General features: G+C 40.9%; 100 protein-coding genes and 1 pseudogene (1 of these 101 running past the window's edge). 44 read left to right on the top strand and 57 right to left on the bottom strand.

From position 1 onward, the window contains the following. The 8 genes and pseudogenes from J4E76_RS18880 to ctlX form a co-directional block, all read left to right on the top strand. On the top strand, nucleotides 1-1,304 hold the 3' portion of the coding sequence (locus J4E76_RS18880; protein WP_208506352.1) for an ABC transporter permease. 1,303 nt of this gene lie to the left of the window's left edge; 1,304 of the gene's 2,607 nt are visible here — the last part of the coding sequence; its start codon lies beyond the left edge, outside the window; it ends in the stop codon at nucleotides 1,302-1,304. A 259-nt stretch (nucleotides 1,305-1,563) separates the two neighbouring features. Beyond that, nucleotides 1,564-2,307, top strand: a pseudogene (locus tag J4E76_RS18875) (phenylalanine 4-monooxygenase); the annotation flags it as partial. Between the two features lie 32 nt (nucleotides 2,308-2,339). Continuing rightward, entirely contained in the window at nucleotides 2,340-2,921 is a 582-nt protein-coding gene (gene hisH, locus J4E76_RS18870) for an imidazole glycerol phosphate synthase subunit HisH (protein WP_208506350.1), read from the top strand. Between the two features lie 32 nt (nucleotides 2,922-2,953). Beyond that, a complete protein-coding gene (gene hisA / locus J4E76_RS18865) occupies nucleotides 2,954-3,670 on the top strand; it encodes a 1-(5-phosphoribosyl)-5-[(5-phosphoribosylamino)methylideneamino]imidazole-4-carboxamide isomerase (protein ID WP_208506349.1) in 717 nt (238 codons plus the stop codon). A gap of 2 nt (nucleotides 3,671-3,672) precedes the next feature. Further along, nucleotides 3,673-4,434: an imidazole glycerol phosphate synthase subunit HisF gene (gene hisF / locus J4E76_RS18860; RefSeq protein WP_208506348.1), complete on the top strand. Its 762-nt coding sequence runs from the start codon at nucleotides 3,673-3,675 to the stop codon at nucleotides 4,432-4,434. Then, a complete protein-coding gene (hisIE, locus tag J4E76_RS18855) occupies nucleotides 4,431-5,045 on the top strand; it encodes a bifunctional phosphoribosyl-AMP cyclohydrolase/phosphoribosyl-ATP diphosphatase HisIE (protein ID WP_208506347.1) in 615 nt (204 codons plus the stop codon). Before hisF ends, hisIE begins: the two co-directional genes overlap by 4 nt. 141 nt (nucleotides 5,046-5,186) lie before the next feature. Beyond that, a complete protein-coding gene (locus tag J4E76_RS18850; protein ID WP_208506346.1) occupies nucleotides 5,187-5,990 on the top strand; it encodes a transporter in 804 nt (267 codons plus the stop codon). A gap of 8 nt (nucleotides 5,991-5,998) precedes the next feature. After that, nucleotides 5,999-6,910: a citrulline utilization hydrolase CtlX gene (ctlX, locus tag J4E76_RS18845; protein ID WP_236017551.1), complete on the top strand. Its 912-nt coding sequence runs from the start codon at nucleotides 5,999-6,001 to the stop codon at nucleotides 6,908-6,910. 38 nt (nucleotides 6,911-6,948) lie between these two features. Here ctlX and J4E76_RS18840 read toward each other — a convergent pair whose 3' ends face one another. The 9 genes from J4E76_RS18840 to J4E76_RS18800 all read right to left on the bottom strand — a co-directional run bounded on the left by J4E76_RS18840 (nucleotide 6,949) and on the right by J4E76_RS18800 (nucleotide 18,591). Continuing rightward, complete coding sequence (locus J4E76_RS18840; protein WP_208506345.1) at nucleotides 6,949-7,515, bottom strand: hypothetical protein; 567 nt, start codon at nucleotides 7,513-7,515, stop codon at nucleotides 6,949-6,951. 118 nt (nucleotides 7,516-7,633) lie between these two features. Continuing rightward, nucleotides 7,634-9,109 (bottom strand): S10 family peptidase, encoded by a 1,476-nt coding sequence (locus J4E76_RS18835; RefSeq protein ID WP_208506344.1) that lies wholly within the window; start codon nucleotides 9,107-9,109, stop codon nucleotides 7,634-7,636. Nucleotides 9,110-9,141: 32 nt separating this feature from the next. Beyond that, nucleotides 9,142-12,249, bottom strand: coding sequence for a hypothetical protein (locus tag J4E76_RS18830; protein ID WP_208506343.1), 3,108 nt, complete (start codon nucleotides 12,247-12,249; stop codon nucleotides 9,142-9,144). A gap of 166 nt (nucleotides 12,250-12,415) precedes the next feature. After that, entirely contained in the window at nucleotides 12,416-13,726 is a 1,311-nt protein-coding gene (locus J4E76_RS18825) for a D-alanyl-D-alanine carboxypeptidase (protein WP_208506342.1), read from the bottom strand. A 33-nt stretch (nucleotides 13,727-13,759) separates the two neighbouring features. Continuing rightward, a complete protein-coding gene (gene gdhA / locus J4E76_RS18820) occupies nucleotides 13,760-15,139 on the bottom strand; it encodes an NADP-specific glutamate dehydrogenase (protein ID WP_236017550.1) in 1,380 nt (459 codons plus the stop codon). Nucleotides 15,140-15,281: 142 nt separating this feature from the next. After that, on the bottom strand, nucleotides 15,282-15,977 hold the full coding sequence (locus J4E76_RS18815) for a nitroreductase family protein (RefSeq protein WP_208506341.1): 696 nt from the start codon (nucleotides 15,975-15,977) through the stop codon (nucleotides 15,282-15,284). Between the two features lie 285 nt (nucleotides 15,978-16,262). After that, entirely contained in the window at nucleotides 16,263-16,901 is a 639-nt protein-coding gene (locus J4E76_RS18810; protein ID WP_208506340.1) for a hypothetical protein, read from the bottom strand. After that, the gene (locus tag J4E76_RS18805) at nucleotides 16,898-17,677 is read right to left on the bottom strand and encodes an ABC transporter permease (RefSeq protein WP_208506339.1); all 780 of its coding nucleotides are present in this window, start codon (nucleotides 17,675-17,677) and stop codon (nucleotides 16,898-16,900) included. The genes J4E76_RS18810 and J4E76_RS18805 overlap by 4 nt, the downstream gene beginning before the upstream one ends. Then, entirely contained in the window at nucleotides 17,674-18,591 is a 918-nt protein-coding gene (locus J4E76_RS18800; RefSeq protein WP_208506338.1) for an ABC transporter ATP-binding protein, read from the bottom strand. Before J4E76_RS18800 ends, J4E76_RS18805 begins: the two co-directional genes overlap by 4 nt. A 182-nt stretch (nucleotides 18,592-18,773) precedes the next feature. On the opposite strand from J4E76_RS18800, the gene J4E76_RS18795 reads away from it, so the two are divergent. From J4E76_RS18795 to J4E76_RS18780, 4 genes are all read left to right on the top strand, one after another. Further along, entirely contained in the window at nucleotides 18,774-19,835 is a 1,062-nt protein-coding gene (locus J4E76_RS18795; protein ID WP_208506337.1) for a sensor histidine kinase, read from the top strand. Next, complete coding sequence (locus tag J4E76_RS18790; RefSeq protein ID WP_208506336.1) at nucleotides 19,836-20,531, top strand: LytTR family DNA-binding domain-containing protein; 696 nt, start codon at nucleotides 19,836-19,838, stop codon at nucleotides 20,529-20,531. It begins immediately after the preceding gene. Between the two features lie 79 nt (nucleotides 20,532-20,610). After that, entirely contained in the window at nucleotides 20,611-21,279 is a 669-nt protein-coding gene (locus J4E76_RS18785; RefSeq protein ID WP_208506335.1) for a TetR family transcriptional regulator C-terminal domain-containing protein, read from the top strand. A 20-nt stretch (nucleotides 21,280-21,299) separates the two neighbouring features. After that, a complete protein-coding gene (locus tag J4E76_RS18780) occupies nucleotides 21,300-22,619 on the top strand; it encodes an AarF/ABC1/UbiB kinase family protein (protein ID WP_208506334.1) in 1,320 nt (439 codons plus the stop codon). Here the strand turns inward: J4E76_RS18780 and J4E76_RS18775 are convergent. Next, complete coding sequence (locus J4E76_RS18775) at nucleotides 22,616-22,960, bottom strand: hypothetical protein (protein WP_208506333.1); 345 nt, start codon at nucleotides 22,958-22,960, stop codon at nucleotides 22,616-22,618. The two genes, J4E76_RS18780 and J4E76_RS18775, sit on opposite strands and share 4 nt — an antisense overlap. A 52-nt stretch (nucleotides 22,961-23,012) precedes the next feature. Beyond that, nucleotides 23,013-23,471 carry a GNAT family N-acetyltransferase gene (locus J4E76_RS18770; RefSeq protein WP_208506332.1) on the bottom strand — a complete coding sequence of 153 codons (459 nt, stop codon included), beginning with the start codon at nucleotides 23,469-23,471 and terminating at the stop codon, nucleotides 23,013-23,015. Between the two features lie 153 nt (nucleotides 23,472-23,624). Here J4E76_RS18770 and J4E76_RS18765 point away from each other — a divergent pair, with 153 nt between their 5' ends. Next, on the top strand, nucleotides 23,625-24,146 hold the full coding sequence (locus J4E76_RS18765) for a hypothetical protein (RefSeq protein ID WP_208506331.1): 522 nt from the start codon (nucleotides 23,625-23,627) through the stop codon (nucleotides 24,144-24,146). 105 nt (nucleotides 24,147-24,251) lie between these two features. Here J4E76_RS18765 and J4E76_RS18760 read toward each other — a convergent pair whose 3' ends face one another. Then, entirely contained in the window at nucleotides 24,252-24,722 is a 471-nt protein-coding gene (locus J4E76_RS18760) for a GNAT family N-acetyltransferase (RefSeq protein ID WP_370592821.1), read from the bottom strand. A gap of 65 nt (nucleotides 24,723-24,787) precedes the next feature. Between J4E76_RS18760 and J4E76_RS18755 the strand changes: the two genes are divergently transcribed. Continuing rightward, a complete protein-coding gene (locus tag J4E76_RS18755; protein WP_208506330.1) occupies nucleotides 24,788-25,384 on the top strand; it encodes a hypothetical protein in 597 nt (198 codons plus the stop codon). A 2-nt stretch (nucleotides 25,385-25,386) separates the two neighbouring features. Here the strand turns inward: J4E76_RS18755 and J4E76_RS18750 are convergent, their stop codons facing one another. The 5 genes from J4E76_RS18750 to J4E76_RS18730 all read right to left on the bottom strand — a co-directional run bounded on the left by J4E76_RS18750 (nucleotide 25,387) and on the right by J4E76_RS18730 (nucleotide 27,624). Next, nucleotides 25,387-25,824 carry a VOC family protein gene (locus tag J4E76_RS18750; RefSeq protein WP_208506329.1) on the bottom strand — a complete coding sequence of 146 codons (438 nt, stop codon included), beginning with the start codon at nucleotides 25,822-25,824 and terminating at the stop codon, nucleotides 25,387-25,389. After that, nucleotides 25,805-26,044: a hypothetical protein gene (locus J4E76_RS18745; protein WP_208506328.1), complete on the bottom strand. Its 240-nt coding sequence runs from the start codon at nucleotides 26,042-26,044 to the stop codon at nucleotides 25,805-25,807. Before J4E76_RS18745 ends, J4E76_RS18750 begins: the two co-directional genes overlap by 20 nt. Further along, the gene (locus J4E76_RS18740) at nucleotides 26,037-26,459 is read right to left on the bottom strand and encodes a DUF1801 domain-containing protein (RefSeq protein WP_208506327.1); all 423 of its coding nucleotides are present in this window, start codon (nucleotides 26,457-26,459) and stop codon (nucleotides 26,037-26,039) included. Before J4E76_RS18740 ends, J4E76_RS18745 begins: the two co-directional genes overlap by 8 nt. A gap of 63 nt (nucleotides 26,460-26,522) precedes the next feature. Continuing rightward, nucleotides 26,523-27,239, bottom strand: a complete 717-nt coding sequence (locus J4E76_RS18735; protein ID WP_208506326.1) for a hypothetical protein — start codon at nucleotides 27,237-27,239, stop codon at nucleotides 26,523-26,525. 19 nt (nucleotides 27,240-27,258) lie between these two features. Then, complete coding sequence (locus J4E76_RS18730; RefSeq protein WP_208506325.1) at nucleotides 27,259-27,624, bottom strand: diacylglycerol kinase family protein; 366 nt, start codon at nucleotides 27,622-27,624, stop codon at nucleotides 27,259-27,261. Between the two features lie 87 nt (nucleotides 27,625-27,711). On the opposite strand from J4E76_RS18730, the gene J4E76_RS18725 reads away from it, so the two are divergent. From J4E76_RS18725 to J4E76_RS18695, 7 genes are all read left to right on the top strand, one after another. Further along, nucleotides 27,712-28,725, top strand: coding sequence for a tetratricopeptide repeat protein (locus tag J4E76_RS18725; protein WP_208506324.1), 1,014 nt, complete (start codon nucleotides 27,712-27,714; stop codon nucleotides 28,723-28,725). 160 nt (nucleotides 28,726-28,885) lie between these two features. Beyond that, on the top strand, nucleotides 28,886-29,398 hold the full coding sequence (locus J4E76_RS18720) for an RNA polymerase sigma factor (RefSeq protein ID WP_208506323.1): 513 nt from the start codon (nucleotides 28,886-28,888) through the stop codon (nucleotides 29,396-29,398). Next, nucleotides 29,388-29,933: a hypothetical protein gene (locus J4E76_RS18715; protein ID WP_208506322.1), complete on the top strand. Its 546-nt coding sequence runs from the start codon at nucleotides 29,388-29,390 to the stop codon at nucleotides 29,931-29,933. Before J4E76_RS18720 ends, J4E76_RS18715 begins: the two co-directional genes overlap by 11 nt. 13 nt (nucleotides 29,934-29,946) lie before the next feature. Next, complete coding sequence (locus tag J4E76_RS18710) at nucleotides 29,947-30,477, top strand: DUF4252 domain-containing protein (RefSeq protein WP_208506321.1); 531 nt, start codon at nucleotides 29,947-29,949, stop codon at nucleotides 30,475-30,477. 76 nt (nucleotides 30,478-30,553) lie between these two features. Further along, nucleotides 30,554-31,102, top strand: a complete 549-nt coding sequence (locus tag J4E76_RS18705; protein WP_208506320.1) for a DUF4252 domain-containing protein — start codon at nucleotides 30,554-30,556, stop codon at nucleotides 31,100-31,102. 44 nt (nucleotides 31,103-31,146) lie between these two features. Continuing rightward, nucleotides 31,147-32,052, top strand: a complete 906-nt coding sequence (locus J4E76_RS18700; RefSeq protein ID WP_208506319.1) for an ABC transporter ATP-binding protein — start codon at nucleotides 31,147-31,149, stop codon at nucleotides 32,050-32,052. Continuing rightward, nucleotides 32,049-32,861: an ABC transporter permease gene (locus J4E76_RS18695; protein ID WP_208506318.1), complete on the top strand. Its 813-nt coding sequence runs from the start codon at nucleotides 32,049-32,051 to the stop codon at nucleotides 32,859-32,861. Before J4E76_RS18700 ends, J4E76_RS18695 begins: the two co-directional genes overlap by 4 nt. Nucleotides 32,862-32,914: 53 nt before the next feature. Here J4E76_RS18695 and J4E76_RS18690 read toward each other — a convergent pair whose 3' ends face one another. Continuing rightward, nucleotides 32,915-34,081, bottom strand: a complete 1,167-nt coding sequence (locus J4E76_RS18690) for an NAD-dependent epimerase/dehydratase family protein (RefSeq protein ID WP_208506317.1) — start codon at nucleotides 34,079-34,081, stop codon at nucleotides 32,915-32,917. 74 nt (nucleotides 34,082-34,155) lie between these two features. Then, on the bottom strand, nucleotides 34,156-34,590 hold the full coding sequence (locus J4E76_RS18685) for a DoxX family protein (protein ID WP_208506316.1): 435 nt from the start codon (nucleotides 34,588-34,590) through the stop codon (nucleotides 34,156-34,158). A gap of 173 nt (nucleotides 34,591-34,763) precedes the next feature. Between J4E76_RS18685 and J4E76_RS18680 the strand changes: the two genes are divergently transcribed. Continuing rightward, entirely contained in the window at nucleotides 34,764-35,339 is a 576-nt protein-coding gene (locus tag J4E76_RS18680) for a DinB family protein (RefSeq protein WP_208506315.1), read from the top strand. 8 nt (nucleotides 35,340-35,347) lie between these two features. Here J4E76_RS18680 and J4E76_RS18675 read toward each other — a convergent pair whose 3' ends face one another. The 4 genes from J4E76_RS18675 to J4E76_RS18660 form a co-directional block, all read right to left on the bottom strand. After that, nucleotides 35,348-35,782 carry a GNAT family N-acetyltransferase gene (locus tag J4E76_RS18675; protein ID WP_208506314.1) on the bottom strand — a complete coding sequence of 145 codons (435 nt, stop codon included), beginning with the start codon at nucleotides 35,780-35,782 and terminating at the stop codon, nucleotides 35,348-35,350. A gap of 101 nt (nucleotides 35,783-35,883) precedes the next feature. Continuing rightward, nucleotides 35,884-36,729, bottom strand: coding sequence for a 1,4-dihydroxy-2-naphthoyl-CoA synthase (locus J4E76_RS18670; RefSeq protein ID WP_208506313.1), 846 nt, complete (start codon nucleotides 36,727-36,729; stop codon nucleotides 35,884-35,886). 113 nt (nucleotides 36,730-36,842) lie between these two features. After that, nucleotides 36,843-40,154: an exo-alpha-sialidase gene (locus tag J4E76_RS18665; RefSeq protein WP_236017549.1), complete on the bottom strand. Its 3,312-nt coding sequence runs from the start codon at nucleotides 40,152-40,154 to the stop codon at nucleotides 36,843-36,845. A gap of 111 nt (nucleotides 40,155-40,265) precedes the next feature. Then, complete coding sequence (locus J4E76_RS18660) at nucleotides 40,266-40,943, bottom strand: outer membrane beta-barrel protein (RefSeq protein WP_208506312.1); 678 nt, start codon at nucleotides 40,941-40,943, stop codon at nucleotides 40,266-40,268. 117 nt (nucleotides 40,944-41,060) lie between these two features. On the opposite strand from J4E76_RS18660, the gene J4E76_RS18655 reads away from it, so the two are divergent. Next, nucleotides 41,061-41,843, top strand: a complete 783-nt coding sequence (locus J4E76_RS18655; RefSeq protein WP_208506311.1) for a helix-turn-helix domain-containing protein — start codon at nucleotides 41,061-41,063, stop codon at nucleotides 41,841-41,843. A gap of 4 nt (nucleotides 41,844-41,847) precedes the next feature. Here J4E76_RS18655 and J4E76_RS18650 read toward each other — a convergent pair whose 3' ends face one another. Further along, entirely contained in the window at nucleotides 41,848-43,098 is a 1,251-nt protein-coding gene (locus J4E76_RS18650; protein WP_208506310.1) for a hypothetical protein, read from the bottom strand. An 87-nt stretch (nucleotides 43,099-43,185) separates the two neighbouring features. Beyond that, nucleotides 43,186-44,205: an AMP-binding protein gene (locus J4E76_RS18645; protein ID WP_208506309.1), complete on the bottom strand. Its 1,020-nt coding sequence runs from the start codon at nucleotides 44,203-44,205 to the stop codon at nucleotides 43,186-43,188. Between the two features lie 79 nt (nucleotides 44,206-44,284). Between J4E76_RS18645 and J4E76_RS18640 the strand changes: the two genes are divergently transcribed. Beyond that, the gene (locus tag J4E76_RS18640) at nucleotides 44,285-45,418 is read left to right on the top strand and encodes a carboxypeptidase-like regulatory domain-containing protein (RefSeq protein ID WP_208506308.1); all 1,134 of its coding nucleotides are present in this window, start codon (nucleotides 44,285-44,287) and stop codon (nucleotides 45,416-45,418) included. Here the strand turns inward: J4E76_RS18640 and menD are convergent. Genes menD through J4E76_RS18625 form a run of 3 tightly spaced genes read right to left on the bottom strand, consistent with a single transcriptional unit; the run spans nucleotide 45,415 to nucleotide 48,745 of the window. Beyond that, on the bottom strand, nucleotides 45,415-47,094 hold the full coding sequence (gene menD, locus J4E76_RS18635; RefSeq protein ID WP_208506307.1) for a 2-succinyl-5-enolpyruvyl-6-hydroxy-3-cyclohexene-1-carboxylic-acid synthase: 1,680 nt from the start codon (nucleotides 47,092-47,094) through the stop codon (nucleotides 45,415-45,417). The two genes, J4E76_RS18640 and menD, sit on opposite strands and share 4 nt — an antisense overlap. Next, entirely contained in the window at nucleotides 47,091-48,323 is a 1,233-nt protein-coding gene (locus tag J4E76_RS18630; protein WP_208506306.1) for a chorismate-binding protein, read from the bottom strand. The genes menD and J4E76_RS18630 overlap by 4 nt, the downstream gene beginning before the upstream one ends. Continuing rightward, a complete protein-coding gene (locus J4E76_RS18625; protein WP_208506305.1) occupies nucleotides 48,323-48,745 on the bottom strand; it encodes a hotdog fold thioesterase in 423 nt (140 codons plus the stop codon). Before J4E76_RS18625 ends, J4E76_RS18630 begins: the two co-directional genes overlap by 1 nt. 58 nt (nucleotides 48,746-48,803) lie before the next feature. Between J4E76_RS18625 and J4E76_RS18620 the strand changes: the two genes are divergently transcribed. Beyond that, nucleotides 48,804-49,427: a histidine phosphatase family protein gene (locus J4E76_RS18620; protein ID WP_208506304.1), complete on the top strand. Its 624-nt coding sequence runs from the start codon at nucleotides 48,804-48,806 to the stop codon at nucleotides 49,425-49,427. Here the strand turns inward: J4E76_RS18620 and J4E76_RS18615 are convergent. From J4E76_RS18615 to J4E76_RS18605, 3 genes are read right to left on the bottom strand one after another with little or no spacing between them, the layout of a single operon-like run. Further along, a complete protein-coding gene (locus J4E76_RS18615) occupies nucleotides 49,399-50,793 on the bottom strand; it encodes a tol-pal system YbgF family protein (RefSeq protein WP_208506303.1) in 1,395 nt (464 codons plus the stop codon). The genes J4E76_RS18620 and J4E76_RS18615 overlap by 29 nt on opposite strands. 60 nt (nucleotides 50,794-50,853) lie before the next feature. After that, nucleotides 50,854-51,627, bottom strand: a complete 774-nt coding sequence (locus J4E76_RS18610; RefSeq protein ID WP_208506302.1) for a zinc ribbon domain-containing protein — start codon at nucleotides 51,625-51,627, stop codon at nucleotides 50,854-50,856. A gap of 11 nt (nucleotides 51,628-51,638) precedes the next feature. Continuing rightward, a complete protein-coding gene (locus J4E76_RS18605) occupies nucleotides 51,639-52,736 on the bottom strand; it encodes a Nif3-like dinuclear metal center hexameric protein (RefSeq protein WP_208506301.1) in 1,098 nt (365 codons plus the stop codon). 52 nt (nucleotides 52,737-52,788) lie between these two features. Here J4E76_RS18605 and lpxK point away from each other — a divergent pair, with 52 nt between their 5' ends. Both lpxK and J4E76_RS18595 read left to right on the top strand, forming a co-directional pair. Further along, the gene (gene lpxK / locus J4E76_RS18600; RefSeq protein ID WP_208506300.1) at nucleotides 52,789-53,823 is read left to right on the top strand and encodes a tetraacyldisaccharide 4'-kinase; all 1,035 of its coding nucleotides are present in this window, start codon (nucleotides 52,789-52,791) and stop codon (nucleotides 53,821-53,823) included. 21 nt (nucleotides 53,824-53,844) lie between these two features. Next, a complete protein-coding gene (locus J4E76_RS18595; protein ID WP_370592824.1) occupies nucleotides 53,845-55,767 on the top strand; it encodes a putative porin in 1,923 nt (640 codons plus the stop codon). On the opposite strand, the gene J4E76_RS18590 is transcribed toward J4E76_RS18595, so the two are convergent. Next, nucleotides 55,764-56,666, bottom strand: coding sequence for a DUF3078 domain-containing protein (locus J4E76_RS18590; RefSeq protein ID WP_208506298.1), 903 nt, complete (start codon nucleotides 56,664-56,666; stop codon nucleotides 55,764-55,766). The two genes, J4E76_RS18595 and J4E76_RS18590, sit on opposite strands and share 4 nt — an antisense overlap. A 128-nt stretch (nucleotides 56,667-56,794) precedes the next feature. On the opposite strand from J4E76_RS18590, the gene J4E76_RS18585 reads away from it, so the two are divergent. After that, nucleotides 56,795-57,400 carry a tRNA-(ms[2]io[6]A)-hydroxylase gene (locus J4E76_RS18585; RefSeq protein ID WP_236017548.1) on the top strand — a complete coding sequence of 202 codons (606 nt, stop codon included), beginning with the start codon at nucleotides 56,795-56,797 and terminating at the stop codon, nucleotides 57,398-57,400. Here the strand turns inward: J4E76_RS18585 and J4E76_RS18580 are convergent. After that, the gene (locus J4E76_RS18580; RefSeq protein WP_208506403.1) at nucleotides 57,397-58,662 is read right to left on the bottom strand and encodes an asparagine synthetase B; all 1,266 of its coding nucleotides are present in this window, start codon (nucleotides 58,660-58,662) and stop codon (nucleotides 57,397-57,399) included. The two genes, J4E76_RS18585 and J4E76_RS18580, sit on opposite strands and share 4 nt — an antisense overlap. 114 nt (nucleotides 58,663-58,776) lie before the next feature. Here J4E76_RS18580 and J4E76_RS18575 point away from each other — a divergent pair, with 114 nt between their 5' ends. Continuing rightward, nucleotides 58,777-60,009 carry an ABC transporter permease gene (locus J4E76_RS18575; RefSeq protein ID WP_208506297.1) on the top strand — a complete coding sequence of 411 codons (1,233 nt, stop codon included), beginning with the start codon at nucleotides 58,777-58,779 and terminating at the stop codon, nucleotides 60,007-60,009. Nucleotides 60,010-60,085: 76 nt separating this feature from the next. Continuing rightward, nucleotides 60,086-60,463 carry a hypothetical protein gene (locus J4E76_RS18570; RefSeq protein WP_208506296.1) on the top strand — a complete coding sequence of 126 codons (378 nt, stop codon included), beginning with the start codon at nucleotides 60,086-60,088 and terminating at the stop codon, nucleotides 60,461-60,463. Here the strand turns inward: J4E76_RS18570 and rsmG are convergent. Genes rsmG through J4E76_RS18555 form a run of 3 tightly spaced genes read right to left on the bottom strand, consistent with a single transcriptional unit; the run spans nucleotide 60,457 to nucleotide 62,831 of the window. Next, complete coding sequence (gene rsmG / locus J4E76_RS18565) at nucleotides 60,457-61,083, bottom strand: 16S rRNA (guanine(527)-N(7))-methyltransferase RsmG (RefSeq protein WP_208506295.1); 627 nt, start codon at nucleotides 61,081-61,083, stop codon at nucleotides 60,457-60,459. The two genes, J4E76_RS18570 and rsmG, sit on opposite strands and share 7 nt — an antisense overlap. Nucleotides 61,084-61,128: 45 nt before the next feature. After that, nucleotides 61,129-61,737 (bottom strand): RNA polymerase sigma factor, encoded by a 609-nt coding sequence (locus J4E76_RS18560; RefSeq protein WP_208506294.1) that lies wholly within the window; start codon nucleotides 61,735-61,737, stop codon nucleotides 61,129-61,131. After that, nucleotides 61,728-62,831, bottom strand: a complete 1,104-nt coding sequence (locus J4E76_RS18555) for a glycosyltransferase (RefSeq protein WP_208506293.1) — start codon at nucleotides 62,829-62,831, stop codon at nucleotides 61,728-61,730. Before J4E76_RS18555 ends, J4E76_RS18560 begins: the two co-directional genes overlap by 10 nt. Nucleotides 62,832-62,903: 72 nt before the next feature. On the opposite strand from J4E76_RS18555, the gene tgt reads away from it, so the two are divergent. From tgt to J4E76_RS18540, 3 genes are read left to right on the top strand one after another with little or no spacing between them, the layout of a single operon-like run. Then, entirely contained in the window at nucleotides 62,904-64,034 is a 1,131-nt protein-coding gene (gene tgt, locus J4E76_RS18550) for a tRNA guanosine(34) transglycosylase Tgt (protein WP_208506292.1), read from the top strand. After that, nucleotides 64,034-65,113, top strand: a complete 1,080-nt coding sequence (locus tag J4E76_RS18545) for an LptF/LptG family permease (protein WP_208506291.1) — start codon at nucleotides 64,034-64,036, stop codon at nucleotides 65,111-65,113. Before tgt ends, J4E76_RS18545 begins: the two co-directional genes overlap by 1 nt. Beyond that, nucleotides 65,113-66,027: a DMT family transporter gene (locus J4E76_RS18540; RefSeq protein ID WP_208506290.1), complete on the top strand. Its 915-nt coding sequence runs from the start codon at nucleotides 65,113-65,115 to the stop codon at nucleotides 66,025-66,027. The genes J4E76_RS18545 and J4E76_RS18540 overlap by 1 nt, the downstream gene beginning before the upstream one ends. On the opposite strand, the gene J4E76_RS18535 is transcribed toward J4E76_RS18540, so the two are convergent. The 11 genes from J4E76_RS18535 to J4E76_RS18485 form a co-directional block, all read right to left on the bottom strand. Next, on the bottom strand, nucleotides 66,028-66,777 hold the full coding sequence (locus J4E76_RS18535) for a M23 family metallopeptidase (RefSeq protein WP_208506289.1): 750 nt from the start codon (nucleotides 66,775-66,777) through the stop codon (nucleotides 66,028-66,030). Nucleotides 66,778-66,823: 46 nt separating this feature from the next. Continuing rightward, nucleotides 66,824-67,651, bottom strand: coding sequence for a 4-(cytidine 5'-diphospho)-2-C-methyl-D-erythritol kinase (gene ispE, locus J4E76_RS18530; RefSeq protein WP_370592820.1), 828 nt, complete (start codon nucleotides 67,649-67,651; stop codon nucleotides 66,824-66,826). A 53-nt stretch (nucleotides 67,652-67,704) separates the two neighbouring features. Next, nucleotides 67,705-68,520 carry an enoyl-ACP reductase gene (locus tag J4E76_RS18525; protein WP_208506288.1) on the bottom strand — a complete coding sequence of 272 codons (816 nt, stop codon included), beginning with the start codon at nucleotides 68,518-68,520 and terminating at the stop codon, nucleotides 67,705-67,707. A gap of 97 nt (nucleotides 68,521-68,617) precedes the next feature. Then, the gene (locus J4E76_RS18520) at nucleotides 68,618-69,748 is read right to left on the bottom strand and encodes a carbohydrate porin (RefSeq protein WP_208506287.1); all 1,131 of its coding nucleotides are present in this window, start codon (nucleotides 69,746-69,748) and stop codon (nucleotides 68,618-68,620) included. Between the two features lie 101 nt (nucleotides 69,749-69,849). Then, the gene (locus J4E76_RS18515; protein WP_208506286.1) at nucleotides 69,850-70,374 is read right to left on the bottom strand and encodes a hypothetical protein; all 525 of its coding nucleotides are present in this window, start codon (nucleotides 70,372-70,374) and stop codon (nucleotides 69,850-69,852) included. A 68-nt stretch (nucleotides 70,375-70,442) separates the two neighbouring features. Beyond that, nucleotides 70,443-72,095: a DNA repair protein RecN gene (gene recN / locus J4E76_RS18510; RefSeq protein ID WP_208506285.1), complete on the bottom strand. Its 1,653-nt coding sequence runs from the start codon at nucleotides 72,093-72,095 to the stop codon at nucleotides 70,443-70,445. A gap of 37 nt (nucleotides 72,096-72,132) precedes the next feature. After that, nucleotides 72,133-73,047 (bottom strand): DUF4835 family protein, encoded by a 915-nt coding sequence (locus tag J4E76_RS18505; RefSeq protein WP_208506284.1) that lies wholly within the window; start codon nucleotides 73,045-73,047, stop codon nucleotides 72,133-72,135. After that, a complete protein-coding gene (gene coaBC, locus J4E76_RS18500; protein ID WP_208506283.1) occupies nucleotides 73,022-74,221 on the bottom strand; it encodes a bifunctional phosphopantothenoylcysteine decarboxylase/phosphopantothenate--cysteine ligase CoaBC in 1,200 nt (399 codons plus the stop codon). Before coaBC ends, J4E76_RS18505 begins: the two co-directional genes overlap by 26 nt. 6 nt (nucleotides 74,222-74,227) lie before the next feature. Continuing rightward, nucleotides 74,228-74,557, bottom strand: a complete 330-nt coding sequence (locus J4E76_RS18495; protein WP_208506282.1) for a DNA-directed RNA polymerase subunit omega — start codon at nucleotides 74,555-74,557, stop codon at nucleotides 74,228-74,230. Between the two features lie 2 nt (nucleotides 74,558-74,559). Continuing rightward, nucleotides 74,560-75,390, bottom strand: coding sequence for an outer membrane protein assembly factor BamD (locus J4E76_RS18490; protein ID WP_208506281.1), 831 nt, complete (start codon nucleotides 75,388-75,390; stop codon nucleotides 74,560-74,562). 108 nt (nucleotides 75,391-75,498) lie between these two features. Further along, complete coding sequence (locus J4E76_RS18485; protein ID WP_208506280.1) at nucleotides 75,499-76,968, bottom strand: OstA-like protein; 1,470 nt, start codon at nucleotides 76,966-76,968, stop codon at nucleotides 75,499-75,501. Between the two features lie 79 nt (nucleotides 76,969-77,047). On the opposite strand from J4E76_RS18485, the gene tilS reads away from it, so the two are divergent. After that, nucleotides 77,048-78,376, top strand: a complete 1,329-nt coding sequence (tilS, locus tag J4E76_RS18480) for a tRNA lysidine(34) synthetase TilS (RefSeq protein ID WP_208506279.1) — start codon at nucleotides 77,048-77,050, stop codon at nucleotides 78,374-78,376. Between the two features lie 103 nt (nucleotides 78,377-78,479). After that, nucleotides 78,480-79,400, top strand: coding sequence for a malate dehydrogenase (locus tag J4E76_RS18475; RefSeq protein ID WP_208506278.1), 921 nt, complete (start codon nucleotides 78,480-78,482; stop codon nucleotides 79,398-79,400). Between the two features lie 73 nt (nucleotides 79,401-79,473). On the opposite strand, the gene J4E76_RS18470 is transcribed toward J4E76_RS18475, so the two are convergent. Further along, nucleotides 79,474-80,016, bottom strand: coding sequence for a toxin-antitoxin system YwqK family antitoxin (locus J4E76_RS18470; RefSeq protein ID WP_208506277.1), 543 nt, complete (start codon nucleotides 80,014-80,016; stop codon nucleotides 79,474-79,476). A gap of 316 nt (nucleotides 80,017-80,332) precedes the next feature. Between J4E76_RS18470 and J4E76_RS18465 the strand changes: the two genes are divergently transcribed. From J4E76_RS18465 to J4E76_RS18445, 5 genes are all read left to right on the top strand, one after another. Continuing rightward, complete coding sequence (locus tag J4E76_RS18465; protein WP_208506276.1) at nucleotides 80,333-82,936, top strand: hypothetical protein; 2,604 nt, start codon at nucleotides 80,333-80,335, stop codon at nucleotides 82,934-82,936. Further along, a complete protein-coding gene (locus J4E76_RS18460; protein ID WP_208506275.1) occupies nucleotides 82,917-84,548 on the top strand; it encodes a mechanosensitive ion channel family protein in 1,632 nt (543 codons plus the stop codon). The genes J4E76_RS18465 and J4E76_RS18460 overlap by 20 nt, the downstream gene beginning before the upstream one ends. A gap of 6 nt (nucleotides 84,549-84,554) precedes the next feature. Beyond that, on the top strand, nucleotides 84,555-85,694 hold the full coding sequence (locus J4E76_RS18455; protein ID WP_208506274.1) for a cystathionine gamma-synthase: 1,140 nt from the start codon (nucleotides 84,555-84,557) through the stop codon (nucleotides 85,692-85,694). Between the two features lie 248 nt (nucleotides 85,695-85,942). Further along, a complete protein-coding gene (locus tag J4E76_RS18450) occupies nucleotides 85,943-86,308 on the top strand; it encodes a hypothetical protein (protein ID WP_208506273.1) in 366 nt (121 codons plus the stop codon). A 178-nt stretch (nucleotides 86,309-86,486) separates the two neighbouring features. Continuing rightward, nucleotides 86,487-89,663, top strand: a complete 3,177-nt coding sequence (locus J4E76_RS18445) for a glycosyl hydrolase (RefSeq protein ID WP_208506272.1) — start codon at nucleotides 86,487-86,489, stop codon at nucleotides 89,661-89,663. Nucleotides 89,664-89,722: 59 nt separating this feature from the next. Here the strand turns inward: J4E76_RS18445 and J4E76_RS18440 are convergent, their stop codons facing one another. The 4 genes from J4E76_RS18440 to J4E76_RS18425 all read right to left on the bottom strand — a co-directional run bounded on the left by J4E76_RS18440 (nucleotide 89,723) and on the right by J4E76_RS18425 (nucleotide 94,645). Continuing rightward, a complete protein-coding gene (locus J4E76_RS18440) occupies nucleotides 89,723-90,832 on the bottom strand; it encodes a family 10 glycosylhydrolase (RefSeq protein WP_208506271.1) in 1,110 nt (369 codons plus the stop codon). Further along, nucleotides 90,811-91,899, bottom strand: coding sequence for a carbohydrate-binding family 9-like protein (locus tag J4E76_RS18435; protein ID WP_208506270.1), 1,089 nt, complete (start codon nucleotides 91,897-91,899; stop codon nucleotides 90,811-90,813). Before J4E76_RS18435 ends, J4E76_RS18440 begins: the two co-directional genes overlap by 22 nt. A gap of 87 nt (nucleotides 91,900-91,986) precedes the next feature. Then, nucleotides 91,987-93,090 carry a hypothetical protein gene (locus tag J4E76_RS18430; RefSeq protein ID WP_208506269.1) on the bottom strand — a complete coding sequence of 368 codons (1,104 nt, stop codon included), beginning with the start codon at nucleotides 93,088-93,090 and terminating at the stop codon, nucleotides 91,987-91,989. Between the two features lie 163 nt (nucleotides 93,091-93,253). Then, nucleotides 93,254-94,645, bottom strand: a complete 1,392-nt coding sequence (locus J4E76_RS18425; RefSeq protein ID WP_208506268.1) for a sodium-dependent transporter — start codon at nucleotides 94,643-94,645, stop codon at nucleotides 93,254-93,256. Nucleotides 94,646-94,770: 125 nt separating this feature from the next. Here J4E76_RS18425 and J4E76_RS18420 point away from each other — a divergent pair, with 125 nt between their 5' ends. Together J4E76_RS18420 and J4E76_RS18415 are read left to right on the top strand one after the other, a co-directional pair. Further along, a complete protein-coding gene (locus tag J4E76_RS18420) occupies nucleotides 94,771-95,334 on the top strand; it encodes a peroxidase-related enzyme (protein WP_208506267.1) in 564 nt (187 codons plus the stop codon). 47 nt (nucleotides 95,335-95,381) lie between these two features. Beyond that, nucleotides 95,382-96,635: a DUF819 domain-containing protein gene (locus J4E76_RS18415; protein WP_208506266.1), complete on the top strand. Its 1,254-nt coding sequence runs from the start codon at nucleotides 95,382-95,384 to the stop codon at nucleotides 96,633-96,635. On the opposite strand, the gene J4E76_RS18410 is transcribed toward J4E76_RS18415, so the two are convergent. Together J4E76_RS18410 and J4E76_RS18405 are read right to left on the bottom strand one after the other, a co-directional pair. Beyond that, nucleotides 96,632-96,898, bottom strand: coding sequence for a hypothetical protein (locus J4E76_RS18410; protein WP_208506265.1), 267 nt, complete (start codon nucleotides 96,896-96,898; stop codon nucleotides 96,632-96,634). The genes J4E76_RS18415 and J4E76_RS18410 overlap by 4 nt on opposite strands. Nucleotides 96,899-96,929: 31 nt before the next feature. Then, nucleotides 96,930-97,883 (bottom strand): OmpA family protein, encoded by a 954-nt coding sequence (locus J4E76_RS18405; protein WP_208506264.1) that lies wholly within the window; start codon nucleotides 97,881-97,883, stop codon nucleotides 96,930-96,932. Nucleotides 97,884-98,017: 134 nt separating this feature from the next. On the opposite strand from J4E76_RS18405, the gene J4E76_RS18400 reads away from it, so the two are divergent. Continuing rightward, nucleotides 98,018-98,887, top strand: a complete 870-nt coding sequence (locus tag J4E76_RS18400) for an SDR family oxidoreductase (protein ID WP_236017547.1) — start codon at nucleotides 98,018-98,020, stop codon at nucleotides 98,885-98,887. A 114-nt stretch (nucleotides 98,888-99,001) separates the two neighbouring features. On the opposite strand, the gene typA is transcribed toward J4E76_RS18400, so the two are convergent. From typA to J4E76_RS18385, 3 genes are all read right to left on the bottom strand, one after another. Further along, complete coding sequence (gene typA / locus J4E76_RS18395) at nucleotides 99,002-100,807, bottom strand: translational GTPase TypA (protein WP_208506263.1); 1,806 nt, start codon at nucleotides 100,805-100,807, stop codon at nucleotides 99,002-99,004. A gap of 122 nt (nucleotides 100,808-100,929) precedes the next feature. Further along, nucleotides 100,930-101,625 (bottom strand): GTP cyclohydrolase I FolE, encoded by a 696-nt coding sequence (gene folE, locus J4E76_RS18390; RefSeq protein ID WP_208506262.1) that lies wholly within the window; start codon nucleotides 101,623-101,625, stop codon nucleotides 100,930-100,932. Further along, nucleotides 101,588-101,995 (bottom strand): 6-carboxytetrahydropterin synthase, encoded by a 408-nt coding sequence (locus tag J4E76_RS18385; RefSeq protein ID WP_208506261.1) that lies wholly within the window; start codon nucleotides 101,993-101,995, stop codon nucleotides 101,588-101,590. The genes folE and J4E76_RS18385 overlap by 38 nt, the downstream gene beginning before the upstream one ends. Before the next feature lie 296 nt (nucleotides 101,996-102,291). On the opposite strand from J4E76_RS18385, the gene J4E76_RS18380 reads away from it, so the two are divergent. Continuing rightward, nucleotides 102,292-115,343, top strand: a 13,052-nt coding sequence (locus tag J4E76_RS18380) for an SMP-30/gluconolactonase/LRE family protein (protein ID WP_208506260.1), incomplete at its 3' end; no start/stop codon positions are given.

The raw sequence follows: 115,343 nt of genomic DNA, 5'->3' as shown, positions 1-115,343 counted from the left end.
AAAGACTGAATACTGTATACCTGTTTAAATCAGAGTTCCTTCTGTTTTTATGCGGGCTTGGACTGATAATTACATTTCTGGCAGGTATTTATCCAGCCTTGGTGCTTTCAATGTTTAAGCCAGTAACTGTGTTAAAAGGTAAATTCACTCACTCTGGGTCTGGAAATCGACTACGAAAGTTTTTGGTGATTGTACAATTTGCCATTTCGGCTTTCTTAGTGGTGGCTACTCTTGTGGTGAAAAAGCAGCTAAACTTCATCCAGGACAAGAATATTGGATTGGATAAAGAACAAGTGATCTTCTTTACGTCAGATGGAGATTTGAAGAAGAACTACGAGTCTTTCAAAAATACACTCATGACTAACCCCAACATTAAATCGGTTAGTATGGCCTCCAATGTGCCAATAAGTGTTGGTTCAGCACACGGTATCCAAACTGGCCCCACCGATGATGACTATGAACTTATATACTTTTTAAGTGCTGATAAGGAATTTATGGATCTCATGGGAATGGAGTTGTTAAGCGGACTTAGCCTTATGGAACGTGCGGTGCCTTTCAATGAGCTTGACACGGCAGGGTTGAATCCAACCTATATTATCAACGAAACTGCCGCTAAACTCTTCAACTGGTCGGCCGAAGAGGCTGTAGGGCAGAATGTAGTCATTGGAGGTTACGAAGGGCCTGTTCAAGGGGTGGTGAAAGACTTTCATTTCAAATCCATGCAGCAACGTATTGAGCCTTTTGTGATCTTATACAACCCTAATCAGTCTTATACGGGCTATGTAAAGTTGGAAACCAATGACTTGTCTGAAACATTGCAGTTTATAGAATCCAATTTGTTAGAGGCGGCACCAGGCCTACCATTTGACTATGAATTCATGGACGACTATTACAATCGTATGTACAGGTTTGAATCCCGCTTGGGTAATGTATTTCTTACTTTTGCTAGCATTGCTGTATTCATTGCTTGCCTAGGAATGTTTGGCCTGATTTCATTCATAGCACTGCATAGAGCGAAAGAAATGGGGATTCGCAAAGTCTTAGGGGCTTCATTTAAGTCAATTTTGATTTTGCTATCCGCAGATTTTCTTAAACTGATAGCCATAGCTTTAATGGTAGGTTTGCCAGTGGCGTATTTCTTTATGGGAGATTGGTTAAGCGATTATGTTTATCGAATTAATATGGGTGCTGATGTAGCCATAGTGGCCATAGTCTTCGCTCTTTTGATAACTATGTTGACAATTGCTTATCAAGCTGTGAGAACAGCCATGGTAAATCCGTCCAAAGTATTGAGGAGTGAATAATATCGGTTGAATGACCGTTGGTTTAAAAATCCCCTTAAGTCATTTGGATAATCTGAAATGGGTATTACCTTTGAATCAATGTTGAAAAACAAAGCATATCACTACCACTATTATCACAACAAAACGTTGCGGATCGGTAGGTATATGTAATCAGAAAAGAAAAAATTAACTGAAAATATAAGACCCGGTTCCGAAAGAGCCGGGTTTTTTTATGACCGGGCTTTTGATTTGAACCAATTCAAAAAACAAAGCATTACAACCCGTAGAAATGAAACAGAATTACGACAATTACACAGCAGAAGATCAGAAAGTGTGGAATATACTTTTCGATCGTCAGTTTCCAGCATTGCCGACAGCCGCTACAAAAGAGTTCTTAGTAGGTCTGGATAAGGTAAACTTTAATGGAGAGGGGATCCCTAACTTTGAAGAGACTAACAAATTGTTACGCGCACTTACTGGATGGGAGATTTATGCAGTGCCAGGGATAGTTGAGGATGGACTTTTCTTTGACCTTATGGCCAATAAGAAATTTCCTGCAACCACTTGGGTGAGAAAGATGAGTGAGTTGGATTACCTAGAGGAGCCAGATATGTTTCATGATGTATTTGCTCATATTCCGCTTTTGGCAAATCAGTCTTTCGTAGACTTCCTACAAGCCATCAGTAAGTTCGGTCAGGAATGGATCGAAGATGAATGGGCAATTCACCTTTTGTCCAGAATTTACTGGTTCACAATTGAGTTTGGCCTGATCCGCGAAGAAGGAGAACTGAAGATCTATGGTGCAGGAATTCTGTCCTCATCAGGAGAGACTAAATACTCGCTTTCTGACGAGCCAAACCACTTCGAATACGATGTCGACACTATTCTTGATACTCCTTACAGAAAGGATAACATGCAAGAAAACTACTTCATTATCGACTCATATGAGCAATTATACGAATCACTACCGGAGATCAAATCTAAGATAGAGGAGCGCTTAAAGGCAAAAGAAGCAACTGTTTAAACACTTTGTGAAACGGAGAGTTTTTTAAAGCTATGAGCGTAGTCATTGTTAACTACAACGCAGGTAACGTGCAGTCTGTCATCCATGCCTTAAATAGGTTAGGAGTGGAGCCTGTGCTTTCTGCGGATAAGGAGGTCATTCAGGCTGCCGATAAAGTAATCTTCCCTGGAGTAGGTGAGGCAAGTACCGCCATGCGATTCCTAAAAGACAAGCAGTTAGATATAGTAATTAAGGATTTGAATCAGCCCGTTTTTGGGGTGTGTCTCGGTTTGCAATTGCTTTGTTCTCATACCGAAGAGAACGATACTGAGTGCCTAGGAATCTTTGATATCAAGGTGAAGAAATTTGAGCCAAGGTTGAAGGTCCCTCAAATGGGTTGGAATACGTTGACTCAAATGGATTCACGGCTCTTTAATGACCTTCCAAGCGATCCATACGTGTATTTTGTACATAGCTATTATGCCGAAGTGAGCGATGAAACCATAGCCGTGACCGATTACATTAACCCTTTTTCAGCAGCCTTGCACAAGGATAATTTCTATGCCCTACAGGCACACCCTGAAAAGAGTGGAAAGGTTGGTGAAAAAATACTCTCTAACTTTCTAGAACTGTGAAATCAAAGTCCATCAATCAGTAATTACAAGGAGTGAAAATAATACCAGCAATAGACATAATAGGAGGTAAGGCAGTTCGGCTTACTCAAGGTGATTATAATCAAAAGACGGAGTATAATGATGACCCATTAGCAGTCGCTCAGGCTTTTGAATCTGTCGGAATAGACCGACTTCATGTGGTTGATCTAGAGGGAGCTAAAGCCAGTAAACCTATCAATTTGGGTATCCTAGAGTCTATTAGTAAGGGTACGGAGTTGAAAATTGACTTTGGTGGAGGGGTTAAGTCCAATGCATCAATCCAAGAAGTTTTAGAAGCAGGTGCGCACCAAGTAACTGCTGGAAGTATAGCGGTTAAAGACAAGAGTCTTGTGAAGGAGTGGATTGACCAATATGGTCCTGAGACTATCATCCTGGGTGCTGATGTACAGGATGAGAAAATCGCAATTAACGGCTGGCAAGAGGACTCGGGAATAGACCTTTTTGAGTTTTTAAGTGAGTATGCTGAGTTGGGTATTAGCTATTGTATTTGTACTGACGTCAGTAAAGATGGATTGCTGCAAGGACCATCATTTGATCTTTATGAGAAGATAATGAAAGTCTTCCCAAGCTTAAAACTTATTGCGAGTGGTGGTGTTTCTTCCATGGAAGACCTGAGTCGATTAGAGCAAATGGATATTTATGGAACAATAGTAGGTAAGGCCTATTATGAAGGAAGAATCAGTCTTGAAGAACTAGCTTCATTTAAATAGACATGTTAACGAAGAGAATCATACCCTGTTTAGATATTAAAGACGGCCGGACTGTCAAGGGAGTCAACTTTGTAGGCCTGCGAGATGCTGGAGACCCAGTTGAGCTAGCAGCCCGTTATGCCGAGGAAGGTGCCGATGAGTTGGTTTTTCTCGATATCACAGCTACTGTTGAGAAGCGAAAGACCCTTGTTGAGTTAGTAAGGCGCGTAGCTGCTCAAATTAACATCCCTTTCACCGTAGGTGGAGGTATTAGCTCAATTGAAGATGTTTCTGCACTGCTAAATGCTGGCGCTGACAAGATCTCCATCAATTCCTCGGCAGTAAAGCGTCCAGGGTTGATTAATGAGTTGGCAATGGAATTTGGAAGCCAGTGTGTGGTAGTTGCCATTGATACAAGGTTTGTAGATGGAGAGCATATAGTACATGTAAGAGGAGGTAGGACTGCCACGGAGTTAAGAACTCTTGAATGGGCAAAGGAAGTAACAGAAAGAGGAGCCGGAGAGATCTTATTAACCTCCATGGACCACGATGGTACAAAAGCAGGCTTTGCAGATGAGCTTACTTCGGAGATCTCACAAATGTTACCTATACCTATAATAGCATCAGGTGGAGCGGGAAATATGGAACATTTTGTGGACTCATTTACAAAAGGAAAAGCCGATGCAGCACTAGCCGCTAGCATCTTCCATTTTAAGGAAATATCGGTACCAGAATTAAAAGAATTTTTATCCAAAAAGGACATCCCTGTAAGACTAACACAATGAGAAAATTTGAATCATTAGAGCAAGTAGTATTCGATCAAAATACTGGGCTTGTACCGGCAATAATTCAGGATGCCCAAACCAATAAAGTACTCATGTTAGGCTACATGAATGAGGCTTCAATTGAGCAAACTTTAAGCACCGAAAAAGTGACTTTTTTTAGCCGCTCAAAACAGCGGTTGTGGACTAAGGGAGAGTCCTCAAATAACTATCTAAATCTAGTCAGTATTTCCATTGATTGTGACCAAGATGCTTTGCTTGTAAAAGTGAATCCTGAAGGGCCAACTTGCCATACTGGTGATGCTACATGCTGGAGTGAGGGGAACAAAACTGGTGCTTCATTTCTAGATTATTTAAGCGAGGTGATTAGAGAACGAAAGACGCAGTCACCTGAAGAATCCTATACGGCAAGCATGTTTGAAAAAGGAATTAACAAGCTGGCTCAGAAGGTAGGTGAGGAAGCTGTGGAGTTAGTAATAGAAGCAAAAGACGACAATCCAGAGCTGTTTAAAAACGAGGCTGCCGACCTGATTTTTCACTTGCTCATGCTTCTCGAGGCGAAAAACTTCACTTTGGATGACGTTATAGAAATACTTAAAGAAAGACATAAGTAAAAGTGTTTTAAATATCTCATTGATAATCATATAAGATATATTTTTAGACTTGTCTAAAAATTGATTTTTCACTTTTAAAGAGGCAAATGAAGTCTTTTGAGCGCTTTTGACTTACTTGTTGAAAAATCTCAAGTATTGGTTATGAGAACATCAGTTCTAGTTTTCTTTTTTTGTCTCTTGTCTGTGTCGGTCTTTGCTCAGGAAGATGATAATTCTGCTTCATCCATAGCAACTGATCGGCCTACACAAACTACTTCTCCTTACGTTATCGCACCTAGATTATTTCAGATTGAAACGGGATTTTATCAGCAGCAGACAAATCAGCTGGGTGTGAATTTTCCGAATGGGGTTGACTTTAAATTTCAGAATATAGTTTACAATAGTCTACTGCTCAGGTACGGAATTTCCGACAAATTAGAGCTTCGATTGAACCAAGAATTTGGACGTACACGAGAGCTCATTGATGACGTAATTACTGAACAATCTGATGCCTCTTTTGGACCAACAACTATTGGTGTAAAATACCAATTTGTAGAGGAGGAAGGATGGCGTCCGGCCGTGGCTTTGAATGGGCACGTGGGCGGCCAGTTTTTGTCTAGTGGAGGGGGAATAACTGGTGATCTAAGAGTCAATTTTCAGAACAACATTTCAGACAAATTTAACATCAGTTATAACGTTGGAATTATACTCATCGAAAACTCGAGGAATGTAGGGTTGTGGACATTGAACTTGGGCTTTACTGTGTCTCCAAAGTTGACTGTATTTCTTGAGGGCTATGGCTTCAAGGATAATGTTAGCTCTCAACAAAGTATCGATTTTGGCTTACTGTATTTACTTAGTCCTAATCTTCAGATTGACTTTTTCGGAGGCTTTGCGATGTCAGAACTTGCACCAGACTCCTTGTTTGGATTTGGTATTAGTACGAATATTGCGAAGCGCAAATAATTGAACCAATGACAAGGCAAGCATCAAGAGAAATAATGATGGTAAGACCGAAACACTTCGGTTTTGATGAAACAACTGCTGAATCCAATTCCTTTCAGAATAGAGAGGGCGCAGAGCAGATTGAAAGTATAAGCAAGGAAGCTTTAAGTGAATTTGACGCAGCCGTATTTAAGCTGAGAGCAAATGGTGTTAAGGTGCATGTAATTGAAGATACAGATAGTCCTGTTAAGCCCAATGCAGTGTTTCCAAACAACTGGGTATCATTCCACGGAGAGCAAACTTTGCTGTATCCTATGCTGGCTGAAAACAGAAGGTGGGAGCGTAGAACCGAAATTCTTGATGAATTAGCCTCAGCAGGTGTTTCTGTGGGTAACATAGTGGACTTAACGGCCTTTGAAGAGGAGGGGAAGTTTTTGGAAAGTACAGGAAGTATGGTGCTGGATTATGAAAATGAACTGGCTTACGCATGTATTTCGTCCAGAACTAATATTGAGGTAGTGGAGGAGTTTTGTAATAAGACTGGCTTTGATGCATTTACCTTTGATTCCTTTGATAAGGAAGGGTTAGAAGTCTATCATACAAATGTGATTATGTGTGTGGCAGCCAAGTATGCAGTGATTTGTCTTGAGTCAATTCCCGATGAGCAGCATAGTACTGTCATAGAAGCCTTAGAGAAGACAGGTCACGAAATTATTCCTTTGACAATGGATCAGATGTACTCCTTTGCTGGAAATATGCTTGAAGTTTTAAATGACAAGGGCGAATCTACACTTGTAATGTCACAATCTGCCTTTGACTGTTTAACAAAAGATCAAATAGTGCAGATCGAGAAGTACTCGAACATCTTCTCTGTTGAGATTCCAACCATCGAGAAGTATGGAGGGGGCAGCGTTCGTTGTATGATGTGTAGAGTTGTTTGATCTACACTAATCGGCTAAGAAATAATATTAAAAACTTATCATTTTCCTTTCCAGCCCCATGGCGCATCTGGTGTCTCAATAGGTTTTGTAAGATCCATGATCACTTTAAAAACCGAGTTGTTATTAACACGAGTAAGGTTGTAAGAGAAAGTAGTTTCGTCTAGGCCAACCGACCAAACATTAGTGGCAGCTCTTGGCAATAGGGTGGCCGTATACTGGTCAGCAGGAAACACTTGTAGAGTAGCAGACCCTGTGTTAGAAGCAGTACCACCATATTGCGTCACCTCATCTTCGGAGCCATCTTCATGGCGATGGTCATGCTTTAGGGTGACCACTCCGTCTTTTAGCGTGAATACCCAGGTGCGGGACTTATCTTCACCAACAAAGAATGGAACCTTAATTTCAGTTGCTGAACAAGAGCGTACATGCATGGTGAGTCGCTTACCACCAAAGGCAGGGTCGTCTTTTGGTAAGGCCAAAGTACCTTCATAAGCCTTTCCGCAATGTTTTTGCAAGTTGTTCCAAAATTGTTCGGCAGGGGTTTGTGCCTGAAGGCTAAGCCCTGATATAAGTATTAAGGCAAAGAAGATTACTGTTTTTTTCATTTTTACTGTTCTCGGTTAGGCTGAAGATAGGTCTATTAAACAAAGAAGCAATCTCCTAAATCAACTGAAGTACTGTCGATTTTGAGAGATTGCTTCTTATCTCTTTGCGTTCGGTGTTTTAATACTTCGCTGGTGTCCCGGCCGGAGGAATAGAGTTTTTGATAAAGACACGAATGTCTTCATTGGCATTCTTGAGGTCTTCAGCACGTAGGTACATCATATGACCACTTCTGTATCCTTTAAAGCTCATCCTGTCTTTTAGTTTACCGCTTGGGTCCATGTGCCACATGTTGTATTTGGCATTGAAATATGTGGTTGCGCCATCATAGTATCCACTCTGTGTCATTACGTGCAGGTAAGGGTTCATGGCCATTGCCTGACGTAGGTTTTCTCCAGTGTTGTCTCCGCTTCTGTCCCATGGACCAACAGGGCCAAACATGTTGTATTTGATGTCGGTCTTGTAGTTCAAGAAATTTTGGAAATAGCCGTTGATCGCAGGCGTGAAAGAGTGTAACCAAGAAGTTAATTCCGAGTTGAAGTCTGGGCTCATACCTGCATCCATACGATCGAGCCCCTTGTACCTAGAGTCCAGTCTTCCTACTGTATGTCCTTCATCCCTAAGGAGTTCTTTCCAGAAGAATCCAGTGGGAACATCAAGGTTATGCTGACGGATTACTTCTTCATTTAGTCCTGAATAACGAGAGAACATCTTCACTGCCTCTTGTTTTTCGGCATCAGTAGCCCAGGCCCCTTTAGCAAGCGTTGGAAGTAGCTCATTCATAGTATAAGTCTCGGCTTCCTCAAGTACATCGAGTAAGTCCTTACTTTGAAGGTCGCCAGGCAATTGTTTATGATACCAAGCTGCAGCGGCATAGTACGGAAGTCTATTGGCCTGATTAACTGGGCCATCTCTATCAATACCTAAGCCAGTTGGTGATACGAGAATGACACCGTTTAAGTACATCCAGTGACTGTTTTGAAGTCTGTGGGACAAACCAGAAACCCTAGTTGTACCATAACTTTCGCCAATCAAAAACTTCGGAGAGTTCCAACGATTTGTTCGAGTTACAAAGGTGTTGATCCATTCAGCCAAGTAGTTGATGTCTTGATTTACCCCGAAGAATTGAGTTCTATCAGCTTCTGGATCTACAATTCTCGAGTAACCAGTGTTCACCGGGTTTACAAATACGATATCAGCGACATCCAAAATAGAGTGTGGATTGTCCTTTACACCATAGGGCTGAATAGGATAACCTTCATCATCAATTCTAAGAATTTTTGGACCTGTATACGCCAAATGCATCCAGACAGAAGCTGAACCAGGTCCACCATTGAAAGAGATAACCAATGGGCGTGTGTCCTTATCCTTTACATCGGTTCTTTGATAAAAAGTGAAGAAAAGTGTAGCAACAGGGTCGCCATCATTGTTCCACACGGGTTGAGTGCCTACTGTGGCGGAGTAAGGTACCTTCTTGCCTTTGATGGATACTTCATGGTTGGTTACAACCGTAGATTCCACATCGATTTTTCTGCTCTGACCTAGGGCGGTTAACGCGCATAGGCAAAGTAATAATGTAAAAAATTGGGTTCTCATTTTCATGATCTTAATGTTCATCAGGTCAATTATTAATCTTGTACAGTGTAGCGGTTAGCCTTTTTTAAGCCTCGGTTTACCCTCGGGATGGCGGTTTTTATCACATTGTCTCTCTCAGCTGCAAGCTTTGAGATCATTGTGTTATAGTACTCATATTGTGCTTGCTGATCGCCACTCCAAGGGCCAATCCAACTGCTTACACCAAAGTACAATGAACGTGTTCTACTAAGGAGCTCGTTATATTTTCTGTTGATTTCTTTTATTGGTGCCGCAGCTTGCTCATTGTAAGAAACCTTGTCTCTTTCAAGCTTATTTAAGTGCCATTGCATTTTTTGAGCACCATGCATTTCATCAACTATTTGCTCATAAAGTCCCCCGATTTTAAAGAGTGAGGCTGTCCATGACTTTCTTACATTAAAATCGACTTCTAGTCTGGTGTCATCTTTTACACTAAACTTTTGCGTATAGCTTTGGCCATTGACGGTCAGATTTGCAGTGTAGAGGCCAGGAACTACTCTTGGCCCATTCAATCCAAAACTTCTTCTTCCTCTTCGGTTTGACGGATCGCTATTCCCTGCCTTGAAACTTTTGTGTTGGAAGTTCCAATAGACACGTTGAATTCCCTTTTTACCCGAAGGGCGCAATTCTTGAATAAGGTTTCCATCTAAATCATGAATCGTTAAGCTGATGTCTTTTCTGGATACAGTGTCTTTTAAGTAAATATCCATTGAGGCTCCATAGCGAGGATTTTCTCCTCGATAATACATGTCGCCTGTATGAGCCCCACCAATATTATAGCTGATCATTTCTGCCTCCGGTATGCTGAACAGAGCGGCTTCCTGGTTGATCACGTTGGCTAGTTCCTGAATGGCATTAAGATTATCAAGAATCCAAACACCACGACCATGAGTTGCCAAAACAAGGTCATTATCACGAGGATGGACCACCAAATCATTGAAAGGCAGGGTAGGCATATTGTTCTTTAATTCTACCCAGTTGCGGCCTCCATTGATCGAAACAAAGAGTCCGAGTTCCGTTCCTAGGTAGAGGACGTTTGGATTTTTAGGGTCTTCTCGTAACGTTCTAGCTACACGATCTTTCGGTAAGTCACCGGCTACAGAAGTCCAGGTCTGACCGAAATCTGAAGTTTTGTAGACATAGTTGGTAAAGTCATCATTGCGATAATTGTTGATAGCAACATAGGCTGTACCTGCATCATACCAAGAAGTTTCAATGGTATTTACCCAAGTTTCTTTCGGTAAACCCTGTAGCCTAGAAGTGACGTCTGTCCACGTTTTCCCATCATCAGACGATATTTGTACTAAACCGTCATCCGTACCAACGTACAACATTCCTTGCTTTTGCTTTGACTCAGCAACTGCGGTTAGTGTCGGATAGTAGGGAATTCCATCATCTAGGGAGTGAGTACTCGTATCTGCTCTTTGACCCATTATGGTCAAGTCTCTTCGATTAACTCTTGTTGTCAGGTTGCCGAGGGACTTCCATGAAGCTCCACCATCGGTACTTTTCCAAAGTTGCTCTGTGCCTGAATAAATTGTGTTTGGATCGTGGTAGGAGAGGAAGAACGGTCCATCCCAGTTGGCTGGTTCCATGGCATTTCCTAGTTCGGGTTCGGCCGTGCCAGGCCCCCATGATGTCCAATTTCTACGTGCTCCTATTCTCCCTTGGGGATCGCCAGGTCTAATGGACTGGCGCTGTCCGTTTGTCATATTGAGCCTTGATAAGCCCAAATATTGAGACTCAGTATATACGATATCTGGGTCCGTGTGGTGTGGAAGATTTAAGAAGCCGTCACCACCACCGAGTTTTTTCCAGTCTTCATTAAGAATACCTGCACTACGGTATGTTTGGCTTGGGCCAACCCAACTGCCATTGTCTTGAAGGCCACCATAAACATTGTATGGTTCAGCCATATCAACAGCGACTCTGTAATACTGACTTACGGGTAAGTTGCTTACTAATAGCCAGTTTTGACCTCTATCATAAGAGATTCCAATTCCACCGTCATCACCTTTCATAACATGGCGAGAATCCTTCGGGTTTACCCAGAAGATTCTATCATCGCCATGCAGCGATTGTCTTGCCGGTCTAAAAGTTCTACCGCTATCGCTGGAGTAACTATACTGGTTCATCATGTAGATGCGTGAGGCATCGCTAGGGTCTACCAAAGGCTGGCTTGCGTACATTGGCCGAGGATTCCAATTGCTCATGAATTCCCAAGTCTCACCTTTATCAAGTGAGCGATAGAATCCCGCCCTTCTTTCATTATATGCTGTCGAAGCGTTGTATTGAAAGCCCTGTTCTACTGATGCGTAGATTAGGTTAGGGTCTTTTCTATAAATCGAGATACCAATACGACCAAAATCGCCCTCAGGTAAGCCAACTCTTAATTCTTTCCAAGTTTTACCACCATCTGAAGACTTATGTAGTCCACTGCCAGGTCCACCACCATGGAAGCCAAATGGTTTTCTTCTGCGCTGATAAGTTGCGGCATACACGATTTGAGGGTTCTCTGGGTCGAGTGCAACGTCTACAACTCCGGTGTCATCATCTACATAGATAATTCTATCCCAGGTTTTGCCACCATCGGTAGTTTTGTAGAGTCCACGTTCGTTATTAGCACCCCAAAGGTGTCCCATAGCGGCAACGTACACCGTATTCGTGTCTGTTGGATGAAGCGCAATCCTACCCACGTGGTGTGAATCTTTGAGACCTACATTGCTCCATGATTCACCTCCGTCAGAGGACTTATATACACCATCCCCCCATCCCGAGCTTTGGCGATTGGCACGTTCACCAGTTCCTACCCAAACGTGATTGGGATTCTTTTGATGTACTGCGATTGCCCCGATTGAGTGGGTAGCTTCCTTTTCAAATACAGGTTTGAAGTTGACTCCATTATTGGTTGTTTTCCATATACCACCTGTCGCAGTGGCTACATAGAAAGTATAAGGGTCACTTTCAACAACTGCCAAGTCTACTACACGACCACTCATGGTAGCAGGGCCAATGTTTCTGAGCCTTAGGCCATTGAAAGTTTCAGAAGTTATATTTTGAGCGAGGGCTAGCGGAGCGCATAAAACCATCGCGCATAGAAATGAAATTGATTTCCTAAGCATTTTGATTCGGTTGAATTAAGTCTTCAATTTAATGATCAGACTCGAAGGGGATACCAACTTTTTTAAGAGTGGTATGGGATTAAGAATTAAGAATGTATCTTCTCTAGATGGGATCAAGTTTTTTCCCAATTACCCAATTACCCAATTACCCAATTACCCATTCCAGTTAATACCCTTTTATAATCTTTTCGAGAATAATCCCGAAACTTTCGCGGATGGTGCTAGTAGAAGCAGTATAGTGATTGGCCATGATCACAAAAATCAATGTCTTTCCCTTGTCTGTTCTTATATAGCCTGCAAGACTGTGGTGGTTGCTAAGTGTACCTGTCTTGGCATAAACACCAGGGGAGTACCAGTCCTCCAAAGTGCCAGATGTTTGACCTTGAGGAAGTAATTCGGTCATTTTATCCGAATTGAAGAGTTTGAGTAAGTCCCTAATTTCGTTGGGCTTAAACATATTATAGCGTGAGAGTCCCGAACCATCGCGCCAAATAAATTTATCGCCTTCATCCGCTTCACTTTTGACGGATACATGTGATAATTCAATCGCAAATTTTGTGCTGAGCGTATCGTTGAAAACTCCGCTCGACATTAGCAGCATCTGTTCTGCAAAGAGATTGTCACTAGGCTGAAGCATCCATTTAGAAAGACTATCTGACTGAACGCCATTCAAAACCTGAAACTCATCAGGTCGTTCAAAAGTGTCGATCTGACTGATTTTCTTGCCTGAGGCTTCACCTAGTAAATCAAGGAACAGAGCATTGGAATACCTAAATGGACGTACTAGCGTATCAATTGTAATGGTATCTGATTCCTCCAGTTCTTTATACTGAATTTCGAACTCGTTCCAGAATTCATCCCGCAATACCCTTGCTCTCGTACCTAGTGAGTCACTTTCGGTAAAGCGCAGTCCTGAGTGAGCTGGTGTTGTTGAGAAGGTCCTGTTTTTACTGTCTATAATTACTCGAACGCTATTGCCATAGATCGGAAACAGGGACTTTTCTGCACCATAGTAGCCAAGGTAATCATCCCATCCCCAGCCAGGTCCAAATCGTTCATCTTCCATTGGACGTGACCAATAAAACAGTTTTTTGTTGCTCTCAGCCAAGAATTCTATGACTGTTGAGTCTGGCTGATCCGGGTGCAGTGTTAGTGGGTAACCATTACTCCAGAAAATCAAAGAGTCACCTTTCACAACATACTCTAGGGCCACAAGCGTCTCGGGAAGCGTCTTACTGGCAATATTGAATGTGAAAAGTTTTGTTACCGATGCCGGTGTCATGTATTGATCGGCATATTGCTCAGCAATGACCTTGTCTTTGATGGGGTCATACAGCGTAAAGCCAATAAAGGCATTCTCAAAACCAGGGAGTTCTTTTATGTCTCTTAGTATCTTCTTCTTAGGATAGCGCTGAGCAAGGCCCGAATGTGCTATCAAACAAAAGAGAATAATACCAGTAACTAAACCTCGGTTCATTAAAAATGCCTTTAAAGGTTAATTCAGGGATTGCTAAAGCAATCCCTGAGCTATCATGGCATCAGCCACTTTGATAAATCCTGCAATGTTGGCTCCACTCATATAGTCGTTATTAGAGTTATATGTCTGAGCTGCATGAAGGCAATTATCATGAATGTTCTTCATGATCACCTGAAGCCTTCTGTCTACTTCTTCGCTTGTCCAGTGTGAGCCCGAATAGTTCTGAACCATTTCTAATCCTGATGTAGCCACTCCTCCAGCATTGGAAGCCTTACCCGGGGCGTACATCACGCCATTGTCTCTTAAAATGTTTATCGCTTCTGGGGTACATGGCATGTTAGCACCTTCCGCAACGAGCATTACGTTTCCTTGCACCAAGTTATTGGCATCATGAGCATTCAATTCATTTTGAGTTGCGCAAGGGAAAGCACAGTCGGCTTTATGAGCCCATATTGGATTATGATCTGCAGACCTGTCTGCAGGGAAGAAGGTGGCGGAAGCGTACTGATCGGCATACTCCGATATTCTTCCTCTTCGCTCATTTTTAAGTGCTTTGATATACTCAAGCTTATCTGAGTCTATACCGGCTTCGTCAAGTATATACCCCGAAGAATCTGAGGCGGTAATTACTTTTCCACCAAGTTCTAAAATCTTTTCTATGGCATACTGTGCAACATTTCCTGACCCGGAAACAATGCATGTTTTGCCTTCAAGAGAATCTCCAATATTTTGGAGCATATATTGAGAGAAATAAATCAGTCCGTAACCTGTGGCCTCTGGTCTAATTAAGCTACCTCCCCATTTTACCCCTTTTCCGGTAAGTACTCCAGAAAACTGATTCTCAATCTTTCGGTACATACCGTACATATAGCCAATCTCACGACCACCGACACCGATATCGCCAGCCGGGATATCTATTCTGTGTCCAATGTGTTTGGAAAGTTCTAGCATAAAATTTTGGCAGAAACGCATGACCTCACCGTCTGACTTTCCTTTTGGATCGAAGTTCGAACCCCCTTTTCCGCCACCCAATGGCAGACTAGTAAGGGCATTTTTAAAGATCTGTTCGAAGCCCAAGAATTTAAGGATACTCTGGTTTACCGATGGATGAAACCTAAGCCCTCCTTTGTAAGGCCCAATGGCACTATTCATCTGTACTCTATAGCCTCGGTTTACTTGAGGAACACCATTGTCGTCCATCCAAGTTACTCTGAAGCTGACAATTCGTTCAGGCTCTACAATACGCTCCAATACTTGATTGGACCTGTATTCTTCGTGTCTTTCGATTACGGGAAGTACACTTTCATATACTTCATAAACTGCTTGATGAAATTCTGATTCACCAGGACTGTTCTTTTTCAAACGGTTCATGAAAGAGTCCTCCATTACTCTTTGAACCTGTCCATTTTCCATTTCCATTGATAGTTATTATTGTGAGCATATGAGGGCATAGATTTTGCCTCATATCATTGATGAATGTAGTAATTTTTTGAATAAAAAAAGCCTGAAGAGTTCCTTCAGACTAGTGTGTCTTTTGTAAAAGTTCTTTCACTTCTTAGTCGTAATAAAAAGCCATTTCTTCAAGCCCTTTTCTCCTATTATTAGGCACAAAAACATCTTCTGCTTCATAGCCCACAGGTAAGAGTAAAAATGCTCTTTCATTATCTGGACGCTCTAGAATCTTCTGTAGAAAATTCATTGGACTAGGGGTGTGGGTGAGGGTGACCAAACCTGCATCGTGAATGGCTGTAATTAGAATGCCAGCTGCCAGGCCGACAGATTCACTAACGTAATAATTTTGGCGCTTTTTACCTTCAGAATCGTATTCAAATGGCTTTTTGAAGACAATGATCAGGTAAGGTGCTATTTCTAAAAAAGGCTTTTTCCAATCTGTAGCCATAGGCTTAAGGTCATCCAACCATTCATCACTCATTCGATTAGTATAGCTTTCATACTCTTCTTTTTCGGCTGCCTCTCGAATCTTGGTTTTTATTTCTGGATTACTCACCACACAAAACGTCCATGGCTGTTTATGTGCACCAGAAGGAGCAGTCGATGCCGAAAGGAGTATGTTATCGATTACTTCTTTCGGCACTGGTTTATCAGAAAACTCACGTACTGAACGTCTAGTTTCCATCCAATCATAGAATTTCTTACTTCGTTCAATCATCTCCTTTTGGCTGTATTGAACATGGCTGTACTTTACATGCTCAAAGCCCTTGATGATTTTTATATCCTGATTCTCTTCCATAGTCACTTCTTGTTATACGAATTTAGAAACTCTAATTAAGAAGTACCGAAGACATGGGACATTAGCCGTTAAGAATTAAGAATTGTTTCTTTCTAGAAGCTAGAAGCTCTTCGGAATGTTTAATGAATAATTAATAGTTGTGAGGAGTCATGAAGTCTAGATCTTCACCTAATCACCTAATCACCTAATCACCTAATCACCTAATCACCCAATAAAAAAAAGAACCCCAGCCGCGTAACAGCCAGGGCACGATTTGGATGTATAAAATCCCACGAGTGGGATACCTTAAAGACGATCAGGATTAGTGTATGTTTCCTGTATATCATCATTTTTTATTCTTTTTGAGATTAATTGGTTTACCACAACACCAATTACACCGGTTATACTAAGTGCCCAAGCCAATTGAAGGTTTACGTATGAGACAGGAACCGAACAAATGATAACAAGTACAGCAAGGGTCCAATAGCGGTCTGCCTTGAGGCTTTTCCTCACTATGGGTGCCTTCCTCACCTCCGAAAAACTGTCTGTGAGAATGAACTTGAGCTTGTGATAGTCAAAAGCTAATAGCCATGCATTTAATAAGAGTAAGAATGCATTGACATAAGGAGTTCCTGACCATTTCATGCTTACCGTTACCATCAGTATGTTCAAAATGATAGGGAAGCATAAAATTGCCCCAAGTGTGGCAAAGCGTTGCGTAAATAGTAGAAGTCCGGCAATAATTTGACTGCCTGCAATAAATCTTGCATACATACCCAAATCATGCTCAGCCAGTCTTTCCTCAAGCCATACAGGACCAATAATTCCTGGGAACTGATGCTCGAAGTACAGTTTAGACATACCTGCCGTGAAAAATATCAACCCAAGGAATAGTCTAATGAGTACTATGATACTTGGGTGATATTTTCGGAAAGTCGAGATCATATGATTCGCTTTCTAAGCTTCTCTACTCCGCCAAGAACAAAGACGACTACTGCTAGGCCTAGGCTTCTGTAGACGAATTCTAAATTTCCCCAGACCTGAAACTCAGGGTCTCTCAAATTGCCCAAACCTAATATTTGATAGCCGTAAGGGTGATAAGGAGCGTATTTCCATCCTTGAGAGAGGATCATAAATGAAATAAAACCACCAATACCTATACCTAGAGGTAATATAAGGTTCTTCCATCGCTGACTCATCCAGAATTGAAGAGAAGCGTAACCCATGGTCATCAAAAATACCTTGAAGGGCAATGCAAAGAATAGACTCTTATCAAATGTTTGGTCAAAGCCCAAGTCGGGTTTAAGTAATCCAACAACCTGTCCCGCAAGTACAGAGAATATGCCGAACAGCATAAGGCTCATGAAGATCATAAAAGTGAAGACTTTTACTTTTGAAAAGTACACTACACCTCTTGATAGTGGTTGTGTATAGATCAGCTTCCAAGTGTTAGAATTGTGTTCAATGCTATTCACAAACAGTGCGACTATCATCACAAAGAATGGAAACAAGAAATTTCCGGGGTCTATGCTAAACTGGAGTAGCATTTGCCAAGGATTTCCACCGTTAGCCATTACCTGTTCACCACGTGTTAGGAATATAATCAGGTTAATGATGGGTATAAATGCTGGTCCTAATATGAGAAACCATAATATGAATGTTCTTCTGAACTTATATAGTTCAGCTGATATTCCTCTTTTTAAAGCGATTGCAGCATTCATTGGTCTAATTTTTTAGTGATGTTCAAAAAGATTGATTCTAGGTTTTGTTCGGAAGTCTTCAATTGATAAACCTCTAGGTTCTTGTCTACCAGCGCCTTGTTGATTTGGGCAACTTCTAACTTCTCCACAATGGGTACATGGATTGAGCGACCATTTTGCTCTGAAACAGTATAGTTCATCGATTTCAATAGCTCAGCAGCTTGTGAGACTTCGTTGGTCTCAATGATCAGCTCTAGTCCGCTATTATCTTGCTGGAGACCTTCTAGCTTTCCTTGATACAAGATTTTTCCTTGGTCAATGATCGCGACATCAGTAGCTAGCTTCTCAATTTCCGATAGAATATGGCTTGAAAGGAAGATTGTCTTTCCGTGTTCTTTGTTGAGCTCTATGATCAATTCGCGCATCTCAATGATTCCACTAGGATCTAATCCGTTTGTGGGTTCGTCAAGAATCAATAAGTCAGGGTCAGTTAACAATGCTCCTGCAAGGCCAAGCCGTTGGCACATCCCTAGAGAATAGTTTTTGGCTTTCTTGTCAGCGTTGTCTACTAAGCGAACAATTTTCAACACCTCATCGATTCGTTCTTTAGGCACATCCACCATCTTTCGAATTACCTCTAGGTTTTGCCTACCACTGAGGTGCTTATAAATGGAAGGGTTTTCAATTAGCGCTCCGACTCTACCTAAGATTTCGACTTTGTTAGCCCTAAGCTCTTTTCCAAAAATTTGTACTTGACCGTCTTTAGGATGGAAGAGGTCTAGTAAAACTCTGATGGTCGTGGTTTTACCTGCTCCGTTTGGCCCTAGAAATCCGTAAATACTTCCTTTTGGAACCTCAAGGTTGATTTGATCCAGGGCCTTGAAATCTTTGAAGTAGAAATCTAGGCCATGGGTCTGAATGATTGGTTCTGACATAGTTTTGATATTTAGTGGGATGACGCGTAAAATACTGGCTTTGATAACCTGAATTTTTTTTACTCGACCACTTCAGACATTCTCTATACGAAATTACTTTCTGAATCTACCAAATTGTGAGAGCAGCAAAAGCCTTGAATTGGAGTGTGATAGATGTATAAAGAATGCATTACTTTTAGGCTATGTCGTCCTTATTTAGATGGTTGAAATTGCACTATAGGCAAGTAACAGTAGTGACCTTGCATGTATTGGCTTGGGTGCTTTATGTTGCCTTTTATAGTTTGGCATATGTTCAGCAAAGCGGCAATCAAAACTATCGTGCTTTATTTATGCTGTCTATTCTTTTGACAGATCTGCCGCTATTTTACTACTACTACTTAAGTGCTATTCCGAGACTATTGGTACGCAAAAAAGTCTGGAGGTTTATTCTTGTCACTGTCTTTGTTTCCCTTGCTTATCCACTGGCACGCTATGGCTTGGACATTCTTTTTGTCAATTACTTCGATGATGGAGTAACACCGCTAACTAATATCGCTGTTGGTGATTTTAATGTGGTCTTTGGTATTAGGCTCCTCGCAGCGCTCTTTGTGGTTGCCATGGCGGGTATTGGTAAATTCACATTTGATTGGTTTGAAAATCAGAGGATCCGCAGAGAGTTGGAAAACCAGAACCTTTCAAGTGAACTGGCATTTTTAAAATCACAAATCAACCCACATTTCCTTTTCAATACATTGAACAATATTCATACACTGGCTTACAAGAAGTCTGATGATGCACCTGAGGCAATCATGAAGCTTTCAGACCTAATGCGCTATATGATCTATGAGTCGGATGTAGAGTTTGTTCCTCTAGAAAGAGAAATTCAACACTTAAAAAGTTTTGTAACGCTTCAGGAATTACGATTCAAGACGAAAGGGATTGTGACTTTTGAGTTTGAAGGAGATATGAGCCAAAAGAAGATCGCACCTTTGGTTTTGTTACCCTTCATAGAAAACGCATTCAAACATGGCTTTGATTTGAATAAGGATGCAGCGATTAAAGTCAGTCTGAAGTCTGGTGATCAATTGGTTTATGAAGTTGAGAACCCATTGACTCCTTCTGGTATGGCAGTACATAAGGATCAAGTAGGAGGTATTGGGCTTGAAAATATCAGGCGAAGATTGGATATCATTTATAAGGACAAGCACACATTGTCGGTGGATGAATCGTCTAATAGTTTTAGGATAAAGTTAACGATCGAATAAATGGAGAATATTAAATGTGTGATTGTCGATGATGAACCGTTAGCCATTGAGATACTTCAGGCCTATGTAGAAAAAGCCCCTTGGCTAGACTGCATTGCTACATTCGACTCGGGAATTGATGCAATTACTTTTTTGAATAACAATCCCGTGGATCTGTTGTTTTTGGATATTCAAATGCCCGATTTGACCGGAATTCAGCTGGCCGAACATATTAAGGGAAAATGCGATATTGTCTTCACGACTGCCTATCACGAATATGCTATTGAAGGCTTTGAGCTTGAAGCCATGGACTATCTGTTGAAACCTATTTCCTTCGATCGTTTTTTACGATCAGCACAAAGGGCACAGAGGCAAAATGAGAAACCCACATTGGAAGCGACTGACTACATTTTTGTAAAAAGTGAATATAAAATCAAGAAAATTGAGCTTGCTGATATCCTATATATCGAGGGTATGAAAGACTACTTGAGAATAGTCACCAAGCAGGAGAAAGTCATGACGCTTCAAAGTTTCTCCAAACTAGTACCGGTGTTACCTCCTTCCAAATTCGTTCGAGTTCACAAGTCTTTTGTTATCGCTTTGGATGCCATTGATAGCGTTGAGAAGAGCAAAATTAAAGTAGCTGATCAACTGATTCCGATAAGCGAATCTTATAGAGAAACTTTTTTTGAGATAATCCAAAGAAAAGCGGTCTAAGCACCAACTTTTATTCTCCATTTTCGAAAATATAAGGTGATAAGTCTAACCTTTTCACTTAATCAAATGTTATCGGGTCATGGAAGGAACAGCAGTTAAGAAAAAGCCGAGAACCAAGGCGAATCCAGCTCAAAAAATCAAGGAGGCATATATTGATTTTGTTCTTGAGAATGGGTCTAAACCAGTCTCTATCTTCAAGTTTGTAAAAGAGCTCAAAGTCAAGGAAGAATTGTTTTATGACCATTTCAACTCTTTCGACAATGTCGAAAAGGAGATTTGGTCTGATATGTTCGAAAGTACCATCAAGGCAATTAGCGCTGAAGAGGTATACAATGAATATTCTGCTCGCGAAAAGCTTCTGGCCTTCTTCTATACATGGATTGAAAGCCTTAAATCTAATAGGAGCTTCATTTTACAGTCGATTCCTAAGAGAATGAAACCAGAGATTACACCTTATTATTTGGAACATGTACGAAATGGATTCAAAGAGTGGGTGGCTGATCTGCTCCTTGAGGCGAAAGAGACAGAGGAAGTAACAACCCGACCTATTATCAGTGATAGGTATGATGATGCTATTTGGCTACAATTCCTTTTCATACTAGGGTTTTGGGTAAAAGATGACAGCAAGTCATTTGAAAAGACTGATGCAGCTATTGAAAAATCAGTAAACCTGGCGTTTGATTTAATGGGCCGAGGGCCATTAGACGCCATGGTTGATTTTGGAAAGTTCCTGTTTCAGAATAGGTAAAAACTAACAGATAGAAGGGAATGAAGGAGCAGTCGAAAATACCAACATCAAAAGTCCAACGCGCAGCCAAGTTTGTAAAGACAGGTGCAAAAGTAGGAGGGAACTATGTGAAGCATTATGCTAAAAAGGTAGTAAACCCCTCATTGACTAAAGAGGGCTTGCACGAGGATAATGCTCGTGATATCTATAATTCACTGAGTGAACTGAAAGGGAGTGCTCTGAAGGTTGCACAGATGATGAGTATGGACAAGAATATGCTGCCAACTGCCTATCAGGATAAGTTCTCAATGGCTCAGTATAGTGCTCCACCACTTTCATATCCTTTGGTTGTGAAGACCTTCCAGCAATACTTTAAGGAATCTCCGTCTGCCATTTTTGATACTTTTTCGAAGAATGCAAAAAATGCAGCTTCTATCGGTCAAGTCCACGAAGCAACACAAGGTGATAAGAAATTAGCGGTAAAAATACAGTATCCGGGTGTTGCAGATAGCGTGAAGTCAGACCTCAAATTGGTGCGCCCATTTGCTGTCCGTTTAATGAATTTGAATGAGAAAGACCTAGACCACTATATGGAAGAGGTCGAAACAAAACTCTTGGAAGAAACTGACTACCTGTTGGAGGTGGAGCGCTCGATAGAAATATCAGAAGCTTGTAGTCATATTGAAAATCTTAGGTTTCCGAAATATTACCCTCAATTTTCAGCAGGTAGAGTGATAACCATGGACTGGTTAGATGGGAAAGTATTGAAAGAGTTTATACAAACGAATCCTGATCAAGAAACACGTGATAAAGTGGGGCAGGCCATGTGGGATTTCTACGATTATCAAATTCATTCTCTCAGACAAGTACATGCCGATCCTCATCCGGGGAATTTTATCATTAGTGACGATGGTGTGCTTGGTGTAATCGATTTTGGTTGTGTAAAAGTCATTCCAGACGAATTTTATGACCCATACTTCAGTCTAATCAGGAAGGATATGCTAACTGCAGGTCCAGAATTAGATAATACATTTAAGCAACTTCAGTTTATCTATGATTCAGATTCTGTAGAGGACAAAGCTTATTTCTCGGAGGTAATCAAAGATATGATGGGGTTATTGGGACAACCGTTTCACCAAAATGAATTTGATTTCGGAGATGATTCATACTTTCAAAAAATCTTCGAAATGGGAGAAGTGATTTCTGAGTCTAAAAAATTCCGTGAATCAGAGAAGGCAAGAGGAGCTAGAGATGGACTCTATATCAATAGAACCTATTTTGGTCTTTACAATATTCTTAACGAATTGAAGGCCAGAGTCAGAACTACCAAGCCAGAATGGGCGGCTAGAGTAGCCGTTTAATCCTGAAATGTTAGGCCAGTGGGTAGCGTCAGTTGTGCAGTGCTTATTGACTTAATTGACATTTTAGAAACATGGAAGTTCCTTTCGAAATCCTCATTGAAATCCGAAGGTTTGCGAAGTGTGGCAATTAATCTACCAGCCTCGTCATATACTTCAAAGTGAATCAAGCCTTCTTGGATGATTTTCTTCATATCCTCAAAAAGTACGTTGCGATCCTTTTGGATATTTCTTTTTACAAAACCGAATACAGATTCTGAGATATTGCGGGGGGCAATTCTATCATTCATAGCGCATGCTATGAAGAGTACGAGGGCGAAAAGATAGGTGAATACTTTTCTCATTGTCAAAATAGGTACGCGTCTAACAACGAATACCCTACCACAAGATAGGTAATTATTTGAAATGGAATTTCATGCCTTCATGGGAGGCTTTAAAACCAAGTTTTTCATAAAACCTGATTGCATCTGGCCTTTGCTTGTCTGTAGTCAGTTGAAGTACATGAGCGCCTCTCTGTTTTGCCCGTAGAATGGCCCATTCAAAGAACTCTTTTCCAAGTCCCTTTCCTCGATAATCCTTTCGAATTCTTACTGCCTCTATTTGAGCTCTGACGCCACCTTGATAAGTTAAATACTGGATAAAACTCAATTGTAAAGTGCCAATGATTTCTTTATCCACTTCCACTACAATCAATTCTTGGTTCTGATCATTATCAATGGCTTTGAAGGCATCTTTATAGCTTGAATGGATCGGCAGTTGAAAGTTTTCGCGCTGCCGACCAAGCTCGTCATCAGCGAGCATTTCCACAATGTGTTTAACATCTTCGTTATTGGCTTTTCGAAAGGATAACTGCATGAAATCAATAAAGATTATTTTGAGAACAGAAGCAAATATTCTATCACCCTAATGCTTTTGATATGCTGTTCGTTTGAATAATTCGGTTGTTAGTCGAAAGGGCAGTAGGGAGTTGTCCAAAGAGTGTATTTTCGGTTGGTTTAAACAAGTAAGATGAAAAAAAGCTATATCATTTCAATAGTATTAGTAGTACTGATAACACTGAGTTGTAGCGCTCCAACTAGTGAGGTTGAAACCTGGCAGTTGGTCTATCGCAATGATTCTAATGGTGAAGCGCTGTCTGGTAATAAGGCTGAATTGATTGATGCGGTAAGAAATGGTTTACCTATCAGGATAGGCTTTGGGGGAAGAAGTCAGGTTGACACCACACGTTCGGTAGAGCACACGGCTGATGCCCAATTTCTAAGCATAATTGATGGAGAAGAGGTCTTTGCACAAATCACTCAGATTATAGGACAGGCTCCGGCAAGAGAAAGGGATGGAACAAAAATCCGGTTTCGCACAAATAATAAGTGGACTTCCATTAGAGGTACGAATGGATATGCTACTGGTTTAATGGTTGACTATCTGGCGGACACGCTGGCGGGTACACCCGCAGACTCCAAAAGAGGCACCAGCTGGTTTGTTTACAAAAAGAAGGTTATTGAAAATGGGGCAAAACCACTTTACGACTAGGAATGAATTTGATAGTTAATGATTATCGGAAAACGATATGACAAAAATGATCTTCTAGAACAACTCAATTTATCAAAAGAAGATGTTCGGAGCTCACGATTCAGACTAGGCTTGATCTTTGGTCCAGTGTATTTTTACAGCGGAAACAGTACTTTCAATTCTTTTGGAAGGCAGCACTTTGAAATCATTTTTTGTGTAGAAGAGTAGAGGAGACTGATAAGGACTACCATCAAGTTTCTGGTAGTCATTGTGATCAACGACCCAACCATTCAATTCCCTGTTCATTTTCTTTATTTCAGAAAGGAGTTTATGTCCATACCCTTTTCCTTGTAAACTAGAACCGATTATAATAGCAAACCATTTCTCATTATCTCTATTAAATGTATTTGCCCAACCTTTGATTTCACCCTGGTCTGTAGAAATTAGATAATGGCTTATATCTGTGAGTTGATCTAAATACTTGTCAAACTCTTCTTCTGTCTGATAATGCAATTGAATGGGGTATTCTTTATTCCATAATGCGATTACGGAAGTTTTTTGTGCTGCAGATAAAGTTGAAACCATTAGAGTTTTCACTCTGCAATTTTACGAATGTCTGGCTTAAATCATATCTTGAGATATTACAAGACAATAACTCAGACATGGTACTCTATAAATATCGCGACTTCAATAATCTGGAGTTTGCCCTTGATATCTTCGTTAATCAAAGACTCTTTGCCGCAAACTTTAAGACCCTAAATGACCCAATGGAGGGTCGATTTGTCTATACAAAAGGCCTGTTACGGCCGGGGGAATTGATGGAAATTAGAGGTTCTAAGGCTCGCTATAACATTCTTTCTTTGGGGCAAGCTCCAAATAATATGTTGATGTGGTCTTATTATTCTGGAGGACATGCTGGTTTTGTGGTTGGTGTAGAGATAACTGATGACAATACGGAAGTAGAGCCTGTGCAATACGTTGAAGAGCTGAGGCTTGAAGGAGTTCAGGACAACGTGCCCAAACATATTTTAAGCAGAAAACTCAGGCTTTGGGACCATGAACAGGAATATCGAGTATTCAAGCAAAACGAAAATTTCGTTAAAGTCGAAGTCAAAGAGTTAATATTTGGTCTCAAGACTGATAGTAATAAGAAGGAAATACTAACCAAAATAGCAAGACAGTTTTGTCCTGAAATAGAAGTGAGGACAATTACCCGAGACCAGCTTGACACTGGAGAAGATTTTGATAATGATTTTTGAGTTTAAGGCTGCTGATCATTTATCTCTATCCAGTAGCCATTCGGATCTTGAAGATAGATTTGCCTAATGCCATCTGGCCGAATGGTGATGCCGCTTTTTTCGCCTTCCCAACTTTCAAAGTCGACTTTTCTATTCTCAAGATTAGCTATAAATGGCCTTAAGGCCTCTACTGAGAAACTATAATGCACAGACTTGGTCAGCTTAACCCCCGAAATGTCACCCTCAATCATATGAATCTGCTGACCATTTTCATTTTCAACCCAATCGATTAATGGATTACCTGTAGGGTCTTCAATGTTCTTGAAGCCGAGCACCTCGGTATAGAACTTTTTGCTCTCCTCCAGGTCGTTAACCACGATGGCCATGTGGTCAAAGCTTGTTTGGCCCCAAACTAGGTTTGATACCAGAAGCATGAATAAACTAAGAATTACTCTTTGCATTGCGCTTTTCTTTATACCATTTCATAGCCAAGTTCATTAATGCATAGCCACAAACCAAGCAGAAAATTGCATAAGGCCATTTACCCATATCAAAGCTCAAAAACTCGAATTCACTTTCCTTTGACCGGAAAAGAGAGTCTACGAAGTTTATGAGATAGAAAAGTCCTCCGATGAACATAAGTATGATCATCCAATTGGGCTTGATCTTTCGCTTAGCCATATTTTTTAGTCATGTAATCGTACGAACCCTGAACTAGTTCTTCAAGTACTTCACGATCCACATCATCAAGTTTTTTAATGTACAAACAAGACTTTCCTGTTTTGTGCTTACCTAAGTTTCCCATCAACTCAGGATATCTTTCAAAGCCTGGCATAATGTAGACTGTCACGTTTTGCGCACGAGGAGAGAAGCCTACTTTCATGAAGTCACCTTCACGTCCACTATCATATTTATAGTGATACTGGTCAAAACCTACAATAGAGGTGCCCCACATTTTTGCGGGAGTATTTGTCACCTTTTCCATCATAGCTTTTAGTTCTAAGCAGTCTGCTTTTTTCTGCTCATCCTTGACACCCGCTAAGAACTCTTCTACGCTGGCATCATTCTCTGTGGTCTTGTTTTGTGCTTTTCCCATAAAAAAATCGTTTCTCCAATTTAGGAAAAACGATTTAGTGATTCTACTCCTTTAGAATCTCTATTACTTTTGGGCGCGCTTCAGTTTTCTGAAGAATCTTTTGGCCCTTGCACTTTCTTTTAGTTCTAACAGCACTAAGGCATAACCGGCTTTTGGATTACCATCGGTGGACTGTATGAACTCTATTGATTCGATTAATTGCATATCAACCATATCTAAGGCAAAAGGCTGCCCTGCAATTATTCTGTTCCCTTTGAATGATAAAGCAATTGGGGGGGTATTCTCGGTAGCGAACCATCTTTTGGTTGTATTCCCTTTAAATTTAATAACACCATCTATAACCTCCACTGATGGATGTAGAGAGAAGGATGTCTTATTGTCAATCTCCACTTTCACATCTGTTTTGACAAGGGTAGGCAGTGATTTACCCGATTTGACCTTTTTGAAAAGAGTCTTATTATCCTCGTTACTTTTGAGTGTAACTATGACAACTCCATTTTTACCTCGTTCACGATATTTTCCAGTATCGGACCCTGCCTTGAGTACATCAACCGACCGAACTGCCTCTGTAGAAATCCCTGAAAGAATCTCTTCCCCGTTCTCAAATCCTAGATCTAATTCGTCACTGTCAACTTTTAGAATTATCAGAGGTTTTATGTCCGATGAATCTCTTGAGTTAACGAGAACACCAGGTTTCTGATTAATTGCTTTTTGGGTGTTTTGTGCCGTCAGAGACAAGCCCATGAAGGTAAAGAAGAGTGCGAAGGTTAGCTTTCCCATAGTTGTAGTTCTGAGTGTTTTATAAGCAAAAATGTGGCCAGAAAACTATCAATCCAATGGTTGCTGACGCGATAGCTGCAATCAATACGGCCCCGGCTGCGATGTCTTTTATTTTTCCTGCCAAAGGGTTTTGATTGGGTTCAATCAGGTCAACTAAACGTTCAATAGCCGTATTGATCATTTCCGTGACAAATACTAGAGCTATTGCTATGACTATCCATAGCCAGTCGTTTGACGAAACCTCAAAGTAAAAGCCTAAGGCAAGCGCTGTAAGTGCAGCAAATAGATGAATCCTAAAGTTATGCTCAGTCCATAATGTAGATCGTATACCCCGAAGAGCATACTTAAAACTTAAGAGTCTTTCCTTTAGGCTAAAGGGCTTCATATCCTATAAAAGTAGTGAATTGATCTAAACAAAGACTTGTCTTGGTTTCTACTCTTTTCACCCCTTATTTTGACCAAAATTTCGATGATGAAGAAAGTATTTGTGCTGCTTGTTTTGTGTGCCACGTTCGCATGTGATAGTGATGAAAACAAATCGGGTAGATTCTTTATCAAAGGTAATGAAGCGCTCAACAAGGGTGAGTATAACGAGGCTGTAAGGCTATACTCTGAGGCAATTGCAATCAACGATAAATATGTTGAGGCCTATAATAACAGGGGAGTAGCATATTATAGAGATAGAAAATATATCGAGGCTATAAACGATTACACGACTATTTTACTTCAGGTCGATCCAGAATTCAGCGATGCCAAAAGAAATAGGGTCAATGCCTACTTGGACGCTAAGCGATACGAAAAGGCACTGGAGGACCTTGATGATCTAGAGGGACTATTTCCTGATTCTGCTTATGTAGACTTTAATCGTGGTTTGGTCTATCACGAAATGAAAGACTTTATAAGGTCCATTGAAGCTTTCAATGCTGCTTTGATTAAAGATGAGGGCAATCCAGAAATATTGATCAACGCTGCTAATGGCTATTTTATGCTTAAAGACTTTGATAAGGCTGAAGGTTTATTGAACCAGGCCGAAATGATTGATGCTTCTGAGCCTAACATTTATAATACTCAAGCACTTATAGAAACAAGTAAAGAAAACTATGATGTAGCCCTTGACTTGGTGGAGGAAGCCCTGAAGCTAGATGCTACCAATCCGTACTTCCTTAATAACCGCGGGTTTATCTATTTAATGCAAGGAGATATTGTTAAGGCAGGGCCTGATATCCGAAGAGCGATAATAGGGGCTTCCGATAATGGATGGGGTTATCGCAACAGAGGGATACTTCTATACATGCAAGAAAATCACGAGGGAGCCATTCGAAATTTCGAACGGGCAGAAAAACTGGAAGGTAAAATCCCTCTAATGCTTGACTATTGGGTGGCTTCTTTAAAAGCGCTGGGACGTACGGAAGAAGCCTGTGAAAAAGTCCAGGGTTCTCCCGATGAAATAAAGCCTAAGACCAAGGCCGGGCTATCCTGCGGTTAGTCATAAAAGGCATGTGGCATTTCGACCATCCATTCCACTGAAAATCCTTTCTTACAAAAACGTCCAAATTCTGCGTTAAACAGTGCTTTTTTTAGGGAGTTAAAAAAAGTATTCAAATTGTGTTAACAAGGGTCAACATAGGCTCGTCTATTTTTTGATTATGGATGTATCACGCTTCAAAGCAGAGGTTTTACCCTTGAAGAATAAACTGTACCGCTTTGCACTCAACATTGTAAGAGATGAGGAGTTGGCAAAGGATGTTGTGCAGGAGTGTTTGATCAAGGTGTGGGAGAAAAGATCGGATGTCGATCTGATCCAAAATCTGGAAGCTTGGTGTATGCAGATTACCCGTAACAAGGCGCTGGATAAACTGAGATCGAAGCATGTAAAGAAGACCGACTTATTTGAAGTTGAATTCGATACAAGAAAAGAACGTGATACGCCATTTGTTGTAACTGAGCGAGAAGATCTAATGGGTAGAATCAAAGGGTTGATCGAAGCACTACCAAACAGACAACGTGAAGTAATGCAACTCAGAGATATTGAAGGCTTTAGCTATAAAGAGATAGCCGAAAATCTTGATATCGACATCAATCTGGTAAAAACAAATTTGTTTCGAGCCAGAAGAAAATTGAAAGAAAGCTTAATGAAAGTTGACGCTTATGGACTCTAGAAGAGCAGAATTATTAGAAAAGTACTGGGAAGCCGAGACCAGCCAAGAAGATGAAAGAGAACTTCGAAGCTTGATCAAAGAAGCTCAGGAAACAGATGAGACCGAAGAGGTGAAGGCACTGTTCGATCACTTCGAATCGGAAGCCAAGATAGAATTAGATGAGTCTTTTGACGATGCCATTCTTGAGCTAATCTCAGAAGAGGAAGAAACTAAGGTGATCAGCATATCAGGTTACTTTAAACAATATGCCAGCATAGCAGCAGCAGTAATTGTAATGGCAGTAAGCGGATATATGTTCGTGCAAAACCAGAATCAATATACCTCGGAAGATACTTTCGAGACACCTGAAGAGGCCTATGCTGAATTAAAAAGACAATTACTTGTGGTGTCTAACTACATGAATAAAGGAAATAATACAATGAATGAATTAGCTAGTCTTGGTAAAGCTGGCGCAGAAATTCAGGACCTGACTAGAATTAGTCAAGCGTCTGAAGGACTGGAACTACTGAGTGAAATGAATGTAAAAAACAATTAGAGGAAAATAGATAATGAAAAAGTTAGTATTAACAATGGTATTGGGCTTGTTTGCGATGTCTGCAAATGCTCAAAGTGATGCAATCTCAAAGTACTTCGAAAAGTATGTAGATGATCAGTCTTTTATGCACCTGAACTTCAGTGGCAAAATGTTCCAAATGATAGCTCAAATTGAATTTGAGGATCCTGATGAGCAGAAAATGGTTGAAGAGTCTTTGGGTAAAATAAAAAGAGTTCAAGTTTTAGGCAAAGACAAAGACGTTGATGGCCGTAAGATGTACAAAGAAGCCCTAGGGTTGATTGGTAAGGACTTTGAAGAGTTGATGTCTCTAAGAGAAGATGACAAAGACATTAGATTCATGATCAAAGAGAAGAATAACAAGATTGATGAGCTCTTTATGGTAATGGGAGGCGACAATGAATTCGGCCTTTTAAGTATCGTAGGAGATGGTATCGACTTGAACGCCATCTACAAACTATCCAAATCTATCGGTATGGAAGGTTTTGAGGAACTAGAGTTCCTCGATAAGAGAGGTGGCAACTAGAATATTGCTATTATGATTACAGAGGGTACCTCGGTACCCTCTGCTTTATTGGTCAAAGCTCAAAATAATTGGATGTATGAAGAAGCTTTTAATACTCAGTCTACTTTTAAGTATGACACTCAGCGGTTTTGCTCAAAGCCGAAGTGTCGAAAGATTTCGTCAGGACAATCGTCCTTCGACAACACTCTTCTTTTATAAGAGTACCCTCAAAATGATTTCTAGGATTGACTTAGGAGCCCTTGGTGGTGCCGATGTCAGCGAATTCCAAGACATGCCACCAATTGGTGATATGATCAAAGGAATTGAAAAGGTTAAGTTCTTCCTTTATGAAGATAATGACGACAGACACCGTGCTGGTAAATCTGACTTTGATGCCTTACGGGCCAACATAGAAGGAGAGGGCTACGAATCAATGATGTCTGCTCGAATAGAAGGGAATAACATGAACATTATGATGAAGGAAAGACGCGGTAAACCCCAGGGTTTTGTGGTCCTTATCACTATGGACGAAGGCTACAGCATTATAGATATCGAAGGCTATCCTGATGTGAATAATATTGTGAAGTTCTCTCAATTTATGAATAGCAATGGATCTAATATGGGGCTTCAAGAGGCCTTTAGATAAATAATACTGAGCTGCGGCTCATTTTTACTCAAAAACAACACGATTTGGATACTGTATTATCAATTAAAAATCTTTCCAAACACTATGGAAGGATCAAGGCTATAGACAACCTTTCTTTAGAAGTAAAAAAGGGAAATGTCTATGGTATTCTTGGCCCCAATGGTAGTGGAAAGACGACAACACTTGGAACGATTCTGAGTGTGATCAATCAAACCAGTGGAGATTTTGAATGGTTCGGAAAGCCGGCAACTCAAAATACTCGAAAACGAATAGGTGCTATTTTGGAGCACCCCATTTTTTACCCATACTTGACGGGAGTTCAAAACCTCAAAATCGTTTGCGATATAAAGGAGGTTTCTTACGACAGAGTTGAGGAGGTTCTCAAGCTTGTCGATCTAGATGAGCGAAAAGAGTCAAAGTTTAAAACATATTCGCTAGGAATGAAGCAGCGCTTGTCCATTGCTTCCGCAATGCTTTGCGATCCTGAGGTTTTAATTCTTGACGAACCTACAAACGGATTAGACCCCCAGGGTATTGCTGAAATTCGTGACTTGATTATGGATATTGCAAACAGCGGTAAAACCATCATCATTGCAAGTCACCTACTCGATGAAGTTCAGAAAGTTTGTACTCATTTCTGTGTTTTACAACGCGGTGTTTTGATTCATGATGGTTTGGTGGAAGATGTTGGCAAAGGCGATGTGATCGTAGAGGTTCGGGCTGATGCTGACAATTTGCTAGAGATTTTAGAACAGTCTGAGATGGCGAGCCATGTCAAGCGCGAGCTTGATAAATACACTTTGACAATGAAAAGTGGTTTCGCATCTAAAGAAATAAACGAGTACCTCTTTAAACAAGGAATCGTAGCCAAGCATTTGATTGTAAAGGTCAAAACGCTTGAAAAGCAGTTTTTAGAAATTTTAGCAGAGCAAAAAGGAGGTGGAAAATGATTAGGTTATTAAAAATCGAACTGCAGAAAGTAAGACCAAGTAGGTCTTTCAAAGTACTAGCAAGTATGTACTTTATTGCCCTAACATTGATTTGCGTAGGAGTGATGCCTTTCTTCCAATACCTCAAGAGTCGACTAACTGATTTTGACGTTGATGGTATTGATCCCACGATCATACCTTTCTATGAGTTTCCGGATATCTGGCAGAATATTACGAGTGTAGCCATTTGGTTTAAACTACTCTTGGGTTTTAGTCTGATTTACTCCATCACCAATGAATTTTCGTATCGTACGATTCGTCAGAATGTGATTGATGGTCTAAGTAAGAAGGAATTCATCATGAGTAAGATTATTATGGCCGGTTTCTTGAGTGTAGCATCTGCCGCCTTCCTTTTAGTATTAGGTTTGATAACAGGTTTAATCTACTCTACTGAAGTAAGTCTCGGTCTAATTCTGGAGGATATATACTTCATACCGGCTTTTGCTTTGCAACTGTTTACTTTCTTGGTTTTTACACTCTTTGTGGGGTCTTTGATCAAGAAGTCTATTATTTCAATGGGTATCTTGATTTTCTGGACGCTAGTGGTAGAGAATGTTATTTGGGGAAGGATGAGATACTTAGGCCAAGACTGGATTGAGTATGTTCTGCCGGTAAAGGCAATCAATCAATTGGTACATATTCCATTTCCGAAGTATGCACTCCAAGAGGTTCAAGACTTTATAACTATACCAGAATTAGCAGCTGTATTGTTTTATTTGGGATTGTTCTATTGGGCGACAACACGTCTTATTAGCAGAAGAGATTTATAAAACATTAACTTCTAAACCTAAAAAGCCACTCCGATATGTCAGAGTGGCTTTTTTTAACCTTTTAACTTCTTCCAGTTGTCAATGACCTCAGCCTCTCTTGACATTACACTGCGAGGGTTCGACTCATATTTTTCGCGATGTTCGGCTGGAAGGGCATCTGATGTCCACCAGTCATGGGTTTCTTTTACCGTGTCTCTTAATGTCCTGAAAGTCAGTCCTGCGGCTTTTCCCCTCTCATTTTTTATAAGTGCTGATCCATAATACTCATCTGTTGGCATTATCCATGGAATGATAAATGAAACACGGTTCTTTCTTAGAAAGTCATAGTCTGGGATACTCACAAGAGTTGATTCAACATTAAAGGCCTCCTTGGCTCTATTGATAAACTCAGCCAATGTTTCTGCATTTTCTGGGCCTACTGCATTGTATGATCCAGTCTTTTCCTGTTCAGCCAATCGGATTATCCATTCAGCAACATCCCTAACATCCACATACTGAACAGGGTCTTCTGGTTTGCCAGGAACCAAGACTTCACCTCCTTTGGCCAGTCTAATCGGCCAGTGTATGAACCTGTCAGTTCTGTCGCCTGGCCCAACCATATAAGTCGGACGAATAATTATGGAACGATCCTTACCGAAGGAACGAATGGTTTCCATTTCTGACTTGGCCTTCATTACACCATAAGAGTCTTCACGCTGAATATCGGGACGATCAGGATTAACAGGGTCCTCCATGAGCATATCGGTACTTTCATCTATTCCAGCTTTTAAATAAGGGTAATAGACGCCAGTCGATGAGATGTAGATATAGATTCCCGCCTTTTCTTTAAGTAACTCGGCAGTCTTCTTGGTCCATTCGGTTTTACGACCAGAGTTGTCTATGACTATGTCCCATTCACGATTTTCTAAGGCAGTCAGATTATCCTCTCTGTCGCCAATAAGCATTTCCACTTGATCAAATACATCTTGGTGGATTGTAGGTTTTGTTTTTCCTCTGGTAAATGTAGAAACAGAATGCCCTCTTGAAATAGCATATGCCACCTGGTGTGGTCCTAGAAAACTGGTGCCACCCAGAATTAATATCCTGAGTTTTTCTACTGACTCGTTTTCTTCTTTGCTACTAGCAATACAGGAAGTAATACCACTCCCTATTAGAGGTAGCCCAACCCCAACTGCTAAACTTCTTTTAAGGAAGGATCTTTTACTCTTGTGATGCTTCATGACTTCTTAGTCTAATTGTGACAAGAAGATAATGAGACTTTATTGCAAAGGAAACCTATATCTATCAAGCGGTTTTAGCTTAAGTTTGTGCCTTTTTCTCTCTTGGCTAAGGCCAGGTCTAACTCTAAATACTTTTCTTTCATAGTACTTAAGGCAAATGCAGCTGCCGATGCCGCCAATACCGAATAATCAAAAACACCTTTTATGCCAGATGAAAGGATCATTGCGCCAGCAAAAAGCAAAAGGAGAATGCCACTTAACCGCGCAATGTATTCTGTCTTAAACCCTATGATTAGGCATAGGGCGAAAATGATTTCAGCAGCAGTAACAAAACCACCTAAAGCGGGTATGAGACTTTCAGGAACTATAGGGTTGAGTTGTTGGGTGTAGGCTATGAAACTTTCCCAATTGCCCCAAGCTGAAACTTCTTTGGGCCAAAGACCAAAACGGTCTGCAACGGCAGATAAAAAACTTGTTCCGATGGCGGCTCTTAAGAATAGTTTGATCATGTCTGTTCTTTTGGTTTTGGATATTTCTTTCTTTGACTGAAAGGTAAAATCATTATTCTCATCGTTGAACAGTTTTGTTATTTTTTGAACAGATGATTGTTAGGCGGTTGGGAATTGAACAATAATATTTAGATCATTGCGAACTGTATTTAAAAACCATTAATCTTTTAAGGATGAGATATTTTCTAACTGTTATTTGCTTAGCCGCGCTTTTCAACTTCGGTCAGTCTCAAGAGTCGACATTTAAGTCTATTGCCGAGACAGAGAGTACCTTCAATTCTGGAAACATTGCTGCCAGAATGGTAGAAGGTTTAGGGTTTAGATACTATTGGGCTTCAGAAGGTTTGAGGGCAGAAGATTTGAAATTCGGCCCTGTCGAAGAAGGTAGGAACTCTAGGGCAACTATCGATCACATTTATACCCTTTCGAGGTTCTTATTGAGCGCGCTCGAAAAAGAAGTGTTTGATGCAGGGAATGCTAGGGAAATGACTTTTGAGAAGGTGAGAAATGAAACACTAAGTAACCTTGAGAAGACTGTGAGTATTCTAAAGGGTAGTAAAAGCTCAGATTTTGATGATTATAACATCAAGTTTGCCGATGGTAGACAAATGCCATTCTGGAATGCCATCAATGGCCCCATAGCTGATGCTATTTACCACACCGGTCAGGTTGTTATGATGCGTAGAATGTCTGGGAATCCTATTAACCCGAATATCAGTGTGCTTAGTGGAAGCTTAAGAGGCAACTAGAGCTACTTTCAGAGCTTAAACTGACAAGTCATTTCGGTATCTTCAATGATTGCACCACGTTTGTTATAGAAGGCAATTGCAGGCTCGTTCCATCTTGAAACTAGCCATCGCATAGACTGGCATCCCTTGTCTTTAGCAATAGATTCTAATTGGTCCATAAACTGATGGCCTAACCCTTGACTTCGATAGTCGGTCTCGAGGTATAAATCGTCAAGAAAAAGGTGTTTTCCTGACCATGAACTAAACCCAAAATAGTAAGTAGCAAAGCCAATGGCCTTGTCTCCATCTCGGGCAATTAATGCCTTGAATTCATCACCATTTTCCTTCATCTGATCCAAAGTGATGGAAACTTTTTCAGGCGTTTTCTGAAAAGTGGCGAAATCCATAATCATCTGATGGATGTCGGCATAGTCTGAGAGAGTGGCTTGAGTAATATTAATCATAGATAGAAATCGGTTGTTTTATCGGCTTAGTATATCAAGTAATTGAAAATACCTTTTACCTGATTTACTAATAACTAGGAACTGATAACTAAGCGTAGCGCTTACGGTATCCACTTAATGTCTTTGAAATTGGGCTTTCTCTTCTCCAGGAAGGCATTTCTCCCTTCCTTTGCTTCTTCTGTCATATAAGCCAGTCGCGTAGCTTCTCCAGCAAATACCTGCTGTCCAACCATGCCATCATCTGTTAGGTTGAAAGCGAACTTGAGCATCTTAATAGACGTTGGAGACTTCTCTAAGATTTCTTGAGCCCAATCATAGGCTGTGTCCTCTAATTCATCGTGTGGTATTACTGCATTGACCATGCCCATTTCAAAAGCTTCCTGTGCGGAATAGTTTCTTCCTAAAAAGAAGATTTCTCGAGCACGTTTTTGTCCTACCATTTTTGCAAGATAGGCGGATCCATAACCACCATCGAAGCTGGTTACATCAGCATCCGTCTGTTTGAATATGGCATGTTCTTTACTGGCAAGTGTAAGATCACAAACGGTATGCAGACTGTGTCCACCACCAACTGCCCAACCTGGGCAAACGCAGATCACCACTTTCGGCATAAACCTGATCAAACGCTGTACTTCAAGTATGTTGAGTCTTGGCATTCCATCATCATCAACGTAGCCCTGATGGCCTCGAGCATTCTGATCACCACCGGAACAAAACGCCCAACCACCGTCTTTTTTAGAGGGCCCTTCTCCTGATAGCAGTACTACACCGATGGACGTATCCTCACGAGCATCAAGCAGCGCTTCGAACAATTCTCCAACAGTTTTAGGTCTAAATGCATTTCTGACTTCTGGTCTGTTAAATGCGATTCTTGCTACACCATCACCGGACTTCTTGTAGGTAATGTCTTCGTACTCTTTTACGGTTTTCCAAGCTACTTTACTCATGCCATTCGGTTTACTGCGAAAATACAGTTAAAGGTAGAAGGAGCAAAAGATCTTGTTGGTTGACATAAAAAAAGGACGCCAATTGGCGTCCTTTTCATCTAAGTAATCTCTTATTACTTTTTAATCGGATCATCAAAATCCTTGAAGAATCCCATGTCTGTTTTCTCATACTCTGCCTTGAACTTAGGCCACTCGTTTTCGAAGAAGTTGTTGACAATATCCATTGCCTCGTTCATCACCTTCTCAGCATTCTCGAGTAGACTTCTCTCATTAGTACCCGGTGCTGTTAAGCGAGAACTTGCATATCTTCTTGCTTGGCCAATCCATTGACCAGCATTTGGATAATTAACCCGCGGAGCATTTTGTGCTCTATCTCTCGGAAGGCCGATAGTGACTTTCTTGGCTTCATCGAAATGCTTGTTCATTTCTTTGATGGCTTTTTTCAAGTCTTTCACCTTATCCTTGTCAGCGTTTTTCATTTGAGCTTCCACTTTAGTGACAACACTTTGTGCATCTCTCACTCTTCTTGTTACAGCTGCCCATTTCTGATTCATTTCTAAAACTTCGTCTTCGAACTGCTGCTTAGCTCTCAAATCAGAAGTGTTCACTTGAATACGCGGGTCATAGTGAACTTTCACCGTTTTCTCTATACTCTGGTCGTTATAGTGAATGTGAATTTTGTAATCACCTGGCATTGCTGAGCCAGCAGCCTGTTCACGGTTTCTTCCACCTGCGCTTATTCCGCCACCAAATCTTCCACCGAATTGGTTTCCACCAGCAGTTCTAGAAATTGGATATGGATTTCTCCTTCTTAGATCCCAAGTCAAAGTGTTGATCTGTCCCTTCTTAACATTACCAGAGGCTGTTCTGATAGTGTCTCCAGACATGCTCAAAACAGTCATCTTGATCTTAGTAGGTAGCTTTTTAGGAGCAGCTTCTTCTTTTACTTCTTCTTTCTTACCTCTTCTGCGTTTGCTCTTAGCTTCTTCTTTCGGAGCTTCCTTAGCCTTGTCATCTCTTACGAAATACTTAACACTTGCCGAACTCAGGTACTTGTTCTGACCCTCGAAAGGACCACCGCTTGCTGGGAATCTCATACCTGCAGGCTGTCTGTAAGTCATTTGGTAAGCATCAGCAACATCAAATACAACGATGTCTTCATTCATTGCATTAGCAATACCTTTAGATGCAAACTCCCTCAAAGGACGGATGTCATCTAGAATGTAGAATGCTCTACCGAAAGTACCGATGGCCAAGTCATGCTCTCTTTCTTGAAGTGCAAGGTCCATAGTAGATGCCGATGGGTAGCCATGGTTCCACTTGTTCCAGTTTTGAGCTTTGTCAAAACTTACATAAAGACCATTCTCAGTTCCTAAGAAGATAAGGTTTGGCTCGATTGGATCTTGAAGAATGGATAATGTGTAACCGAATACATCACTATCATCAACAATTCTAGTCCAAGTCTGACCGAAATCAGTTGTGTGATATGCATAAGCAGACCAGTTGTTTCTTCTGTAATCGTTCGCAATCACGAATGCTTCTCCAGCATTGTACTTCGATGCTACAATTTGAGGGATCCAGCTACCTGCAGGCAGACCAGTAAGGTTAGCAGCAGTGTTTGTCCAGCTACCACCTCTGTCTTGCGTCACTTGAACGTTACCGTCATCAGTACCTACCCAAATCACATTTCTGTCGACTGGGCTAGGCGCGATTGCTAGGGTAGTGGTATGGTTTTCAGCACCAGTTGCATCGATGGTCAAACCACCACTAGCATTCTGCTTTTGCTTTTCAGGGTCGTTGGTTGACAAGTCTGGAGAAAGTACTTCCCAGTCGTCACCTCTGTTAGAACTGTAATGCAAATGCTGAGATCCATAATAAACACCATTAGGGTTATGTGGATCGATTGCTACTGGAGCATTCCAGTTAAATCTAAGCGTGATAGATGTATCAGGAGATGTAGGCTTAACCGTTTTACCATATCCAGATACACGGTCATATCGCTGTACATTACCTTGTTGAGACATGGTATATCCATAGCGAGAGTCACCTGGGATTGGCGCTACATCGAAACCATCACCGAAGCTTAGCTCTTGCCAATCGTGGTTTCTGATACCCGCAAAATTGAAAACATAAGCAGGACCTACCCAAGAACCATTGTCTTGCATACCACCGTAAACGTTATAAGGCATATCGTCATCTACATTGATGTGGTAGAACTGGCCAACCGGAAGCTTCTCAGTGAACCTCCAAGTCTTACCCATATCTCTTGTAATATTCAATCCACCATCGTTACCATCAACCATAAAAGTTGGGTCTTCCGGGTGAATCCACCATGCATGGTGATCTGGGTGAACACCAGAGTAAGGGATGATTACTTCCCAAGACTTACCACCATCTTCAGAGCGAGATACCATTGAATACAAGCTATATAGCCTGTTTTCGTTCTTAGTATCCACATAAATAGAAGAGTAGTAGAAAGGCCTGTTGCCCATATTAGGTTGCTTAGAAGCAGCTGCTCTTAGTTCCCAAGTTTTACCACCATCGGTAGATCTGTAAAGACCATTAGCCTTGTTTTCAATCATGGCATAGACATAGTCAGGTCGGCTTTGAGAGATCGCCAAACCGATTCTACCATAATCTCCTTTTGGAAGTCCACCTTCTCCCTGAAGGTTTTTCCAAGTATCTCCACCATCCATTGTTACATAAAGTCCGGAACCTTCGCCACCAGACTTGAATGTCCAAGGCCAACGTTTGTGCTCCCACATGGCTACAAAAATCTTATCAGGATTTGACGGGTCTGCTACCATATCAGCAACACCAGTCAAGTTGTTAGTGTAAAGAATCTTTTCCCAAGTCTTTCCACCATCTTTAGTTCTAAAAACACCTCTTTCTTCGTGCTCACCCCAAGGAGAACCGATTGCTCCTACATAAACCGTGTTAGGATCATTAGGGTGAATCATAATCCTATGGATATTACGTGTCTTTTCAAGACCCATCAATTCCCAAGTGTCACCACCGTCAATTGATTTATAGACTCCATAGCCACTGCTAACAGAGTTTCTAGGGTTTCCTTCACCAGTACCTACCCAAATGATGTCTGGGTTTGGTTGGTGGATGTCGATAGCACCGATACCGAGAACAGCTTCTTTATCAAAAAGTGGTTCCCAGTCCAGCCCACCACCAGTAGAGCGCCATAGGCCCCCTGAAGCAGCACCAGCAAGTATAATATCCGGATTGCTTTCAACAACATCGATAGCAGTGATACGTCCACTCATGGCGGCCGGACCAATACTTCGTGCTTTCATATTTTTAAACATGTCCATGTCCACTTTTTGCCCGAACATCAGAGGGGCGCTAAGCAGAATCGACAAGCAAATCAGTGAGATTCTTCTAAAGAAGGAATCTTGAAGTTTTACGGTTGTCATTAGATTCTTGGTTTTGATTGATATAACCTTCAAAGTATACCAAGAATGTCAATGCAGAAATCCAAATTCTAAGAGCGCGAGTATGTTGTTATGAATGGCTACAAAACGGATCTACATTTCTCGTAGAAGCAATTTCACACCAAAACCAAAGGTTATGGAGTTAAATCGCGAATGCTGAATGTCTAGATTGTAGTTCTCGATATCCGGATCGTATTGAATTGTATTTGGAGTTAAGTAGTCACCTCGAGTGCTATAGGTGCTTCTAAAATGGAAGTCAAGGCTAATGGATTCGTCAATGATATACTCTATCCCGCCACCAAATCCATAGGTGAAGACGAAATCGTCTAACTCAAAGAACTCATCTACCACTTCGTCAAATTCACGATCGAAAACCCTAGCCCTGGTATATACATAGCTATAGCCAAAATTGAAGTCTGCATAAGGTAAAAAACGGGTTTTAGTTTCTGGCTTAATTCGAACTACTGATAGTAAACGTAACATCTCATTATGATGCCTGTAGCGCACGTCAGGCAGATCTTCATTATGAAATCCTTTTCTGACCTTTGAGCCATAACGGGTAAAATCGAGCGTTCCACCTAGGTAAATAGGAGACTCATTGATCTGAAAAGCAGCTTCCATTCCAAAGCCACCACCCCAAATTTCGGATGCTTCACGTTTTAGTTCACCAGTCGGCAAAAAGCCATGTAGGGAGAATCCAATTGTGGAATTGTTTTGAGCAGAAAGGAGAGAAGTAATTAATAGACCGATTATTAAAAATGTTGTTCTCATGATTGAAGTTTTGACATCTCTTTTCTAGCCAATTACATGCCAAAGTTTCGCTAAAAATATTAACATAAAACTAAAAATATTAGTGATAATTTCTATCTTTAGGCAAACTGATGAGCTATGAGCACTATTTCAGGTAATATTAAGCATTTAAGAAAGCAGCACCAATGGACTCAAGGAGACTTTGCTGATCGCATTGGAATTAAACGATCGCTAGTCGGAGCCTACGAAGAGGGCAGAGCTGATCCAAGGCTCAATAACCTTCTGAATATGTCCAAGGTGTTCCGTGTTTCCGTTGACAACCTGTTGACCAAGGACTTGACGCGAATGGATTTAAAAGCGATCGAAGCATTAAACGAGGCGGATGGAAATATGAAGGTGTTGTCCATAACCGTAGATCAGGATGATAATGAATACATAGACCTAATTCCACAGAAGGCTTCGGCTGGATACCTCAATGGCTATGCCGACCCTCACTACCTAGAGGAGATGCCAAAGTTTCAATTGCCAAACTTACCAAGGAATGCGACATATAGAGCTTTTGAGATTACGGGTGATTCCATGCTTCCAATTAAACCGGGTACAGTGGTGATTGGTGAGTATATGGAGGGTTTGACAAATATTAGAAGCGGAAAGTGTTACATAGTACTCTCTAAAGAAGAGGGGGTAGTTTATAAGCGGGTCTTTGACTACACTCAAGAACATGGACAACTCTTTCTAGTTTCTGATAACAAGGCCTATTCTCCTTATCGGATTGATGCATCCGATGTGATTGAGGTTTGGGAAGCAAAGGCTTTTATCAGTATGGATATTCCGGAATCATCAGAAGATGATTTGAATTTTGATGATCTGAAGAATATTGTGCTCGAGCTTCAAAAGGAAATCATCAAACTCAAAAACTGATTGACTAATTCTTGTCAAGAAGAAGTCCGAGCCTTATGAAGCTATATTTATACTTCAAGATGCCTTGATTGAACCAAGATGGGGAATGTTGGAAGTCAAGAAAATAGGTTTTCTTGGCGCTTAGCTGAATTCCAAATCCAATATTGATGGCCATTCTGAACCTTTCTGTTTCTTCTTTGCTGGTGATATCTATCAGTACATTTTCGTCTTGAGTCAACACGCCATTAATTTGGCCACTTTTTGTTAATGCGTGTTGTGGGTTAATGCCACTGTTCATTGTGAATAACCATTTCTTGCCAGGGAAAACATATTTAATGTTCAATGGCATGCCAAGGTTTAGGCGTCTCAAGTTAATTGTGGTTGAGTGATCCACGTTTCCACGGATTGTCGTGTTGGTAGAAATAAAAGCAAAGTTCAGTCCATTGGTAACGATGGATTGGTCGGTAACTTCTTCTGTTTTAGTGTATGTCTGTTGGAATGACTCGTAGGATAGATTAAGGTCAAGATCTAGGTAGAGCCTCTTTGTTCCTCTTGAGATTTCTTTTTGGAATTTGACTCCCAATCCGGCAAGGTAGGCGTTCCCTGTGCCTGCATAATCTCCTAGTTTTTGTTGAGCCATGCCTTGAATTAAATAAAAGCCTGTAGTAGGAGGCCATTGCTCCTTAGAGCCATGGAGTACTCTTCCCTTAAAATTGGCATAGCGCTCGTCATACTCCACCAAGAGATTTGTGAGCGATTTATGGGTTAAGGCAGTGCTTTCTATTTTGTCTAAGATGAGCTCACTTTTGTCAAGCATCAATTTCAGTACATCGATGTATGGTTTAAATACTCGTTGGCGAAGCTTGTTGCCTACAAGCTTTTCCGTCAGAGCCTCAAAGTCACCAGAAGAAGTGTTTTCTAGGTAAAAGTAGTTGCGTCTAAATTGATCTCGATAACCATAAAGTCGCATTGTTCCCTCATAAATAACTTCGAGAAAAACGATTTTGGAAGGAGAGACCTTCTTTGAATTAAACAGCAATCTATTTTCTATACCGTACCCATAGATTTCACCAGGTTGATAGACTTTCTCTTCCCCTGTGTCCTCAATTCGAAATACACATTGTGTTGCAGCCTTGTTGTAACTATAATACTTGACTTGACCTCGAACGGTGTCAAATGGGCTGGTCAGAATAAAACCTTCTCGATATAATTCTTGCCCTTTCCCCATTTGCGAAAGGAATAAAAACGATATGCAGAGTAAGGCCAGCTTTCTCATAAGAGGTTGATTGCCTTATTAATTTAATAATTCCAGTAGAGAAACAATAAAGGACTATTACGAGAATGTCTTCTAGTAGACTGGTTTTTAGGTAATTGAACGGGATAAGGTTTTAGCCCTATCGATTTTGCCGGTCTGTGTGAACTGAAATGCTGGTATTGAGATCCAGGTTTTGGGTAAGTGATATTTAGGCAGATCTTTTGATATGTCTTCCCGATGAGCTTGAATATGTGCTATTGTAGATTGGCTTGTGCTCATGCCAATGAGCTCTTCTCCGAGCTCACCATTTACCTGTTTCCAAAGTGCTATTGTACCTTTTAGTGCTTCGGGTAAGCGTTGATTAATCATCTCCTCGGCACTTTCAACTAGAATCTTTATACCACCGCTATTAACAACTAAGTCTGCACGCCCCAGCCATCTAAACTTCTTCCCCTGAATCTCTACGAGATCATTTGTGCTTACCCACTGATTATTGGTCACAGTCCCGAACACTTCAAGACAGCCTGTTGCATTCTTCTTAATGATAGAATCTCCTACCAAATCAAACCAGTCTGACTTACTCGGACCATTTAAGGGCTTTAGGCCAATATGAGAAACAGTTTCAGTCATACCATATGTATGATAGCATTGACTGTTTAAGGTTTGAATTTTTTCAACTAAACTGCCCGAGATTGCTGCCCCACCGATAATGATTTTTTGAATACCATTTAGAAATGCAGTCCCTTGATCAGACTTGAGTAATGAATTGATTTGTAGGGGTACCAATGCGGTAAAGTCATATGTCTGATTAAGGGGAAATAAAGAGACATCCATGGACGGTTCAACTAAGCTAAGATGCCAGTTACCTACCATTCCTCGGACCAACATCATCTGCCCGCCAATGAAATCTGTATTGATACAAACTAGTGCTTTTGTTCCTTCAGAGAGTTCGAGCGTTTTAATGGTCGCCAAGGCACTGGAGATCATCTGCTCTCTAGTGATCTCAATCGTTTTTGGTTGCCCAGTGGAGCCTGAGGTGGAAATTGAAAATGACGGTTGATTGCTCAGCCATTGTTTGATAAATTTTTGGGCAGAAAGGGCCCAATGAGCCTTTTTTCCTAAACCCAATTGCGAAAATTGAGTTAAAGAATATGAGTGGTTATCTATTGAAATGGTACATTCCACGGCCCAAGTTTAATGAATTGAAATGAGATTAAAACTATACATACTACTAACTGTCTTATTGATTGGTTTTGAAGGATTAGCGCAGGATAGGTATACTGTTAAAGGAACTGTTAAAGATGCTCAGTCAGGGGAGGTGATGCCTTTTGCCACTGTATTTTTCGCAGAGACAACTTTTGGTACCGCCACTGACGACAAAGGAGAGTATAGTTTGACCGTTTCTAACCCAGGTACCTATGACTTGATTGTGAAATTCGTGGGATATAAAACTTATGCTGCTCAGGTGAAACTCGGTGCTCAGCCTGTAACAACACTCGATATTGTGATAGAAGCAGATGCAAAGAGTTTAGGAAGTGTAGTAGTTACTGCAAAAAAGGATGCACGCTGGCAGGAGCACATGCGTGAGTTCAGACTCATTTTCTTAGGCGAATCGGCCAATGCTCGTCAATGTAAAATATTAAACGAGGAGGTGATTGATTTTATTTATGATGAGAATAAAGTGGTTCTAGAGGCATTTTCGTCTGAGCCTATCATTATTGAAAATAAGGCCCTAGGTTACAAAATTCAGTATTATCTAGAGCATTTTCAAGTGGACTATATCGGAAGTATGAGTAGTTATTACGGCTATACAGTGTTTGAGGAAATGAAGTCAAAAAGCAAAAGAAAAATGTCTAGATGGGAAGCCAACCGTAAAAAAGCATATGAAGGTTCGGCAGTTCACTTTTTCACTTCTCTATATCAGAATAGGTTGGACGAAGAAGGCTTCTTAGTTCAGGTCGCTAAAGACGTTAATGGCTTTGGGAGGGTTCTTGATGCAAGAAATGCTAATGTCTTTCAATACTTGAAGCAGGGTTCGACAGATATATCTAAAACACTGCCATTCGAAAACTTTCTGTATGTCACCTTCGAGAAGGAGATTGAATCCATAGAATATCAGGAAGTTCAGAATAGAAGAAGAATTGGGCATGCGTCTGCAAGTAAATTGGTTAAACAGCCTCAGCAGTCTTGGATATCTCTTATGGATGGATTTGAGGCAATTGAATTTGAACCCAATGGCTATGTCTATAATCCGGTGGCTTTCTATTCTGCAGGTTATTGGGGATTTGAAAAAATTGCCGAAATGATACCGTTGGATTATCGGCCTAAGTCTGACAACTAGGCGATAATGGCTTTCTTAAAAGCTTCGAATATTTCGGTGTTCTGTTTGCTGTCCGAAAATACCTCGATGACTTTTGGTCCCTCGCTTGGCTGGTAAAATCCTTTAAGGGCGTTTGTTAAACCACCTAAATCGGTACAGGAAAGATATTCAAAATTATAATCCCTGGCGGTATTCTCAGCGGTTAAGGGCTGATCTGTCTCAAAGAGTTTGTCGTAATCCGGTTGATCTTGCGGGCCTTTGATCATCCTGAAAATTCCACCACCATGGTTGTTGAGTATTACTACTCGAAGTTTCGAGGGCTCATACGGATGCCAAAAAGCATTCCGATCATAGAAGAAGGCCATATCACCGGTGATTAGCGTCACCATCTTGTTTTGACTAAGGGCAGCACCTACAGCTGTGCCATTGCTGCCATCAATACCACTAGTGCCCCTGTTTGAGAATACCTCTAATTTCTTGTTCAGGCCAATGAAGTTGGCGTAACGAACGGCCATGCTATTCGCCAGATGCAACTGACTATTTTCTGGCAATGCCTCAATACAATTGGTAATTGCTTTGAACTCGCCAAACGGACACTTCATCAGGTATTCTGAAGTGACACTTTTTGCTTTAGCTTCTATCTCAGTCCATTTTTTTCCAAACGATGCATCGCCTGAAGCTGGCTTAAAGCTATTGAAGAAATGCTTTGGCTCTAGATAAATCGACCTAGTTAATTGCTTGAATATATCATTGATTCTATCGGATTGACTGATATGCCAATGTGCCTTTGGTGGATTCTCTCTAAAGAATACTTTAAGATTTTTAGAAATTAATGACTTGCCAATGCTAATGACTAGGTCTGGCTTTAATTCCAGTAGAGTATTTTGAATTTTCGGTTGAAGAAAAGCATCATGATGCTGTATGGCATTTGGTATCAAATGTTGATTGCCGATTACATCATTGATTACAACAGTGCCAGTTCGCTTGCAAAACTCCTCAATTGCTGATGACAGCTCGTCATCCTGATCGTGTTGACCAATAACAATTGCCATGCTTTCGTATTGGCTCCACTCAGACTCTAGTTCATTAATTAAGCTTGGGATCAGCCTTGTATCAGGAGCTGTGTATTTGATAATGCGTGCTTTGTCGAACTTAATTTGCTTAGCCTCAGAAGGGTAAAACGGCTCGCGCAAAGGCACATTTATATGCACAGGTCCTTGCGGAAAAGACATTGCTTTGATCAGGGCCTCATTGACAATTCTATTGCCATGCCAGTGAGTATCAGCGTGACCATCATCAATCGGGTAGTCATAACTGGCCAATATATGTTTACCTAGTATCCCTGACTGCTGGATCGTTTGGCCATCGTATTGATTGACCCATTCAGGAGGACGATCTGCAGAAATCACTATGACCGGAATTTCTTGGTAATACGCCTCTGCAATTGCAGGGACATAGTTTAGAACTGCAGAGCCTGAAGTGCAGACTAAGACTACTGGTTTCTTCTGTTGTTGTGCTATTCCAGTAGCAATAAAGGCTGCTGATCTTTCGTCTGCTATTACTTTAACGTCAATGGACGTGTGGGCATTGAATGCAAGAGTAATAGGAGCGGACCTTGATCCGGGAGAGATAATGGCAGTTTCTACGCCATGACCGGCACAAACTGAAACGATATCGTTTATATGCTTTAGAGTCAAAGCGATTTGTTCAGAATATTGAGGAGGGTATTAAACTTCAATTCGGTCTCTTGATATTCTTTTTCAGGTTGAGAGTCTAAAGTGACTCCTGCTCCCGCATATAGTATGGCTTTGTTTTCGAGCAACTGCATACAACGCAAGTTGACGAAGAGGTCAGTACTATTTTCAACATTTACTGGTCCGAGAAATCCGCTAAAAAACTCTCTGTCAATCCCTTCATGTATATCTAAAAAGCTCAAGGCTTCTTCTTTCGGCATTCCTGCTACTGCAGAAGTCGGGTGCAATAGTTCAAGCATTACGGTTGCCAGTTCTGGGAAATTGGTATCTGCTGTATTGACAGCGTAAGAAGTTTTGAGATGTAAGAGGTTACCGGCTTTCACTGTCTTTGGACCAACTTCTTCGAACTCTCTTAGTCTAATTTTTTTGAAACAGTTAATGATATACCTACTTACCATTGCTTGTTCCTCAATTTCTTTTTGAGTCCAGCTTGTATCGCTTATAGATTTCAGTGGATCAATCCTTTGAGTTCCCGCTAGGGCGATGGTTTTAAAAGAATCTTGTCTTTTTTCTATGAGTACTTCAGGTGTGGCCCCGATCCAAGTTCCTTTTTCTGGAATTGAGACGAAGGAAACAAAAGCATTCGCATAGCTATCGCAAAGATTGAGCAGCAGTTCTACTGGATTGAAGCCTTCAGCCAAAGAGATCTCTTTAGTTCTAGCAGGGACTACTTTATCAAAATGATTCTCATTAATTGCTAAAACTGATTTTTCGATGAGTTTATGATAGTCAGTATCTGAAAGAAGTCCCTTTTCTGGATTGATATGGTATGAATGAACTTTTGATTTTTGACTGAGAAATCCTTCGAATTTGGCCTTAAGTACACCTAGCTCATCATTGCTCTCATCTTTTCCAGTCTTATGTTCCTGAATCACTTCCTCGAAATCGAAAGACAAAGAGAAGTCTGCATCGATAAAAAGGGCAGGAAGATTACCGAAATGAAATGGAGCGAATAAAAAGCCGGTTCCTAGGTCATCAATATCGATTTTCTCAAGTTTTCTGGCATTCCCAAGACTAATGGTTAAATGGATTTCTGATTGATGAGGCATTCTCCAGATGGCAATAGGAAGCTCCATGCTGACAGCCGTACTTATAGAAGCTGAGATGATCTCTTCCTTGGTAAAGGAAGCAAGGTCAAGTGCTATTGTATTATCCTTTTGCGTGGAGGACATTAATTCTTTTTATCAATTACGGCCATTGTAAGTCTACTTATACAGACCAATTCGTCTTGATCATTTGTGATAGTAATCTCCCAAATCTGAGTACGTTTTCCCAAATGAATAGGTCTGGTTTTACCAAAAACATTTCCCGATTTGACACTTTTAACATGATTGGCATTTACTTCTAGGCCAACACAGTGTTGTAGCTTTTGGTTTAAGGTAAGTGATGCGGCAATACTACCAAGAGTTTCTGCTAAAACCACTGAGGCACCTCCATGGAGTAATCCCATTGGCTGATGTGTGCGATGATCGACTGGCATTCTTGCAATAATATAATCTTTACCAAGCTCTGTCACCTCTATTCCTAGATGTTCAACCAAGGTGTTTTGGCACATCTTGTTAATAGCATCAATAGTTACGCCTTCTTGGAACATGTAGGTTCAGATTAATTTTTAGTTTTGCGGCTGGCCGAAGCAAAAATAGGAGAAATTGATGACCAAAAAAATATACCTCACGCGACATGGACAAACAGATTACAACAAAATTGGAGTGGTTCAAGGAAGTGGTATAGACTCTGATTTAAATGCACTCGGACAAGCACAAGGAGAAGCTTTTTTTAGTACCTACAAGCATATACCATTTAAGAAGGTATACATCTCTGCGCTTAAACGTACCTATCAATCTGTAGTGAACTTCATAGAAAAGCCTTTAGCTTATGAAAAGCTGGCAGACCTAAATGAAATTAGCTGGGGCGAGCGAGAGGGAATCCCCGTTGATGAGGAGGGGGATGCTTATTACCTGAACATGATTAAGTCCTGGCAAGAAGGCCGTACTGATGTAGCCATTGATGGAGGGGAGAATCCTGAGCAGGTTGCCGTAAGAATGCACAATGCTCTTGAGTATATTCTCAGTCAGTCAGATGAAGATACAATCCTTATTTGCATGCATGGAAGAGCAATGCGTGTAATGCTGGCCGTAATGCTGAATTACCCATTAAAGTGTATGGACTTATTCGAGCACTCAAACCTTTGCCTGTATGAACTGACTTATACAGGGTCAATGTTTATTATAGATCGATATAACGACACTAGTCATCTTGTTGGTCTAGACGTTTAAGGGCAATTTTGGCCTTGCTATCAAGGCTACTCTTATAAGGATGTTTTCTAAATGATAGCACTTCGTTGAAATACATTTTGGCACTATCAATATCACCTTCATCTCTCATTATGTAGCCTAGCTGCAGAAATGAATTTGGACCATAATAGGTCTCTTCAATCAGTTCAGCATTGTCAATGACTTCCCTATAGTATTTTTGGGCATCTTGAGACTTCGACTGTAGATGGTTTAACCGTGCTTTACGATAGGTTAGTTCTAGCTTTTCGTATTCTGAAAGATCTTTCTTTTTATCAAGAATAGTAATCAGACTATCCGCTTCTTGATAGTAGCCTCCATCTATTGCAAAGCGTATCCTTAATGATGTGGGGTTCTGCGAATCCAGTGTTTTGGCTATTTTAGCCGCATTCTTATCAACTTCTGAATAGTTATCGCCTTCTGTTCTACTTTTATTAAGACACTCCTTATAGGCCTCCAATTCTCCTGTTAGGCCATACGATATACTGAGTTTAAGATAGGTGTCTTTTATATAAGATTTGCCATTGAATGAGCCAAGGAATTTCTGATAGTGATCAATTGCAATTTGATATTCGCCTGCTTGAAAATAGGTCTCTGCAATTAGGTAATTATGGATTGGGAACCGTTTTACACTCTTCAAAAGAAGATCACGTGCAAAGATTGATTTATGGGCCTTTGAATAGACCAGAGATTTCACATACTGGAATAAAGGAAGATTATCAGGTATATCATCGGAAATGAACGCTACAGCTTTGCCAAAGTCCTCCAGTAAATAGGCATTTGTCATTCCCAAAATAAGCTTGGATTCGGTTACTAATTCGGGATACTGATCGCCAATAGACGCCAATTGAGTCAGTCCGGTTAACACATCTCCTCTCAAGCCAAACAGGTTCATGAGCCATTGGTTTTTACTGGGTACATTTCCGAAAATGATATTTAAGAGTCCTAGTGTTCTTTTGTTCGGTTCAAAGTTCGGGTACTTAGTATTATTTTTCTTTGCACTTCGGTAGGCACTTCTAAGTCCCCAAAAGGCATCCCATTCATTACCATATTTGAAGTTTACAAATGCCCATTGTAGTTTTATTTCGGCTTGAACAAATGGCACCCAGGGAGAGGAGTTTTCGAGCCGGTCAAGCGCCTTGAGCCTGATACTTTCATTTGACTTAAGCTCCTTAAACCGAGATTCACTTTCCTCAAGAATGAGCTCCAATATGTCTGCGAGATTTGCATAATACAAATCCATCGGTAGGTCCGAATTGGCAGTAGCCGTTCGAGTTTTTTCAAACTCCAAGTTAAGAAGGGGATTGCGACCGGAATGTTGTCCGCTGGCCGTCAAAAAAGTAAAGAGCATAAAAAATGGATAGACTAACAAGCCTATCCATCTTCTGTATTTTGATAAAAGAGTCAACGATTAAGCTTCCTTCTTTCTTCTGCTTCTTTTTGGTTTTTCTTCCGCTACAATCTCATCTGTAACTTCCGCTAAAATTCTTCCACAGTGCTCACAAACAGTTATTTTTTTACTGTCTCTAATGTCAGCCTGTCTTTGTGGAGGAACAACGTTGAAACATCCACCACATGCACCTCTACTTACAGGTACTACTGCTAGGCCATTTCTTGCATTCGTACGTAGCTTATTGTAAGAGATCAATAATCTTTCTTCGATATTCTTCGAGGCTTTTTCTCTATCTCCCAAAAGCTTCTTTTCATCCGCTTCGCTTTCTTTTGTCAAAACCTCAAGTTCAGACTTTTTAGTTTCAAGATCTTTTTGTCTTTCACCCAACTCACCCTGTGTCTTTTCAATCTCCTCTTTCTTGAGTTCGATTTTAACGAATGCCTCTTTGATTCTTTTCTCAGAGATTTGAATTTCAAGGTTTTGCAACTCCATTTCTTTCGTAATGGCATCGTATTCACGATTGTTACGAACATTCATTTGCTGCTCTTCATATTTTTTGATGAGCCCCTCGGAATTTTTTATTTGAGTCTTGTGATCAGAAATATTGCCCTCTAGCTCTGCAAGTTCAGTATTGAACTTTTCAACGCGTGTTTCATATCCTGCAATCTCATCTTCAAGATCTGCTACCTCTTCTGGTAATGCGCCTCTTACTTTTTTGATCTCATCTAATTGAGAGTCAATTGATTGTAGGTTCTTTAACGCCTCTAATTTCTGTGAAACTGTTTTTTCCATTGACGATTTTTTTAGAAGTACTTTACGGGATTCGTATCCACCTCTGATAAATAGGTTGCAATATTAGCAAAATTTTCTCTGATAAACCCATCAATCAACTCTTTTGTAAAGACTTCACTTTCATAGTGTCCAATGTCCGCTATCATGGTTTTACCTTCTCCATCAAAGAACTCGTGATACTTAAAATCTCCGGTTACAAAAGCATCAGCTGATTGTGCCTTTGCATGGCCTAATAAGAAACTTCCGGCACCACCACATAGTGCTACTTTTTTAATCTCACTGCCGTCAAAAGGAGTATATCTGATCACCTTCAAAGACATTTTTTCCTTCAAATAAGCAAGGAAATCTTCAGGTGTCTTCGAGCTGGGCAGTTCACCAATCATTCCGGCACCAACCTGCTGGTTTGTATTCTCAACGGATTGGATAAAATGAGCAACTTCTTCATAAGGGTGAGCCCTGTTCATGGCAGATATGACTTTGTGCCTAAGTACAGCAGGGAAGATGAGTTCCACCTTGTCTTCTTGGGCAGACTCTTGTTGTCCTGGCTGACCAATACTAGGCTGAGCGTTTTCATTGGGTCTAAAAGAACCAGTACCTGTTACCTTAAAACTACAATGGCTGTAGTTACCAACATTGCCAGCACCAGCCTCATGAATGGCGTCCAAAAGTTTTGCTGTAGAATCTATGGGTACAAAGACTTCGAGTTTTAGAAGTGTATCTGCTTTAGGAGCTAGAATTTGCACGTTTTCAAGCTCCAATTTCTCGGCTATTTTGGCATTAACGCCATTATGCACATTGTCAAGATTAGTGTGGATGGCATAGATCGCTATGTCATTCTTTATTGCCTTTATAATGGTTCTTTCAACATAGTTTTTGCCATTGAGCTGCTTTAACCCTTTGAACACAATCGGGTGATGCGCTATGATCAGATTACATTTCTTGCGAATTGCCTCATCCACAACGGATTCAATACAATCAAGTGTAATGAGAACTCCACTGATGTCACTATCGAATGTACCCGTTATAAGCCCTGAGTTATCATAGTTTTCCTGATATCCTCGAGGGGCTATATTTTCTAGTACAGAGATGATATCCTTTATTTTTGTCATATTTGACTTTATTTGCAGCCTTTAAATCTCTAAAGATAATCAGCTGAATTGAATGAAATTCATCAGAGCATTATTCTTTCCTTTTTCAGTACTCTATGGCTGGCTAATGCAAGCCAGAAATCGCCAGTTTGACAATGGTCAACGTAGCCAAACAGCGTTCGATCGTACAATCATTTCGGTAGGAAACTTGTCAACCGGAGGAACTGGTAAGACTCCAATGATTGAATTCCTGATCAAGAGCCTCAAAGACGAGTACAGGTTAGCAACCATCAGTCGTGGTTATGGTAGACGAACCAAGGGGTTTATAATGGCTTCTGATGCTGATGATGCGAAGAGTATTGGAGATGAACCCTTACAATTTTATCACAAATTTGGTCAAGATATCACCGTTTCGGTTTGCGAAGAGCGAATTTTGGCCGTTCCGTCTGTTCTGATGGAAAAAGATGATGTGGAGGTTTTTCTTTTAGACGATGCCTACCAGCATAGAAAAGTAGCGAGAGACCACAATATCTTGTTGTCCGACTACCAGCATCCTTTTTACCAAGATTTTGTATTACCAGCAGGAAACCTCAGAGAACCACGAATTGGAGCTAAGCGTGCGGATGCCATTGTCATAACAAAGTGTCCGGAGCTAGGAGAGCAAGAGAAGGAAGTGGTTATTTCTAATGTGAGAAAATACAATGATATTTCACCCATTTACTTCTCTCATATTGCTTACCAAGATGTCCGATCGGTTTTTGGTAAAGCAAGCATACCAAGAGAAATCGCATTGCTGACCGGTGTGGCTAAGGCACAGCCCATTGCCAAGCACCTTTCTAAGTCGTATTTAATATTGAAACACTTAGAATATGCAGATCATTACAATTTCAGATCAAGTGATTTAGATGAAATGACCAAAGTACTTGCTAAGATTGATGTTACGGCCATGGTCACCACCGAGAAAGATATGGTACGACTTTTGCCTTTCAAGTCGCACCCGATGTTCGAAAAGATCGACTTGTTTTACTTACCTATTGAGTTTAGGATGGATCGAGAAGATGATTTTTTATCAGATGTAATCAAGGTGATTCAAAGAGGGAAAAGGTAAACTGAATTTGTATTTTTGGCCGTGCGTAAAGGAATTCTATTATTAGTTGGTTTGGTGAGTTTAAGTTCTTGGGCATTGGGCCAAGTGGGTGGTCTGAGCTCTTTTCAGAATGCTGAAACCGATTCACTTCTAGCTGCCAGAAGTAAGGCGCGCGAGGATAGGGAAAAAAAGACCGGTAACTATGGAGCGCATACAACGCGGTTCACCTTTGAAGAGAATTTTAAATTTAACAACATTCAATTCGTTACCCCAGACACCATTCCAGACAATCTACATCGATTTGGTGACCTGGAGAGAAGCGGATACTTAATTCAAAATTTAGGTAATATAGGTACAGCTCGAAGGTCTCTTTTCTTTGAGCCTTCAAAGACCATCGGTAGAACCTCAGGTTATTCAGTGTACGATGATTTCTATACCTCTCCCGATCAGATTAAGTATTATGATACAAGGTCGCCTTATACAGATGTTTTTGCAGCTTTCGGTGGTGGTGGCAGAGCTGTTACAGATGTTACTTTCGCTTTGAACGATAGTGTTCAATTCAATATTGGGTTCAATTTTAATAGCATTCGATCGGATAAGCAGCTCGCCTTTCTGACAAGGGGTGACCGACAGGTAAAGAATAATGACTGGAATATCTTTGGTTTTTTGCGCCCTAAGCGCTTGCCTAAGTACCTGCTGCTTTTTAACATGACTCAACTGAACCATGAAGTTTCTGAACAGGGAGGGATCATTGATCCTAGCTTAGATACCTCTAATCCGGATGCTTCTTTTTTCGATTATCAAGATGCCAACGTTATTCTTGATGATGCCTTTAGTAAAGATAAAAGGGGAGGTTTTCACATTTATCAGCAATACGATTTAGACTCTATATTTCAAGTCTATCATACGTTTAATTACCTAGAACAAATTACAAGGTTTGACGATTCGTACACTTTGACCGGTTCGGATTCATTACTTTATGAATCTGTAGGCGGGGAGACCTCCGGTACTATTGCTCAACGGACTACGTTCAGAGAGCTTTTAAATGAATTCGGTCTAAAAGGCAGGACAAAAAAGTTCTCTTACACTTTACTTTATAAGAATCGGCTATTGTCTTATGATGTTGCTCAAATTGAGAATAAGGTGAACGAAACCGAGCACTATCTGGGAGGGACACTTAGGCAACAACTCACTCCAAAGATATTTCTTACGGCCTCAGGCGAACTCCTTTTGGGAGGTAATTACTTCGCTGAGGGAAGGTTTACTAGTGATTTCTTTGATGCCACCTATAGTCGTATAAATAATAAGCCATCGTTTCTGGTCGAACGTTTTGAAGGTGAGCAACGTCAATGGACGAATACTTTTGAGAACCAGATCTCTGATAATTTTCAAGGGACCATCAAGTTAAAGTCTGGGAATATTAGCTTTAGACCTTTTGTCAAGTTTAATCGAATTTCTAACTACACCTACTTTGATGAAAACAGATTGGCGGCTCAGGCTACCGATGATGTGGTGTTATTAGCTCCAGGTTTTCACTTAGATTGGAAAATATCAGACAAATGGTTTTGGAGCAGCTCTATTTACTACAACAATGTTAGCGGAGGATCGGCCAGTACCTTTCGCATTCCAGAGACCATGGCTCTAGCGCAAATAGCTTATAAGAACGTGCTGTTTGATGGAAAGATGATTGTTCAAACTGGGATGGATGTTCATTTTAGAAGCGGCTATTTTGGCCAAGCCTATGACCCAACGTCTCAGCAGTTCTATCTCCAAAACAGTTTCAAACAAGATGGGTTTGCTAAAATCGACCTGTTCTTGAACTTTAAGGTCAAGACCTTCTTATTCTTTGTCAAGTCGGCTCACTTCAATCAAGGTTTGACAAATGACGGCTACTTTATAACTCCATTGTTTACCGGCACTCGTCAAACACTTGATATGGGTGTTAGATGGTCTTTTTACGACTAATTTGATGTGAATAGTGCAAAGTTCGCACCGAAGTTTAATACATGCTTAAACTGCAATTCTCTTGTTGGAGGACCAGTTTCTTGCTCAAAGAAGATGTCAGCATCGTAGATTAGCTGAGTACCGAATGTGGCATTGAACCACTTGTTAATCTTCATGACAAGCAACGTTTCCCAGTTCACATCAATGGTTCCAAAAGTATCAGAATATGGTGTGAAGAAGTTGGCATTACTGGTCAGTGTAACGTTCTCCATAATAGGAAGGCTAAGGCTGGCTAGAAGGTTGGTACCGAATTCTGCACGGAACTTCTCATTGATATCTACACCGTAAGCTCCAACAGCTGAGAGGTCGTCATCAGAAACAAAAGTGAATTTACCAGCTGCAGGAGCAAATGAAATGCTCAAGTGCTTACCTACTTGGTGATCTATTCCTAAGTTGACGGATAGATAACCTGGTGCCATGAAATTTGAAATTTTAGTGACTATTTCCTCACCTACATTTGTTGGGTGATCTTCAAAAGTATTACCGACCAATAGCTGAGTTCTTAGAATACCAGTTAAGCTCCATGAGAGGTTCTCATTAATAGCCTTGCTGTATTGAGACAGTAAGATGATGTTATCGTCAGTCTTTCTGAAGTCTTGCTCTCCTACCTTTGCTCCACCAAGGGCAAAATCGAATTGGTTCTTCCATGTACCATTCCCTTTGGTTCTAGTTACTGAGGTATTGAATACAGTTCCAATGGCGAGAGAATTCTCTCCACCACCAGCCCAGTTGGACAAACCAACATTAGCTAAGTTCACTCCCCAAGAACCTTTTTTTTCAATGGTTACTGAATCTGCGTTTTGGGCCTTTACCGAGATTGTTACAATCAGTAATAACGCCAATAGAATGTGTTTTTTCATGTTTTGTATTTGAGTTGTCGATGAAGCTGTAAAAATGGAGCTTATCTCAGGATTATCAAAAAAAATGCAGTTTTAGAATGTGACCGTTCAAAATTTCTGATTTAGAAGACTAGGCTTACTTTTACAGTATGGAGACTGAGTTCAAGAATAATATGTTGGGTTTGCAACTTCCAACAGATCCGCGCTGGGTTAATATTGCTCAGATGAATATTGAGGACATCTTGGTGGATCATGCTTATTGTGAACAAAAAGCTGCTTCCTCATGTATTTCTTTGATTGTGCAATACCCGGAAAAGGAGTCCCTTGTCGAAATGATGACTCCTGTGGTGGCTGAAGAATGGAATCACTTCGAACGTGTAATAGAGCACCTGAGAAAGCGGGGAATGGCTTTAGGTAAAATGCGTAAGGACGAATATGTGATTAGGTTATCGAGTATTCTGAAGAAAGGAGGTAGCAGAGAAGCTCAGCTTGTAGAAAAGCTATTAATGAATGCATTGATCGAAGCACGAAGCTGTGAAAGATTTAAACTCCTACATGAGCAGATCGAAGATGAAGAACTTCAGAAGTTCTACTACGAACTTATGGTGTCAGAAGCTGGCCATTACAAGAACTTCATCAGCTTGGCCAAAGAATATATGCCCGAAGACTACGTGAGAGATCGCTGGAAGGAGTTTTTAATAGAAGAAGCCAAAATCCTTCAGTCGCTTGAAGTAAGAGGGGATAGAATGCACTAGGTTTTTCTCTTTTTCTTCTTAGCAGCAGGGAACAGGATGTTATTCAAGATTAAGCGATAACCCGGTGAATTGGGATAGAGGTTCAAATCGGTAGGTTCCTCTCCAACTTGATGTCTGTAGTCTTCCGGATCGTGCCCTCCATAGAAGGTCCAAAAACCTTTTCCGAATACACCGTGAATATATTTTGCTTCATCTGCAGCAGTGGTTTCGCCCATAATCACAACATCTGGCTTAACTGTGAATTTTTTGAATGAGGTTGTTTGTCCGTAAAACCCCTTTACCAAGTTGATGTGGTTTTGTGTCAGCATAGTTGGGATAGGATCCCATTTAGCAGAGAATTGAAAAAGCTTAAAGTAATCATTGCCTTCATTTAATGACCTGCTTCTTCTCGCGTCTGTATTATCTATGTTCGAGAACTCATATTCCATCGGATCTTTCTTTATTCTAAAATTCTCGAAAGCTAATGTTTGTGAAAAGTCAAATTTAGATTCGGCCGATGGATCAGCAGGGTCACCGTCATACATTGCCTCTATGAAGTCAGTACCGGCTGCCGCAAGCGCAATATCAAAACTGTCAGTGGCAGAGCACATGGCAAATAGAAAGCCCCCGCCAGCTACGAAGGTTTGAATCTTTTGGGCAATGGCCAACTTCAATTGTGAGACTTTTCTAAAGCCATGTTTCTTAGCCATAGCCTCATAATCTTTTTGTTGCTGTATATACCAACTGTAGTTTTTAAATGAGGCATAGAACTTACCATACTGTCCTGTGAAGTCTTCATGGTGTAGATGAAGCCAATCATAAGTTGTCAATTCATCTGCCATCAATTCATCATCATAAACAACGTCATAGGGTATTTCGGCATATGAGAGAGCTAAGGTTACGGCATCGTCCCATGGCATCTTACTTTTGGGAGAATAAACTGCGATTTTGGGTACCTTTTCTAACCGCATCATATCCATGTTCGTGGAAGGTGATGAAAGTTCTCTGGCATACCTTGCAGCATCGGCATCAGAGATCAATTCGTATGATACTCCCCGAATGACCAGCTCGTTCTGAATGCCCGTTCTTGCAGGGAGTAAAAAACTTCCACCTCTGAAATTTAACATCCAGTCAATTGGTTCGTCTTGACTAAGAACCCAGTAGGCTACGCCATAAGCTTTCATGTGATTGGACTGAGATTGGTCCATTGGAACAAGAATCTTATTAGCATAACTAAAGCTTGTAACAGTAGTCAAAAGGAGTAGGAGCAGAATTCTCTTCATCATGAACAGGATTTTAAACCGTTTAAGTGTGGAATCGTTTAATTTACGTATTAGTTACTAATTTCTGACCAGTGGTCAGGTACATTTGTAACGAGCTAAAACTCAAAATGACCAATGAATTTAGGACAAAATATTAGCGAGGGTATTAATTCGATTAAGTCGAACGTTCTGAGGACTGTTCTAACAGGCTTAGTTATTGCAATTGGGATCACTTCGCTTGTAGGAATGCTTACGGCAGTAGATGGGATAAAGAGTGAAATCGATGCCAGTCTCTCCAATTTAGGAGCAAACAGTTTTGACGTAAACTCTAAATTCGTTCGAGGTAATAGGAATGGTCGAAGGTCTAAGTCTTTTGAACCCATAAAGTTTGATGATGCAATGCGCTTCAAAAATGACTTTGATTATCCATCCACCACCACAATTTTTACGAGGGCCAGTGGAAGTGCTGAGGTTAAATACGAAGAGAAGAAAACCAATCCGAATGTCACGATTACCGGTGGTGATGAAAATTACTTTATAATTAAAGGGATTGAAATAGAAAAGGGGAGGAACTTCTCATCTCTTGAAACACAGTATGGTAATTATGTATGTATTCTCGGTACTGAGGTTGTCAAAAAACTTTTCGAAGAGAATGAAGAGCCCCTCAATAAGACAATCAAATTTTATGGTAATAACTATCGTATAATTGGAGTACTTGAAGAGAAAGGAGGCTTTGGTGGCGATACTGAGGAAGATAGAAACATTATTATCCCTCTCTTAAATGCCAAGCGCCTTGATAGGAGTGGACGAATGCGCTATAGCGTTACCACAATGATTGCAAACCCTGAGAACATTGATTACGCAATGGGTGAAGCTACGGGTTTCATGCGTAAGATTAGGGGGGATAAAATAGGTGAAGAAGATTCGTTCGAACTAGAACGAAGCGATTCTGTTACAGAGGCACTTGATGATATAACCAATGGTATGCGATGGGCTGGATTTAGTATTGGTGCCGTCACGCTCTTGGGAGCAGCAATTGGCTTGATGAATATAATGATGGTAACTGTTACCGAAAGAACTCGAGAGATTGGAGTTAGAAAGGCCCTAGGAGCTACACCAAAAAGGATACTTCAGCAATTTCTGATTGAAGCAGTTGTTATTTGCCAAATGGGAGGAATAGTAGGGGCCATACTAGGAATTATTGTGGGTAATGTAATTGCCAACTTCTTAGGAGGTGCATTCGTAATTCCTTGGCTTTGGATCACCGTAGGACTTGTTGTTTGTGTAATTGTAGGGGTCGTATCTGGTTATGTTCCAGCCAAGAGGGCTGCAAAACTAGACCCAATAGAGTCACTAAGATTTGAATAAGCGGTTTGTGCCGCTGATGAAAAAGCCTCGCTAGTCGAGGCTTTTTTTTATCTTGAAGTTCACAAATTTCAACGTTATGAATCTTCACGACCCAGTCCATAAGAAAGTAATCGGTATTTCATTTATTGTCTTTAGTGCTTTGTGGCTACTATCAATGGCATTTTTCGATACTTTTATGGATTTTTTTGTAGACAAAGCAATTGAAGAATCAGGTGGAGACCCCGATGTATTCTTCATTTTTGATATTATAAATTCTGTCTTTTGGGGAATTACCGTCCTCTTTTTTATCCCAAGACTGGTATTAGGAATAGCCTTGGTTAGTGGTCAGAAATGGGCAAATATTCCTTCTCTTGTTTATGGCGTGGTAAGTCTCATTAACTTCCCGGTAGGCACAGCTTTAGGTGTTTATTGTATTATGGTTTTTACTGCCAAGAAGCCCGATGAGGATTATTGAGCAGGAAGATAGATTACCTTCTTAGTTTCAAAGAATTCTTCTTCAAAATAGTTACTCAATTTATGGGTAGCTATTTTTTTGAGTCGTGATTCTTGAAGTTCTTCTAACAAATCTCCTCCCTTTAAGTAAAGCAGTCCATTTTTTAATTTATGCCTTGATCTGGGATTGAAATTCTTCTTTATCCAAGGATAGAAGCGTACTAACCGAGTAACCGCACGACTGATTACAAAGTCATATTGTTCCGTAATTTGCTCTGCCCGTTTATGTTCACCAATAACGTTCGTCAAACCAAGGCTTTCACTGACGGCATTAACCACCTTGATTTTTTTACCAATAGAGTCTACCAAGTGAAAATTGCTTTCTGGGAAAAGAATGGCTAGAGGAATACCAGGAAACCCACCACCAGTACCCACATCCAGTATTGAAGTGCCCTTTTTAAAGCTAATGACTTTGGCGATTCCCAAAGAGTGCAAGACATGACGTTCCGAAATATTTTCGATATCCTTTCGAGAGATTACGTTGATCTTGTCATTCCAGTCAGCATAAAGTGATTGTAATTGGGAAAACTGGTTTTTCTGTTTATCCGTTAGCTCAGGAAAGTATTTCAGGATTATCTCCATGTCTTGAGAAAATGATTGATTTGAAAACTAAACCTGACCTTAAGTTTAGATATGATCTTTTTTGCTTTTGACAAGGTCATACATAAGCTCACGAGCACGATGTAGCTGTGCTTTCACAGTTCCTAAAGGTGCTTCTAGCTCTTTAGCAATCTCATCATAGCTTAACTCATCAAAGTATCTGAGTTTAACTAAGCGTTGATACTTTGCAGGGAGCTTCGTAACGAACATTCGGACAAGTTCTATCTTTTGACTCTTGATCGCTTCTTCTTGTGGGTTCAGATTTCTATCAGCTACGTCAATTGTTACCGAATCACCATTATCATCTTTAAATGAGGTGTCTAGACTCATAGTGTCTAATCTCTTTTTCCTGATAAAGTCAATCGTATTGTTGGTAGCAATCCTAAATAACCATGTACTGAAAGTAAAATCCTTCTTGAACTTATGAAGGTTTTTAAAAGCTTTAGCAAAGGCTTCGATGGTCAAATCTTCCGCGTCATCAACGTTTCTGACCATTTTCAATATCATGTGATAGACGGGCTTCTTATACCGTTGCATAAGATCAGCATATGCTTGCTGATCCTGTCCGCTTACGGCAGAGTCTATCAGGCGAAAATCTTGAAGTGCCTTGTCAGAAAACTGTTTACCTACTTCCATTTAATACTTTTAGTTGATAGCGCTCGGAGGCTCACAACAGGATAGTAAATGCTATAACAAAGATCTAATACAGGAAGTGCCCAAAATTTAATGGGGGACCCGAATTTTTGACCAACGCGGGCAAATATACTATAAAATGACAAGCTCCTTAGACCAAAGGCTGCCAAAATCAAATAAGGATTAATTGTACTTACCAACAACGAGAAAAAGAATATCCATCCGAACAGAAAAGTTAACGTAAAAACCCCTAAAAGCGTTTTGTCTTTTTTATGATAGTGGACACCAACTGATAAGTGACGTGTTTTTTGTTTGAAATATTGAGACCATGAGCGCTCAGGAATCGAGATAGTCTGACTTGAAGGGATAGTAAGATTGGCTGTGTTTTCTTTTGTGGCTAAGCGATTGATCATTAAGTCATCATCACCTCCAGTGACATGGGCCATTGACTTCAAGTAGTTAAGGTCATAAGCAGTTCTTCTAATGGCCCAATTTCTCCCTACACCCATATAGGGCCTCCTTATTGCTGAAAATCCCAGATATTGTAGTCCGGTAAGTAAGGTCTCGAATTGAATAAAATGATTAAGAAGGCTTTTCCCTTCTTGATAGGGAGAGTAGCCAAGAACGATGTCTATTGACTCATTAAATGCTCTTGCCATAATAGTGCCCCACTGTTTGGATTTGGGCAGACAATCTGCATCTGTGAAAAGCAAAATTTCATTACTGGCTCTTTGAATGCCTTGACTTAAGGCATATTTCTTTCCAGTCCACCCATCAGGCAGGGCATTAATTATGACCTGTTGAAAGTCATCTAAGTTCAATATGGCCTTATTAATTACAGACTCAGAATTATCATCAGACCTATCGTTTACAATGATAACTTCAAAGTTTGGATGGTCCTGGTCTTTCATAGCAGCAATCAGACCTTCTAGATTTTTTGATTCATTTCTTGCAGCGATAATTATGGAGACGCTAGGTACTTGAGTGGATTTTATTTCTTCTGAAATGGGAGAGAGGAGTTTCCCGAATACCATTTGGTGAAATAGAATTTGCACCACCATGCAGAGTAAAAAAAGTACTAGTATGATCTCCGTCATTGGGGAAAGAATAAGTTTCAAAGAAACAAGAATTGACCAATACTGCTATTTTTGTGCCGTCAAAATGTGCGAATGGACTTTAAGTTAGAAGTAGAGGATAAGGGATCAAAAGCTAGAGCTGGAACCATCACAACAGACCACGGTGTAGTTGAGACTCCTATTTTTATGCCTGTTGGAACCGCAGGGACGGTAAAAGCTGTACACCAGCGAGAACTTAAGGAGGATGTAAAGGCTGAAATCATTCTTGGAAATACTTATCATCTATACCTTCGACCTGGCTTAGAAATTATAGAAAAGGCCGGAGGTCTTCATAAGTTCAATGGTTGGGATAGACCATTGTTAACTGATTCAGGGGGATATCAAGTGTATTCACTTGCCAATACTCGAAAAATCAAAGAAGAAGGAGTAACATTCAAATCACATATTGACGGTTCTAAACATACTTTCACTCCAGAATACGCTATTGATATTCAGAGAACTATAGGTGCAGATATAATCATGGCCTTCGATGAGTGTACTCCATACCCATGTGAGTATGGTTATGCGAGAACCTCTATGGAAATGACACATAGATGGTTAAAGCGCTGCTGTGATCGTTTTGATGAAACGGAAGGAAAATATGGCTATAGTCAGACCCTCTTTCCGATTGTTCAGGGGAGTACCTACAAGGACCTCAGACAAAAGTCTGCTGAGACCATAGCGTCTTTTGGTAGAGAGGGCAATGCAATTGGTGGTTTGTCAGTAGGAGAGCCTCATGAGATGCTTTATGAGCAAACAGAAGTAGTTTGTGATATTCTACCAAAGGATAAACCGAGGTATCTGATGGGAGTTGGAACACCTGAGAATATTCTCGAATGCATAGCTTTGGGTGTTGATATGTTCGATTGCGTAATGCCGACAAGAAATGCTCGTCATGGTCTTTTGTTTACTTCAGAAGGGATCATCAACATTAGAAACGAGAAGTGGAAAGATGATTTTTCTCCAGTAGATCCCAATCTAGATGGTTATGTAGACAGTTTCTATACCAAGGCCTATTTAAGACACCTTACGCATAGTAAGGAGATACTTGCTGCCCAAATAGCCAGTATCCATAATTTGACATTTTACCTTTGGCTGGTAAAAGAAGCTAGAAAACATATACAGGCAGGCACGTTTATTGATTGGAAGAACGTCATGGTTAAAAAGTTGGTGACTAGGTTGTGATGAGGATCTTAGACAGATATATCCTCAAAAAATTCTTAACCACCTTTATCTTCGTGGTGGCCATTCTGGTGGCCATAGTACTGATCATTACTTTTTCTGAAAGGAATGAGAGCTTTATTAAGAACAATGTTCCTGCAAGCCTTGTCCTGCAATACTTTCTTTCTTACGCGCCTTACATCGCAAACTTGATAACACCAATTACAGTGTTTATTGCTACTGTTTTTGTCACTTCGAAATTGGCGAGTCACACCGAGATTATTGCTATTCTGAGTGGGGGTGTGAGCTATCCCAGGATGCTCAAACCATTCTTCATTGGATCGTTGATCATTGCCTTGGTAAGTTTTGTCTTTACAGGATGGATTATTCCTGATGCAAACAAGTTCAGAGTTGCTTTTGAGATTAAGTACTTCGATAAGGAATTCAACTTTAGCGACCGTGATGTGCATTTTAAGGTCTCGCCAACAAAGTATGTCTACGTAGCATCTTATGACAACCGAAGAGATATAGGTTTTCGATTTACACTTGAAGAAATACAAGACAAGCAAGTCCTATGGAAGTTGACTGCACGAGATGCTACATGGGATACATTGAGTATGGGCTGGAAGTTGAAAGACTGGAGCTTGCGAGAGTTCGATGGTCCTAAAGAGAGCTATAAATATGAAAACATCAAGGATACTGTCATTCAAATCAATATGACGCCAGCGGACTTTGGCAATACTAAGAGCTTTGAGCAGACATTGACAATCAACGAACTAGATGAATATATCGATGAACTTAAGATGAAAGGCGCTGATAATATCGCCATTTATGAGATCGAAAAGCTCGTACGGTATATGTCACCATTTACGGCAATCATTCTGACGTTTATAGGGGTAATACTCTCTTCTCGAAAGACAAGGGGAGGAGTTGGTTTCCAGATAGCTCTGGGATTTTTCATTGCCTTCATCTACATCCTGGTCTTTATTGCAGCAAAGAGTAATGCGGAAACAGGGTCAATGAATCCGGTTTTGGCTATCTGGTTGCCTAACATAGTATTCTCTATCTTAGGCGTCTTGTTATATCGCTTCGTACCCAAATAATGACAGCCACATTTAAAGACTTTGTTAAGCTTCACTTCATTGTGTTTTTGTGGGGCTTCACTGCCATTATTGGAAAAGAACTGAGTATATCGACTGCCGATGTGGTAATGTACCGTACTGGGATTGCGGCTATCGTTGTTGGCATCTATATGCACTTTAGGAAAGATCCGTTGAGATATCCCCCCAAAGTTTTGATTAGGTTTTTTCTCACTGGATTGGTGATTGCAGCTCATTGGTTTTTGTTCTTTGAATCTGCAAGAATATCTAACGTTTCCGTATGCTTGGCCGGAATGGCGACCACAACTTTTTGGACCAGTCTTATTGAACCAATTTTTACTAAACGATCGGTAAATGCAATAGAGGTTCTATTAGGTCTAATAGTGATCGGAGGCCTTTACGTTGTATTTAGCTTTGAGTTGGACAATGTATTGGGCTTTTCACTGGCAATAGCGTCTGCCATGCTATCTGCTACCTTTTCGGTACTGAATGCGGGGTTTGCTAAAAAGCACTCTCATTATGGCATAACTTTCTATGAGATGTTGGCAGCTTGTTTGTTTACCGTCATTTTCATCCCTATTTACAAAGTTGTATTCCTAGAAGAGGCTGCCAGTTATGCAGTTCCAGCGGGACTTGAAGATTGGGGATTCCTTATTCTTCTATCTGTGGTTTGTACGGTTTACGCTTTCTCTGCATCAGTAGAGTTGATGAAAAGAATTTCGGCTTTCGCAGTAAACTTGGCCATTAATATGGAACCAGTGTATGGCATATTGATGGCCTTGCTTATTTATGGAGAGAGTGAGCAAATGAGCAATGGTTTCTACCTAGGTACGCTTATCATAATGGTCGCGGTTTTCTCTTATCCAATGATAAGGAAGTATCAAAAGCGAGTGGAGATGAGAAAAGTTATACATTGATTAAAAGGCCGAATACATCATTCCAGGCTTAAGGAAGCCAATCTTATTATGTTGGTATTTGAACTTTGTCTTTATGGTAATTTGTCTGATACCATCCGTTTTGAACACTGTAAAGTGTAGGTGAGGGCCTGTAGCATAACCAGTATCACCACATTTCCCAATTTCTTGTCCTTGCTCTACTATATCTCCAAGCTTAACAATGGCTCCATTGAGTTGTAGGTGGTGATACTCCGCAATAGTCCCATCATCATGCAGGATTCTTACAAAGTTGCCATCTGTTAAACAATCATCGGATGGACAACCTCGATCAGAGTCTTCTTTTACCATTACAACTTTGCCATTACGGGCTGCAACAATTATTTCACCCTCGGGCATCGTGAAGTCAAGGGCATTGACACCCTGATGAGTCGATGGACCGTTATAACCTTGTGACATCATGTACCTCCCTTCTTTAAATGGTAACTGATATACATAATCATCATTGTGGACAGCATTGGCATCGCCTTCCATATACTGGAACTTATAATTGACTTTCCAGGGGATGTTTCTCTTTATATAAAAGGTGGCTATGACAAAGCGCTTCTCATTGCCAGGTAGGACCACGAATTCAGGCATGGGCTTATTAGTATCTAAGCCAGTTTGGTCTATTTGCAGTCGTATTGTATATGGAAACAAGTCGGGGTTGTCAGCATAGACTAGAATACGTTGGCCGACCTGTGCATCATATATTTTGATTCTCTCTTGCGCCAATAATGAAGTAACTGATAGCACGAGAAGTGTGCTCCATAGGGATAGCCTATAAAGGCATTGCTTTAATAAAGTTCGCAGTCTCTTCAAAGTCAGTTGCGTCAGCAGGTCTACTAAATATACCAAAAAGCGTTGAACCTGACCCACTCATAGCAGCATATAAAGCTCCTGAATCGTATAATTTGGCTTTTATTCCGCCTAGTTCTGGGTATTGCTGAAAGACCGATTTCTCAAAGTCGTTGGCTAAGGTTTTCTTCCAAAAGTCAAAATCTTTAGACTCGATTGTGCTTTTTAGATCGTAGGAAGGTGGTGCTGGGCTGGTGCCGGCATAGGCATCCTTGGTAGAGATGTGTATTCCCGGGTTTAAGACCAACAGGTGATATCCACTTAAATCTAGGTCTATTGGTTGAACATCCGTACCAGTTCCAGTAGCAATTGCAGGTTGATTTCTAATGAAGAATGGACAATCACTGCCAAGTTGAGCGGCATATTCTTCTAGAATAGAGTCATCCAAGAAAAGCTGGAATTCTTCATTGAGCATGTTAAGCATGAAGGAGGCATCAGCTGAACCACCGCCCAGCCCTGCACCCATAGGAATGCTCTTCAGAAGATGAATCGTCAGTTCCGGTAGGTGGTAGTCCTTTTTCAGCAGTTTGTATGCCTTAAGAATTAGGTTGTCCTTTGGGTTACCGGGAATGGTGGTGCCACTTGATTCGAAAGAAGTCTTTTTCGAGGGAATGGCTTCGAGTACATCGCGAAGTGGGATGGGATAAATGCCGGTATTAATGGTGTGGTAGCCATTGGATAGCCTGCCTGTGATTTGCAAGCCTAGATTTATCTTGGCATTTGGGAAGGTAATCATTATGAAAAACGCCATTCTAAGAACGATGCAGTGATTGTTCTCTGCCCTCAGAATGGCGTCTGATTAAATTAGTCTTTCTTCAATTGATCTATCAGTGCATCAGTAATTCCAGAAGAAGAGAAACCACCATCGTGCATTAAGTTTTGCATGGTAACCATACGAGTAAAGTCCGAGAAGAACATCACAGTATAGTTTGCACAGTCTTCAGCGCTCGCATTACCGAGTGGAGACATCTTGTCCGCATAGTCAAAGAAGACATCAAAACCACCAACACCAGTTCCGGCAGTGGTCATAGTCGGAGACTGAGAAATGGTATTCACACGAACATTTTTAAGTCTCGCGAATCTTTCTCCATAGCTTCTGGCAATAGACTCAAGCATTGACTTGGCATGCGCCATGTCTGAGTAGTCAGGGAACGTTCTCTGTGCCGCGATATAAGATAGGGCCATGATAGAACCCCATTCGTTCATAGCATCCAGTTTCTCTGCAGTCTGCATCACTTTATGGAATGATATAGCAGAAACATCCAAGGTTTTTTGAAGCCAGTCATAGTTCAAATCGCCATAATCTCGTCCTTTACGAACGTTTGGACTCATGCCAATTGAGTGAAGTACAAAATCTATTTTACCACCAAGAATTTCCATTGATTTGGTGAAAAGGTTCTCAAGGTCTTCTACTGAAGTAGCGTCTGCTGGGATTATTTCAGCACCGCACTCTTCAGCCAACTGATTGATAGCTCCCATGCGCATGGCAATTGGTGCGTTAGTCAGTGTGAAAGCAGCACCTTCGGCTTTGGCAACTTGAGCTACTTTCCATGCTATGGAACGTTCGTCTAATGCACCAAAAATGATTCCTCTTTTTCCTTTGAGTAGGTTATGTGACATAGTTTGTTCGTCTTAATTTCGGTCGTAAAAATAGGGATTAGATTTGAAATAATAATGTTGACTATCTGCCCAATTCATTGGCATGTCATAATTTGCTTCAGAACTCAATATATGCCCTAAGGGCAACGATGATAGGGTTTTTCTGGTTGTTAGTGATTTGGTTCATCCCGATCCATTGGAAGTACGGTTGTAAACTGAGCCAGTCTGATATTTCTTGTTTATAGTTGAACTCTATTATTGACTCGCTTTTTAAATTGTATTCATTTCTTACACTTGCGAACTGATCATTAAGTACCGCATGACCAAGTGCTAAACCAATTTCATTTGGTTTGCCTCTTAAATGGTTGGTGAGTCGTAGGCCAATACCATAGTAATAATTCAAATCACTGACCGATTTTGTACTGGTATTGAATTGCAGGAATAGGTTGGTGGTTTTTTCTTCCTTTTTGGCTAGTAATAGGTCTGAAACTAGATAGTAAGCGGAAAGGCCACGTGAGATGTTTTGTGTTTCTTTATCTACAAACTGACCTGAATGGCAGAAGTAACCTACTTTCTGAATAAGTCTGCCATTGAACATTTTAAATTCTGGTTCTATAATATATAGCAATCCTTCATCCCTTGGGATGTTCCAGTTAACCGTCAAAAAGTTATCTCTTGGAATGGCAAATTGCCCATCGAATATGCCAAGTTTCAATTTCAATTTTTCACTAAGATTAATACCAGTAGTTAATGCAACGCTCGTTACGGGGTAAGTTGGTGCTGGCATATTGATGGTGGCTACAGGATCAATTCCAAAGGAGCTATGAGTAAATAAGAGTGCATTTTCTGAAACTAGGAAGTCCGTATTCAAATCTTGCTGACCAAACTTGATCCAGAAGTCATCGGCTTGGTATTGGTAATACATTTCATAGAGCCCATAAAGGGAACCTGCCTCTAGATTGGAAAAGGTTTGAAGATCGCCAACAATATTGGCGGAAGGTTCTCCGCCATGGGTCATCATCAAACCAAGGTTTAGACTGTGCTTTTCACCGATTGCAAGAGTCGAAGTATTTAAAAACCAGCCTATGAAGTGAACATCCTTGCCACCGTTCTTTGAGGTATGGGACAGGATTTCCGTGAGGTAAGCTGTTTCGTTGGTGTATTCTAGAGTTTGGGAAGTCAGCTCATTCGAAGAATAAAGCGTGAATAAAGCGAGATACAATAAGACTAAAAAAGAGTTTTTCCTCATTCCAAGAATTGTGGTCTTGAACGGGTGAATATAATAGAGTCTTTGAGGAGAATGATTTTAAATAGGAAGGCTTACTTCGCTCATGACTAGGTCAATGAACTTCAATTTTTTGTGAGGAATTCTTTGAGTTGTTTTGATAGTTGAACCAGCCTTTTCCCGTTGAAGTTTTCAGCAATACTTTCTCGGCCTGTGTGCTTGTAAAAGACCAATTCATCATTATGAAAGTAGTATCTGCCTTCCCAACTTGATATACCCTTAAAGTTTCTCCAATTACTTTTTTTATTCGACTCCTCAAAGTATTCAAATACTTCAAATACGAAAATGAGCTTATTCTCTTCAAAGAACCATTCAGTGGCCATAAGGCCGTTTTTACTAAAGCCTTTTGTTATAACTCTATTGTATATGCCTTGGCTACTGTAAGCAATAATCTCCGTACCCAAGGTTTTTGTTGATTGAAAGCTTTCGCTTGTCATAAAGAATTGGGTGTTGCCCTTGGTTTCATAAATAGCGGATACCTTCTCTTTTATTACTTTTGACAAGTCCTCATTGCCGAATTTCAACTCTTGTGCAGAGATGAAGGATGCCATTGGGAGAGTGAATATCAAAATTAGGATGAGTCTCTTCATACTGAAAGCTTTACGGAAGTAAGGATGACTATGCTAATAACAGTCAAGGCATAAACTCAAAAACGAGGTTAGCCCTTCATTAGTTCTTTTGCGGAGTCATAGGCATTGGCAGAGGCCTGTTTTCCGCCAATCATTTCTGCAATTTCATTTAGGCGTTCGTCCTCAGAGAGCTTTCGGATCTTACTGGTAGTCACATTTGAGCTTTCATCTTTATAGACAAAGTAGTGTGATTGACCTTTGGCCGCAATTTGTGGTAGGTGTGTGATGGTAATTACTTGATGATTCTTGGCCATTTCAAGCATCATCTGGGACATCTTGATGGCAATCTCACCCGATATCCCAGTGTCAATCTCATCGAATACAATGGTCGGTAGGGCAGTCTTATCAGCAAGTATGTACTTTATGGAGAACATGAGCCTTGAGAACTCTCCTCCGGATGCGGCCTGCTTCAGGGCTTGCGGTGCAATTCCCTTATTGGCAGAAAAAAGAATGTCAATTTGGTCAATTCCATTAGCACTTAAATCGATTACCGAATGGTCCATCGATATAGTCGCGTTCGGCATTCCTAGTTCTGATAATAGACTTTCTACCTTTTGGCCAAAGTCGCTGAAAACAGCTTGTCTCTTTTTCGATAGGCTTTCGGCAAGTTTCAAGGCTTTTTGATAAGCCGCTTGTTCTGCTTTATGGGCCTCCTCAATCGCTTCATCAAGGTTTTCAACCTTCAATACCTTATCACCAAGTTCATTATAGATGACTAACAACGCTTCAATTGAATCAACTTGATGCTTCTGCTGCAGTTTATAGATTAGGTTCAATCGCTCCTGAACTTCATCTGCTCGATTCGGATCGTAAACAACATTTTCCTCATCAATTTCTAACTCACCGACAATGTCCTTTAACTCTATTCGAGCACTTTCTATTCTATCCAGCAATTCAGCATATTTAGGGCTAAACTGACTAATCTGACTAATCATTGACCTAACTTCTTGCAGCATACTTGTCAGGTTGATTTCAGAACGATCAGAGATCTCTAGCGCACTATTCAGTTTCGTTTTAATCTCTTCCGAATTCTCAAGCTTACTTAACTCTATCTCCAAGAGGTCCTGCTCTTCTGCATCAAGTTGTGCTTTATCTAGCTCTTCGAACAAGAACTGGTTGTAATCCGACTCTTTCTTAATTTGATCTCCCTCAGTGATGAGACTTTGATAAATGCCATGTTTCTCTTGATAGGATTTATAGGCCATTTGAAACTCATTGAGAACATCTGCCGAAGAAGCAACCGCATCGATTATCTCTAATTGATAGTCTTTATTTGCTAGCCGAAGTGTTTCATGTTGTGAGTGAACATCCATGAGCCTAAGTCCCAATTGCTTTAAGAAATCAAGATTGGTAACTCCATCATTTACAAAAGCTCTGGATTTTCCTGAAGTACTGATCTCCCTTCTCACAATACACTCCTCGTCAAAGTCTATATCAAAAGTCTCAAAGAGTGGCTTTAGTGAATAAGCAGATATATCAAAGATTCCCTCAATAACACATTTGCGATCCTGTTCGAGTAAGACTTTAGTGTCAGCCCTGTTGCCAAGAAGGAGGCCTAGAGCACCCAGCATGATTGATTTACCGGCACCGGTTTCACCCGTCACAATGTTCAATGCCTCATCTGGTTCGATTTGCAAGTGTTTTATAAGGGCATAGTTTTCTATCGAAAGGCTCTTGAGCATCGAACAAAAATATCAATTCAAGCAGCCAACTACAATACTAATTCTGTACGATTTTCTGATACTTAGATCTTCGGGTAGGGTCGAGTTTTAAAAGCTCGTTGTAGACATTCCTTCTTACATCCATTTGGCCCTTTGAAAAGAGATTGATAATCTCATCGTTTTTGGCATCTAAGAAGGCAATAATGAGAATGGAGTTGGGGAGAATTCGATTCACATTTTGGATTTCTTTCAATGACTCTAGTATGATAGTCCTACCGTCATCGGGCGTACGCTGAAATTTATCTAGAGCCTGTATGTGATATTTATAGATGGCTCTTCTGATCGGCTCGTACTGACTGTTGATTCTTAGATTCTCAATTAACCAATAGCGGTTTCTTCTATTTTGGAATTGTCCCCAGCCTGTTGAACCCGAGTTTTGCGCATTGTTCACAATGAGAAGGGCCTTGTCATAAAACTGGGTTCCTCCAAGTGGACTGAAAGAATCATAGTCTAAGCCGATCGCTATGTAGGCATAGTAGGCTAGGAGAGAAGTGAGGTTACTGCTAAAGTTGTTTTCATTGAATTGCAAGGGCTGAGAGGTCGTAAACTGGAAATCCCAATCTCTATCAGCAAAGTTGAGCAAAACGGTTTCATAAGAGGTCCCATAGACCGGCCTAATCAGTTGAATCTGTGCGTTTGCTGTGAAGCGGCCTATGCTGGGCTGATCTTGGATAGTCAACACCAAATTTCCTTTTATCTTTTCAGTGTTACGGAAGCGATCATCTCCCCATTTTGTGTCATTTAAAAACCTTTGAAACGCGGTTCTCATTTCATCGAAAATCCCCCTTTCCGTAGTTTGAACCACATCGGCATTGATGCTAACCGTAAAATCAAGTTCTTGAGCGCCTGATTTGATCTGCACAAAAAGCAGTAATAGAATAAGGAGACTACCTGATCTGAGTGATAATGGCATTGACAATGTCTTTTGCTACTTGCGTTTTAGTCTTTAACTCAAAGTGCTCAATATTATTGGCTTTGTCAATGATTGAAATTTTGTTTGTGTTATGACCAAAACCTGCGCCACTATCCTGAAGTGAGTTTAACACAATCATGTCGAAGTTTTTGGCCTTGATTTTCTCCTTGGCGTTTTCAACTTCATTGTTCGTTTCTAGGGCAAAACCAATATTCAATTGTTTGTCCGTTTTCTTTTTGCCCAGTGTTTTGGCAATATCGGTTGTCTTCGAGAGGTCTATGGACATGCTTTCTCCCTGTTTCTTAATTTTTTGATCTGCCACTGAATTGGGAGAATAGTCAGCTACGGCAGCTGCAAAAATCGTAATATCAGTCGAGCCATATTGCTTATCGCAGGCTTCATACATTTCCTTACCTGAGCGAACATCGATTCTCTCAATGTTTGGATGGTTTATGTCCAAATGCGTTGGTCCAGAAACAAGGTTCACAGTGGCACCTGCCTGTGCGGCTGCAATGGCAATTGCGTACCCCATCTTTCCTGTGGAGTAGTTACCTATAAACCTTACGGGGTCTATTGCCTCGTAAGTAGGCCCTGCTGTAATGAGAACTTTTTTGCCAGATAAGGGTAAATTACTTGAAAAATGCTCGTTCAAAGCTTGGACTAAATCCTCAGGCTCGGCCATACGTCCTGTTCCAATCAAGCCACTTGCCAGCTCTCCGTACTGTGCCTCAATAATTTGATTACCAAAGGACTGCAATTTGGCTATGTTGTCTAAGACTGATTGGTGCTGATACATGTCAAGATCCATAGCAGGTGCAAAGAAGACAGGGCACCTTGCTGATAGATAGGTTGCTAACAAGAGGTTATCGCATAACCCGTTAGCCATCTTTCCGATTGTATTGGCACTCGCAGGCGCTATCAACATGGCATCAGCCCACAGACCTAGATCCACATGGTTGTTCCATTCACCTTGATCTCCGTCAGTGAATTTTGAGAGTACTGGATTTTTTGAAAGGGTAGATAGCGTTAGTGGAGTGATAAACTCCTTGGCAGCATCGGTTAAAATGACTTTCACTTCCGCTTCCTCTTTGACAAGTAGCCGAACTAAAAAAGCAGCCTTATAGGCTGCTATGCTGCCGGTAACCCCGACTAATATTTTCTTTCCCTTCAACATGAAAGACTAGCTATTAGCTTCGCCCTCAGCTTCTTCTGCTTCTTTGAACCTGTGATAGATTTCACCATTGATGAATTCTTCAACGGCCATTGCAGTAGGCTTTGGCATTCTTTCGTAGAATTTAGAGATCTCTATTTGCTCTCTGTTTTCGAAGATTTCTTCTAAGTTATCAACTGTAGATGCGAATTCTGCTAGCTTACCATTCAGTTCCTCCTTCATGGTACTTGCGATTTGTTTCGCTCTTTTAGAGATGATAGCTACCGACTGGTAAATGTTTCCAGTTGGTTCAGCGATTTTATCAGAATCTCTTGTGATGATAGATGGACTTGCTGCCATAATTAATTTGTTTTCAGTTTGTTTAATTCGTTCGTGGACCTATCAAAGTAATTCTTTGCCTGATCAGAGTATTCACTGACGGGAAATCTTTCCACAAAGTCTTTGTATAAATCTAATGTTTTGTCAAAACGTTCCTCCTTAAGTGAGAAGATGCTATTGTTAGCGAGTTTAAAACTTGTTTCTACACTCAAAAACATCAACTCTTCATTGAATTTAGAATCTGGGTAATCCGTTTTGAAGGATTGAAATGATGTTAATGCCGCCTCTAGATAGTTTCTAAAAGAGAGTCCGGTGCTTAGCTTATAATAAAGCTTAGCAGTCTGGTAGGCTTTTGTTTCGAATCTCACTTGGAGTTCGTCAATAATGTCATTTGCTTCTTGGTAATACTGTGAAGCAGGGTATCTGTTTAAAAAGTTCTGCATGGCTACAACAGCGCCTTCAGAACTACTTTGTTCTAGGTCAGGCCCTGGTGAGTCTAAATAGAGTGAATAAGCTTCCATATATTGAGCTTCTTCAGCCAGTGGACTTCTTGCATAGGTGCCATAGAAAACACCAAACTGGTATGCGGCTAATTGATATAGACCACTGTAGTATTCACAATAGGCCCAGTAGTATCTGATTTTTTCAGAATATTCTGATCCTCTGTAGAACGGTTGAATTCTCTCGAAAAGCACCTTTGCCTTGCCGTATTGGCCTTTTTCATAGAAGGCTACGGCTCCATTAAATAACTCGCCATAGTCGTTGGATCTCTCAAGTTTTGCCAATTGGGTAGTACAACTTGAGAGCACCAAGATCAATGAGCATAAAGTCAATAAAATGGGGGCTTTTTTCATAAGCGTGCAAAGTTACCAGTATATCGTCAGAATTCCAATCCGTTTGGGCCGACAATCAATGATCAAAGAAAATTAGTTTTTAACTGAATAATAAGTGTTTAACCCTTTTTAACGGTCATATCTCAGGTGTCTGGCAATCTCCTTGAGCTTTGGCTTTTCGGCAAAACGCCAATTAAAGCCTCTTAGTCTTTTATCAGTTATTTTGATTTCAAAATCAGGAATTACTTGGCCATCTACTTCGCGGTATGTTCTTATCTCTGTGACCACATTGCTTTCAAAGAAAAGGGTCATTGAGGAGCATCTTAGCTTATTCATTGAAGTGGCTCCCAAATTGTCTACAACGTAATAAATGCTTTCTCCATTTCCATTGACGTCTGTTTTGCTAACAAAGCCCTCATTAAAAAACACTTCCATAGTCTTGCCGGAGACTTGATTGAAGTTTTTGGCACTGTCTTGTGAAATGACAAAGGATTTGACAGCCAAGTTCATCTTGTCCACCTTATCGTTGACTATTTCGATATTGATTGAATCGGCAGTTATTTGACTATCGTTGGACCAGATTACTGGGTCCTGGTACATGTAAATGGTTGAGTCAGAAAAATTATAGCTTATTGAGTCTGCGATGCCCTGCATGTTTGATTTGAACATCTGGACACCCTTGTAGGCTGTTATGTACTTGTTTTCAGGATTGCTTTGATCTGAAAAAAGAGTATCAGCTTTGATAAAAAGCGAGTCTCCTTGCATCATGGTTTTCATATAAGCGTTTTCGTAGGCTACGGCAATATTTTTTACCTTGTCGTATGTGGCTTTGTCACCGTAAATTGTCATTGAATCCTCTTTCGAAACCATGGTTATATTGGTGAATGCCTTATAGAGCTGAAGACTATCGTTTGTTATAAGTGTGTCCGCCTCAATATCAAATTCAGCATTAAAGATTCTACCTTGATAGATTTCGGAATAACGTGTTTGTCTGTTATATAACAATCCTTTGCTTGATTGTAGTGTGTCCCCATCTGTGGTTATACCAAGCGTAGGTCCATAGGTTCTCGTTCTCGTATCGAGGGTATTGTAGATTAGTGTATCGGTTTCTAGATAAAAATCTTCGTTGACCATTCTCACAGAATCATAGAAGCGCGATTGTTTGTTGAGAGAGTTGTAAAAACCTGTTTTACTTGTCAGTTCGCTGGTATTGTCGATGAGCTTTCCGCCATTAAAATAATTTCCAATGCGTGTATTTCGATCATAATCTAGGTTGTCGGTATAAAGAGTGGCACTGTCATCTTTCATAATGACGTTGCTTCTTAAAAAGGCTACTCGCGTGTTTCCATTATACTCTAGGTAGTCACTTTTTACATTAATTACATCAACAGTATCAATAACCCGGACGTGGCCAAAGGCCAAGGCTGAGTTGGTGGCCCTGACAAGGTATGCTGAATCACAAAAGATCTCCGTGTTCCCCTGCACCAAATGCACGCTGTCAATGAGCTTCTGTACATTCTGCCCATCAATAATTTCAGACCTCAGTTTACCTGCATAAACCAACCTGACGGTGGATTGTCCCAGTAGACTAAGGTGCAAGACCAAAAACAAAAAATAAAAGAAGATTCTCCTCATTTCAACAAGCCGCAAAATTAGCGATTTATGCTATTTTTGACCCATGCACAATCGCTTTTTGCAGTTTATCAAAAAACATGCCTTAAATCGGCAGAAAGGAAAATTCCTTCTGGCAATAAGCGGAGGTGTAGACTCAATGGTGCTATGGCACCTGGTGGCCAATTCTGGACTTGGGTATGGAGTAGCTCATTGTAACTTTCAACTTAGAGGGAATGCATCGGATCAAGATGAAGCTTTTATTAGAGAAAAGGCGAATCAATTAGACGTGACCTTTCATCCAAAGAAGTTTGATACAAGCTCTTATGCAACCATTAACAAGATTTCAACTCAGATGGCGGCTCGAGACTTGCGCTATGGCTGGTTTGATGAACTCTGTGAAACTGAAGGCTATGACAGAATTCTGCTAGCTCACCATGCCAATGACAATGTTGAAACCTTTATTCTGAATATGGCTAGGGGTACTTCAATCAATGGATTGACGGGTATGGAGGTCAATGGCTTAAAACTTATTAGACCATTGCTTGATTTTAGCAAAGAAGAAATCATCGCCTTTGCGAATGATCAAAATATTCAGTGGCGAGAAGATAGTAGTAATGCTGAGATCTACTACAAGCGGAATTTCATTCGTAAAGAAGTCGTTCCAAAATTAGAAACCTTGAATCCTGATTTTTTGACTACCATGAAAAGGAACATGGCAAAAAACATGGAGGTGTCGCGACTCGCTAGATTGGGCATAGAAAAGCTAAAGACTGAACTTCTGATGGTCGAGGAGTTTGGTTTCTCTATTCATAAACAGAAGCTACTTAAACAGAAAGTTGGAGCTTATGTGTTAAGTGAAATGTTAAAAGAATTTGGCTTTAACTATTTTCAATCGGAAGAAATAATAGCGGTATTGGACGGGACTTCTGGAAAGCTTTTTAAGAGCTTTACACATGAGCTGTTGCTAGATAGGGAGTTAATACGTATCCGACCGCGTTCCAAAAACTCAACAGGGGAATATAAGATTGGGTTGGGTGATGTCTTATCTACTCATGCCTTTGAATATAAGGCTTGGATTTACGAAGATGAAAACGTTGAAGTAGACAAGAACCCGATCAATGTTATGCTAGACTTTGATCAACTGAAATTCCCAATGGATCTTAGAAGATGGAGAGAAGGAGATAAGTTTCAGCCCTTAGGTATGCAGGGCCAAAAATTGGTGAGCGACCTGCTCATAGATTTAAAACTTTCCATTTTTGAAAAAGAATCTGTTTTTGTGCTTTGCTCAAATAATGAAATCGTATGGGTTGTAGGATACAGGGTTTCAGATAAGTTTAAAGTTAGAAGCGGAACCAATTCAGTCCTGCATTATCAACTTGCTGACAGTCTTTAACTTTTACTATAAAAATCTCAACAATCTATTTCTGATCCATTTCTTTTAGGCCACTAGGTTGCTAACTTTGCGAAAAGTTTAAAACCTAATTAAAATATTCAATATGAAAGTTACTGTAGTCGGTGCCGGAGCAGTCGGTGCGAGTTGCGCAGAATATATTGCGATCAAAGATTTTGCTGCTGAAGTAGTTCTGATAGATATCAAAGAAGGTTTTGCCGAAGGTAAAGCAATGGACTTGATGCAAACAGCATCATTAAATAGCTTTGATACTAAAATTACTGGAACGACTGGTGATTACAGTAAAACAGCAGGTAGTGATGTGGCAGTGATAACATCTGGTATTCCACGTAAACCAGGCATGACACGTGAAGAATTGATCAGTACAAATGCTGGTATTGTCAAGTCGGTTGCTGAAAGTTTGATTAAGGAGTCTCCGAGTGTGATCATTATAGTTGTCTCCAATCCTATGGATACTATGACTTATTTGACGCATAAGGCAACAGGTCTTCCTAAGCACAGAGTAATTGGAATGGGTGGAGCGCTTGATTCTGCTCGTTTTAAGTACAGACTTGCTGAGGCTGTGAATGCACCAATCTCAGATATTGATGGAATGGTGATTGGAGGCCACAGTGATACAGGAATGATTCCTCTTACCAGGCTTGCAACGCGTAACAGTGTTCCGGTTTCAGAATTTGTAAGCGAAGACAGGTTGGAAGAAGTTAAACAGGCGACAAAAGTAGGTGGTGCTACGTTAACAAAACTTCTAGGTACGTCTGCCTGGTATGCCCCAGGTGCTGCAGTATCTGCAATGGTTCAGGCTATTGGCAATGATTCCAAAAAGATGTTCCCTTGTTCATGTATGCTCAATGGAGAATATGGGCTAGATGATATTTGCATTGGAGTTCCGGCTGTGATCGGAGCAAAAGGTATTGAGTCTATTGTAGAGATCGAATTGAGCGATGCTGAAAAGCAGGATTTATCGACTAGTGCAGAGGCTGTGAGAAAAACAAACAGCCTTCTATAGTTCAATAGGCTGAAAAGAAAAACCCGACACTTCAATAGAGGTGTCGGGTTTTTTTTATTCTTCTTTTAAAGAATCAATTTTCGAAAACCACTTTACCTTTTTTGTCCAGTAGTTTGTATTTGCTCTGGCTTAAGATTGAGATGTTTTCACTTGTATCCAGTGGTTTATTATCAGCACCTATAAAATGGATCACACAGTCATCTTTCGATTTCAATTTGTGTTTGCTTCCAGATGCGATCTCTAGTTTGGTCACTTTTTCACCGGATCCATAGGCATTTAAGCCGACTTGGAATTGAAGCTTAACATCACCATTTGGATAGTATTCTTTCAACGAACCAAAAAGCTTACTAAAGGTATAGTTTCGCTCACTTTTAACACTTCCATCAGAGAAGAACTCTGTCGCAAGGCCGTGAAGACGACCCTCTAAGACTCGATACCGAAACTTCAGGGTTTCGTTCTCATAGTAATCAATGATCTCACCTGTTATAAGGCGGTCATCAAACTTGTAAAGTCCATTTGCAAATTCTACCTCTGAAATTAAAACTTTATCAGAACTAGTATTTGCAGAAGAAAAAAGAACTAGTAGCACTACTAGTTGGGTCAGTAATATTCTCATTATCAGTCATTTTTGATTAATCAAACCATCAATTAGCATCTGCCAGCCAAAAGATACTTGCAATCAAAAGTCAAGTGTCAAGTCGATAACGTAAAATTCAGTGAAAAGTGTCAGATAAACAATACAAAAAAAGAATGATTGCATCCTATTCTTTGTAACTGACCAAATGTCAACAGTTTGTCTATACCATTATCTATTCTCTTTGACACCACTGGGGAAGGAATGGTTTGAACGGTCAATTAAAAAAGGCAGGTATGTAGGTTTGAATACACAAGTCTGTAATTTTGAACGTTAGAGGTTTAGAATTTCGAATCGATTGAAGTCAAAGGGTCTATTAATTGTATTGATACTGCTTTCTGTTCTTGGGTATTTCTTGTACCCACTGTTGAGCAGTTCGAAAAATGACGTTAGGGTACTCATTCCTGAGACTGCGGCAATTTCCATAAAGGTTAACAACCCAAAGGTCGCGTTGGCACAATTTAGAGAGCTGAATTGGTACGAGGCATTCAAGTCAGTGCCCTTGCTAAGAACATTAGAATCAGCCTTAGTCAAAATAGATTCTCTGGAAAGAGCACAGACACTAAGTTCGAAGATTTCAGAATTGCCGCTATGGATTAGTCTGCATACGACCTCAAGCGATGACCTATCACCACTTTTCATTCTTCAAAGCAATGGATTTGAATGGAATGGAGCCAGCCTTAAGTCTATCATGGAGCAGTTGGTCAAGGGTAATATTGTTTCAAGTACTCAGAACTTCAATGACAAGGAGATTCTGACCTTCCAATCAGATCAATTCAATCTCTCAACTTTAATTGAGGGGTCGTACTTGGCTTTTTCGACAAGCACTGTTTTAGTGGAAGACGTTGTAAGAGCGATGGAAGAACCCCAAAATCGTTTAATACAATTGAACCAAGACTTCGGTGGTTCAGGTGACTTGAGTATTGTATTAAATAGCTCTCGATTACAAGAGTTAAATGCGGTTTTTTTCGAATCTATGGAGTCATTGGCATTTCGTAATCCATCAGATCAAAACCTATTTGTAAATATTGATTTAGAGAATAGACAGTTGACATTTAATGGAAGCGGCAAAGCCAATGGAAGCTCGGTACCACCATCAGCTGCTTCGATTTTTGCAGAGAACCTAGTCCCTATTGCTGCGAATAAATTCTCTTGGAGGCCAATAGAAATTGCTTCAAATCTGTGGAAAGATCTTCTCAATGGAGATTTGTGCAATATTGAGATTGGAAAAAGTGAGGGTGCGAATAGCCGTGTTTTGCTGTTCTCTTCTACAGACACAACACAACTGAGGAACACTCTGGATGCTTTGGCATTAGAAAACTTGCAACCATCGGACTCAGCTGTATATAAGGAGAGATATGTTAGTTCCGATATCGGTTTCATCAATAACAATCAAACTTTGGAAGGCCTGATGAGAGATGCTGCATCAGAAGTCCAATCACCTTACTATGCGATTCTGCAAGGCTTCCTGATTATATCAGATGATCTTGACGCTTTGAAAATGGTACTTAATGATTTTGATAATGAGAGAACTTGGGGAAGGTCAGTAGATAGAAGACGAATCATCGATGACATGATTCAAGAAACAGACTTGACAATAGTGCAAGATTTTGAGTTTGCTACAGATCCTCTGAAAAATAGGTTGAAACCAAAGTGGAAGACATTTTTTGACTCAAACCCTGAGATATTATCGGCCCTAAGTCTGTTGAAGCTTCAGGTTAACCGAACCAAAGCGAATATTTTGATTTCTGGTGATGTTACCTTCAATGACGTTTTTGATACGCCAAGTGATTATGCGAGTGACTTGAAAGATCTTATAGTAAAGGCTAATGTGTTTGCCGATGCCGAATTGACCACCAAACCCTATGTGGTAAGAAACCATAATGACGCCAGTTTAGAAGTCATATTCCAAGATGCAGACAATCAACTCTACCTGACCGATAAACAAGGTGAAATATTATGGAAGAAGGGAATTAACGGGACCTTAAAAGGTGATATACATCAGATTGACTTTTATAACAATAAGAAGCTTCAGTATCTAATGTTCACAGATTCATTAATTCATTTGATTGACAGAAATGGAAAGGAAGTCGATGGATTTCCGATAGGATATGGTTCAAGTCTGCCTTTTGAAGGGACTAGTGTTGTCGATTATGATAACAATAAACGCTATAGATATTTGACAAGAGACAGACGTGGTAACTTGTATCTATATGGTAAAGAGGGGGAACCCCTAGATGGATGGCAGCCCAAGGCGATTGGTAATGACTTACTTCAAACACCCTTTCATGTGAGGGTCAGAGGTAGAGATTGCTTTGTTGTAGTTGAAACATCAGGCCAGATTCATCTACTGAACAGAAGAGGAGATGAATATGCAGGGTTTCCACTGAATATTGGTAAACGCCTTTCAGGAGAAACCGCTTTTGTGAAAGGTTCGAACTTTGGTCAGAGTCTTATTTCTTTGAGCACTGTTGATGGAGAGTTAGTCCAAGTGGATTTAAATGGCAGAGTAGTGACTCGAAAACAACTGCTAAGGGCCTCGGGAAGCGAGTTCAATGCAGTGAGTGATGCATTGGAGACAACTTTTAGTATTGTTCGAAATGATGGAAGAAAACTGGTAATATTTGATAATAAGGGAGAGGAGCGCTTTTCCATTGACTTCCCTAATTCTAAGTCAATCAAAGTAGACCAGTACAATTTTAGAAATGGTAAAGAGATTTTTGCTATTAGAGACGTGGCTAGACAAACGCTCAGATTGATAGATCGAGAGGGTAGACTTTTGACCTCAGAAATACCTGCCAGTAGCCAAGCCAGTATACTTTTTTATCAGAATAGACTTGAATACGAAGTGTTTGTTAACTTCGCAGATCAGCTGAATATTTATGCGGTCAAGCCACTTTAAATCTTTTCGTGTCTATCTAGTTTTATTTTTGACCTTCAGTGCATTTGCATTGAGTGGCCAAGAAGCTGAACTTCCATCGCGTTTTAACACGCCCTATGATGCCATTTACAACCACCTTCAGTACCTACAGGATGGATCGCATAACGAAGCACAAGCGGCAAAATCACTCTTTTCTGCAGGTAGGAGTCAAGGTGAGATTGAGCAGTTAGCTGTAGAGTTAAAACAGATTTTTGATGGTTCAGGGAATTATATCAGACTAGAAGATTTACCTCGTACAGCCAACTATTTCGATTCTTTGACACAAAAGCATAGATACTTACTTACTTCTGACTTTCCTGATATCTATGTTCAGAAATATGGTGATCAATGGTTGTACTCTGAGCGCACCGTTGTTGAAATAGACGAAATTCATAAGCAGGTTTACCCATTTGGAACTGATAAACTTTTGAACCTGCTTCCTAAGTTGGGTAACAAAACGTACCTCGGGCTTCACCTGTGGCAGTATTTAGGCATACTCATACTCATCTCTTTAGGTTTTATATTACACTTTGTCCTGATTTTCCTGATCAAGGCATTTCTGGTGCGTATAATGCATCGTTATGGAAAGATTGACCTAGCAAGGGATGTGCTTATACCAGCAGCTAAGCCATTCAGTTTGATGATTGTAGCTGAATTCTCTAAAATATTAGTACCTACGCTGCAATTGCCACCTTTTATTGCCGCAAATCTCATTTTGGTGGCCAGAGCATTAGTGCCATTTTTCGCTACAATTTTCTTCTATAAGCTTGTCGATATTCTCGGACTCTACTTTGAGAGAATGGCCGACAAATCCGCGAATACCTTAGATGATCAATTGGTTCCATTGATCCGAAAGATCCTAAGGGTCTTTGTAGTAATTGTGGGAATTATAGCCATTCTCAGTAGCATTAAATTCGATATATGGCCTCTGTTGACAGGTCTTTCTATAGGTGGTTTGGCTTTCGCCTTAGCCGCTCAAGATACTTTGAAAAACTTCTTTGGATCGCTAATGATCTTTATTGATCGTCCATTTCAGATAGGAGATTGGGTGACTTCCGGAGAGATTGATGGTACTGTAGAAGAAGTCGGTTTTCGTTCTACGCGCATTAGAACTTTCAGAGATTCTGTGATGTATGTTCCTAATAGTATCATCTCTAACAGTACGGTTGATAACCACGGTTTAAGGAAGTACAGAAGGTTTTATACCAAACTCTCAGTAACATATGACTCTCCAGCAAGACTTATTGAAGTATTTGTCAAGGGTATCGAGAAAATCGTTCAAAATCACCCAGAAACTAGAAAAGACTACTACAATATATTTCTCAATGATTATGCAGCAAGTTCGTTGGATGTGATGCTATATATATTCTTCGAAGTACCAGATTGGACGGCTGAGTTGAGGTGTCGTCAGGAGATAATGCTGGAAGTCAACAAGTTGGCCGAGCATTTAGGTGTACGTTTTGCATTCCCAACGCAAACGCTGATGATTGAGCAAACTCCTGGTCAGCTTTCTCTAACACCTAATTACAAACAGACCGAGGATGAAATGAATAAGGAGTTAGAGGCTTATTTCAAAGGCCGAACCAAAAAGTAAAAGCTAATGCATTTTGATACTAAAGCGGTGCATGCCGGTGTAGAACCAGATCCATCTACGGGGGCTATTATGACACCTATTTTTCAAACCTCTACCTATGTTCAGAAGTCTCCCGGGGATCACCAAGGCTTTGAGTATGCAAGGTCACAAAACCCAACGAGGTCTGCCTTGCAGAAGAGCATAGCCATGTTGGAGAACGCAAACTATGGATTGGTTTTCGGTTCAGGTGTTGCGGCTATTGATGCTGTAGTCAAACTATTAAAGCCTGGTGATGAAGTAATTAGTGGTAATGATCTCTATGGAGGTACTTATAGAATCTTCACAAAGATTTTTGAAGGCTTTGGTATCAAGTTTCACTTTGTCGATATGAACGATGCTGCGGGAGTAGAGCAGTACGTGAATGAAAATACTAAACTCATTTGGTTGGAGACACCGACCAATCCTATGATGAGTATTATCGACATTAAAGCAATCTCGGCCATTAGTAAAAAGCACAGTTTGCTACTTGGGGTAGATAATACCTTTGCTTCACCAGTGCTTCAGAGTCCAATGGAATTAGGAGCTGACATAGTTATGCATTCGGTGACCAAATACTTAGGTGGGCACTCAGATGTGGTGATGGGAGCTATAGCAGTGAATGATGAATCATTATATAAACGACTAGCGTTTATTCAGAATTCTTGTGGAGCCGTTCCTGGGCCACAGGATTGTTTCCTAGTACTTAGAGGTATTAAGACTTTGCACCTTAGAATGGAAAGGCACTGTGAGAATGGAGAGAAAGTAGCAAGGTTCTTGGCTCAGCATCCTGAAGTAGACAAGGTCTATTGGCCTGGATTTGAATCTCATCCAAATCATGAGATTGCAAAGGAGCAAATGAAAGGTTTTGGAGGGATGATTTCATTTACCTTCCATGAAGATGATATGCAAAGGTCATTTAAGGTGATGGAAAAATTTAAACTATTTGCTTTGGCAGAATCCCTAGGCGGAGTAGAATCTATGGCCAATCACCCTGCGACCATGACACATGGTGCCATCCCTAAAGAGGAAAGAATGAAAGTTGGTCTGCTAGATTCACTTATTCGATTGAGTGTTGGTATAGAAAATGCCGATGATTTAATTGCTGACCTTGAACAGGCGATTGGCTGACCCAAAGAATATTTCGGTTTAAAGGCCCGCTACAAGCGGGCTTTTTTGTGCTTGATATTTCAGTCCCTATATTCTACGGTTCATCCGCGGATTTTACCGATTGGGAAAATAATCTACTTTTTTTTCGATTAAAATTAAACTTTTCATGAACTTTGCCGTCATAATAAGTGTACCAAAGAGAATAAAATTTGGTAACACGAAATTAACAACCTAGACGCAAAAGGAACACATTCGAAACAACAACGGTCATGAAAAGAAAGTTAAACACAAAGAGAACAATGTCAGCGATAGTCGCATTGGCATTGGCTGCAGCAGTAACGCTGACAGCGGGTATAGAATCTTACGAGATTTCAAATAATGAAGAAAATGTGATGTTCGATTTGGAAGCATCTTTAGAAAGAGCTTACAATGATGTCACTATGGATGATTTCGATGCCGAATTGGCAACCGAATCATATGAGACTATCAAAGTTTACGATAGTGAAGATAACTTGGTACGGTCAATCGTTTTGACTGATAATGAAGTAATTGAAGATGTAGAAGCAAAAAAGCTTCTTAACAGAGCAGAGTTTTTGACATCTTATAACAATACAAGTCTTTACAGAATCAATTAAGGAGAGTAGAGAACAAAGTTTAAATACAGAACAGTAGTAAGAGTCGACTCATTTTTGGGTCGACTCTTCTTTTTTCCATTCGTGTAAAACCAAGTCAAGGCCTTCTCTAAGTGGGCCTTTGTTTATAACTTTTAGAGCATTAACCTTGAGTACATTTACCTTAATCAAACTATTAACTATGATAGCAAAAAGATTCTCAACAAAAGGCGTGTTGGTTGTAGCCTGTTTGCTTCTTTTTTCTTTTGTATACGATGCGGAAGCACAACGAAGGAATAGAAGAAATAAAGCTTCTGACAATGCAAATACGCCTGATCCCAAAGCGGAAGTTTATAAAGGCATAGAATGGCGATCTATCGGACCATACAGAGGTGGTAGAGCATCATCTGTCACTGGTGTTCCCGGTAAGCCGAAAGTATTTTATATGGGAGCTACCGGTGGTGGCGTCTGGAAAACCGATAATGGCGGAACCACGTGGAAAAACATCTCGGATGGGTATTTCGGAGGGTCAATCGGTGCTGTTGCAGTTAGCCATTCTGATAACAACGTAATCTACGTTGGTCAGGGTGAAGAGACCGTAAGAGGTAATGTATCTTCTGGTTTTGAAGGCATTTGGAAGTCTACCGATGGTGGAGAAACTTGGGTCAACATGGGGCTCAAGGATGCCATGCATGTAGGTCGAATTGTGGTGCATCCAGAGAACTCGAATGTAGCATGGGTCGCTGTAATGGGAGACCTTTTCAAGACGAGTGAGACGCGTGGTGTTTATAAAACTACCGATGGTGGTCAAAACTGGAGTCGTGTATTGTTTGCCAATGCAGACGCGGGAGCAGTCGACCTATCCATTGACCCAAATAATCCTGACTTTATGATGGCCAGTACTTGGCGCGTTAGAAGAACACCTTACAGCCTTACTTCCGGTGGAGATGGTTCTGGCGTTTGGAGATCTAAAGATGGTGGAGAGACATGGGAGAATTTGATGGAAAAATCAGGTATGCCAAATGGTCCTATAGGGATTAGTGGTGTTTCTATCTCACCAGTAAACCCAAACACAATTTATTCCATTATCGAAGCCAATAAAGGTGGTGTTTACAAGTCTACCGATGGTGGAGAGACTTGGAGAAATACGAATTCAGAAAGAGGACTAAGACAACGTGCATGGTACTATTCTAGAATTTATGCCGATACTAAGGATGTCAATAAAGTCTATGTAATGAATGTGGGATATCATACGTCAACTGATGGTGGTAGAACCTTCAATAGAAGAAATGCACCTCATGGTGATCACCATGACTTGTGGATTGCCCCTGAAGATAATATGAGATTAGTTATTGCCGATGATGGTGGCGCTCAGGTGTCCTATGATGGTGGTGATAGCTGGTCTACTGACGATAATCAACCAACAGCTCAATTCTATAGAGTAACAACAGATAACGCATTTCCATATAGAATCTATGGTGCGCAGCAAGACAACTCTACTGTGAGAATAGCACACCGTTCTTTTGGTTTTGCAATCACTGAGAACGATTGGGAATCAACAGCTGGGGGTGAGAGTGCTCACATAGCACCAAACCCTGATAACCCAGACATTGTTTATGGCGGTAGCTATGGTGGTTTCTTGACTAGAGTTGATCATGATAAGGGTATCAACCGAAACATTAATGCTTGGCCTGACAACCCAATGGGACATGGGGCCGAAGATTATAAGTACAGGTTCCAGTGGAACTTCCCGATATTCTTCTCGCCACACAGTTCTAAGAAGCTTTACACGGCTTCTAACCATCTGCATGTTACATATAACGAAGGACAGTCATGGGAATTAATCAGTCCTGATCTAACAAGAGCTGAACCAGACAAGCTTGGTAAATCGGGTGGGCCGATCACATATGATGATACTTCTGTTGAGTACTATGCAACCATTTTTGCAGCTACAGAATCACCATACGAGAAAGACTTGATTTGGGCTGGTTCTGATGATGGACTAATTCATGTTACCAGAGATGGCGGTAAGAATTGGGAGAATGTAACACCTCCTGATTTCCCTAAGTATTTAATGATCAACAGTATAGATGCCGATCCATTTGTTAAAGGAGGAGCATACATAGCAGGTACGCAATACAAGCTTGGTGATTACGAGCCGTACTTATACAAGACAAAAGATTACGGTAAAACGTGGACTAAGATCACCAATGGTATTCCTAACGACTATTTTACTAGAGTAGTAAGAGCTGACCTGAAGAAAGAAGGCTTGCTATACGCTGGAACAGAAAGAGGCATGTTTGTATCCTTCGATGACGGAGCTTCTTGGAAACCATTCCAAATGAACTTGCCGATCGTGCCGATCACTGATTTGGCTATCAAAAATGATAACCTTATCGCTGCAACGCAGGGAAGAGCATTCTGGATGATCGATGACTTGACCATTTTGCATCAATTATCAGACGAGGTGACGGCAAAGAATTTCCACATGTTTAAGCCAATGGATGCCTACAGACTTGGAGGTGGCGGAGGTCGCTTCGGTCGTGGCGGTGGAGGGAATATCTCTCTTCTTTACGGCAAGAATAAGCCTGCTGGGCCAATGATCTACTACTACATGAAAGATGAAGTAGAAAAAGGAACGAAAGTCGCTATTGAAATCTATGACAAGAAAGGCGACCTAGTGAAGTCTTTCAAGCAGAAAGCTAAAAAGGGAATGAACTCTTTCAATTGGAACATGAGGTACGAAAATGCCGAAGGTTTTGAGGGCTTAATTATGTGGGCCGCTTCTATTCGCGGACCTGGGCCAGCTGCTCCAACTGGAGAGTACACAGCAAAACTTGTTGTCGGTGATGAGTCGCAAGAAACTAAGTTTAACTTGATAAGAGACCCTCGCTATCCTTCAACGGATGCAGATATTCAAGCTCAATTTGACTTCTTGATGAAAGTTCGTGATAAAGTGACAGAGACTCATCAAGCCATCAAGGATATTCGTGCTGCCAGAGAGCAGATGGATGGACTGATAGGTAGGATCAAGGGTGACGATAAATACGAAGATGTTGTGAAGTCAGGTAAGGAGTTAATGAAGAAGATGACTGCCGTAGAAGAGGCACTCTACCAGACCAAGAACAGGTCAGGTCAAGATCCATTGAACTTCCCAATTCGCTTGAATAATAAACTGGCAGCACTACTTGGTGTAGCTGGTGGTGGAGAATGGAGACCAACTGCTCAAGCAGAAACTGTGAGAGTAGAATTGACCAGACAGATTGATACCCAGTTGGCGACTTTGAAAGGTTTAATGGAAAATGATCTTCCAGCCTTCAATCAACTGGTTAAAGACAAGTCTGTTGATGCTATTATCCTTAAAGAGAGAAAGAAGTAAACTAGATTACTTGAACGATAAAAGGCCCCGACCCCCGAAGTTTCGGGGCGGGGCCTTTTTTATTTAGAAGCTCTTAGATTTTCTAATACCTTGGCTTTATCCTCATTTAGGAGACCATAGTCGTAAAACGCTAAGCCATTCGATCCACCAGCCTTTGCGGCTTCGATCATAGCTGTGACATCTTCTGTAGTCTTTTGGCTTAGGTATTGTGCAGTGTAAAGCGGTTTTGAGCCTCCAAGCGCCTTCACACCTTCAGCTGTCGCGGTTCTAACAAAGTCCAATGGCTCAGCATAGAACTGGTAATAGATCATAGGGAATACAAAGTCTAGATCCCATTCATCCCAAGCCTGACGTACAAACTTGCGAGCCAGATTTGGGGTGGCAAATACTGATGCAGATAGTTTTTTATTTCTGGAGTGAACCTCCTTCGCAATTCTATTGACTAGGTTGGTAATCGAATCATACCTAAACTGTAGCCATTGTTCATCCTGACTAGGGTCTTCAAGGTCTAGAGGGTCATAACCACTTTCAGATTTGAATTTATTACGACAAGTATCGCAATAGCAGAAGTCGAACTCTGGCATTTCATGATCTTGAACAAGGTCGTATTTCTCCCATAAACCTCTTGGGAGAATAACATCGCAGTAACGAACGTAATCTAACTGTACGCCATCCAAGCCCTCAACTTCGGCAATATCAATCATACCATTAATGATATAGTCCTGGACTTCAGGTTTTGAAGGGCACAACCACTGATAGTAGCCAACATAGGGGTTTACATCGAGGCTCGAATCTCCATTTCGGCTTACGGCATACCATTCAGGGTGTGCCATGGCTTCTTTGTTTCCTGGACGATTCATAACCCATTGCCAAGAGTGGATTTCTAAACCTAATGACTTAGCCAATGGGACGGTTGTCTTAAGTGTTTCGACATTTCCACCTGCCAGTACACCATGAAAGCCAAGTTCACTTAATCGGGTGAATTGCTCACGCCACTCTTCCTCAGGTTTATTGGCTCCACCGCCAACCCACATCCAAAGTTTAAAGTCTTCAGGCGGGTTTGATTGGCAAGACGAAAAAAGAGTCGGAGTTGCGGCTATGGCGAAGGAGCCCAGTCCTAGTTGCTTAAGGAATTTTCTTTTATTCATTACTTTTTTATTTCTTTCCATAGTCTACCAGATTCATTAATGTGCCAAATGATAGACTTATTAAATGGGTGCTGCATAATGGCATGATAGCGATAGACATCAGCTTCAATTTCCCACTCAATTGTTCTACCAATATTGAAAACCTTGTGTTGAATTAATGCCTCTTTGTCGTTACTGTAAGGTTGCTTTTCTCTTCTCAGAGCGATTTGCTGCCTATGAACATCAAACAATAACTGCCTCACTTCTTCAGACCCAAAGTCAGACACGAAGTCAATATTTTCTCCAACTGGAATATCATAGAAAACGACCATACCCCAGAATTCTGGTTCGTGCATAGCGATTGCTCTTTGAGGAGACCAGACCCAATTGTGCTCGGGTAGATTTTTATCTGTTTGAGGATCTTTTTTCTTGAAATAGGACCTTCCCTTAACTTCTGTTTTCCATTGCACTCTTGAGAAATTAACACGCCAGACATCGTTGTTTTTCGGAGGAACTGAAGTGCGCGTAGCTTCTTTAAGTGCTTTCCAGGGAATGGCAACTTCTACAGACCAACCCTCATCTTTATCACTGGGATCATTCAGTGTTCCATTGATGTTTACAGCTGATTTTAGTCCCTTGATATCCCAGTTATTAATGGCATGGCCGTTATCTCGATAAGGTTTTGTCAGAAGTAAGTCCCAAACTGTATTAAAGGCATTAACCTCATATTCATAATAGTTGTGCGTATCTCCGTCAGGGTCAATGAATATCTCAAAGTCATTATCATGGAAAATCACAGCATCACGTTCGGTGAGTTTGGCCCATACATGCGGCTCTTCCATTTCGGCATAGAAGTAAAAGTACTTGTCGTCCCAGAGCATCTTGACTCTGGTTTTATAGTAGGGGGCAGGCTTTTTGTCACCTTCTATATCAACGAAGTACTCACTCCAAGCTGCATTTTGCCAAGAATCTTCATCTCCTAGTCCGTCAACAAAAACTTCACTAATAGTCCGCTTGGCTGCATAGGCTCTACCCTCGATCAGCCTGATCTGTCCGTATGAAAGATGAATAGATAGGATATAGAATAAAACGATAAGACTTTTTTGCATAAGGCTTCCTCTGAGAGAAGACCATCAATATCTTAAAAACTCATGAATTCTAAAGCACCAATTGAATAATAGATGTTTGGTGAGTGACTAATTAAGAGGTATCCGAACTAGTCCCTTTCTGGCCCGCCATCGGGCATAATTAATGATAAACCACATTTGACCATTTTGTGCTGCTGTAAAGTGATCTTTTTGACTATTGCCATAGTAAGACATATAATTTGTCTCGCTGATCACATTATTGTTCAAGTGAACTTCAAGGCCCATAAATTTGCCAACAAGTAGTGTAATGTAGTTCAAAACAGAGGAGTTGTCGGTCAGTTCCGATACGCTATCCCCATAGCCATATTTAATGCCCTCTGGATGGTGGGTGGGAGGAGAGTCACCATAGTCGACTCTATATTCCCATCGCGGTTCAGGAAGGGTGGATTTTGGTAAGGAGAAGTGATAATGGTCGGGAAAATTGGCCCTTGCAACAAATTGATTGGCACCTCGTTTGCCGAGCCAGAAGTTTACGTATGTTTCAGGGTCCCAGTAATACTCACGCTGCCAAGTTTCAATCGGCTGAGCGAATTGCTCATATTGGCCGTTATACCTGTTGACACCTTTTTCGGCTAGAGTTTGACCTGATTCATCAACCTCTGCAAGAACAAATGAGAATAGACTGGATTGTTGCCGGGTGCTACCAGGGTTGTCCGGTCTGAAGAGTAGTTTGGAATTGAGTTTATCAAGAAACTCTTGAGTCAATTCACTCATGTTGCCTGACTCATTTTCTGATATATGAAAGATGACAGGTATTTCTACCCGTTGGTTTTCTAAAACATATATGATGTGGTTTTCTACTATTACCTCATCAATAAAAAGTTGAAAGAGATAACTGCCTGATGTTTCGGGAGTAAAAGTATAAACTCTTTCTTCGTTTGACACCACTTGCCCATTCTGTTTTACCGATGATCTGGCTTGCAGGTTTTCAATTATACGACCGTATTCATCGAAAAACCCAATATTGAATGTTGCTGTAGAGTGGCCATCAGCAACCAAGAAAGAAGCATTACTAGAGAACTCTATTCTATTGGCGTGTTCGAAGGTGGGTTGAGGTTCCTCGTTTTCACAACTTAAAAAGGTTATTAAGCATGAGTATAGGAATAATGATGCTACTAGATGTCTTCTAAAAACCGACCTCTTTATCAGCATTGCGAAAGAGCGGAATGTTAATGATGTGAATAAAAGAAGGCAATTTGCTTTAGTACCCATATTAGTAAGACCTTCTATCTTCTCATAACGCTACATAGTTCAAAAAAAATATCCCCAACCAATTCTGGAAGGGGATGTAAATAAGGATATTGTTTTTACTCTTCTAGAATAAGCTGATCCCAAAGAATTTGAACAGCACTGTCAAGACGAATACCACTCCAAGAACAAAAGGAGCAAGGTATGAGATGGCAAAGTTCAGATACTTCTGGACAAAAGAACCTTTATAATTGGGAGAACCCTCAGCAAGCTCGTCATCCAAATTGTGTTTTTTCCAAACGTGAGCTGCAAAGAAAGCGATCATACAGCCACCCAGTGGCAGTATACTGTCGTTTGCTACAGATGCTATAAAAGAAAGGAAATCTGTATCTGTACCTCCTTCTTTGTAAGTAGTGAAAGCAGTGCTAAAGAAGTCAGAATAGCCGAAACCGAGCAAAGATGGAATACCGATTACGAAGATAATGCCCGCTACAATCCACACGGCTCTACTTCGTCTGATTTTTAATTCGTCAACAGCATAGGCCACAGGTACCTCAAGTAGAGATACGGTGGAGGTTAATGCAGCAAAACAGAGCAATACAAAGAACAAAGTGCCAACAAGTGGTCCGATAGATCCTAGTGTTCCGAAAATTGTTGGTAGGGTTACGAATATCAAACCAGGTCCGCCAGCGGCGCCTTCCATGGTTCCTCCGCTCATAAAGCCTATAAGAGGGAAGATCATCAAGCCAGCAATAACTGCAATGCCAACATCGGCTAAAGTTATTAGTGCCGCTGCGGATACTATATTTTCTTTTTTGTTTACATAACTACCGTAGGTAATCAATGCTCCCATACCTAATGACAAGGAGAAGAAAGCTTGTCCCATGGCATTGTAGACAACTCCTGCATTGATTTTGGAGAAATCAGGAACGAGGTAAAAACGAATGCCGTCCATTGCATTGGGAAGGGTGAGTGAGTAGATAACCATGCCCAACATCATTACTACCAAGGTCGGCATTAGCATTTTCGCTGCCTTTTCGATACCACCAGAGATACCTCTAGATACCACAAGGGCCGTTGTGGCCATAAATGCCAAGCCATAACCACCTACTTTGAATATCTTTAAAGTATAGGCGCCAAACTGTTCTCCACCTCCAAAGTGACCTGCAGCCATTTCGAAGATATATCCGAAAGCCCATCCAGCGATTACATTGTAAAAGGAAAGAATTAGTATACCGGCTAATATGCCCAGTTTTCCAACCCAATTCCAGTTTTTATAACCTAAGGCCGTAAATGCGCCTACAGGGTTTTTCTGAGTCTTTCTTCCGATTGCGATCTCAGTTGCCATTACTGGAAAGCAAAGGATAAAGCAAAACATAAGGTAGATAACTACGAAGGCAGCTCCGCCTCCTTCGCCAACCTCAAAGGGGAAACCCCAAATATTTCCTAAACCTACAGCAGAGCCTGCTGCTGCTGCGATAAAACCTATTCTACTTGAAAAACCTCCTCTGGGTGCCATTCTGAAAAATTTTGAAATCCGAATATATGGGATTCTTGTTTCCTATGGTTGCAATTCGCCAAAAAACTCCACCATCAGACTGTCTAATGACTTGTTTGCCTTAATTTCAGGGTAAATCCTATGGTATGGCATTTATAAAAGTAATTGAGCATCAAGAGGCTGAAGGAGAATTAAAGGAAGTCTACGATCACCTTTTGGAGACAAGAGGCAAGCTTGCTGAGGTTCATAAGATTCAGAGCTTAAACCCTAGGTCTATTATGAATCATATGGACTTGTATATGACAATTATGTTCGGCAAATCTCCACTTAAGCGATATCAGAGAGAAATGATTGCTGTTGTAGTTTCTGCGGCCAATGATTGCGAATACTGTCAGGTGCATCATGGTGCTGCATTGAATCACTTTTGGAAAAATGAAGAGAAAGTAAATCAGCTTTGGCACGATTACAAGTCTGTTGAGCTTTCCGAAGTAGATGCTATACTCTGTGGTTATGCTTTCAATTTGACCGTTAATCCCGGAAGAGTAAAAGAAGAAGATTTTGTAGGCCCATTGAAAGCTTTGGGTCTGGAAGAACGGGCTATTTTGGATGCTTCTTTGGTGGTGGCTTATTTCAACTTTGTCAATCGTCTAGTGCTAGGCTTGGGAGTTGCTTTGGAAGAAGATAGAGGTGAAGGTTACAAGTACGACTGATATCTTTCAGGAAAAACTCCTATTATTGGTGTTTTGAAAACCACTCCATGGAACCATTCTTTACTAATGACGCAATAGTACTCGGACTACTTATTATAATAGTAGCAGCAGTCTTTCATACTTCATCTTCTTCAAACCCTAAATGGAAGAAGTTCTATACGATTGTACCTAGTATTCTTCTTTGCTATTTTCTACCGGGCCTTCTCAATTGGCCATTAGGTTTAGTTTCAGGTGAAGATTCAAATCTATATTTCGTGGCTTCGCGCTACTTGCTTCCTGCTAGTTTGGTGCTGTTATGTTTAAGCATTGACATAAAAGGTATTATCAACCTAGGGCCAAAAGCAGTCATAATGTTCTTTGCTGCCACCGTTGGTATCGTATTGGGAGGTCCATTGGCAATCCTCATTATATCTACAATTGCTCCGGATGTGTTGGATATAGGAAGTGGGGAAGAGGTCTGGAGAGGTTTGACGACTGTTGCTGGTAGTTGGATTGGTGGAGGTGCCAATCAAGCCTCTATGAAAGAGATCTTTGGTGTAAGCGATAGTCTCTTCGCAACCATGATCGTTGTCGATGTGATCTGTGCTAACATCTGGACTGGCTTTCTGCTGTACGGGGCCAGCAAAACTCAAAAGGTTGATAAGTGGCTGAAATCTGATACTACGGCAATCGATGACCTCAGAGATAGAGTCGAAAGCTATCAAGCTAGTATTGCAAAAATTCCAACACTGCCTGAAGTGATGACTATTTTGGCAATTGCTTTTGGAGGTACTGCCTTGGCACATTGGGGTGCTGATGTCATTGCTCCACTCATGGAGGCGCGCAGCGAGTGGTTAGCTAAGTATAGTTTAGAATCGCTGACTTCGGGCTTCTTCTGGCTGGTAGTCATTGCTACAACAATTGGAGTGGGTTTGTCTTTTACCAAAATGAGAAAGTACGAGGGGGCAGGAGCTTCAAGGCTTGGGAGTGTGTTTATCTTCATTCTTGTAGCAACCATAGGAATGCGAATGAATGTGGGTGAGATATTCGATAACCTAGGTCTATTTGCTATCGGTATTACCTGGATGCTCTTCCATGTGATAATTATGATTGTGGTGGCCAAACTAATCAAGGCGCCATTCTTCTTTGTAGCCGTTGGTAGCCAGGCCAATGTCGGAGGAGCCGCGTCAGCACCAGTGGTGGCATCTGCTTTTAGTCCAGCATTAGCACCTGTTGGAGTGTTACTAGCAGTCTTAGGTTATGCGCTCGGAACCTATGGAGCTTTACTTTGTGCCCAGTTAATGGCAGGCGTTTCTCCTTAAGCTTGAGATCGACTGTCAATTTCCGCCTGTATCTTTTTCTGCATAGGGCCAAAAGCCATGATAGGGTAGCCAATACCGATAATAAGGGTTAACCCAATCACTGGATACAGTTCGCTGGTTTCTTTCCAAATAGAAACCCCTATAGCAATTGAAGATGTAATAAGGCACAGAATCAAGATAACTTTCTGAATTGCCTTGAACTTCTTTTGCTTTTGTTTAAGCTCTTCTATGCTGTGGTCTGCAAACTCATTTCGATCTGACATGGACTATAAATCTTGTGCTTAAGATAATTGTTTAATAAGTCTCCAATAACTGGAATAGCTCATCCAACTTAGGTGTCAGAATGATCTCAGTTCTTCTATTCAGCGCTTTGTTTTCGGCAGTTGTGTTTTCCGCCACTGGTGAGAACTCTCCACGACCAGAAGCGGTGATTACTTCCGAGCTAATGCCATTGTTGACCAAGATTCTTACAATGGAAGTGGCTCTAACAACACTTAGGTCCCAGTTATCGGCAAACTTGCCAGATCCTGAAAGAGGTACGTTGTCCGTGTGCCCTTCGACCATGATATTGATATCACTATTACCGCTTAAGGCATTGGCTAGTTGTTTTAATGCACTTTCACCCTTTGAGTCTACTTTGGTACTTCCTGAGTTGAAAAGTAATTTTTCCGCAAGAGACACATAGACTTTGCCATTTTTTACCTCTACAGATAGATCACTAGCTTGAAAGTTTAATAGCGCATCCGTTACACGTTTCTTGAGTTGTTGGACAGCCTTATCCTTTTCAGAAATTAATCTTTCGAGCTCAGCTACTTTGGCTTCACGCTTGGATAGGTCAACGGCAAGTTCTTCATTTTTCTTTCTTTCAATTTCAAGATCATCCTCAATTGCCAATAGTCTTTGTTGTTGCTGAGCAAGATCAGTATTGAGCTGGCTGCTATTGGTCAATAGGTTATCATAGAGTTGCTTAACGCGTGTATACTCACCCTGAACGTCTTTGAGTTCTTTGCTCACCAAATCAAAATCACTTTGCAAGGCCGTATTCTTTCCTTTAAGATCTTCAACCTGCACTTCCAGTCGCTTTGCTTTTTCGTTCACAACGGCAAGCTGTTCTTGAAGACGAGTTTTGTCATTTTCAAGAGTGTTCTTTTCGCTTACCACGGTATCAAAATCCTTTTTGGCAACACAAGAGCTTAGGAAAACTAGAAGAATGGACAGAAGTGCTGTTTTATTGAGAAAGGTCTTCATGAGATAAAATTACTTGTACAAATATGAATAATTCGCATGAGATTGTCATATGTTATGTGCTGATCGGGAAGTATAAAAATTATGCTGCATGCATAATATTTTCTAACTTAAAGCCACTGATTTAACGCTTTGTTATGAGAACAGATGGAATGCTAAAAGATGATGCCTTAAAGGGACAAACGATTATAGTTACGGGTGGCGGAACCGGGCTCGGAAGGGCCATGGGTAAGTATTTTCTTGAACTTGGTGCCAACCTTGTGATTACTAGTCGTAAGATGGAAGTCTTGGAAAAGGCGGCTCAAGAACTTGAAGCTGAAACCGGAGGTAAAGTTTTGCCTGTTCAATGCGATGTAAGAGACTATGAGCAGGTAGAGAATGTTCTAGCAAAGACTGAAGAGCGCTTTGGACAGATTCACTGTCTCTTGAATAACGCGGCTGGAAACTTCGTCAGTCCTACAGAAAGGCTCTCTAATCGAGCATTTGATACCATCATTGATATCGTTTTAAAGGGTTCAACGAATTTCACGCTTGCCCTTGGTAAAAAGTGGATTGCAGCGGAACAAGCTGGTACTGTTCTAAATATAGTAACCACATATGCATGGACGGGATCTGGATATGTTGTACCGTCTGCCTGTGCAAAAGCGGGAGTGTTGGCAATGACACGTTCTTTAGCCGTAGAATGGGCTAAATACAAAATCAGACTGAATGCCATTGCCCCGGGACCGTTCCCAACGGAGGGCGCATGGAGTCGCTTATTACCTGGCGACTTGATAGATAAATTTGACCCGGCCAAGTTAGTACCCGTGGGAAGAGTAGGTGAACATCAGGAGCTTGCCAATCTTGCAGCCTATTTGATGTCAGACTTCTCTTCCTATGTAAATGGTGAGGTAGTGACCATAGATGGCGGAGAATGGCTAATGGGGGCAGGAGAGTTCAGTCACCTCGAAAAAGTACCACAAGCGATGTGGGATATGCTAGAAGCCGGTAGAGGAAAAAAGTCATAGGCCCCAAGTTACTTTGGGGCTATTGGAAAGCTAAGCGTCAGTTGAAGAAGACGGATTTATAAAAAAAGGAGCGAATTAAGATTCGCTCCTTTTTAATGTGTTTTTGAATTTGACTTAAGCCAAGGTCTTGGCCATCTTCATCCTTGTATGCTCATCAAGGTGAATTTTTCTCATGCGAATGCTCGCAGGAGTGATTTCAAGATATTCATCTTTTTGGATGTATTCCATGGATTCTTCTAATGAGAATCTTCTTGGAGGTGCAATCTTAGAATTACTATCCGAACCAGAAGCTCGCATGTTGGTCAGTTGCTTCCCTTTCTGAATGTTTACAACAATATCGTTTTCACGATTGTGCTCGCCAATTACCTGACCTGTATATAGGTTTTCTCCTGGTGCAACAAAGAAATAACCTCTGTCTTGAAGCTTGTCAATTGAATAAGGTGTTCCAGGTCCATTTTCCATTGAGATCAATGATCCATTGATACGACCTTTAATCTCACCTTTAAATGGTTGGTATTCTTTGAACCTATGATTCATCACAGCCTCACCGCCTGTGGCAGTCAAGACATTATTTCTTAAGCCGATCAACCCTCTCGATGGGATATCAAACTCTAAGTGCTGCTGATCGCCCTTTGGCTCCATGATCTTCAACTCGCCCTTACGCTGAGTAGCAAGTTCAATTACTTTGCCTGAAACCGCATCTGGTACATCAACAACAAGTGTTTCAATAGGCTCGCAACGCTGGCCATCAATTTCTTTAAAGATTACTTGAGGTTGTCCTACCATCAATTCGTAGCCTTCACGTCTCATCGTTTCAATCAAAACTGACAAGTGAAGAATCCCACGACCATAAACCAAGAACTTGTCTTCAGAATCAGTTGGGTCAACACGAAGTGCTAGGTTCTTCTCAGTTTCCTTTATTAAACGATCTCTCAGGTGACGAGAGGTCACGAATTTACCTTCACTACCAAAACCTGGTGAGTTATTGATAGTAAATAACATATTCATAGTAGGCTCATCGATGGAGATACGTTCAAGTGGAGCTGGACTTTCAAAATCTGTGAGCGTATCACCAATTTCGAAGTTCTCAAGGCCTACAATAGCACACAAATCACCCGCTTTTACTGAGCTTACTTTTTGTCTGCCTAAGCCTTCAAATACTTGAAGTTCTTTTATTCTAACGCGTTGAATGGAACCATCGGCTTTTGTCAAGCCCATTGATTTACCTTCTTCTATTGTTCCTTGATAAACTCTACCAATAGCGATTCGACCTACAAAGGAAGAATAGTCTAGTGATGTCACCTGAAACTGAGGTGTTCCTTCAGGAGATGGCGCTTCAGGGATCACATCAATGATCTTGTCCAATAGGGGAGTTATCGAGTCAGTTTGCTTTTGCCAGTCATCACTCATCCAACCCATTTTTGAGGAACCATACATGGTTTCAAAATCAAGCTGTTCTTCCGTTGCATCCAAGTTGAACATGAGGTCGAATACTTGCTCATGAACTTCATCAGGTCGGCAGTTCTCTTTGTCCACCTTGTTAACCACTACAATAGGTGTAAGACCAAGGGCTAAAGCTTTGCTGAGTACAAAACGAGTTTGTGGCATAGCACCCTCGAAAGCATCTACTAATAATAGGACACCATCCGCCATTTTTAAAACACGTTCTACTTCGCCACCAAAGTCTGCGTGACCAGGAGTGTCAATAATGTTAATCTTAACACCATTGTAAGTGACGGAAACATTCTTGGAAAGAATAGTAATCCCTCTTTCTCTTTCTAAATCATTATTATCTAGAATGAGGTCGCCCGACTCTTGGTTCTCCCTAAAGAGTTTTGAGGCGTGTATAATCTTGTCTACCAGAGTGGTTTTGCCATGATCAACGTGTGCTATAATGGCGATATTTCTAATGCTTTGCATGGATGCTTTCTAATTGAAGCCGCAAAGGTAAGCTTTTAATGTGAATCCATGATTAAGAATTCAAAATCAAGTGAATCAAACTAAGTTGTTAAAAGTGATTCACTTGATGGTTAGGAGTGGCTTTACTTTAATTTGTTACTGATGTAGGTCAATAACTCGTTTTTGGTGCCTTCCTCTTTAAACTTACCCTCGAATTGTGCTGTGACTGTACTGCTATTGACATCTTGCACCCCACGAGAGGATACGCATAAGTGTTCTGCATCAATGATTACTGCTACATCGTCAGTTTCTAAAATGCTCTTTAGCTCATTCGCAATTTGAACGGTAAGTCGTTCTTGAACCTGAGGTCTTTTTGCATAATAGTTGACGATACGGTTGATCTTCGATAAGCCGATTACCTTTCCACTAGAAATGTACGCTACATGAGCTTTACCAATGATTGGTACAAAGTGGTGCTCACAATTAGAGTAGAAGGTAATGTCCTTTTCAACAAGCATCTCGTTGTACTGATACTTGTTTTCGAAGAGTGCCACCTTGGGTTTATTAGCAGGATTCAGTCCGCTGAAAATTTCCTGAATATACATTTTAGCCACTCTCTTGGGGGTTCCGCTTAAGCTATCATCTGTTAAGTCTAGGCCCATTATTTCCATAATGTCTCTGAACTTATCTTCGATCAAATTCATTTTGAGCTCGTCATCCATGTCGAATGCGCCTTCCTTCAGGGGAGTGTCATAGCTGGTACCTATGTGCTCATCACCAATTTCTTCTACTGTCAAACCGTTAAGCTGGGTATTCAACATAGTTTCGTTCTGTTTCATAAAGTGTCACTTTCAAATCTAGGTTAGACTCGATTTTATCTCTTAGAATGTTATAAATCACGATGACAATGTTCTCAGCGGTAGGGTTGAGTTCCTTGAATTCAGGAACATCAAGGTTTAAATTCTTGTGATCGAACTTACTGGAGACATGCTTTTTGATTAGATCACTTAAAACCTTCATGTCATAGACATATCCGGTGTCAGGATCAGGTTCTCCACTTACTTTTACTATCAGTTCATAATTGTGACCATGATAGTATTTGTTGTTACACTTCCCGAAGATGGATTCGTTCTTTTCTTCAGACCAATTCGGATTATGCAATCTGTGGGCAGCATTAAAATGCTCCTTTCTAAAAACCGCTACTTTCATTCGTGATTGTTTAAATGAGTAAGAAGTTTGCTTACTACTCGCTTTGCTTCACAATCACATTAACAAGAGTTGAAAGAGATTTGTTCAATGAAGATGAAAGTTTAATTCTAATGAAGAAAAATGCTTAGCCAGGCTTGGATTTGTGGAGATTTTAATTCTATGATTTTTCAATTTACCATTCATCACTTCTTAAAATAGATTAAATAAAAATCAAAATTGTTAAAACGAAGAGTTTGCTGTTTGATGCATTCCAGCTTATTTTAAAATCCAAAATAGGATGTATGTTTCAAGATATTATGAAATTATTTCAATTACTCTTTTTCTCATTTATCAGCACTTCATTAATAGCTCAGAACAGCATCCCTAAGGTCTTATCTGTTGAGAAATTTGCTGGTACTACTTCCACTAGAGGGGATGTGAATGGACAAAAACTGAGTGCCCAATTTAATGAGCCGATAGATATGGCAATCACCTCGGCAGGAGTAATTTATCTGGCTGAAGAAAACGGGTCATCTATTAAGACCATTGATATTAACGGAATAGTATCGGATTTTGTCGGTAGCTCTGGAGATGTTGGTTTCATCGATGGCACTGGTGCATCGGCTCGTTTTAATCAGATAAGAGGAATTGCCCTCGATGGTAACGGGAATATCATCGTAGCAGACAAGGATAATCATGCTGTTCGAAAGGTTACTCCTGCTGGTGTTGTTACGACCATAGCTGGTAATGTCGCGGGGTTTCAAGACGGTAGCTCATCAAGTGCTTTATTCAATAAACCCGTAGAGGTTTTGGTAGATAATAGCAACAATATTTATGTGGCTGATGCTCTGAATTATAGAGTCAGAAGAATTGATTCTAATGGAAATGTGTCCACAGTGGCTGGGACAGGAACGAGTGGTTATTTAGATGGGAATGTTTTAACAGCTACTCTGGATGTGCCAACTGACTTTGCCTTCGACTCCAAAGGGGACTTGATAATTGTCACCTATCATGCTGTTAGACGATTGAACCTTACTACAGGTACCTTATCAACTATTGTTGGCAGTGCAACAGCAACAACCCACACAGATGGGAACAAGGATGTGGCAGGCTTTGGTTTTATGAATGGCTTATTACTGGATGAAGGAGATGTAATCTACGTTGTTGATAGGCATTCGATTCGACATATTTCCCAAGATGGTTTTGTGACTACGATTACAGGTAATGCTGTGCAGGGAGTTGATAATGGCTCTCCGTTGTCATCACGTTTTAACTTTCCAAGAGGAATTGTGAAAACCTCTGAAGGTCATTTTCTTGTGGCTGATAAGGCTAGTCACGTAATAAGAAGAGTTAACCTTGATCGACAGGCGCCAGTATTTACTTCATCTGTGGTCACGAGTTTTCTAGAGAATGGTACTGGTACAGTGTACACTGCTTCGGCCACAGATGCGAGCACAATCACTTACAGCCTTGGAACTAGCAATGACGAAGGTCAATTTAATATTGATGGTAATTCAGGGGTGGTTACTTTCAAAGTAGCTCCTGACTTCGAGGCTCCCGCGGATGCAAATGCAGACAATGTCTATGTGTTAGGGATCAAGGCTACTGATGGTGCTAATACATCCAGTATAACAATACAAATCCAGGTGGCCAATGTGCAGGAATTTAATCCCATATTCTCAACCACATCAGTCACAGGCATAAATGAAGGCACTGACTACAAGTATGAGGCAAAGGCCACAGACGCGGATAATACTGGACTTTTTATAAACGTAACGACCAAACCTGGCTGGATTGATATAGAACCAGATTTAGAGGTTACAACTTTGGCAGGTAAGCTACCAAGTAATTTTAAGAATGGTTCCGCGAATGATGCTGTATTTAATCAACCTCAAGGGTTGACATTCGACAATGCGGGTAACTTATATGTAGCCGATGCATTGCATAACCAAATCAGAAAGGTATCGCCAGACGGAACTGTATCTACTTTTGCGGGTACAGGATTAGCCTCTTTTAAAGATGGACCTGTACTCATGGCAGGGTTTAATAACCCGACAGATGTCGTGTTTGACTCCAATGGCAATCTATACGTGGTTGACCGTAATAATCATGCCATTCGCAAGATAGATACGAACGGAAATGTAACTACCGTTGCCGGAAACGGTAGAAGTGGGTTATTGGATGGCAAAGGGGTAAATGGTCAATTCGACTTGCCTAATGACTTTGCGTTTGACAGTTCCGAAAATTTGTTTGTTACTACTTCCACTAGAATTAAAAAGGTTGATCAAGCTGGAAATGTTACAACGTTTTTTGGTGGTGGAAATGGAGATGTGATAAAGAATGGAAGTATCGACCGACTACGAAATCCGCTTGGTATGGCTATTGATAAGGATGACAATCTTTACTTTGGTGAATCTAATGGTTTGATAACTAAAGTGACGTCTCAAGGTGTGGGTGTCACTTTTGCTGGTACTGGAACTCCTGGCTTTCAAGATGGAGTGGGAACCAACGCCCAGATTGGTAGTGTCTCAGCATTAATGTTTACTTCATCGGGGGATCTTTATTTTTCAGATGCCAATAACTTTAGGGTTAGAAAAGTTACACCTGATGGTACTGTGAGTACTGTGGCTGGAAACGGAAGTAACACAGGCACTGATGGCCCTATTGGCACTGCCAGTATAGAAGGTGCTCGAGGTTTGGCAATCCGTTCCAATGGTGATATTTATTTCACGGATGGGTCGAGAAAGGTGAGGCGTGTTACAACTGGAGGGACTGTTGAATTCGTTGCAGGAAAAGCCATCGTTTCTGGGTCTCAAGGTAATGATGGGTTAGGTACTAATGCTACTTTCTCATTTCCTAATCGGTCTGCTGTCGACTCTAATGGGAATCTTTATGTGACAGATCAATCTACTGGAATTAGAAAAATAACTCCTGAAGGTCTGGTAACCACCTTTTCAAAGGGTTTTACTGGATCCGTATTTGATATATTTATCGATGATACGGATCAGATCTTCTACACAGATGTACTAAGCAATGTCATCAGAAAACTAAACTCTGATGGTACCTCTACCTTGGTTTTTGGAAAGGAGGGGCGTGGTTTTGCCGATGGAAATAGTATAGATGCGCTGTTTAGCAATCCTTATGGTCTAGTCATCGATTCTAACGGCAACTTTTTTGTTGCAGATCAATTGAATCATAGAATTAGAAAGATTACACCATCCGGTATTGTATCAACTTTTGCCGGTAGCACATCAGGACATCAAGATGGAAACGGTTCTCAAGCCCTTTTCACAGGTCCTAGTGGCTTAACAATCGATAAAGATGACAACTTATATGTGGCAGACCGAGGCAATAGCCGTATACGCAAAATAACTCCTGTCGGCATTGTTACTACCATTGCAGGAAGCGGAACCTCTTCACAAAATTTAGATGGATTAGGTACAAGTGCCTCTTTTGTGCTCATTGATGATATTGATATTGATAAATCAGGTAACCTTTGGGTAGCCGGAGGGAATGTCATTAGAATAATAAGTCCATCAGGAAGGGTGACCACAGTGGCAGGAACAGGTCAGGCCGCCTTTAGAAATGGAAAAGGGAGCGAGGCCGAGTTCTTCTCGTTACAAGGAATTGAGGTTGCTGATGGTGTGGTTTATGTTACTGACCGAGGGAATTCATCAATTCGTAAAATATCTCACTCAGGCATCACTTTGAACGGAAACACCGGTGGGCAGGCCGGAGATCATAATATTGTGATTGAGGCTACTGATCAACAAGGTGCTATGACAAAACAAGAGTTCACCCTATCAGTTTTTGCCAATGGTGATTTCGCGCCTGTATTTACGTCTGGGCTTTCACAAAACTTCTTAACATTGACCACTGGTACAGCTTATCAGGCTATTGCCACAGATACAAAGGCCATCACTTATCAATTAGGAACTAATAATGATGAAGCCCTTTTTGATATAGATGCTTCAAATGGAAATCTTAATTTCAAAATACCCCCGAACTTTTCGAGTCCGCAGGATTCCAATAATGACAATAAATACTTGGTAGAAGTAATAGCTAACAATGGTACTAGATCTACGAGTCAAATAGTTACCATAAGTGTTATCGCACAAATAGTAAATGCCGAGCCGGTAATCACATCTAACCCTGTCACTTCAATTACCGACAACACTAGTTACCGATATGAAATCAAGGTTAATGACCCTGAAAACGATGTTACCACCGTTTCCTCAAGTACTTTACCAAGTTGGATGAGTTTAGAACAACAGCCTCTTGGTACAGTGACAACTTTTGCAGGCTCAGGAGTGTCAGGCACCTCTGATGGTACAGGGTTGGCTGCTCAATTTAACCTGCCGTTGGGTCTGACAATTGATCAGTCTGATAATATTTATGTCGCTGAGTTGACCTCTAAAACAATTCGTAAGATATCTCCAACTGGTGAGGTTACAACTTTTGTAGGATCAGCATCAAACTTTACCGAAAAGGACGGAACGGGCAGTGACGCTGGCTTTTCAGGACCAATTGGAATGGCTTCGGATGCTTTGGGTAACTTATATGTCTCAGATAATACTACCAGCTCCATTCGCAAAATTACTCCGAGTGGCGTTGTGACAACTATTGCGGGAACTGGAGTTCGAGGTTATATGGATGGGACAGGGGCTGCAGCTCAATTTAGTGAGCCAAAGGATTTAGCTGTTGATAGTAAAGGCAATATTTTTATTGCAGACCATGGAAATGATCGTATTAGAAAAATAACACCCACTGGGTTGGTAACGACATTTGCTGGTTCAGGAGAAAGAAAATTAATAGACGGAGTAGGGACGAGTGCCGCTTTTAACAGACCTTTTGGAATAACGATTGATGGTTCAGATAATCTCTATGTGGCAGACAATAATAATCATAGTATCAGAAAGATTACGCCTACTGGAATTGTCACAACCATTGCAGGAAATGGTGTCGAAGGCTATGTAGACGATACTGGAGCTGCTGCTCGATTTGACAATCCCGCACACTTAAGCTCAGATGCTGTTGGTAACTTGTATGTGGCCGATTTCGGGAACAAAAGAATTAGAAAAGTTACTGTAGATGGAAAAGTCACAACCTTAGCAGGATCAGGTGTCGATGCCAAAACTGATGGAACGGGCTCAGAAGCTGCCTTTAATGGGCTTTTCGGAATTGTGTTGGATAGTAAAGGTGATCTTTTTATCTCCGAGTCGAGTAGTCGCGTGATTAGGAAAATGGTGATTTCCGGCACACTACCAGTTTTGATAGGCAATACCAAAGGACAAGCTGGGAGTCATGAAGTCACGATTGAGGCTACTGATACAAACAATGGAAAGGCTATACAGAGTTTCACTGTCAATATTTCAAATACTGGGCCTGTATTCATGCCTTTGCCAAACATTTTTCCATTGGTTGAGGAAAATAGCGCGGGAACAGTCTTTACCGCCAAAGCCCAGGATAGCGATAATATAAAGTATGTTCTTGGGTCTAACTTCGATGAGTCTTTTTTCACTATAGATCAATCGACAGGTGTTTTGACATTTAAGAATGCACCTGACTTTGAAAACCCATTGGATAGCGATAAAAACAACTCCTATCTGGCACAGATTTATGCTTTTGATGACAGATCTAATTCTGCCAATATCCTTGTACGTGCCTTAATGAGCAATGTGGATGATCAGGATCCTTCTTTTACTTCCGTTCCGGTAACTTCTGTAAATGACAATGCTAACTATGAATATGTCATAAAAGTAGAAGATCAGGACGGTGAACGCCTTCAGGTTTCCGCGGAGAGCCTCCCGGGCTGGTTGACTTTAGACTCGCAGCCTGATGGTGTCACAACCACCATTGCAGGGTCTGGTGAGAAGAAACTGTTAGATGGAAATGGGCTGTCGGCAGCTTTTTCCAGTCCACGTGATGTTGCTATGGATTCTGAGGGAAATATTTTTATCGTAGACTCTCAGAACAATGCAATAAGAAAAATGGCTGTGGATGGCGCTATTACCACTTTTGCTGGCAATGGGCAGCAAGGGTCTGCTGATGGTACCGGAGCGTCAGCGACTTTCAATGGTCCAAGGGCGATAGTGATTGATAAAGACGATAATCTCTACATATCTGATTCTGGAAATAATAGAATTCGGAAAATCACAAAGAGTGGACAGGTAAGCACTTTCGCTGGAAGTAATGGAGGTTTTCAAGATGGTCAGGGGACCTCAGCTATGTTCAATTCTCCTAGAGGCCTAGCGATTGACGCTAATGGAGTAATCTATGTAGCAGATGGTTTCAATAGTAGAATAAGAACAATTAGTCCATCAGGTGAAGTTGCCACTTTGGCTGGCCAGGGCGGCTTCGTTTACCAAGATGGTACGGGGACTGCAGCAGGTTTTTCATTTCCGCAAGATGTGGCTGTTGATAATCAGGGCAATGTGTTTGTTGCAGATTGGGGTAATTTCAGCATTCGTAAGATCACTCCAAGTGGTGTTGTCACAACTATTGCTGGCCTACCTGACAACCTCGGTTCTCAAAACCACCCGTCAGAAGATGGTATTGTGACTGCAGCGTCTCTTAATGGACCTCAGGGCATTGTGGTGGATAAAGAGGGTAATATCTATGTGACAGAGTCCAGAAGAGGAAATGTTAGAAGGGTTACTCCAGGAGGAATAGTCACCACGGTCGCAGGTAATGATATTGGAGGCTATGCCGATGGCACAGGACCAAACGCACTTTTTAACAGTCCGGATGGTATTCTTATAGATAAGGAAGGAAACCTACTAATTGCCGATGCTGGTAATAATAGGATAAGGAAGGTAACACTGGGTCAAGCCAAGTTAACGGGCAGTGCTGTTGGCCAGTCTGGTGATCACTCAGTAGCTCTCAAAGTGAATGATGCTGAGGGTGCTGCTGTGATGCAGACCTTCACGATTACTGTGAATGATTTGACTAAACCTGTTTTTACCTCTGGTTTGAGCGTCTCAGTTAAAGAGTCCACAACATTGCCAGTGTATACTGCTAAGGCAACTGATGCCAATGCGCTAATCTATGGTCTGGGTAACTTGAAGGATGAGTCAAATTTTAATATTAATGGGGTTGATGGTTCAATAAGATTTAATACTCAACAGGATTTCGAAAACCCTGTTGATGCCAATTCCGATAATGTCTACATCTTAGATGTGACAGCTAGTGATGGTACGAATACCGCAACTCAGGAGATTTCCATTACTGTAACTAATGTTGATGAAGGGAGTTTGTCCTTTATTTCAGAACCTACGACCACTGTCTCAAGAGACGAAAACTACAGGTACCTTATTGAGACTACTAGTCCAAACGGGAACTTATCATCAATTAGTGGGACCAACTTGCCACCATGGCTTAGCCTCAAATCTCTTGCTGAGGTAACCAGTTCCAATGGTGGGGGAACTGCTATCACACAAGATACAAATGGTGACTTTTATATTCTTGAGGATCATCAGGTTAAGAAAATTGATCAGGCTGGAACTATCACAGTAATAGCAGGTTCTGGAAATTTCGACTTTGCTGATGGGGTAGGCACGTCAGCATCTTTTGCTGAGCCATCAGCAATAGCGATTGGGCCAGATGGAAATATCTATGTTGCGGATACGAGAAATAGTCGTATTAGGAAAGTCACTAAGGCTGGTGTGGTTACCACTTTTGCCGGTGTAGGACCTGTTGGCTTTGATATTAAAGATGGAGGGGCAAATGTGGCTTCATTCGTTTGGCCCCATGGCCTGGCCTTTGATAGTCAAGGAAACCTCTTTGTTTCAGACAGCAGGGCTCAGAACATCAGAAAAATTGATCCAATAGGAAATGTCACAACCTTCGCGGGAAAAGGAATTGAAAGGTTTATCAATAGAGGAAACGGACCTGTACTGTTTGACTTAGACGGAGGGTTTGCAGATGGAATAGGTCTCAATGCTAAGTTTGATGCTCCTATGCATATCGCCATTGATAAAGATGATAATCTGTATTTGGCCGATTCCAGGAATCATAAAATCAGGAAAATTAACCCAAATGCGGAGGTTACGACCATAGCGGGTTCAACTCAAGGTGATCTTGATGGAATGGCTTTAGAGGCCCAGTTCGATCTACCGAACGGGGTAGCTGTTAATTCAGATGGAGTGGTTTTCGTTGCACAGCTGGGAGGAAATGGAAGAATTAAGTCAATTTCTACAACTGGTACGGTGGTGACGGTGGCTGGAGGCAATGAGGTAGGTGATTTAGATGGTATCGGTACGGACGCTACATTTTCCAGTCCTGCAGATATTCAATTGACTATGGCTGGAGATCTTATAGTCCCTGATAAGCTCAACGCTAAATTGAGAAGGTTCAGACTTGTGGAGGTGCTAACAGGTAACCCTTTTAATCAAGTGGGGACTTATAATATTTCTCTGTCCGCCTCTAACCTGGAAGGTCAATCTGCAAGCCAAGACTTCACACTGGAAGTGAAGGATACAAATAGTCCGTCATTGAGTGAAATTGTTAGAATCAACCCGGCAGATCAACTCATAAAGGCAAAGAGAGTTGGCTTTAGAGTTAAGTTTAATGAAAAAGTCAAGAATGTAAGCGCAGAGGATTTTGGTTTGACAGGCCTAGGAGGGACAATTTCTTCTGTAGTCAAAGATGTTTTTGAAGATTCAGTCTACTATGTAAATGTGGATGTTCCCAATGGGTCAGGAAAATTGGAATTGAATCTTCTACCGGGAAATGACATTGTAGATCTTGAAAATAATCAGGTCTCCAGTTTGAACCCTATAGGAACCAGAGAATACTATTTTATAAGACCGAATAATGCTCCTTCAATAAGCTCTTCTCCATTATTATTTGTGAATGATAATGAAAACTACAATTACCCATTGTCTTTCAATGACCCAGATTTCGACAGGTTGTTACTGAGTAACTCCTCTTTACCCAGCTGGTTGAAACTGACAACCAATTATACAGTATCAACTCTAGCAGGAAGTGTCAGGGGTTTTCAAGACGGTTTAGGTTCTGAGGCTAAATTTAGGAGCCTATCTGATATTACTACGGACAGGGAAGGAAATGTGTTTGTAACTGAATTAGGGACAAAAATGTTAAAAAAGGTCACACCGCAGGGTTTAGTTACAAGCTTTGTGTCTCTGACTGGAAGAGAAACAGATCCTAGCGGAGGCGTGACTGGAACTCAGTTGGACATGACCGCTATCACAGCTGATAATCATGGTAACCTAATTGTTGCGGGTGAGTATAGATCAAACAGCGAAAGGTATTTTCGGATCGAAAGAATATCCTCAAGAGGAGAAAGAAGGGTTATTGCTGGTGGTCCTGGTGATAATTTCGTCAATGGTCAAGGAAGTCAAGCAACGTTCAAAAAAATTAGTGATTTGGCAATTGATAATTCAGGTAACATTATTGTTGCTGATGAAGGAAATCATCTCATTCGAAAAGTCACCCAAGTCGGAGTTGTAACGACAATTGCAGGTTCTGTTCAGGGTTTTCAGGATGGTACTTCAAATGAAGCCAGATTTTCAATACCTAGAGGAGTAACTGTTGATAGCCAAGACAATATTTTTGTTGTTGATTATTTAAATAATAGAATTAGAAAAATTGACAATAATGGGACTGTAATAACCTTTGCAGGCTCAGAATTTGGGGACCAAGATGGGCAAGGAACAAGTGCCAAATTGGGTAATCTTTTCGGTATTGCTATCGACTCAAATGATAATATTTATGTCACCCAGAATGGAAGTAAACACAATATTAGAAAAATAGATTCTTCTGGTAAGGTGACGACAATTGCCGGAAGTACTTCTGGTTTTCAAGACGGTTCGGCTGATTCTGCATTATTTAATGCAGCAATTTTTATAGTAGTAGATAATGCCGATAACATTATAGTGGCCGATTTGAACAACTTTCGTCTAAGAAAAATATCTAAAGAATATACTTTAAGCGGCTCAGCAATTGTCCAAAAAGGTAATCAAATCGTAGATCTAGTTGTTTCTGATGATTTTGGTGGTCAAGACCAGCAACGTTTTGCAATCAAAATCAATGATGTAACAAAGCCAGTTTTTACTTCTGGGGAGACGATTAGCTTCACAGAGAAAAGTGCCACGGTGGCGTACACGGCTTTGGCTACTGATACCAATACTATTACCTATAGCCTAGGGTCTGCGAATGATGAAGGACTATTTAGTATTAATGCAATCAATGGGGATGTGACGTTCAAGGTTCCTCCTGTCTTTGATACTCCATCAGATGCAAATGCTGATAACATTTATGTTCTAGAGGTAATAGCAAATGACGGCAGTAATGTGGAACCTAAAATGGTTACTATCAATGTCAGACCTTTGGATGATATTGCACCTGTGTTTACTTCCGTAGCTACATCAGACTTCTTGGAAAATAGCACTAGTACAGCTTATCAAGCCATGGCTACTGATGTCAATGCCATAACTTACAGTTTAGGTACGAGTAATGATGAAGCACATTTAAATATCGATGCTGCAAGTGGTGAGATTACCTTCAAATCGTCACCAAATTTTGAAGACCCGAAGGATGCAAATACAGATAACAGTTACATTTTAGAAATTATAGCAACTGATGGAAGAAATACCACAAAACAACTTGTGACCATCAAAGTGAATAATGTAAGTGATGTAAAACCGGTGTTTACATCCAACCCTGTTACTAATGCGAAAGAAAGTGAGGAGTACAGGTACTTTGTTGAGGTTTCGGACTTAGAAGGTGAAAGGGTTACACTATCCACATCTAATTTACCAGATTGGCTAAGTTTGAAATCTTCTATTCTTGGGGAGGTGACTACTGTTGCCGGGAATTTGACTAGTACTATTAAAGATGGTACTGGATTGGAAGCTTCGTTAAACACTCCAGGAGGAGGAGCCTTTGATTCAAAGGGTAACTTTTACGTGGCAGATCAAGAGAATGATAGGATTGTCAAAATCACTTCCGATGGTCTAGTGACAACTTTTGCTGGAACGGGTATTGGAGGCTTTAAGGATGGACCGAAAGAGGAAGCAATGTTCAATGCACCTATTGGAGTAGTTGTGGATAGTAAGGATAACCTGTTTGTAGCCGATGCAGCCACACTTAGGGTTAGAAAAATTGACCAAGCCGGCAATGTGACCACCTTTGCCGGTTCAGGTGAATCAGGTTCAATAAACGGTATTGGTGTAAATGCATCATTTCGAAACCAAAGGGCCATAGCAATTGATGCTCAGGACAATATTTATGTAGCTGACCAATTCACAATCAGGAAAATCACTCCAGTTGGAGAAGTAAGTTTGTTCGTGGGAGATCCAAATGACTTTGGTACTGCGAATGGTAGTCATGAAGTAGCAACATTTGGACGTATTGGGGGGCTAACATTTGATAAGGAAGGGAATCTTTATGCCAGTGATGTGACCTCTCACCGAATCAGGAAAATTACTCCAGGTAGAGTTGTTTCAGACTTAGCAGGTAGCGTAGAGGGATTTACTGATGGAGTAGGTCAAGCCGCTTCCTTCCGTTTTCCATATGGGCTTGCCTATGGAGCTGATGATCATATCTATGTTACCGATGCCGGCAATGCTGTTGTCCGAAAAATTTCTTTGGATGGTACTGTATCTGGCCATATAACTACCGGAGGTTTGTTTGAGGTCCCAAGAAACTTAGCGTTTGATCAGAGTGGAAACCTCTTTGTGATTGATTATACCACCGGAATTATATACAAAGCTGCAAATGAAAACTCAGTGCAACCATTTGCGGGTGGTACGAGACAGGGCTTTGATGACGGTCTTGGATCTGCCGCGAGTTTTGAGCGGCCCTTTGACGTTGCAACAGATAAGGTCGGTAATATCTATGTTTCCGATAGTAGGAATCATGCGGTTCGAAAAGTAGATGTGAACGGTGTTGTTTCTACTCTTGCGGGCACAGGCCAAATTGGGAATAATGATGGCTCTGGAAGTCAAGCCACCTTTAATGACCCTTTAGGAATAGCGGTGGACAAAGACGGTAATGTCTATGTAGCCGATTCAAGGAACAAATCTGTCAGGAAGATATCTCCTATAGGTGTTGTGAGTACAATTGCAGGTGCTACTGAAGGAGGTGGATCATCACCATTTAAGTCAGTTGTTGATGTAGCTGTATCTAGTGATGGGACAGTATATGTGGCCGATGAAGCTGGTCATCAGGTTTTTAAAGTTGATCTAAGTGGTGAGGTTACAGTTTTTGCTGGTGATGGAGTTTTCAGATCCAGAGATGGGCAGGGGCAAAGTGCCTCCATTTCGTTGCCAAGATCAATGGCCATTGATAAAGACGGTAACCTGTATATCATAGAAGGTCTGACAAGTTGGTTGAGAAAAATTGATTCAGAAGGCAATGTAACAACAGCTCTTGGGAACAATGAAAATCCAGTGATTGATATCAAGGGAGCCCCTTTTGAGTTGGTATCGCCATCCGGGCTGGCCATTAGTGATGAAGGGGTGTTTTTTATGGCTGATCAAACAAAACAACATATAGTCAAGGTAGATGGCCGAGTTGCTGAAATTTTAGCAGGTTCAGGGATTAGAGGTGCTTCTGATGAGATTGGGACTAACGCCAGTTTTAGTATTCCTAGAGGAGTAGCTTTAGACCCATATGGTAATGTAATTGTTGCTGACCTTTTGAATCATAGAATTAGGAGAGTTTCATCAGGGAAAAATATTCTTAGTGGTAACCCTCTTGGACAATCTGGTGATCATTTGGTGACCGTACTCGCCACAGATGAAGGTGGTAATACTTCTGAGCAGTCCTTTTCAATTACTATTATTGATGATATCAAGCCTGTGCTTACCTCAGGCACTATCGTAGACTTTGTAGAGAATGGAACAGGCACAGCTTACACAGCTGTAGCTATAGATGCCAATGCGATTACTTATAGCTTGGGCACGGGTAATGACGAAGGCCTATTCGATATTGATGGATCTACAGGAGCAGTGACCTTTAAGGCTGTTCCAGACTTTGAGTCTCCAGCAGATGCTAATACTGACAATGCTTATGTGCTAGAAGTCAAAGCAAGCGATGGTGTCAATACAGTTTCCCTGACAGTAACCATTACCGTAACAGATGTTGATGACACTGACCCTGTCTTTACTTCGGCCACTACAGCCAGCTTTGTAGAGAATGGAACGGGTACGGCCTACACTGCTGTAGCTACAGATGCCAACGCAATTACTTATAGTCTTGGTACCAGTAATGACGAAAGCTTATTCGATATTGATGGATCGACAGGAGCAGTGACCTTCAAAAGCTCACCAGACTTTGAGTCTCCAGCAGATGGAAATACTGATAATGCCTATGTATTAGAAGTCAAGGCAAGCGATGGTATCAA

Origin of the sequence: Roseivirga sp. E12, from assembly GCF_017592825.1 — a bacterium.
Lineage (GTDB): Bacteria > Bacteroidota > Bacteroidia > Cytophagales > Cyclobacteriaceae > Roseivirga.
This window is presented reverse-complemented; position numbering and strand designations above follow the sequence as displayed.

What these genes read in the sequence shown, in the direction of transcription:
- hisH (WP_208506350.1), top strand. Translation starts at nt 2,340, where the DNA reads ATGAGCGTAGTCATTGTTAACTACAACGCAGGTAACGTGCAGTCTGTC.
- hisF (WP_208506348.1), top strand. Translation starts at nt 3,673, where the DNA reads ATGTTAACGAAGAGAATCATACCCTGTTTAGATATTAAAGACGGCCGG.
- hisIE (WP_208506347.1), top strand. Translation starts at nt 4,431, where the DNA reads ATGAGAAAATTTGAATCATTAGAGCAAGTAGTATTCGATCAAAATACT.
- J4E76_RS18850 (WP_208506346.1), top strand. Translation starts at nt 5,187, where the DNA reads ATGAGAACATCAGTTCTAGTTTTCTTTTTTTGTCTCTTGTCTGTGTCG.
- ctlX (WP_236017551.1), top strand. Translation starts at nt 5,999, where the DNA reads ATGACAAGGCAAGCATCAAGAGAAATAATGATGGTAAGACCGAAACAC.
- J4E76_RS18840 (WP_208506345.1), bottom strand. Translation starts at nt 7,515, where the DNA reads ATGAAAAAAACAGTAATCTTCTTTGCCTTAATACTTATATCAGGGCTT.
- J4E76_RS18835 (WP_208506344.1), bottom strand. Translation starts at nt 9,109, where the DNA reads ATGAGAACCCAATTTTTTACATTATTACTTTGCCTATGCGCGTTAACC.
- J4E76_RS18830 (WP_208506343.1), bottom strand. Translation starts at nt 12,249, where the DNA reads ATGCTTAGGAAATCAATTTCATTTCTATGCGCGATGGTTTTATGCGCT.
- J4E76_RS18825 (WP_208506342.1), bottom strand. Translation starts at nt 13,726, where the DNA reads ATGAACCGAGGTTTAGTTACTGGTATTATTCTCTTTTGTTTGATAGCA.
- gdhA (WP_236017550.1), bottom strand. Translation starts at nt 15,139, where the DNA reads ATGGAAAATGGACAGGTTCAAAGAGTAATGGAGGACTCTTTCATGAAC.
- J4E76_RS18815 (WP_208506341.1), bottom strand. Translation starts at nt 15,977, where the DNA reads ATGGAAGAGAATCAGGATATAAAAATCATCAAGGGCTTTGAGCATGTA.
- J4E76_RS18810 (WP_208506340.1), bottom strand. Translation starts at nt 16,901, where the DNA reads ATGATCTCGACTTTCCGAAAATATCACCCAAGTATCATAGTACTCATT.
- J4E76_RS18805 (WP_208506339.1), bottom strand. Translation starts at nt 17,677, where the DNA reads ATGAATGCTGCAATCGCTTTAAAAAGAGGAATATCAGCTGAACTATAT.
- J4E76_RS18800 (WP_208506338.1), bottom strand. Translation starts at nt 18,591, where the DNA reads ATGTCAGAACCAATCATTCAGACCCATGGCCTAGATTTCTACTTCAAA.
- J4E76_RS18795 (WP_208506337.1), top strand. Translation starts at nt 18,774, where the DNA reads ATGTCGTCCTTATTTAGATGGTTGAAATTGCACTATAGGCAAGTAACA.
- J4E76_RS18790 (WP_208506336.1), top strand. Translation starts at nt 19,836, where the DNA reads ATGGAGAATATTAAATGTGTGATTGTCGATGATGAACCGTTAGCCATT.
- J4E76_RS18785 (WP_208506335.1), top strand. Translation starts at nt 20,611, where the DNA reads ATGGAAGGAACAGCAGTTAAGAAAAAGCCGAGAACCAAGGCGAATCCA.
- J4E76_RS18780 (WP_208506334.1), top strand. Translation starts at nt 21,300, where the DNA reads ATGAAGGAGCAGTCGAAAATACCAACATCAAAAGTCCAACGCGCAGCC.
- J4E76_RS18775 (WP_208506333.1), bottom strand. Translation starts at nt 22,960, where the DNA reads ATGAGAAAAGTATTCACCTATCTTTTCGCCCTCGTACTCTTCATAGCA.
- J4E76_RS18770 (WP_208506332.1), bottom strand. Translation starts at nt 23,471, where the DNA reads ATGCAGTTATCCTTTCGAAAAGCCAATAACGAAGATGTTAAACACATT.
- J4E76_RS18765 (WP_208506331.1), top strand. Translation starts at nt 23,625, where the DNA reads ATGAAAAAAAGCTATATCATTTCAATAGTATTAGTAGTACTGATAACA.
- J4E76_RS18755 (WP_208506330.1), top strand. Translation starts at nt 24,788, where the DNA reads ATGGTACTCTATAAATATCGCGACTTCAATAATCTGGAGTTTGCCCTT.
- J4E76_RS18750 (WP_208506329.1), bottom strand. Translation starts at nt 25,824, where the DNA reads ATGCAAAGAGTAATTCTTAGTTTATTCATGCTTCTGGTATCAAACCTA.
- J4E76_RS18745 (WP_208506328.1), bottom strand. Translation starts at nt 26,044, where the DNA reads ATGGCTAAGCGAAAGATCAAGCCCAATTGGATGATCATACTTATGTTC.
- J4E76_RS18740 (WP_208506327.1), bottom strand. Translation starts at nt 26,459, where the DNA reads ATGGGAAAAGCACAAAACAAGACCACAGAGAATGATGCCAGCGTAGAA.
- J4E76_RS18735 (WP_208506326.1), bottom strand. Translation starts at nt 27,239, where the DNA reads ATGGGAAAGCTAACCTTCGCACTCTTCTTTACCTTCATGGGCTTGTCT.
- J4E76_RS18730 (WP_208506325.1), bottom strand. Translation starts at nt 27,624, where the DNA reads ATGAAGCCCTTTAGCCTAAAGGAAAGACTCTTAAGTTTTAAGTATGCT.
- J4E76_RS18725 (WP_208506324.1), top strand. Translation starts at nt 27,712, where the DNA reads ATGAAGAAAGTATTTGTGCTGCTTGTTTTGTGTGCCACGTTCGCATGT.
- J4E76_RS18720 (WP_208506323.1), top strand. Translation starts at nt 28,886, where the DNA reads ATGGATGTATCACGCTTCAAAGCAGAGGTTTTACCCTTGAAGAATAAA.
- J4E76_RS18715 (WP_208506322.1), top strand. Translation starts at nt 29,388, where the DNA reads ATGGACTCTAGAAGAGCAGAATTATTAGAAAAGTACTGGGAAGCCGAG.
- J4E76_RS18710 (WP_208506321.1), top strand. Translation starts at nt 29,947, where the DNA reads ATGAAAAAGTTAGTATTAACAATGGTATTGGGCTTGTTTGCGATGTCT.
- J4E76_RS18705 (WP_208506320.1), top strand. Translation starts at nt 30,554, where the DNA reads ATGAAGAAGCTTTTAATACTCAGTCTACTTTTAAGTATGACACTCAGC.
- J4E76_RS18695 (WP_208506318.1), top strand. Translation starts at nt 32,049, where the DNA reads ATGATTAGGTTATTAAAAATCGAACTGCAGAAAGTAAGACCAAGTAGG.
- J4E76_RS18690 (WP_208506317.1), bottom strand. Translation starts at nt 34,081, where the DNA reads ATGAAGCATCACAAGAGTAAAAGATCCTTCCTTAAAAGAAGTTTAGCA.
- J4E76_RS18685 (WP_208506316.1), bottom strand. Translation starts at nt 34,590, where the DNA reads ATGATCAAACTATTCTTAAGAGCCGCCATCGGAACAAGTTTTTTATCT.
- J4E76_RS18680 (WP_208506315.1), top strand. Translation starts at nt 34,764, where the DNA reads ATGAGATATTTTCTAACTGTTATTTGCTTAGCCGCGCTTTTCAACTTC.
- J4E76_RS18675 (WP_208506314.1), bottom strand. Translation starts at nt 35,782, where the DNA reads ATGATTAATATTACTCAAGCCACTCTCTCAGACTATGCCGACATCCAT.
- J4E76_RS18670 (WP_208506313.1), bottom strand. Translation starts at nt 36,729, where the DNA reads ATGAGTAAAGTAGCTTGGAAAACCGTAAAAGAGTACGAAGACATTACC.
- J4E76_RS18665 (WP_236017549.1), bottom strand. Translation starts at nt 40,154, where the DNA reads ATGACAACCGTAAAACTTCAAGATTCCTTCTTTAGAAGAATCTCACTG.
- J4E76_RS18660 (WP_208506312.1), bottom strand. Translation starts at nt 40,943, where the DNA reads ATGAGAACAACATTTTTAATAATCGGTCTATTAATTACTTCTCTCCTT.
- J4E76_RS18655 (WP_208506311.1), top strand. Translation starts at nt 41,061, where the DNA reads ATGAGCACTATTTCAGGTAATATTAAGCATTTAAGAAAGCAGCACCAA.
- J4E76_RS18650 (WP_208506310.1), bottom strand. Translation starts at nt 43,098, where the DNA reads ATGAGAAAGCTGGCCTTACTCTGCATATCGTTTTTATTCCTTTCGCAA.
- J4E76_RS18640 (WP_208506308.1), top strand. Translation starts at nt 44,285, where the DNA reads ATGAGATTAAAACTATACATACTACTAACTGTCTTATTGATTGGTTTT.
- J4E76_RS18630 (WP_208506306.1), bottom strand. Translation starts at nt 48,323, where the DNA reads ATGTCCTCCACGCAAAAGGATAATACAATAGCACTTGACCTTGCTTCC.
- J4E76_RS18625 (WP_208506305.1), bottom strand. Translation starts at nt 48,745, where the DNA reads ATGTTCCAAGAAGGCGTAACTATTGATGCTATTAACAAGATGTGCCAA.
- J4E76_RS18620 (WP_208506304.1), top strand. Translation starts at nt 48,804, where the DNA reads ATGACCAAAAAAATATACCTCACGCGACATGGACAAACAGATTACAAC.
- J4E76_RS18615 (WP_208506303.1), bottom strand. Translation starts at nt 50,793, where the DNA reads ATGCTCTTTACTTTTTTGACGGCCAGCGGACAACATTCCGGTCGCAAT.
- J4E76_RS18610 (WP_208506302.1), bottom strand. Translation starts at nt 51,627, where the DNA reads ATGGAAAAAACAGTTTCACAGAAATTAGAGGCGTTAAAGAACCTACAA.
- J4E76_RS18605 (WP_208506301.1), bottom strand. Translation starts at nt 52,736, where the DNA reads ATGACAAAAATAAAGGATATCATCTCTGTACTAGAAAATATAGCCCCT.
- lpxK (WP_208506300.1), top strand. Translation starts at nt 52,789, where the DNA reads ATGAAATTCATCAGAGCATTATTCTTTCCTTTTTCAGTACTCTATGGC.
- J4E76_RS18590 (WP_208506298.1), bottom strand. Translation starts at nt 56,666, where the DNA reads ATGAAAAAACACATTCTATTGGCGTTATTACTGATTGTAACAATCTCG.
- J4E76_RS18585 (WP_236017548.1), top strand. Translation starts at nt 56,795, where the DNA reads ATGGAGACTGAGTTCAAGAATAATATGTTGGGTTTGCAACTTCCAACA.
- J4E76_RS18580 (WP_208506403.1), bottom strand. Translation starts at nt 58,662, where the DNA reads ATGAAGAGAATTCTGCTCCTACTCCTTTTGACTACTGTTACAAGCTTT.
- J4E76_RS18575 (WP_208506297.1), top strand. Translation starts at nt 58,777, where the DNA reads ATGAATTTAGGACAAAATATTAGCGAGGGTATTAATTCGATTAAGTCG.
- J4E76_RS18570 (WP_208506296.1), top strand. Translation starts at nt 60,086, where the DNA reads ATGAATCTTCACGACCCAGTCCATAAGAAAGTAATCGGTATTTCATTT.
- rsmG (WP_208506295.1), bottom strand. Translation starts at nt 61,083, where the DNA reads ATGGAGATAATCCTGAAATACTTTCCTGAGCTAACGGATAAACAGAAA.
- J4E76_RS18560 (WP_208506294.1), bottom strand. Translation starts at nt 61,737, where the DNA reads ATGGAAGTAGGTAAACAGTTTTCTGACAAGGCACTTCAAGATTTTCGC.
- J4E76_RS18555 (WP_208506293.1), bottom strand. Translation starts at nt 62,831, where the DNA reads ATGACGGAGATCATACTAGTACTTTTTTTACTCTGCATGGTGGTGCAA.
- tgt (WP_208506292.1), top strand. Translation starts at nt 62,904, where the DNA reads ATGGACTTTAAGTTAGAAGTAGAGGATAAGGGATCAAAAGCTAGAGCT.
- J4E76_RS18545 (WP_208506291.1), top strand. Translation starts at nt 64,034, where the DNA reads ATGAGGATCTTAGACAGATATATCCTCAAAAAATTCTTAACCACCTTT.
- J4E76_RS18540 (WP_208506290.1), top strand. Translation starts at nt 65,113, where the DNA reads ATGACAGCCACATTTAAAGACTTTGTTAAGCTTCACTTCATTGTGTTT.
- ispE (WP_370592820.1), bottom strand. Translation starts at nt 67,651, where the DNA reads ATGGCGTTTTTCATAATGATTACCTTCCCAAATGCCAAGATAAATCTA.
- J4E76_RS18525 (WP_208506288.1), bottom strand. Translation starts at nt 68,520, where the DNA reads ATGTCACATAACCTACTCAAAGGAAAAAGAGGAATCATTTTTGGTGCA.
- J4E76_RS18520 (WP_208506287.1), bottom strand. Translation starts at nt 69,748, where the DNA reads ATGAGGAAAAACTCTTTTTTAGTCTTATTGTATCTCGCTTTATTCACG.
- J4E76_RS18515 (WP_208506286.1), bottom strand. Translation starts at nt 70,374, where the DNA reads ATGAAGAGACTCATCCTAATTTTGATATTCACTCTCCCAATGGCATCC.
- recN (WP_208506285.1), bottom strand. Translation starts at nt 72,095, where the DNA reads ATGCTCAAGAGCCTTTCGATAGAAAACTATGCCCTTATAAAACACTTG.
- J4E76_RS18505 (WP_208506284.1), bottom strand. Translation starts at nt 73,047, where the DNA reads ATGCCATTATCACTCAGATCAGGTAGTCTCCTTATTCTATTACTGCTT.
- coaBC (WP_208506283.1), bottom strand. Translation starts at nt 74,221, where the DNA reads ATGTTGAAGGGAAAGAAAATATTAGTCGGGGTTACCGGCAGCATAGCA.
- J4E76_RS18495 (WP_208506282.1), bottom strand. Translation starts at nt 74,557, where the DNA reads ATGGCAGCAAGTCCATCTATCATCACAAGAGATTCTGATAAAATCGCT.
- J4E76_RS18490 (WP_208506281.1), bottom strand. Translation starts at nt 75,390, where the DNA reads ATGAAAAAAGCCCCCATTTTATTGACTTTATGCTCATTGATCTTGGTG.
- tilS (WP_208506279.1), top strand. Translation starts at nt 77,048, where the DNA reads ATGCACAATCGCTTTTTGCAGTTTATCAAAAAACATGCCTTAAATCGG.
- J4E76_RS18475 (WP_208506278.1), top strand. Translation starts at nt 78,480, where the DNA reads ATGAAAGTTACTGTAGTCGGTGCCGGAGCAGTCGGTGCGAGTTGCGCA.
- J4E76_RS18470 (WP_208506277.1), bottom strand. Translation starts at nt 80,016, where the DNA reads ATGAGAATATTACTGACCCAACTAGTAGTGCTACTAGTTCTTTTTTCT.
- J4E76_RS18460 (WP_208506275.1), top strand. Translation starts at nt 82,917, where the DNA reads ATGCGGTCAAGCCACTTTAAATCTTTTCGTGTCTATCTAGTTTTATTT.
- J4E76_RS18455 (WP_208506274.1), top strand. Translation starts at nt 84,555, where the DNA reads ATGCATTTTGATACTAAAGCGGTGCATGCCGGTGTAGAACCAGATCCA.
- J4E76_RS18450 (WP_208506273.1), top strand. Translation starts at nt 85,943, where the DNA reads ATGAAAAGAAAGTTAAACACAAAGAGAACAATGTCAGCGATAGTCGCA.
- J4E76_RS18445 (WP_208506272.1), top strand. Translation starts at nt 86,487, where the DNA reads ATGATAGCAAAAAGATTCTCAACAAAAGGCGTGTTGGTTGTAGCCTGT.
- J4E76_RS18440 (WP_208506271.1), bottom strand. Translation starts at nt 90,832, where the DNA reads ATGGAAAGAAATAAAAAAGTAATGAATAAAAGAAAATTCCTTAAGCAA.
- J4E76_RS18435 (WP_208506270.1), bottom strand. Translation starts at nt 91,899, where the DNA reads ATGCAAAAAAGTCTTATCGTTTTATTCTATATCCTATCTATTCATCTT.
- J4E76_RS18430 (WP_208506269.1), bottom strand. Translation starts at nt 93,090, where the DNA reads ATGCTGATAAAGAGGTCGGTTTTTAGAAGACATCTAGTAGCATCATTA.
- J4E76_RS18425 (WP_208506268.1), bottom strand. Translation starts at nt 94,645, where the DNA reads ATGGCACCCAGAGGAGGTTTTTCAAGTAGAATAGGTTTTATCGCAGCA.
- J4E76_RS18420 (WP_208506267.1), top strand. Translation starts at nt 94,771, where the DNA reads ATGGCATTTATAAAAGTAATTGAGCATCAAGAGGCTGAAGGAGAATTA.
- J4E76_RS18415 (WP_208506266.1), top strand. Translation starts at nt 95,382, where the DNA reads ATGGAACCATTCTTTACTAATGACGCAATAGTACTCGGACTACTTATT.
- J4E76_RS18410 (WP_208506265.1), bottom strand. Translation starts at nt 96,898, where the DNA reads ATGTCAGATCGAAATGAGTTTGCAGACCACAGCATAGAAGAGCTTAAA.
- J4E76_RS18405 (WP_208506264.1), bottom strand. Translation starts at nt 97,883, where the DNA reads ATGAAGACCTTTCTCAATAAAACAGCACTTCTGTCCATTCTTCTAGTT.
- J4E76_RS18400 (WP_236017547.1), top strand. Translation starts at nt 98,018, where the DNA reads ATGAGAACAGATGGAATGCTAAAAGATGATGCCTTAAAGGGACAAACG.
- typA (WP_208506263.1), bottom strand. Translation starts at nt 100,807, where the DNA reads ATGCAAAGCATTAGAAATATCGCCATTATAGCACACGTTGATCATGGC.
- folE (WP_208506262.1), bottom strand. Translation starts at nt 101,625, where the DNA reads ATGAAACAGAACGAAACTATGTTGAATACCCAGCTTAACGGTTTGACA.
- J4E76_RS18385 (WP_208506261.1), bottom strand. Translation starts at nt 101,995, where the DNA reads ATGAAAGTAGCGGTTTTTAGAAAGGAGCATTTTAATGCTGCCCACAGA.